Source organism: Mesorhizobium norvegicum, from assembly GCF_004919685.1.
GTDB lineage: Bacteria > Pseudomonadota > Alphaproteobacteria > Rhizobiales > Rhizobiaceae > Mesorhizobium > Mesorhizobium norvegicum.
The window spans coordinates 1-103,602 of record NZ_SMYZ01000034.1; the positions used below are offsets into that span (position 1 = coordinate 1).

115 protein-coding genes, 1 tRNA gene and 3 pseudogenes are annotated in these 103,602 nt (G+C 61.8%); 65 read left to right on the forward strand and 54 right to left on the reverse strand.

Features of this window, described 5'->3' with window-relative positions; genetic code table 11:
- The 4 genes from FCU66_RS13025 to FCU66_RS13045 all read right to left on the reverse strand — a co-directional run.
- Positions 1-1,313: efflux RND transporter permease subunit (locus FCU66_RS13025; RefSeq protein ID WP_136616201.1), on the reverse strand; the 1,313-nt coding region annotated here is incomplete at its 3' end.
- On the reverse strand, positions 1,310-2,755 hold the full coding sequence (locus FCU66_RS13030; protein ID WP_136616202.1) for an efflux RND transporter periplasmic adaptor subunit: 1,446 nt from the start codon (positions 2,753-2,755) through the stop codon (positions 1,310-1,312). The genes FCU66_RS13030 and FCU66_RS13025, both read right to left, overlap by 4 nt.
- Complete coding sequence (locus FCU66_RS13035; protein WP_136616203.1) at positions 2,752-3,159, reverse strand: FixH family protein; 408 nt, start codon at positions 3,157-3,159, stop codon at positions 2,752-2,754. Before FCU66_RS13035 ends, FCU66_RS13030 begins: the two co-directional genes overlap by 4 nt.
- A gap of 650 nt (positions 3,160-3,809) precedes the next feature.
- Positions 3,810-5,951 (reverse strand): heavy metal translocating P-type ATPase, encoded by a 2,142-nt coding sequence (locus FCU66_RS13045; RefSeq protein WP_425462853.1) that lies wholly within the window; start codon positions 5,949-5,951, stop codon positions 3,810-3,812.
- Between the two features lie 108 nt (positions 5,952-6,059).
- Here FCU66_RS13045 and FCU66_RS13050 point away from each other — a divergent pair, with 108 nt between their 5' ends.
- The 20 genes and pseudogenes from FCU66_RS13050 to FCU66_RS13140 form a co-directional block, all read left to right on the forward strand.
- Positions 6,060-6,512 (forward strand): MerR family transcriptional regulator, encoded by a 453-nt coding sequence (locus tag FCU66_RS13050; RefSeq protein ID WP_136616205.1) that lies wholly within the window; start codon positions 6,060-6,062, stop codon positions 6,510-6,512.
- A gap of 24 nt (positions 6,513-6,536) precedes the next feature.
- Positions 6,537-6,773, forward strand: coding sequence for a GDCCVxC domain-containing (seleno)protein (locus FCU66_RS41915; RefSeq protein ID WP_136616280.1), 237 nt, complete (start codon positions 6,537-6,539; stop codon positions 6,771-6,773).
- 33 nt (positions 6,774-6,806) lie between these two features.
- Positions 6,807-7,274 (forward strand): hypothetical protein, encoded by a 468-nt coding sequence (locus FCU66_RS13060; RefSeq protein WP_246093881.1) that lies wholly within the window; start codon positions 6,807-6,809, stop codon positions 7,272-7,274.
- Between the two features lie 135 nt (positions 7,275-7,409).
- A complete protein-coding gene (locus FCU66_RS13065; protein ID WP_136616206.1) occupies positions 7,410-8,846 on the forward strand; it encodes a multicopper oxidase family protein in 1,437 nt (478 codons plus the stop codon).
- Between the two features lie 30 nt (positions 8,847-8,876).
- The gene (locus FCU66_RS13070) at positions 8,877-9,317 is read left to right on the forward strand and encodes a DUF411 domain-containing protein (protein ID WP_136616207.1); all 441 of its coding nucleotides are present in this window, start codon (positions 8,877-8,879) and stop codon (positions 9,315-9,317) included.
- Positions 9,318-9,350: 33 nt separating this feature from the next.
- The gene (locus tag FCU66_RS13075) at positions 9,351-9,791 is read left to right on the forward strand and encodes a DUF411 domain-containing protein (RefSeq protein ID WP_136616208.1); all 441 of its coding nucleotides are present in this window, start codon (positions 9,351-9,353) and stop codon (positions 9,789-9,791) included.
- A gap of 12 nt (positions 9,792-9,803) precedes the next feature.
- Complete coding sequence (locus FCU66_RS41100; RefSeq protein ID WP_168991726.1) at positions 9,804-9,977, forward strand: hypothetical protein; 174 nt, start codon at positions 9,804-9,806, stop codon at positions 9,975-9,977.
- Positions 9,964-10,575 (forward strand): DsbE family thiol:disulfide interchange protein, encoded by a 612-nt coding sequence (locus FCU66_RS13080; RefSeq protein ID WP_136616209.1) that lies wholly within the window; start codon positions 9,964-9,966, stop codon positions 10,573-10,575. Before FCU66_RS41100 ends, FCU66_RS13080 begins: the two co-directional genes overlap by 14 nt.
- Positions 10,572-11,099: a TlpA disulfide reductase family protein gene (locus FCU66_RS13085; protein ID WP_136616210.1), complete on the forward strand. Its 528-nt coding sequence runs from the start codon at positions 10,572-10,574 to the stop codon at positions 11,097-11,099. The genes FCU66_RS13080 and FCU66_RS13085 overlap by 4 nt, the downstream gene beginning before the upstream one ends.
- 13 nt (positions 11,100-11,112) lie before the next feature.
- Positions 11,113-11,511, forward strand: coding sequence for a hypothetical protein (locus FCU66_RS41920; protein WP_246093882.1), 399 nt, complete (start codon positions 11,113-11,115; stop codon positions 11,509-11,511).
- Positions 11,508-12,257 carry a TlpA family protein disulfide reductase gene (locus tag FCU66_RS13095; protein WP_136616211.1) on the forward strand — a complete coding sequence of 250 codons (750 nt, stop codon included), beginning with the start codon at positions 11,508-11,510 and terminating at the stop codon, positions 12,255-12,257. The genes FCU66_RS41920 and FCU66_RS13095 overlap by 4 nt, the downstream gene beginning before the upstream one ends.
- Positions 12,254-12,883 (forward strand): SCO family protein, encoded by a 630-nt coding sequence (locus FCU66_RS13100; protein ID WP_246093883.1) that lies wholly within the window; start codon positions 12,254-12,256, stop codon positions 12,881-12,883. The genes FCU66_RS13095 and FCU66_RS13100 overlap by 4 nt, the downstream gene beginning before the upstream one ends.
- Before the next feature lie 10 nt (positions 12,884-12,893).
- A complete protein-coding gene (locus tag FCU66_RS13105) occupies positions 12,894-13,370 on the forward strand; it encodes a copper chaperone PCu(A)C (RefSeq protein WP_136616212.1) in 477 nt (158 codons plus the stop codon).
- Positions 13,339-13,983: an SCO family protein gene (locus FCU66_RS13110; protein WP_168991727.1), complete on the forward strand. Its 645-nt coding sequence runs from the start codon at positions 13,339-13,341 to the stop codon at positions 13,981-13,983. The genes FCU66_RS13105 and FCU66_RS13110 overlap by 32 nt, the downstream gene beginning before the upstream one ends.
- 43 nt (positions 13,984-14,026) lie before the next feature.
- Complete coding sequence (locus FCU66_RS13115) at positions 14,027-14,803, forward strand: DsbA family protein (RefSeq protein ID WP_136616214.1); 777 nt, start codon at positions 14,027-14,029, stop codon at positions 14,801-14,803.
- Positions 14,804-14,826: 23 nt separating this feature from the next.
- The gene (locus tag FCU66_RS13120; protein ID WP_136616215.1) at positions 14,827-15,567 is read left to right on the forward strand and encodes a cytochrome c biogenesis CcdA family protein; all 741 of its coding nucleotides are present in this window, start codon (positions 14,827-14,829) and stop codon (positions 15,565-15,567) included.
- 22 nt (positions 15,568-15,589) lie between these two features.
- Positions 15,590-16,156, forward strand: coding sequence for a hypothetical protein (locus tag FCU66_RS13125; RefSeq protein WP_246093884.1), 567 nt, complete (start codon positions 15,590-15,592; stop codon positions 16,154-16,156).
- A 72-nt stretch (positions 16,157-16,228) separates the two neighbouring features.
- Positions 16,229-16,627 (forward strand): Cu(I)-responsive transcriptional regulator, encoded by a 399-nt coding sequence (gene cueR, locus FCU66_RS13130; protein WP_136616216.1) that lies wholly within the window; start codon positions 16,229-16,231, stop codon positions 16,625-16,627.
- 245 nt (positions 16,628-16,872) lie between these two features.
- Positions 16,873-17,109, forward strand: a complete 237-nt coding sequence (locus tag FCU66_RS41925) for a helix-turn-helix domain-containing protein (RefSeq protein ID WP_136616217.1) — start codon at positions 16,873-16,875, stop codon at positions 17,107-17,109.
- A 214-nt stretch (positions 17,110-17,323) separates the two neighbouring features.
- Positions 17,324-17,491: pseudogene (locus FCU66_RS13140) on the forward strand (JAB domain-containing protein); the annotation flags it as partial.
- A 171-nt stretch (positions 17,492-17,662) separates the two neighbouring features.
- On the opposite strand, the gene FCU66_RS13145 reads toward FCU66_RS13140, so the two are convergent.
- A complete protein-coding gene (locus tag FCU66_RS13145; protein WP_246093888.1) occupies positions 17,663-18,544 on the reverse strand; it encodes a LysR family transcriptional regulator in 882 nt (293 codons plus the stop codon).
- Positions 18,545-18,676: 132 nt separating this feature from the next.
- Between FCU66_RS13145 and FCU66_RS13150 the strand changes: the two genes are divergently transcribed.
- The 5 genes from FCU66_RS13150 (at position 18,677) to FCU66_RS13170 (ending at position 24,077) form a co-directional block, all read left to right on the forward strand.
- The gene (locus tag FCU66_RS13150; protein ID WP_206077100.1) at positions 18,677-19,966 is read left to right on the forward strand and encodes an aspartate aminotransferase family protein; all 1,290 of its coding nucleotides are present in this window, start codon (positions 18,677-18,679) and stop codon (positions 19,964-19,966) included.
- 105 nt (positions 19,967-20,071) lie between these two features.
- Positions 20,072-21,220, forward strand: coding sequence for an ABC transporter substrate-binding protein (locus FCU66_RS13155; RefSeq protein ID WP_136616221.1), 1,149 nt, complete (start codon positions 20,072-20,074; stop codon positions 21,218-21,220).
- Between the two features lie 83 nt (positions 21,221-21,303).
- Positions 21,304-22,395, forward strand: coding sequence for an ABC transporter ATP-binding protein (locus FCU66_RS13160; RefSeq protein WP_136616222.1), 1,092 nt, complete (start codon positions 21,304-21,306; stop codon positions 22,393-22,395).
- Positions 22,396-22,398: 3 nt separating this feature from the next.
- Positions 22,399-23,268, forward strand: coding sequence for an ABC transporter permease (locus FCU66_RS13165; protein WP_136616223.1), 870 nt, complete (start codon positions 22,399-22,401; stop codon positions 23,266-23,268).
- Positions 23,268-24,077: an ABC transporter permease gene (locus FCU66_RS13170; protein WP_136616224.1), complete on the forward strand. Its 810-nt coding sequence runs from the start codon at positions 23,268-23,270 to the stop codon at positions 24,075-24,077. Before FCU66_RS13165 ends, FCU66_RS13170 begins: the two co-directional genes overlap by 1 nt.
- A 318-nt stretch (positions 24,078-24,395) precedes the next feature.
- Here the strand turns inward: FCU66_RS13170 and FCU66_RS13175 are convergent, their stop codons facing one another.
- Positions 24,396-25,376, reverse strand: coding sequence for a zinc-binding alcohol dehydrogenase family protein (locus tag FCU66_RS13175; RefSeq protein ID WP_246093885.1), 981 nt, complete (start codon positions 25,374-25,376; stop codon positions 24,396-24,398).
- Positions 25,377-25,388: 12 nt separating this feature from the next.
- Positions 25,389-25,865 carry a YybH family protein gene (locus FCU66_RS13180; RefSeq protein ID WP_206077101.1) on the reverse strand — a complete coding sequence of 159 codons (477 nt, stop codon included), beginning with the start codon at positions 25,863-25,865 and terminating at the stop codon, positions 25,389-25,391.
- A 108-nt stretch (positions 25,866-25,973) separates the two neighbouring features.
- On the opposite strand from FCU66_RS13180, the gene FCU66_RS13185 reads away from it, so the two are divergent.
- Positions 25,974-26,879, forward strand: a complete 906-nt coding sequence (locus tag FCU66_RS13185; protein ID WP_136616225.1) for a LysR family transcriptional regulator — start codon at positions 25,974-25,976, stop codon at positions 26,877-26,879.
- A gap of 135 nt (positions 26,880-27,014) precedes the next feature.
- On the opposite strand, the pseudogene FCU66_RS13190 reads toward FCU66_RS13185, so the two are convergent.
- Positions 27,015-27,302 (reverse strand): annotated as a pseudogene (locus FCU66_RS13190) (IS630 family transposase); the annotation flags it as partial.
- 332 nt (positions 27,303-27,634) lie between these two features.
- Between FCU66_RS13190 and FCU66_RS13200 the strand changes: the two are divergent.
- The 8 genes from FCU66_RS13200 to FCU66_RS13235 all read left to right on the forward strand — a co-directional run bounded on the left by FCU66_RS13200 (position 27,635) and on the right by FCU66_RS13235 (position 35,403).
- Positions 27,635-28,816, forward strand: a complete 1,182-nt coding sequence (locus FCU66_RS13200) for a carbohydrate kinase family protein (protein ID WP_246093886.1) — start codon at positions 27,635-27,637, stop codon at positions 28,814-28,816.
- Positions 28,817-28,888: 72 nt separating this feature from the next.
- Positions 28,889-29,665, forward strand: coding sequence for a glutamine amidotransferase (locus FCU66_RS13205; RefSeq protein ID WP_136616227.1), 777 nt, complete (start codon positions 28,889-28,891; stop codon positions 29,663-29,665).
- A gap of 26 nt (positions 29,666-29,691) precedes the next feature.
- On the forward strand, positions 29,692-30,462 hold the full coding sequence (locus FCU66_RS13210; protein WP_136616228.1) for an ATP-binding cassette domain-containing protein: 771 nt from the start codon (positions 29,692-29,694) through the stop codon (positions 30,460-30,462).
- Positions 30,463-30,496: 34 nt separating this feature from the next.
- Complete coding sequence (locus FCU66_RS13215; protein WP_136616229.1) at positions 30,497-31,483, forward strand: autoinducer 2 ABC transporter substrate-binding protein; 987 nt, start codon at positions 30,497-30,499, stop codon at positions 31,481-31,483.
- 47 nt (positions 31,484-31,530) lie between these two features.
- Positions 31,531-32,478 (forward strand): ABC transporter permease, encoded by a 948-nt coding sequence (locus tag FCU66_RS13220; RefSeq protein WP_168991728.1) that lies wholly within the window; start codon positions 31,531-31,533, stop codon positions 32,476-32,478.
- On the forward strand, positions 32,475-33,434 hold the full coding sequence (locus FCU66_RS13225) for an ABC transporter permease (RefSeq protein ID WP_136616231.1): 960 nt from the start codon (positions 32,475-32,477) through the stop codon (positions 33,432-33,434). The genes FCU66_RS13220 and FCU66_RS13225 overlap by 4 nt, the downstream gene beginning before the upstream one ends.
- Complete coding sequence (locus tag FCU66_RS13230) at positions 33,434-34,750, forward strand: M20 family metallopeptidase (protein ID WP_136616232.1); 1,317 nt, start codon at positions 33,434-33,436, stop codon at positions 34,748-34,750. The genes FCU66_RS13225 and FCU66_RS13230 overlap by 1 nt, the downstream gene beginning before the upstream one ends.
- A 32-nt stretch (positions 34,751-34,782) precedes the next feature.
- Complete coding sequence (locus FCU66_RS13235) at positions 34,783-35,403, forward strand: isochorismatase family protein (RefSeq protein WP_168991729.1); 621 nt, start codon at positions 34,783-34,785, stop codon at positions 35,401-35,403.
- Positions 35,404-35,574: 171 nt separating this feature from the next.
- Here FCU66_RS13235 and FCU66_RS13240 read toward each other — a convergent pair whose 3' ends face one another.
- Both FCU66_RS13240 and FCU66_RS13245 read right to left on the reverse strand, forming a co-directional pair.
- Entirely contained in the window at positions 35,575-36,201 is a 627-nt protein-coding gene (locus FCU66_RS13240) for a LysR substrate-binding domain-containing protein (protein WP_168991730.1), read from the reverse strand.
- On the reverse strand, positions 36,201-36,482 hold the full coding sequence (locus FCU66_RS13245; protein ID WP_136616235.1) for a LysR family transcriptional regulator: 282 nt from the start codon (positions 36,480-36,482) through the stop codon (positions 36,201-36,203). Before FCU66_RS13245 ends, FCU66_RS13240 begins: the two co-directional genes overlap by 1 nt.
- Positions 36,483-36,731: 249 nt before the next feature.
- Here FCU66_RS13245 and FCU66_RS13250 point away from each other — a divergent pair, with 249 nt between their 5' ends.
- The 13 genes from FCU66_RS13250 to FCU66_RS13305 all read left to right on the forward strand — a co-directional run bounded on the left by FCU66_RS13250 (position 36,732) and on the right by FCU66_RS13305 (position 46,625).
- Positions 36,732-37,574 (forward strand): transporter substrate-binding domain-containing protein, encoded by an 843-nt coding sequence (locus FCU66_RS13250; protein WP_136616236.1) that lies wholly within the window; start codon positions 36,732-36,734, stop codon positions 37,572-37,574.
- Positions 37,575-37,700: 126 nt separating this feature from the next.
- Entirely contained in the window at positions 37,701-38,414 is a 714-nt protein-coding gene (locus FCU66_RS13255) for an ABC transporter permease (protein WP_136616237.1), read from the forward strand.
- Positions 38,414-39,130, forward strand: a complete 717-nt coding sequence (locus tag FCU66_RS13260) for an ABC transporter permease (RefSeq protein WP_136616238.1) — start codon at positions 38,414-38,416, stop codon at positions 39,128-39,130. Before FCU66_RS13255 ends, FCU66_RS13260 begins: the two co-directional genes overlap by 1 nt.
- Positions 39,127-39,909 (forward strand): ABC transporter ATP-binding protein, encoded by a 783-nt coding sequence (locus FCU66_RS13265; RefSeq protein WP_136616239.1) that lies wholly within the window; start codon positions 39,127-39,129, stop codon positions 39,907-39,909. The genes FCU66_RS13260 and FCU66_RS13265 overlap by 4 nt, the downstream gene beginning before the upstream one ends.
- A 62-nt stretch (positions 39,910-39,971) precedes the next feature.
- Entirely contained in the window at positions 39,972-41,144 is a 1,173-nt protein-coding gene (locus tag FCU66_RS13270; protein ID WP_136616240.1) for an NAD(P)/FAD-dependent oxidoreductase, read from the forward strand.
- 44 nt (positions 41,145-41,188) lie between these two features.
- Entirely contained in the window at positions 41,189-41,347 is a 159-nt protein-coding gene (locus FCU66_RS13275; RefSeq protein ID WP_168992250.1) for a hypothetical protein, read from the forward strand.
- A gap of 85 nt (positions 41,348-41,432) precedes the next feature.
- Complete coding sequence (locus tag FCU66_RS13280; protein ID WP_136616241.1) at positions 41,433-42,317, forward strand: cytochrome c oxidase subunit II; 885 nt, start codon at positions 41,433-41,435, stop codon at positions 42,315-42,317.
- A 21-nt stretch (positions 42,318-42,338) separates the two neighbouring features.
- The gene (gene ctaD, locus FCU66_RS13285; RefSeq protein ID WP_136616242.1) at positions 42,339-44,108 is read left to right on the forward strand and encodes a cytochrome c oxidase subunit I; all 1,770 of its coding nucleotides are present in this window, start codon (positions 42,339-42,341) and stop codon (positions 44,106-44,108) included.
- The gene (locus FCU66_RS13290) at positions 44,105-44,809 is read left to right on the forward strand and encodes a cytochrome c oxidase subunit 3 (RefSeq protein ID WP_136616243.1); all 705 of its coding nucleotides are present in this window, start codon (positions 44,105-44,107) and stop codon (positions 44,807-44,809) included. The genes ctaD and FCU66_RS13290 overlap by 4 nt, the downstream gene beginning before the upstream one ends.
- A gap of 13 nt (positions 44,810-44,822) precedes the next feature.
- Positions 44,823-45,542 carry a heme-copper oxidase subunit III family protein gene (locus tag FCU66_RS13295; protein ID WP_136616244.1) on the forward strand — a complete coding sequence of 240 codons (720 nt, stop codon included), beginning with the start codon at positions 44,823-44,825 and terminating at the stop codon, positions 45,540-45,542.
- A 9-nt stretch (positions 45,543-45,551) separates the two neighbouring features.
- Entirely contained in the window at positions 45,552-45,956 is a 405-nt protein-coding gene (locus FCU66_RS13300; protein WP_136616245.1) for a cytochrome C oxidase subunit IV family protein, read from the forward strand.
- Positions 45,957-46,002: 46 nt separating this feature from the next.
- A complete protein-coding gene (locus FCU66_RS41105; protein ID WP_168991731.1) occupies positions 46,003-46,155 on the forward strand; it encodes a hypothetical protein in 153 nt (50 codons plus the stop codon).
- On the forward strand, positions 46,152-46,625 hold the full coding sequence (locus tag FCU66_RS13305; protein ID WP_136616246.1) for an aminoacyl-tRNA deacylase: 474 nt from the start codon (positions 46,152-46,154) through the stop codon (positions 46,623-46,625). Before FCU66_RS41105 ends, FCU66_RS13305 begins: the two co-directional genes overlap by 4 nt.
- 56 nt (positions 46,626-46,681) lie before the next feature.
- On the opposite strand, the gene FCU66_RS13310 is transcribed toward FCU66_RS13305, so the two are convergent.
- From FCU66_RS13310 to tig, 5 genes are all read right to left on the reverse strand, one after another.
- On the reverse strand, positions 46,682-47,494 hold the full coding sequence (locus FCU66_RS13310; RefSeq protein ID WP_136616247.1) for a DUF2189 domain-containing protein: 813 nt from the start codon (positions 47,492-47,494) through the stop codon (positions 46,682-46,684).
- Between the two features lie 386 nt (positions 47,495-47,880).
- On the reverse strand, positions 47,881-48,810 hold the full coding sequence (locus tag FCU66_RS13315; protein ID WP_136616248.1) for a heme o synthase: 930 nt from the start codon (positions 48,808-48,810) through the stop codon (positions 47,881-47,883).
- A 149-nt stretch (positions 48,811-48,959) separates the two neighbouring features.
- Entirely contained in the window at positions 48,960-49,340 is a 381-nt protein-coding gene (locus FCU66_RS13320; RefSeq protein WP_136616249.1) for a c-type cytochrome, read from the reverse strand.
- 192 nt (positions 49,341-49,532) lie between these two features.
- Positions 49,533-50,057: a hypothetical protein gene (locus tag FCU66_RS13325; protein ID WP_136616250.1), complete on the reverse strand. Its 525-nt coding sequence runs from the start codon at positions 50,055-50,057 to the stop codon at positions 49,533-49,535.
- A 161-nt stretch (positions 50,058-50,218) separates the two neighbouring features.
- The gene (tig, locus tag FCU66_RS13330) at positions 50,219-51,694 is read right to left on the reverse strand and encodes a trigger factor (RefSeq protein WP_136616251.1); all 1,476 of its coding nucleotides are present in this window, start codon (positions 51,692-51,694) and stop codon (positions 50,219-50,221) included.
- Between the two features lie 359 nt (positions 51,695-52,053).
- Here tig and FCU66_RS13335 point away from each other — a divergent pair.
- Positions 52,054-52,138: transfer RNA gene (locus tag FCU66_RS13335), tRNA-Leu, on the forward strand.
- 152 nt (positions 52,139-52,290) lie between these two features.
- Entirely contained in the window at positions 52,291-52,992 is a 702-nt protein-coding gene (locus tag FCU66_RS13340) for a class I SAM-dependent methyltransferase (protein WP_136616252.1), read from the forward strand.
- Between the two features lie 99 nt (positions 52,993-53,091).
- On the opposite strand, the gene FCU66_RS13345 is transcribed toward FCU66_RS13340, so the two are convergent.
- Genes FCU66_RS13345 through FCU66_RS13355 form a run of 3 tightly spaced genes read right to left on the reverse strand, consistent with a single transcriptional unit; the run spans position 53,092 to position 56,287 of the window.
- On the reverse strand, positions 53,092-54,540 hold the full coding sequence (locus FCU66_RS13345; protein ID WP_136616253.1) for an aromatic amino acid lyase: 1,449 nt from the start codon (positions 54,538-54,540) through the stop codon (positions 53,092-53,094).
- A 47-nt stretch (positions 54,541-54,587) separates the two neighbouring features.
- Positions 54,588-55,172 (reverse strand): GDYXXLXY domain-containing protein, encoded by a 585-nt coding sequence (locus FCU66_RS13350; protein WP_136616254.1) that lies wholly within the window; start codon positions 55,170-55,172, stop codon positions 54,588-54,590.
- Positions 55,169-56,287 carry a DUF2157 domain-containing protein gene (locus FCU66_RS13355; protein ID WP_136616255.1) on the reverse strand — a complete coding sequence of 373 codons (1,119 nt, stop codon included), beginning with the start codon at positions 56,285-56,287 and terminating at the stop codon, positions 55,169-55,171. The genes FCU66_RS13350 and FCU66_RS13355 overlap by 4 nt, the downstream gene beginning before the upstream one ends.
- 236 nt (positions 56,288-56,523) lie before the next feature.
- Between FCU66_RS13355 and FCU66_RS13360 the strand changes: the two genes are divergently transcribed.
- The 4 genes from FCU66_RS13360 (at position 56,524) to FCU66_RS13375 (ending at position 59,193) form a co-directional block, all read left to right on the forward strand.
- Positions 56,524-56,664 carry a DUF1127 domain-containing protein gene (locus FCU66_RS13360; protein ID WP_013531315.1) on the forward strand — a complete coding sequence of 47 codons (141 nt, stop codon included), beginning with the start codon at positions 56,524-56,526 and terminating at the stop codon, positions 56,662-56,664.
- Positions 56,665-56,713: 49 nt separating this feature from the next.
- Positions 56,714-56,854 carry a DUF1127 domain-containing protein gene (locus FCU66_RS13365; protein ID WP_019858543.1) on the forward strand — a complete coding sequence of 47 codons (141 nt, stop codon included), beginning with the start codon at positions 56,714-56,716 and terminating at the stop codon, positions 56,852-56,854.
- Between the two features lie 373 nt (positions 56,855-57,227).
- A complete protein-coding gene (gene trmFO / locus FCU66_RS13370) occupies positions 57,228-58,643 on the forward strand; it encodes a methylenetetrahydrofolate--tRNA-(uracil(54)-C(5))-methyltransferase (FADH(2)-oxidizing) TrmFO (protein WP_136616256.1) in 1,416 nt (471 codons plus the stop codon).
- A 4-nt stretch (positions 58,644-58,647) separates the two neighbouring features.
- Positions 58,648-59,193, forward strand: a complete 546-nt coding sequence (locus FCU66_RS13375; protein ID WP_168991732.1) for a hypothetical protein — start codon at positions 58,648-58,650, stop codon at positions 59,191-59,193.
- 8 nt (positions 59,194-59,201) lie between these two features.
- On the opposite strand, the gene FCU66_RS13380 is transcribed toward FCU66_RS13375, so the two are convergent.
- From FCU66_RS13380 to yajC, 6 genes are all read right to left on the reverse strand, one after another.
- Positions 59,202-60,152, reverse strand: coding sequence for a sterol desaturase family protein (locus FCU66_RS13380; protein ID WP_181956550.1), 951 nt, complete (start codon positions 60,150-60,152; stop codon positions 59,202-59,204).
- Positions 60,152-60,586 carry a hypothetical protein gene (locus FCU66_RS13385; protein ID WP_136616258.1) on the reverse strand — a complete coding sequence of 145 codons (435 nt, stop codon included), beginning with the start codon at positions 60,584-60,586 and terminating at the stop codon, positions 60,152-60,154. Before FCU66_RS13385 ends, FCU66_RS13380 begins: the two co-directional genes overlap by 1 nt.
- An 83-nt stretch (positions 60,587-60,669) precedes the next feature.
- Positions 60,670-61,512, reverse strand: coding sequence for a phytoene/squalene synthase family protein (locus FCU66_RS13390; RefSeq protein ID WP_168991733.1), 843 nt, complete (start codon positions 61,510-61,512; stop codon positions 60,670-60,672).
- A gap of 1 nt (position 61,513) precedes the next feature.
- Positions 61,514-61,906 (reverse strand): Mth938-like domain-containing protein, encoded by a 393-nt coding sequence (locus FCU66_RS13395; protein ID WP_136616259.1) that lies wholly within the window; start codon positions 61,904-61,906, stop codon positions 61,514-61,516.
- A 28-nt stretch (positions 61,907-61,934) separates the two neighbouring features.
- On the reverse strand, positions 61,935-64,484 hold the full coding sequence (secDF, locus tag FCU66_RS13400) for a protein translocase subunit SecDF (protein WP_136616260.1): 2,550 nt from the start codon (positions 64,482-64,484) through the stop codon (positions 61,935-61,937).
- A gap of 51 nt (positions 64,485-64,535) precedes the next feature.
- Entirely contained in the window at positions 64,536-64,874 is a 339-nt protein-coding gene (gene yajC / locus FCU66_RS13405) for a preprotein translocase subunit YajC (RefSeq protein WP_027024896.1), read from the reverse strand.
- 301 nt (positions 64,875-65,175) lie between these two features.
- Here yajC and FCU66_RS13410 point away from each other — a divergent pair, with 301 nt between their 5' ends.
- Positions 65,176-66,051, forward strand: a complete 876-nt coding sequence (locus FCU66_RS13410) for an ATP-binding protein (RefSeq protein ID WP_136616261.1) — start codon at positions 65,176-65,178, stop codon at positions 66,049-66,051.
- 103 nt (positions 66,052-66,154) lie between these two features.
- On the opposite strand, the gene FCU66_RS13415 is transcribed toward FCU66_RS13410, so the two are convergent.
- The 13 genes from FCU66_RS13415 to FCU66_RS13475 form a co-directional block, all read right to left on the reverse strand.
- On the reverse strand, positions 66,155-67,675 hold the full coding sequence (locus FCU66_RS13415) for a peptidoglycan DD-metalloendopeptidase family protein (protein ID WP_136616262.1): 1,521 nt from the start codon (positions 67,673-67,675) through the stop codon (positions 66,155-66,157).
- A gap of 295 nt (positions 67,676-67,970) precedes the next feature.
- On the reverse strand, positions 67,971-68,630 hold the full coding sequence (locus FCU66_RS13420) for a protein-L-isoaspartate(D-aspartate) O-methyltransferase (protein WP_136616263.1): 660 nt from the start codon (positions 68,628-68,630) through the stop codon (positions 67,971-67,973).
- Positions 68,627-69,385 carry a 5'/3'-nucleotidase SurE gene (gene surE, locus FCU66_RS13425; protein ID WP_024503850.1) on the reverse strand — a complete coding sequence of 253 codons (759 nt, stop codon included), beginning with the start codon at positions 69,383-69,385 and terminating at the stop codon, positions 68,627-68,629. The genes FCU66_RS13420 and surE overlap by 4 nt, the downstream gene beginning before the upstream one ends.
- Entirely contained in the window at positions 69,385-70,689 is a 1,305-nt protein-coding gene (serS, locus tag FCU66_RS13430) for a serine--tRNA ligase (RefSeq protein WP_136616264.1), read from the reverse strand. The genes surE and serS overlap by 1 nt, the downstream gene beginning before the upstream one ends.
- 198 nt (positions 70,690-70,887) lie before the next feature.
- The gene (gene tatC, locus FCU66_RS13435) at positions 70,888-71,763 is read right to left on the reverse strand and encodes a twin-arginine translocase subunit TatC (protein WP_136616265.1); all 876 of its coding nucleotides are present in this window, start codon (positions 71,761-71,763) and stop codon (positions 70,888-70,890) included.
- On the reverse strand, positions 71,760-72,563 hold the full coding sequence (gene tatB / locus FCU66_RS13440; protein ID WP_136616266.1) for a Sec-independent protein translocase protein TatB: 804 nt from the start codon (positions 72,561-72,563) through the stop codon (positions 71,760-71,762). The genes tatC and tatB overlap by 4 nt, the downstream gene beginning before the upstream one ends.
- A gap of 29 nt (positions 72,564-72,592) precedes the next feature.
- Positions 72,593-72,814, reverse strand: coding sequence for a twin-arginine translocase TatA/TatE family subunit (locus FCU66_RS13445; RefSeq protein WP_013531295.1), 222 nt, complete (start codon positions 72,812-72,814; stop codon positions 72,593-72,595).
- A 169-nt stretch (positions 72,815-72,983) separates the two neighbouring features.
- Positions 72,984-73,745, reverse strand: coding sequence for an SMC-Scp complex subunit ScpB (scpB, locus tag FCU66_RS13450; protein WP_136616267.1), 762 nt, complete (start codon positions 73,743-73,745; stop codon positions 72,984-72,986).
- The gene (locus FCU66_RS13455) at positions 73,742-74,542 is read right to left on the reverse strand and encodes a segregation and condensation protein A (protein ID WP_136616288.1); all 801 of its coding nucleotides are present in this window, start codon (positions 74,540-74,542) and stop codon (positions 73,742-73,744) included. The genes scpB and FCU66_RS13455 overlap by 4 nt, the downstream gene beginning before the upstream one ends.
- Before the next feature lie 62 nt (positions 74,543-74,604).
- Positions 74,605-75,624, reverse strand: a complete 1,020-nt coding sequence (gene nagZ / locus FCU66_RS13460; RefSeq protein WP_136616268.1) for a beta-N-acetylhexosaminidase — start codon at positions 75,622-75,624, stop codon at positions 74,605-74,607.
- Positions 75,625-75,756: 132 nt separating this feature from the next.
- The gene (locus FCU66_RS13465; protein WP_136616269.1) at positions 75,757-79,137 is read right to left on the reverse strand and encodes an SPOR domain-containing protein; all 3,381 of its coding nucleotides are present in this window, start codon (positions 79,135-79,137) and stop codon (positions 75,757-75,759) included.
- Between the two features lie 103 nt (positions 79,138-79,240).
- Positions 79,241-80,998 (reverse strand): arginine--tRNA ligase, encoded by a 1,758-nt coding sequence (gene argS / locus FCU66_RS13470; protein ID WP_136616270.1) that lies wholly within the window; start codon positions 80,996-80,998, stop codon positions 79,241-79,243.
- Between the two features lie 75 nt (positions 80,999-81,073).
- Positions 81,074-82,288: a deoxyguanosinetriphosphate triphosphohydrolase gene (locus tag FCU66_RS13475; protein ID WP_136616271.1), complete on the reverse strand. Its 1,215-nt coding sequence runs from the start codon at positions 82,286-82,288 to the stop codon at positions 81,074-81,076.
- A gap of 76 nt (positions 82,289-82,364) precedes the next feature.
- Between FCU66_RS13475 and erpA the strand changes: the two genes are divergently transcribed.
- From erpA to FCU66_RS13500, 5 genes and pseudogenes are all read left to right on the forward strand, one after another.
- Positions 82,365-82,712, forward strand: a complete 348-nt coding sequence (erpA, locus tag FCU66_RS13480) for an iron-sulfur cluster insertion protein ErpA (protein ID WP_027024881.1) — start codon at positions 82,365-82,367, stop codon at positions 82,710-82,712.
- Between the two features lie 2 nt (positions 82,713-82,714).
- Positions 82,715-83,110 (forward strand): VOC family protein, encoded by a 396-nt coding sequence (locus FCU66_RS13485; RefSeq protein ID WP_136616272.1) that lies wholly within the window; start codon positions 82,715-82,717, stop codon positions 83,108-83,110.
- 17 nt (positions 83,111-83,127) lie between these two features.
- The gene (gene xth / locus FCU66_RS13490) at positions 83,128-83,922 is read left to right on the forward strand and encodes an exodeoxyribonuclease III (protein ID WP_136616273.1); all 795 of its coding nucleotides are present in this window, start codon (positions 83,128-83,130) and stop codon (positions 83,920-83,922) included.
- A 78-nt stretch (positions 83,923-84,000) separates the two neighbouring features.
- Positions 84,001-84,318, forward strand: coding sequence for a hypothetical protein (locus tag FCU66_RS13495; protein ID WP_168991734.1), 318 nt, complete (start codon positions 84,001-84,003; stop codon positions 84,316-84,318).
- Between the two features lie 67 nt (positions 84,319-84,385).
- Positions 84,386-84,535 (forward strand): annotated as a pseudogene (locus tag FCU66_RS13500) (DUF559 domain-containing protein); the annotation flags it as partial.
- Between the two features lie 124 nt (positions 84,536-84,659).
- On the opposite strand, the gene FCU66_RS13505 reads toward FCU66_RS13500, so the two are convergent.
- The 4 genes from FCU66_RS13505 to FCU66_RS13520 form a co-directional block, all read right to left on the reverse strand.
- The gene (locus FCU66_RS13505; protein WP_136616275.1) at positions 84,660-85,499 is read right to left on the reverse strand and encodes a tetratricopeptide repeat protein; all 840 of its coding nucleotides are present in this window, start codon (positions 85,497-85,499) and stop codon (positions 84,660-84,662) included.
- Entirely contained in the window at positions 85,486-87,210 is a 1,725-nt protein-coding gene (ilvD, locus tag FCU66_RS13510) for a dihydroxy-acid dehydratase (RefSeq protein ID WP_136616276.1), read from the reverse strand. The genes FCU66_RS13505 and ilvD overlap by 14 nt, the downstream gene beginning before the upstream one ends.
- Positions 87,211-87,500: 290 nt before the next feature.
- Positions 87,501-88,748 (reverse strand): OmpP1/FadL family transporter, encoded by a 1,248-nt coding sequence (locus tag FCU66_RS13515; protein ID WP_136616277.1) that lies wholly within the window; start codon positions 88,746-88,748, stop codon positions 87,501-87,503.
- A 357-nt stretch (positions 88,749-89,105) separates the two neighbouring features.
- Positions 89,106-91,889: a valine--tRNA ligase gene (locus FCU66_RS13520; RefSeq protein WP_136616278.1), complete on the reverse strand. Its 2,784-nt coding sequence runs from the start codon at positions 91,887-91,889 to the stop codon at positions 89,106-89,108.
- Positions 91,890-92,188: 299 nt separating this feature from the next.
- Between FCU66_RS13520 and FCU66_RS13525 the strand changes: the two genes are divergently transcribed.
- Entirely contained in the window at positions 92,189-92,821 is a 633-nt protein-coding gene (locus tag FCU66_RS13525; RefSeq protein WP_136616289.1) for a bleomycin resistance protein, read from the forward strand.
- Positions 92,822-92,882: 61 nt separating this feature from the next.
- On the opposite strand, the gene FCU66_RS13530 is transcribed toward FCU66_RS13525, so the two are convergent.
- The 3 genes from FCU66_RS13530 to FCU66_RS13540 all read right to left on the reverse strand — a co-directional run bounded on the left by FCU66_RS13530 (position 92,883) and on the right by FCU66_RS13540 (position 96,239).
- Positions 92,883-93,701, reverse strand: a complete 819-nt coding sequence (locus FCU66_RS13530) for a PopZ family protein (RefSeq protein WP_136625415.1) — start codon at positions 93,699-93,701, stop codon at positions 92,883-92,885.
- A 296-nt stretch (positions 93,702-93,997) separates the two neighbouring features.
- Positions 93,998-95,389: a TolC family outer membrane protein gene (locus tag FCU66_RS13535; RefSeq protein WP_136617093.1), complete on the reverse strand. Its 1,392-nt coding sequence runs from the start codon at positions 95,387-95,389 to the stop codon at positions 93,998-94,000.
- A 181-nt stretch (positions 95,390-95,570) separates the two neighbouring features.
- The gene (locus FCU66_RS13540; protein ID WP_136617092.1) at positions 95,571-96,239 is read right to left on the reverse strand and encodes a protein-L-isoaspartate O-methyltransferase family protein; all 669 of its coding nucleotides are present in this window, start codon (positions 96,237-96,239) and stop codon (positions 95,571-95,573) included.
- A gap of 217 nt (positions 96,240-96,456) precedes the next feature.
- On the opposite strand from FCU66_RS13540, the gene FCU66_RS13545 reads away from it, so the two are divergent.
- From FCU66_RS13545 to FCU66_RS13555, 3 genes are read left to right on the forward strand one after another with little or no spacing between them, the layout of a single operon-like run.
- Positions 96,457-96,684, forward strand: coding sequence for a hypothetical protein (locus tag FCU66_RS13545; RefSeq protein ID WP_136617091.1), 228 nt, complete (start codon positions 96,457-96,459; stop codon positions 96,682-96,684).
- Positions 96,681-96,872, forward strand: a complete 192-nt coding sequence (locus FCU66_RS13550; RefSeq protein ID WP_136617090.1) for a hypothetical protein — start codon at positions 96,681-96,683, stop codon at positions 96,870-96,872. The genes FCU66_RS13545 and FCU66_RS13550 overlap by 4 nt, the downstream gene beginning before the upstream one ends.
- Positions 96,869-97,147, forward strand: coding sequence for a hypothetical protein (locus FCU66_RS13555; RefSeq protein WP_136617089.1), 279 nt, complete (start codon positions 96,869-96,871; stop codon positions 97,145-97,147). Before FCU66_RS13550 ends, FCU66_RS13555 begins: the two co-directional genes overlap by 4 nt.
- 6 nt (positions 97,148-97,153) lie before the next feature.
- Here the strand turns inward: FCU66_RS13555 and FCU66_RS13560 are convergent, their stop codons facing one another.
- From FCU66_RS13560 to FCU66_RS13600, 9 genes are all read right to left on the reverse strand, one after another.
- A complete protein-coding gene (locus FCU66_RS13560; protein WP_136617088.1) occupies positions 97,154-97,435 on the reverse strand; it encodes a hypothetical protein in 282 nt (93 codons plus the stop codon).
- A gap of 232 nt (positions 97,436-97,667) precedes the next feature.
- Entirely contained in the window at positions 97,668-98,276 is a 609-nt protein-coding gene (locus FCU66_RS13565) for an ATP-dependent DNA ligase (protein ID WP_136617087.1), read from the reverse strand.
- Between the two features lie 114 nt (positions 98,277-98,390).
- Entirely contained in the window at positions 98,391-98,618 is a 228-nt protein-coding gene (locus tag FCU66_RS13570) for a hypothetical protein (RefSeq protein WP_136617086.1), read from the reverse strand.
- A gap of 53 nt (positions 98,619-98,671) precedes the next feature.
- On the reverse strand, positions 98,672-99,040 hold the full coding sequence (locus tag FCU66_RS13575; protein WP_136617085.1) for a hypothetical protein: 369 nt from the start codon (positions 99,038-99,040) through the stop codon (positions 98,672-98,674).
- Between the two features lie 50 nt (positions 99,041-99,090).
- Positions 99,091-99,390, reverse strand: coding sequence for a hypothetical protein (locus FCU66_RS13580; protein ID WP_136617084.1), 300 nt, complete (start codon positions 99,388-99,390; stop codon positions 99,091-99,093).
- The gene (locus tag FCU66_RS13585) at positions 99,387-99,587 is read right to left on the reverse strand and encodes a hypothetical protein (RefSeq protein ID WP_136617083.1); all 201 of its coding nucleotides are present in this window, start codon (positions 99,585-99,587) and stop codon (positions 99,387-99,389) included. Before FCU66_RS13585 ends, FCU66_RS13580 begins: the two co-directional genes overlap by 4 nt.
- Entirely contained in the window at positions 99,571-100,062 is a 492-nt protein-coding gene (locus tag FCU66_RS13590; protein ID WP_136617082.1) for a hypothetical protein, read from the reverse strand. The genes FCU66_RS13585 and FCU66_RS13590 overlap by 17 nt, the downstream gene beginning before the upstream one ends.
- Positions 100,059-100,400: a hypothetical protein gene (locus FCU66_RS13595; protein ID WP_136617081.1), complete on the reverse strand. Its 342-nt coding sequence runs from the start codon at positions 100,398-100,400 to the stop codon at positions 100,059-100,061. The genes FCU66_RS13590 and FCU66_RS13595 overlap by 4 nt, the downstream gene beginning before the upstream one ends.
- A gap of 2 nt (positions 100,401-100,402) precedes the next feature.
- Positions 100,403-101,245: a glycoside hydrolase family 108 protein gene (locus FCU66_RS13600; protein WP_136617080.1), complete on the reverse strand. Its 843-nt coding sequence runs from the start codon at positions 101,243-101,245 to the stop codon at positions 100,403-100,405.
- Between the two features lie 304 nt (positions 101,246-101,549).
- Between FCU66_RS13600 and FCU66_RS13605 the strand changes: the two genes are divergently transcribed.
- The gene (locus FCU66_RS13605; RefSeq protein WP_136617079.1) at positions 101,550-101,765 is read left to right on the forward strand and encodes a Flp family type IVb pilin; all 216 of its coding nucleotides are present in this window, start codon (positions 101,550-101,552) and stop codon (positions 101,763-101,765) included.
- A 33-nt stretch (positions 101,766-101,798) separates the two neighbouring features.
- Positions 101,799-101,999, forward strand: a complete 201-nt coding sequence (locus FCU66_RS13610) for a Flp family type IVb pilin (RefSeq protein WP_136617078.1) — start codon at positions 101,799-101,801, stop codon at positions 101,997-101,999.
- Positions 102,000-102,132: 133 nt separating this feature from the next.
- Here FCU66_RS13610 and FCU66_RS13615 read toward each other — a convergent pair whose 3' ends face one another.
- Positions 102,133-103,428, reverse strand: a complete 1,296-nt coding sequence (locus tag FCU66_RS13615) for a hypothetical protein (protein WP_136617077.1) — start codon at positions 103,426-103,428, stop codon at positions 102,133-102,135.
- Between the last annotated feature and the right edge of the window lie 174 nt (positions 103,429-103,602).

Below are 103,602 nucleotides of genomic sequence, written 5' to 3' on the forward strand. Positions count from 1 at the left end.
GCCGGGCCGACCTCGCTCGCGGCGTCGATCAGTATCTGGACTCGCGGCTTGCCGGGCGGAGCACGCTCCAGGTGCTTGTGGGCATTCTCGATCATGACGATAGCGGCGTCGATCATGGCGCCAACGGCGATGGCGATACCGCCGAGGCTCATGATGTTGGAGCCGAGCCCGATCGCCTTCATGGCGCCGAACGCCATCAGGATGCCGACTGGCAGCATCAGGATGGCGACCAGCGCGCTGCGCAGGTGAAGAAGGAACACGACGCAGACCAGGGCGACGATGACGCTTTCCTCGGCCAGCGTGTGCTTCAACGTCTCGATCGCCGCTTCGATAAGATGCGAGCGGTCGTAGACCGGCACGATCTCGGCGCCCCCAGGAAGGCTGCCGGCGATGTCGCTCAAACGCTGCTTGACGTTCTCGATCACGGTCAGGGCATTGGCCCCGAACCTCTGCAGGACGATGCCGCTGGCGACCTCGCCTTCTCCATTGAGTTCGGTGATGCCGCGCCGTTCGTCGGGACCGATCTCGACCTTGGCGACGTCCTTGAGGCGCAGAGGCACGCCCTGGTCCGTTTTCAGGACGATGTCTTCGATATCGGCAGTCGACTTGATGTAGCCGCGGCCGCGCACCATGAACTCGAATTCGGAAAGCTCCAGCGTGCGTCCGCCGACATCCCGGTTGCTGGCGCGCACGGCGTCACGGACCATCGACAGCGAGACGCCCTGGGCGCGCAGCCGCAACGGATCGACGACGATGTTGTATTGCTTGACGAAACCGCCGACGCTCGCGACCTCGGCGACCCCCTCCGCCTTGGAGGCAGCGTATCGCACCACCCAGTCCTGCAGCGACCGCAGTTCGGCGAGGGTCATGTCTTTTGCGACGACGGCGTACTGGTAAACCCAACCGACGCCAGTCGCATCGGGGCCGAGACCCGGCGTGACGCCAGCCGGCAGGCGCTGCGCGGCGGCGTTGAGATATTCGAGCACGCGCGACCGTGCCCAATAGGGATCCGTACCGTCTTCGAAGATGACATAGACGAAGGACACGCCGAAGAAGGAGAACCCGCGCACAACCTTGGACTTCGGCACGGTCAGCATTGCCGTGGTCAGGGGATAGGTGACCTGGTCCTCGACCACCTGCGGCGCCTGGCCGGGATATTCGGTGTAGACGATGACCTGGACGTCCGAGAGGTCCGGAATGGCGTCGAGCGGAAGCGTCTTCAGCGCGTAGGCTCCGGCGGCCACCGCGAAGGCCGTGGCGACGAAGATGAGGACGAGATTGCGTGCGGACCACGCGATGAGCCGGGCGATCATGGCGCAGTCTCCGGGTTCGTCATGCCGCTCAGCGCAGCCTTCAGATTACTCTCGGCGTCGATCAGGAAGTTCGCCGCGACCACGACCCGGTCGCCAGCGGCAACGCCATTGCGGATTTCGGTCAAGCCGCCGCCCTGAAGGCCGATCTTGACCTCTCGCGGCTCGAACCGGCCTTCGCCCTTGTCCAGAATCACGATCTGCCGCGTGCCAGTGTCGATCACCGCGCTGTCGGGGACAGCGACGACCGGGGCATTGCTGCCGCTGCCGATCTCGACATCGGCATACATGTCCGGCAGCAACAGACCATCCGGATTGGGGATCTCGATCCGCACCTTGGTCGTGCGCGTTTCCCTGGTGACCTGCGGATAGATCAGGGCGACATGGCCGCTGAAGCTCTGGCCAGGCAGACTTCGCACCCGGATCGTGGCGACGGCGCCGACCTTCACGGCTGCCAGCTGATATTCGGGTACGTCGGCGAGGATCCAGACGGTCGAGACATCGGCGAGGCGGAAGAGCACATCACCGGGCGACGCCTTCATGCCTTCGACCACATTGCGCTCGAGGATGACGCCATCGCGCGGCGCGGTCCAGGTGATGGAAGTCAGAACCTGGCGGGTGCGGTCGATTGCGGCGATCACGTCGGGTGGGAGCGCAAGATTCTCGAGGCGCTGGCGAGCCCCGGCGGAGGCACGGCCACTTCCGTTCAGATCGGTAAGGTATTGGGCGCTCGCCGCGGCGATCTCGGCCGAATACAGTCGCATCAGCGGCTCGCCTTTTTTGACCCGATCACCGGTAGTAACGTCCGCTACCTTGTCGATGAAGGCATCGGAGCGCGTCGCGACCACGGTGATGCGCCGTTCATCAAGCTGCACGGTGCCGGGAGCTCGCACCGGACGAACTATCACCTGCTCGGCGGCGATCTCTGACCTAACGCCGGTGCGCTGCAGTTTGCCTGTCGCGACCTTGACGGTCGAACCGTCTTCATCCTCGCCCGCATACACGGGGATGTAATCCATCCCCATCGAATCCTTCTTCGGCGCCGGCGAGGTGTCCGGAAGGCCCATCGGATTGCGGTAGTACAAGACCCGCTTCGGTTCGCCGTTCGCGGGAGTCGCGGCAACGGTCGCAGCGGCGGCCGGCGGCTTGTCCTCGAAGCTCAGTTCCTCCCCCGCCGACACGGGCAGGAAGTCCCGCCCATCGGCGGTCTTCTTCGGAGCTGCCGCATAGGCCGGGGAGCCGTCGGGATCGCGGTAATAGATCACGGGTCCGGTGAGCGCAGGGTTGGCGCTCGCCGGGGGCGTCGCACTGCCTTCGAGCCAGGCGACAGCTTGCAGCCAGGGAGTGGCAGGCAGCGTAAGATCGCGGTGCCCCACCCAATAGCCTCCGACCCCCGCCGCCAAAATGGCGGCGAGGGTGAGGACAGTACGGCCTCCGCGACTCATGGGATGGCCTTGAATTCGAGCTTGTTTTCGAGAGAGCCGGTTTCGCCCTGCACCTTGGCGCCGAGCGACAGGCGCCAGCCACCTGGCATCATCAGATTGGCCTTGAACCGATAGATGCCGGGCTCCGTCGAGGGCAACGACTCGATTGGCGCCGTCATCATCTCCATACCGTCCGGCGCCATGTCGACGCGCTTGGCAAAAATCACCGCGTCGGGCACCACCTTGCCGGAGCGCTTGTCGACGAGGCGGACCGCGACAATCGCGGCATCGCCTTTCTTGATCGCGTTTTGAACGAGTTGAAACTCATAGTCGTCGATCCCAGCCCAGGCCTTCGAATTGGCACCACCGAGAGCAAGCCCGATCAGCGCCGCTGCTGCGACGTGCTTCACACTGCAAAAGTTCATTGTCAGATTTTCCCAAAGTTCATCATTTGGCCGCGCGGAGATGCACGGCAGGTTCGTGGCCAGGCTCACGCCAAAACCACGGTCTCTCGCCGCGAGGCGTTCAGCCGCGCGGCGACAAACGGCCCCGATGAGCCGTTGATGAATTCAGGTTCGTGGAGGTCTTGGAGGCGGCGGGTTAGGCAGGAGATCCCGTCCGACGCTATTGCCAGGCGCGATCACGTTAGCCGCAGACAGCCGGGTCAGCATGATTGCTGCGGTCGTCGACGCGCTCGGAAAGCACTTGGCGACACACAGGGTCGCGAGGGGACAGGACTTCTGGCAATCGGGCAAAGGCTGCTGCCTCTGGTCCGAAGGGCACGGCATGCCGTCCGACATGGATGCCATATCCGCCATTGTCGCCGTAGGGCCGACAACCATCATCATCGCAGCGGACGGTGTCACCATCGGCACGGTCAGAAGGCTCACGACGGCTAGAATCGAAAGCAGCCGGGGGAATGCGGTCCAGAATTTCACACAGGCTCTATGGCATATGGTGCAGTGCAAGAAAAGGTCCTCAAACGCTCACGTTTCCGTCAGGTGATGGCCAGCCGCCTGGGACTTGCGCCGCCAGCACGGCCTAGCTGCCGGACGTTGCTGAGGGCGGCCGACCCTTACGCGCTACCCTTCCAGCGCAACAGTCGCATGGCGTTGGCCGTCACCAGGACAGTCGCGCCGGTATCGGCAAGGATAGCGGGCCACAGGCCGGTGATTCCGACCACGGTCGTCACCAGGAATACCGCCTTCAGCCCGAGCGCGAGGGTTATGTTCTGCTTGATGTTGCCCATGGTGGCTTGAGAAAGCCTGATCATCGCCGCGACATCCCCGACACGGCCATGCAGCATCGCCGCGTCGGCGGTTTCCAGGGCGACATCGGTGCCTCCACCCATCGCGATGCCGATATCGGCTACCGCAAGGGCCGGCGCATCGTTGATGCCGTCACCGACCTTGGCGACAGTCAGCCCCTGCCCTTTCAGTTCGCCGACGATACGCTGTTTGTCTTCTGGCATCAGCTCCGCACGCACCTCAATGTCAAACTGCTTGCCGATCGCCGCAGCCGTGCGCTTGTTGTCACCGGTCAGCATGATAATCCTGATACCAGCATCGGTCAGCGCCTTGAGACCGGCCTGCGCGTCCGGCCGAGGCTCGTCGCGCATGGCGATGAAACCGGCCAGCGCATCGTTGACCAGCAGGATCGACACCGACTTGCCTTCGTCGTTCAATGCGGCGATTCTTGCCACCTGGTCAGCCGGCAGCAGGCCCCTATCGCTAGCAGCGCTCGGCGAGCCCAGAAACACGCTCTTGCCGCCGACGCGACCGACGACGCCCTTGCCGCCAAGCGCCTTGGCCTCCGATGCCGGCGGCACCGGCACACGATCGGCCTTTGCTCTTTGCAGGATAGCAAGGGCCAACGGATGGCTCGACCCGGTTTCCAGCGCCGCGGCCAGCGACATCACCTCCCTTTCGCTGACTCCAATCGCCACGACGTCGGTCACCTGGGGCTTGCCTTCGGTCAGCGTGCCGGTCTTGTCGAGCGCCACGGCGGTGATCTTTCCGAGTCCTTCCAGCACCGCGCCGCCTTTCATGAGCAGGCCCCGTCTTGCTCCGGCCGAAAGCGAGGCCGCGATTGCCGCTGGTACTGAAATGACCAGCGCGCAGGGACAACCAATCAGCAGCAGGGCCAGCCCCTTGTAGATCCATTCGCTCCAACCGCCGCCGAGGAACAGCGGTGGAACGACGGCCACCAAGACCGCGATGGCGACCACGACGGGCATATACCAGCGTGAGAACCGGTCGATGAAGCGCTCGGTCGGCGCCTTGCTTTCCTGCGCTTCCTCGACCAACTTGACCACCCGCGCGATCGTATTGTCGGCGGCAGCGGCCGTCACCTTCACCCGCAGCAGGCCGTCGCCATTGATGGTGCCGGCGAAGACCGTATCGCCTACGCCCTTGCGAACCGGGATGCTTTCGCCCGAAACTGGCGATTCATCGATGGCGCTGCCGCCCTCGCCAATCTCGCCATCAGCCGGGATACGGTCGCCCGGGCGAACCAGGATCATCGCGCCAACGGCTAGACTTTCGGCCGGCACCTCGCGAGTAGAGTCGTTTTCTTCGAGCAGGGCGGTCTTGGGGACCAGCGCGGTGAGCGCCTGGATGCTCGACCGCGCCTTGCCGGCGGCCACGCCCTCCAGCAACTCGCCGACGAGGAACAGGAAGACCACCGTCGCCGCTTCCTCGCCAGCGCCGATGATGACTGCGCCGACCGCCGCCACGGTCATCAGCATTTCGATTGAAAACGGACTGCCGGCGAGCGCGGCCATCACCGCCCTGCGAGAGATAGGCACCAGGCCGATCAGCATGGCAGCTATGAAAATCCAGACACCGGTGGCCGGCAATGCATAGTGGACCGCAAATGCGGCTGCCAACGCAGCGCCGCTGGCGATGGTCAGGCGACCCTTGGTGCTCTCCCACCACGGTCCCGCGGCCGGCGCGTGATCGTGACCATGCAGACCTTCCAGTCCCTCGTCCTGGTCCTGATGGTCCGCGCTGGTATGTTCATGATTGTCCTTTTTGCCCCTGAGCCGAGCCACGCCATAGCCAAGGCCAGCGACTTTCTTTTCGATCGCGGCAAGATCGCTTTCGAGAGCGTGATGTACCGTCATTGTGCCGGCGGCGACCGATACGTTCACATCCTCGACCCCGGGCATCCGCCGTACAGCGGTATCGATCTTGCTGGCGCAACTGGCGCAATCCATGCCTTCAACACGGTAACGGGTCTGGGTGCCAATTGAGATCAACTTCGCTACTCCTTGAACTATGGAAGGCACGCTACAATCTCTAGCGACTAGAGGAGCAAGCGAAAAATGAATCTCATTCGACAGCGCAATGTGGCCTCAAGGACCATGTCGATCGGCGAAGCCGCCGATCGCAGCAGTGTGAAGGTTCCGACGATCCGCTATTACGAACAGATAGGCCTGTTGCCACTGCCTCCACGCACCGAGGGCAACCGGCGTCTCTATGGTGAGGAGGATCTGCGCCGGCTGTCCTTCATCCGCCATGCTCGGGAGTTGGGATTCGAAATCGAAGCCATCAGGACGCTGCTAACCTTGCAGGACGATCCCGGCCAGCCTTGCGCCACCGCTGACGCCATCGCCCAGGCACGGCTGGTCGAAGTGGACCAGCGGATACGCAGCCTCACCGCCCTGAAAGCCGAGCTCGAGCATATGGTCGAGGGCTGCAGGCACGGGAAGGTCTGCGAATGCCGGGTTATCGAGGTGCTGGCGGATCACGATCAATGCGAACAACCCCGCCACTGATAGGTTGGTGCGATCCGCATGATGATACAACTCACATCCACACTTGCCTGTCCCCATTGCGGATATCGGGCCTCCGAAACGATGCCTGCTGACGCCTGCCAGTTTTTCTACGAGTGCAAGGGTTGCGGGACACTGCTTCGGCCGAAGGCGGGAGACTGTTGCGTTTTCTGCTCGTACGGAGATGTGCCGTGTCCGCCGGTCCAGGCGGCACGTGCGGGAGCACGGCCGGCGTCCTGCGGCGGCGAGGATTGTCAGGGTTGACGAGTTCGCGCCAAGCCATGCCGAGCGGTCGTGATGTCGCAACAGCTGGCGATCACGGGCTTGGGACTTGCAAAAGCCGCGCTTTGCGGTCAGCCTAAAGGGATGGTGGCCCGGCTTTCGCCAAAACATCTGCTCGTCATGCTGCTCGCGGTCTTTCTGACCGCCGGGTTCAGCCTGCCCGCCGCTCAAGCCAGCGCCATGTCTGCAACGATGACAATGACGGCCGACGACGGCATGGCGATGCCCGACATTGCAGGCATGGGCAAGATGGCCGATGTCGGCATGAAGGGCGACTGCAAGGCCTGCCTCAAGGACTTCGGTGACAACGGCAATCCGATACACTGTTCGCCGACCTGCATCGCGCCCGTGCTTGCGGTGCTGCCGCAGGGCCTTGCCATGACGACAGCTCCCCGCTTGCGGCAGCCGTCAGCGCTGCCCACACCGTTCCGGTACGGGCGAAGTTCCCTGCCCGACCCATACCCTCCCAGACCCAGCGCCTGACGCCGATTCAGCCGTCTTACGGCTGATTCCCGGCGCCTGATCGCCTGCGCGCGCAAGAAGCGCCGCGGGCACGCATGGCAATCCAGTCGATGTCGGCATGCCCGCCATCGATCGAGATCGCAAAGGGCTAGAAGGGTGAACTACGATTTCCACTATTGCATATCCCGCCGCGGGTTTCTCGCGGCAGTGGCGGGCGCTGCCGTGTCCGCTTCGCTGCGTCCCGCGCGCGCCTCGGCCGTGGACCAACGCCAGATCAAGGTTGCGCCGGGCCAGGCGCTGTTCAACGGCGTCGACGGCCAATCTACCGCTGTCTGGACCTACAACGGCACCGTCCCCGGGCCGACGCTGCGGCTGCGGCAGGGTGAGCCCGTCCGCATCACCATCGAGAACGGGTTGGACGAGGACACAACGGTCCACTGGCACGGCATTCGCTTGCCGAACGCGATGGACGGCGTGCCCGGCCTGACCCAACCGCCCATCAAGCCGGGAACGAGCTTCGTCTACGAGTTCACGCCGCCAGATGCGGGCACCTTCTGGTACCACCCGCATGCCGACAGCCTGGTGCAACTCGGCCGCGGGCTTGCCGGCCCGCTCATCATCGAGGAGGCCGAGCCCGTCGCCGTCGACCGCGACCTGCTCTGGCTGTTGCAAGATTGGCGACTCGCCGCCGACGGCCAGATCGCCGGCGGCTTCGGCAGCGGCATGGATGCGTCGATGTCGGGCCGAGTCGGCAACCTCGTCACCATCAACGGCACTGCGCCGGGCGATCAGAATGTGAGGGCCGGCGAGCGCGTCAGGTTGCGGCTCGCCAATGCCTCGCTGGCCCGCATGATGGCGCTTCGCTTCGAAGGCCACCGGCCGGTCGTCGTCGCGGTCGACGGCCAGCCCTGCGACCCACATCAGCCGGAGGGCGGCCGCCTGGTGCTGGCGCCAGCCATGCGCATCGATATCGTGCTCGACATGCTGGGTGACCCCGGCAGCCGTCACGCGGTGATAGACGACTTCTATGACGGCCTTGCCTATACGCTCACCAATCTCGCCTATGACAAAACGGCGCCGTTGCGCGCACATCCTCTTGATGCGCCTGTCGGCCTGCCGCGCAATCCGCTACCCGCGCCGGACCTCGCGAACGCCGTGCACCAGGAGATCGTGTTGCAGGGCGGCATGATGGGCGGCGGCAAGCTGAAGGGCGTCGGCGGCATGATGGGCATGGGAATGCCCGGCATGAACGGGGGTGCCGCCTGGGCGATCAACGGCATGTCGATGACCGGCGACGGCCACGCCGGCATGGCACCGCAGTTCACGCTCGAACGGAGCGCCACGTGCCACCTCACGATGCGCAACGAGACCGCCTGGTGGCACCCGATGCACATCCACGGCTTTGGCATGCTGGTGCTGTCGCTCAACGGCGCGCCCGTGCCACACCGGCAATGGCAGGACACCGTGCTGCTGGCCCCCAAGGATGTGATCGAATGCGCCTTCGTCGCCGACAATCCCGGCGACTGGATGCTGCACTGCCATGTCGCCGACCATCAGATGGCCGGCCTGATGACCGTGTTCCGCGTCAAATGAACTTGAACCGCTTACCCAAAGGAGACTGAAATGAAACTGACCTATCGCCTCGCCGCCATCGCCGTCCTTGTCGCAACGCCGCTGCCCGCATTCGCGGCGACGATCCAGGCGGTGATGTACAAGAACCCCAGTTGCAGCTGCTGCGAGACCTACGCGGCCTATCTTGAGCAGAACGGCTTCAAGGTCGACATCAAGCCGACCAACGATCTGTCTCAGGTCAGCGCCGGTCTCGGCGTTCCGGCCAATCTCGAAGGCTGCCATTCCGTCGTCGTCGGTGGCTACGTGGTCGACGGCTTCGTGCCGGTCGATCTGATCAAGAGGATGCTCGCCGAGCACCCCGCCATTACCGGCATCGCCATGGCCGGCATGCCGATGGGCTCGCCGGGAATGGGCGGGCAGAAAACCGAGAGCTGGAAGATTTACGCGTTCACCAAGGATGGCAAGGCACCGACCATCTACGCGACGGAATAACAGCCCGAATTCCTGCAACCAATGGAGATTTCAATGAACCTGACCTACCGCCTCGCCGCCCTTTCGTTGCTGGTCGCGACGCCGATGCCCGCGTTTGCTGCAACGATCAACGCGGTGATGTACAAAAATCCGCAATGCAGCTGCTGTGAATCCTACGCCAACTACCTGGAGCACAATGGATTTAAGGTCGACATCAAGCCGGTCAACAACCTCTCGCAGATCAGCAGCGATGCCGGTGTGCCCGCCGACCTCGAGGGCTGCCACACGCTGATGGTCGACGGCTACATCGTCGACGGCCTGGTGCCGGTCGATATCGTCAAGAAGCTGTTGACCGAACGCCCTGCAATCACCGGCATCACGCTTGCCGGCATGCCGGCGGGCGCGCCCGGAATGGGCGGCGAAAAAGACGGAACCTGGACGATCTATGCCTTCACCAAGGACGGCAAGGCGCCCACGGTCTACGCGACAGAGTGAAAGGGCACGGCGATGTTGGCCGACATGCCAGAATGCCCGGCCAGGACGTGGCTCGCCATGATGTTCCTGTCAGCCGCCGGCATGCTCTTCCTGTTGCTTCTGGTGCTCACCATCGCGGCGCTGGCGAGATACGTGCTGACGGGCCACGGAATCACGATCGGACGAGGGGATCATGACCAGCGGTGACATCATCCGATCCGATGCGGGAGCGCCGGTCATCCGGCGCGCCACAGGGCGACGGCTTGCGGTCTTCATGCCGGCGGCAATTTTCGCCGGCATGGCCATCCTGCTCGGCTGGGGGCTCACGCGCAACGCGTCCGATATTCCGTCGGCACTGATCGGCAAGCCGGTGCCCGAATTCAGCCTGCCGCCGGTCCAGGGCCGCACGCTCGGTTTGTCGAGTGGTGACCTCCGGGGCGAGGTCTCGCTGGTCAACGTGTTCGCGTCCTGGTGCCTGGCCTGCCGCGAGGAGCATCCCGTGTTCATGCAATTAGCGGCAAGCGGGACGGTACCGCTGCATGGTCTCAACTACAAAGACCGGCCCCATGACGCCGAGCGATGGCTCGACACGATGGGTGATCCCTATACGCGCTCCGGCGCCGACCTGAGCGGCCGCGTCGCCATCGACTGGGGCGTCTATGGCGTGCCGGAAACCTTCGTAGTGAGCGCCGACGGCCGCATCGCCTACAAGCACATCGGCGCGGTGACGCAAGAGGCGCTTCAGAAGACGATCCTGCCGCTGGTCGAGCGGCTGCGGGCCGAGGCGAAGGAGCAGCAGCCATGAAGATGCTTGCTCTCGCCCTCCTCGGCGCGTTGCTCGCCGTGGCGCAACCCGCAGCGGCAACAGAGGCGCCGCAGAATCTTGCCGTTCTCGACACACCCGCAACGGTGCCAGAGATCAGCTTCATGGACGGCGCCGGCCAACCGAAAACGCTTGCCGACTATTCCGGCAAGGTCGTGCTGCTCAACATCTGGGCGACATGGTGCGCGCCCTGCCGCAAGGAAATGCCGACGCTCGATCGGCTGCAGGCCAAACTCGGCGGGCCGGATTTCGAGGTCGTCGCGCTGTCGATGGATCGGAAGGGGCCGGACGTCGTGAAGAAATTCTACGCCGAGATCGGCGTCACAAACCTTGCGCTTAACATCGACACATCGGCCAAGGCCATGTTCGCGCTCGACGCGGTGGGCCTGCCGATGACGTTGGTGATCGACCGCAAAGGCAAGGAAATCGGCCGGCTCATCGGCCCGGCCGAGTGGGACGCTCACGACATGATCAACTTCATCCGCGGCCGTATCGCCGCCAACTGAGAAAGGAAATGACATGACGACGACAGAATTGACCCAGGCCCGGCAGGCTTCACCGGGCCGCAACTTCCAATCCACTCTCCGCTCCACTCTCGGCGGGCGGCGCGGCCTGATCGCCGCCGGTGCGGCCGTTGTTGTCGCCGGCCTTGCCTTCAAGTGGTCGTGGCTGGTCGCCGCCGGTATCGCGCCGGTGCTGCTTGGCGTCCTGCCTTGCGTGGCCATGTGCGCGCTTGGCCTGTGCATGAACCGGATGATGGGTGGATCGCAATCAGCGACCCGCAGCACGGACCAAGAGACGGGCCCGCTCCAGCTTGCAGCTCCATCCGATGAACCGGGAGCCGCGAATCCCCCCGCTTCCGCCTCGTTCGGACCAGTTCGTACGGCCGATAAAGGCTGCTGCCAAAGGGCTCGGTGAAGGAGAACCACCATGGGTACGCAAACACCGGTCCTGCTGACGGCACCGGATCCGACCCGGATACACGAGCTAAAATGATCCCGGACGCTCCCAACGATGGCCAGGCGACCGAGCTTCGTCATCTGAAACATGCTCAAAGGCTGGTGCTTGGCCTGTCGCTCGCTCTGGCGATGATTCTTGCAGCGGCCCTATCCTATGAACTCTACCTGACATTTTCGAGCCAGGACGTAGCCGGTGCCGAGTTTGAAGCGAATGCGATAAGGTCTGCAGAAAGGTTGCAGTTATTATTCCGGGATCGCCCCGCCGACCTGCCGGACATCCAGTTCGTCGACGGCGACGGCCGCGCCCTTTCGCTACGTGATTTTCGTTGCCGTCCCGTGCTCCTCAACATCTGGGCGACCTGGTGCGTACCCTGCCGCAAGGAAATGCCGTCTCTCGACCGCTTGCAGGCGAAGTTCGATCCGTCACGGTTTCTTGTGCTGACGCTGTCGATCGACAATCGGGGCATTCCTGTCGTCAGGCAGTTCTACCAGGAGCTTGGGCTGAAATCGCTCGGCATCTATGCCGATCAATCGGGCGCTGCCCTGGGTCTCATCGGCGCCCCGGGCCTGCCAACGACCGTGCTTCTCAACGAACAGGGCCAGGAGATCGGGAGGAGGATCGGCCCAGCCGAATGGGACAGTCCGGCCAGCATGGATCTGCTTCGCAAACACATGCGCCTGTCAGCCGATGGGAGCGCGAAATGATCCGCCGCATCAAATGGATCTTCGCGCTTTTCGCTCTTTTGGTCGCCTTCGATATCGCCGCGCTGGCCACGCTGATGATCGTCCGGCCGCCTCCGGAGGCTGCGAAATCCTGGAAGGGCGTGTCGACCGGTACTCCGGATATAGGCGGCCCTTTCACCCTGACGGCGACGGACGGCAGGACTGTAACCGACCAGACCTATCGCGGAAAATGGCTCGCCATCTTTTTCGGCTACACATCTTGCCCCGACGCCTGCCCGACAGCCCTCAGCAACATGAGCGTGGCACTTGGGACGCTTGGGAAAGATGCAGGGAAAATCCAGCCGCTGTTCATCACCGTCGATCCCGACCGCGACACGAACCAGGTGATGTCGGCCTTCCTCGAGTCCTTCGACCACCGCATTGTCGGGCTCTCGGGCACGCGGGCACAAATCGATGCCACGGCCAAAGCCTACCGTGCGTTTTATCAGCTGCACAAAGAGCAGGGCGACAACTACGTCGTCGACCACAGCGCATATTTCTATCTCATGGACCCGGACGGCAAATTTGCGGACGTGGTCGAGGGCACCGCGCCCGGCGAACAGATGGCCGACAAGATAGGCAAGCTGATCGCCGATCGTCCAACTTAGGAGTGAAGCAGTGAGAACCATTTACGCAGCTCTTGTGCTCGCCCTTGGCCTGCTCTGCGTCGGGAGCGCTGGTGCCGAGCCGAACCAGATCGTGGTCGAAAAGGCATGGGCACGGGCGACGCCCAAGATGGCGGTGACGGGAGGCGCCTATCTTACCGTCACAAATCGCGGACCAGGTGAAGATCGACTGCTGAATGTGACGAGTCCAGTTGCCGAAAAAATTCAGGTTCACGCCATGGCGATTGATAACGGTGTGGCCAAGATGACCCAACTTTCGGCTGTCGATCTGCACCCCGGCATCCCGGTCGTCTTCAAGACTGGCAGCATCCACATGATGTTGCTTGGGCTGAAGCACCAACTCAAGGAGGGCGAGACCGTATCGCTCACCCTGACGTTCGAAAAAGCCGATGCAATCGAAGTGGATGCCCGGGTGCTGGGGATCGGTGCGACGGGCGATGCCGGCAGTCAAGCCGGCAACGGCAACTGAAATGTCCGGCTCGGTTCAGGCAGGTCTGCAACCGGTCTCGATGCGGGGCCCCTGGGGCCTGATCATCGCGGTGCTCTTGCTGGCTGTTGCCGTCACCTCAGTCGTTTGGCTGCATCGGCGCCAGGGCCCAATGGTGGGGGGGCCGTTCCAACTGGTCAATGCCGCGACCGGGCGTGAAGTCTCGGATCGGTACTTCCGCGGCAAGTGGCTGCTGATCTTCTTCGGTTACACCCATTGTCCGGATGTCTGCCCGACAACACTCAGCAGCATCGCCGAGGCGATGAGCCAACTCGGGACGCTCGCCAAAGGTGTCCAGCCGCTCTTCATCTCGGTCGACCCGGAGCGCGACACCATGCCGGTGCTCGTCGACTACACCAACGCCTTTGATCCTCGGATACTGGGTTTGTCCGGCAGCACGGACCAGATCGCGAGTGCGGCGAAAGCCTATCGCATTTATTACGCGAAGCGCGTGATTGGCGACGACTACTTTATGGACCACACAGCAACCATCCATGTCGTCCGCCCGGATGGGTCTTACTCGTCGTCCCTCCTTTCAACCGCTGGCCCGTTGGACATTGCAAAACGTCTGCGAACACTGCTCGGCGGAACCTAGGAATATCGGACATGCACCAATCTTCTTACAGGGAGGAACACATATGATCGCACATCGATATCGCAGGCTGGCACGCACTCTCCTGCTTGCCGCCCTGGCAGGATGGTTCCTGCTCAATCCAGGCTTTCAGGGTTCACAGCGATCGGCGCTGGCCGCTGGCGAAATGTCCCAGGACCAGTTCGACCAGAAGATACACGACTATATCCTGGCGCATCCCGAGGTTCTCATGCAGGCACTGCAAAGCCTGGACCAGCGTCAGCGTGAAGCAGAGGCGGCCCAGGCAAAGCAGGTGCTGGCGTCGCGCGCCGACGACATCTTCCGCGACAAGCAAAGCCCCGTCGGCGGCAACGCGCAGGGCGACGTCACCCTGGTCGAATTCTTCGACTACAATTGCCCCTATTGCCGGCAGATGGCGCCGATCATGGAACAGGCCGCAGCCGACGATCCGCAGCTCAAAATCGTCTACAAGGAATTTCCCATTCTCGGTCCGGATTCCCTGTTCGCGGCCAAGGCGGCGCTGGCGGCGCAACTTCAAGGCAGGTATGGCGCTTTTCACAAGGCGCTAATCGGTGCACGGACCAGGGTGACCGAGGCGGCCGTACTCAGGATCGCCGGCGAGGCCGGGCTCGACGTCGAGCGCATGAAGACCGACATGCAGCAGCCCGACATCCAGACATTGATCGACCGCAACACGGAGCTGGCCCAGGCGCTGAGGATCACCGGTACGCCGGGCTTCGTCGTCGGCGATCAGATTTTTCCGGGTGCTACCGATCTTGAGACGATGAAGAAACTGATCCGGCAGGCAAGGGCTGCCAAATGACACGACGGTCGAGGCGCTGAGCGATGCCCGCGATATCCAACATCAGCGTTCTTGCCGCCTTTGCGGCGGGCATCGTCTCGTTTCTTTCGCCGTGCGTGCTACCGCTGGTGCCGGGCTACGTTTCGTATGTGGCCGGCAGGACGCCAATGAACGGTCCGCCCGATCGCACAACCGTAGCTCGCTTGTCGACCGTCGGTCTGAGCCTGTGTTTCGTGCTCGGATTTTCGACCGTCTTCATCGTGCTGGGGGCGAGCGCCACAGCGTTGGGGCGGTTGCTGCTGAGCTACCGTGTCGAACTTAACCTTATCGGCGGTGCCATCGTCATCCTGTTCGGCGTCTTCTTGATCGGGCTCGTCCGCCCGGGTTGGATGATGCGCGAAGCGCGGATTCACGCCGACATCCCCGGCGGCAAGGCGGCATCTGCCTACCTCCTCGGCGTTGCCTTCGCCTTCGGCTGGACACCCTGCATTGGCCCGATCCTCGGCGCCATTCTAACCGTCGGCGCAGCAACGGCGACGGTCGCCGAGGGTGCGGCACTGCTCACCATCTACTCGCTCGGCCTGGGCGTCCCGTTCCTGCTTACCGCCTTGTTCACCGACCACCTGACCAGGCGGCTGAAGGCGATGCGCCAAGCGGGCCGGGTACTGCAGCCCGCCGCGGGCGCGATCATGATCGCCATGGGGCTCGCCATGATCACCGGGCAGATGTCGACATTCTCGTTCTGGCTACTCGAACAGTTCCCAATATTCACGCGCATCGGCTGAAGGCCGGGAAAGGGATTCGAAAATGACCCGGATAATGCTCCCAAATCGACGGACGGTTATTCTCAGCGGCGTTTTCGGCGCCGCCACGCTGACCGGCTTTCTCAGGCAGCCGGATTTGGCAATCGCCGCCGACGATCCGGAATTGGCCAAGCGTTTCAAGGATCTCAGCCAGAACGGCAACAGCACCTGCTCGGCCAAGTTCACGGAGTCGATCGCCACCATACCGGCGATGTCGCGCATCAAGGGCTCATGCTGCAGCCCAATGGAAATGAAGCGCTACGCCGAACAGGTGAAGGGCCTTACCAAATACCGCGCCATCGCGATGATCCCCAGCGACCCGTACGACATACCGGCGGCGACCGCGCAGCAGATGATGCCCTACTACGACCTGAAGCTCGCCGGCGACGAGCAGTCGGCCTACGACTATGCGATGGCCAATTCCGAGGAGAAAGGCCCCTGCTGCTGCCCATGCTGGCGCTGGAAGACGTATGGCGGGTTGGCGAAATACCTGATCCACGAGCATGGCTTCACCGGCAAGCAGATCGTCGACGTCTGGGACCTGTCAGACGGTTGCGGCGGGGGCATGTAAAAATTAGGCCGGTGTGTTGACCTTCCATCAACCGGAAGCCTTAACGTCTGTGTGACACGGAGATTTCCCACGATGAACATCGGTATTGCGTCCGAAAAGTCAGGTCTGCCCTCCAACACAATTCGGTACTACGAGGATATCGGCCTTTTGAGCCCGGCCCGGACGGACAATGGCTATCGCGATTATTCGATGGCCGATGTTCACCGACTGCGGTTTCTGCAGCGCTCTCGAAGCTTAGGGTTCTCGGTGGACGAGTGCCGCGAGTTGCTGTCGCTCTACCACGACAAGGAGCGCGAGAGCGCCGACGTCAAGGCAATTGCGCAAGCTAGGCTCATCGAGATCGACAGGAAGATCGCCGAACTGGTCGGGTTGCGCGGCCTGCTTCACCATCTGGTCGAACACTGTCATGGCGACGAGCGGCCGGACTGCCCGATCATCGACGAACTGGCAGGGGACGGCATGGTCCAGTGAGGCGGACTTGCAGAGCCGCACCCGCGGTCTCGTAGGCTTCGCTGGAGTCTTCTGAACGCCAGCCTCGCCTCACGACGTAAAATTCAGTGGTCGGGATCCGAAAGGCTCCAACGGTGCGCTTGCGCAATAATGATTGCGTATTTGTACAAAGCAAAGCGTCTCCAACCGTATTCTGAGCAAGGGGGTGATCCGAGAGCCGCAAATGTGCAACAAGCTGTTGCACAAGCCTGCTACCTATAGCTCCTGTGTCTGGCCCGAACTACTACCTCACTCCGGAAGAAGTCGTCGCTCGCTATCGCGGACGCCTGAGCGAAGGGACGCTTCGCAACTGGCGCTGCATGCGTATCGGACCCTCCTTCCTCAAAATCGGCAAAGCAATCCTCTACCCGAGCAGCGAGCTCGATCGCTGGGACAAATCGATCCTCGTGGTCTGCAGGCCCACACGCAAACTGCCGCTCGAAGAGGCGTCCCCACTTGGGTAGAAAGAATCTGTTCAAGTCCTCCGCTGGGTGCTGGCCCGAAAGATGAGCGTTCGGAATCCGTGGTTGATCGGGACGTCAGCGTATCGAGTCAATGCGATCATGCCCAAGCGTGAAAGATCACAAGTGGTCACTCAAGACACGCCCCAGTTAACGGCCCCACCTTTCGACGGGCGCCACACAAGTATCTGATATATATAACGATTACAGTCGGAGTGTTCTGATGCACAATCACCCGTCAGGCGACCCGACACCATCACGAGCCGATATCGAGATGACGAAGGAGATCATCGAGACCGGCAAACGCCTGGGCATTGCCGTCCACGACCACATCATCATCGGGCGCAAAGGCCATTCCAGCATGAAGGGCCTGCTGCTGATCTGACGGGCGTCGTCTCTCGGACCGACGTGCTTTGATGCATAACAATCCCGCTCGGCATCCACGGGCATTTTGGATCAAGTCCAGGCACGCTCCGGACATCTATTTCGCCGCCGGCCAAGGCGTTCGAACGCATCCGGTGACGGAACTTGCCCCACTGCGCCCCAATTGAATATTTCAGCCTTTAGAAACGCGGTTTACAACCGAAATGAAATCCGCGACCAGCTTGTTTGGCGTGCCTCTGTGGCCGATGGCGATGACGCATTCGCGCATGTCGAGAATCGGCCTGAAGACCACGCCCGGCCGTGCGTAGTATTGCGCGGTACTGTCGGCGGTGATGCTTATGCCGCGGCCGGAGGCCACCGCTTGAAGCTCGGATTCGACAGTGGCCGCCTCGAACACGACTTTCGCCGGCCTATCGATGCGGTAGTCATTGGCCAGCCAGTAGTCGCGCCATACACCCGCCACCGGCGCGGCAACGATCGGCTCGTCGAGTATGTCGTCGAGCATAACCGTTTCCTGCCGACTGAGGCGGTGCCCCGTTGGCAGGCACGCGACGCATTTCTCGCGTGCGATTTCGACAATGTCGATGCCGTCGAGATCGATCGGTGGCCGGATGATGCCACAATCGACCTTGCCGTCCCTCAAACCGGCAGTCGGATCCGAGAAATCAAACTCCTGCAGATGCAAGGTGGCCCCCGGACGAATTCGTTCGAACTCTCGAATGATCGCTGGAATGAACTGCACCGCGGTACCGATCATATAGCCGACGCGCAATTCGTTCTTGAGCACGAGTTGCAGCGACCTTGCCTCGACATAAAATGCTTCGAGCGACTGGTTCAGCGTCCGCGCCCCGATCAACAGTTTTTCGCCGGATGGCGTCAGGCTGACGCTACGGGTTGTGCGTTCGAACACTGGAAAGCCAAGGGTCTCCTCCAATTGGATGATGGTCTGTGACAGGGCTGGCTGCGAAACGCTCAGCTTTTCGGCAGCCCGCGCAAAGCTCCTCTCATTCGCGACGGCGATGAAGGAGCGAATGTGCCGGACCTGGATATTCATAAGCGTCACGAATTAATCGTTCAGTTATTCGTCCTTGTTGTCAAGCGGTCCACGCCGATAATCGGCACATCCCAATAGGTGAGGTGAGCCATGAATATCAGCCAGACAGACACGTCTCATTCTAGGAACATTTTGGAACAGGGTAAGCGGTCGCTGATCCACGATCCATTGGGAGGCGACGAAGCAAAAATTACGCTGGTGCGCGCCAAGGGGTCGTATGTCTGGGACGACCAAGGCCGCCAATATCTCGACTGCACCTCCCAGGCGTGGTCGAACAATCTCGGCGCCAATGATCCACGTGTGGTGGAAGCGGCGATCGCCCAGTTGCGCGAAATCACCCACGCCCGGCCGAACTTCAACACGATCCCACTGCTCAAGCTCACCGCGAAGCTGCGCGAGATCTCGCCCGGCGACTTGAATCGCATCGGCTACTGCCTGCACGGCAGCCTGGCCGTCGAAATGGCCATGAAGCTTGCGTTCAAGAACAAGCCTGGTCGCCACAACATCATCGTGCTGCAGGACGCCTATCATGGTCGTTCGCTGACCACGATGGCGGCGAGCTGGCCGCACCCAAACAACCCTTTCCTGGCAATCCAGCCGCGCTTCACCCGTGTGCCGCATCCGGATCCCTATCGTCCGCGGCTGGGCATGGATGTCGAGATGGAATCAAAACTCTGTCTACGACTGCTGGAAGAGACGATCCACAAGGGCGTCGATGGCGGTGTCGTCGCCATCATGATGGAGCCGATCCCTGGCAATGGCGGCCACATCGATCTGCCGCTGTCCTTCCTGAGAGGCGTGCGCGACATTTGCGACCGGCACGACATCATCCTGATCTGGGACGAGATCCAGAGTTGCTTTGGCCGCACAGGTGCAATGTTCGCGGCCGATTATTTCGGCATCGTTCCCGACATCATGACCTTCGGCAAGGGCATCAGCGGAGGTTTCCCGTTGGCCGGCATCTTGGCGAGCGAACGATTGACCGGTTTCGAATCGGGCGAGGATGCGCTGACCTTCGGTCAGTTTCCGGTCGCGATGGCGGCGGCCGTCGCCACGATCGACGCGATCATTGCCGACGATCTGTGCGGTAAGGCACGCGACCACGGCGCCTTTGCAACACAGCGGCTCCACGAAATGGCGGATCGCCGCAAGCTGATTGGCGATATCCGCGGCCCTGGCCTGTTCGTCTCGCTCGAACTCGTCAAAGACCGGGTCAGCAAAGAGCCAGCCACAAAGGCTGCCTCGGAAGTCTACCGGCGCGGTCTCGAGAAGGGCGTGCTCTTTGGCGAAAGCCGCTATGCCGGCCTCGGCAACCTGATCAAGGTGAAGCCACCGCTAGACTGCACGCATGAAGACATGTCGCACGCACTCGACGTGCTCGACGATGTGCTCGGCTCGATCGAGGCCGACGGAATCGCTTAACCGTCAACACGAGCCGGAACGATCAGGAGGATCAGACCAGCCTCAACGCATGCAACAGACCATGAAAATTAGTACGCAGATACTAACATCGAAAAGGGGAACACTATGCAGGAAAAAAAGATTAGCAGACGGACCGTCCTGGCCGCCGGTGCTGGCGCCGCACTTTGCATGCCGTTCATCCGGCCCGCCTGGGCGCAGACGCAGACGGTGCGGGCGCTGATGTGGGAGGCCTATGTCCTTCCCGATGTCGTTTCGAAGTTCGAGGAAGAGAACAACGTCAAGTTTGTCGCCACTTTCTTCGATGGCAATTCCGAAGCCTATAACAAGCTGCGCGTCGGCGGCGCCAAGGAATTCGATCTGGTCCAGGCCGATGGCTTCTGGCCGCAGCTCTATTTTCGAGACGGACTGATCCGCAGTGTCGACTACGCACACGTGCCGAGCGCGGCAAACTACCTTCCGGAATTCCATGCCGAGAAGTTCAAGGTGCTGACCGACCCGGCATCCGGCAGTAAGATCGGCTATCCGTTTTGCTGGGGCGCCTATGGGATCACGTACAACGCGGCAGTCGTCGCGCCGGAGAAGACGGGTACGATTGAATGCATGTTCGATCCCGCCCTGTCAGGCCAGCTGTCCACCAGCGCGCGTTTCGAGGAAAACATCGCCCTGGCGGCATTGTTGGTGACGCACCGGTTGGGCTCGCGCGAGAAACCTCGCCCGGATGGAAAGCCTTTCAACCCGTATGTCCTGACCGATGAGGAACTTGACGGTGTCAAGAAATTGCTGATCGAACAGAAGGCGCTGCTTCTGACCCGCTATCAGGACAACCCGACATTGTTCCAGCTTTTGCAGAGTGGCGCCGTCGTCGCGGCGACCGAGTTCGCACAGGTGTTCCGCCAACTTCTGACGGCCAAGGACGGCAACCCGAAGCAGGATTTCCGCCATACGCTCAAAATGAAGGAAGGCGGGCTGGGCTGGGTCGACACGTGGCTTGTAACGTCCGGTGTCGAGGATGGCCCCAGGCTCGACTTGTGCAACAAGTTCATCGACAGGATGATCTCGTCGGAGATCATGAAGCGGATCGGCGAGGTGGCCGGCTGCTCTACCACCATCGATCTCAGGGCGATCTCGACTGAGGAAGAACGCAAGCTCTATCTGATGGACCGTTCGAGCGAGATCTCGGACCTTTTCATGTTCGACCAACCATCCTCTCCCGAGAAATGGGAGCGAGTGTGGTCTAACGTCCAGGCAGCCTAACTCTTCCCAAGCGATGACGGTATCCTCCGGCGGGGCTTTTGCCCTGCCGGAGGACCACGGCCCTCAATGTCAGGTGTTCCAACATGTACCAGAGCCAAAACGGCACCGACGCCCCCTACATCCGGATTGCCAATATTTCGCGTCAATATGGCCAAGTCCGCGCGCTGCACGATCTCAGCATCGATATCGACAAGCACGAGTTCATCGCCATTCTTGGTCCCAGCGGCTCGGGCAAGAGCACGCTGCTCAGGCTGATTGCGGGACTTGACCGGCCCACTGCGGGACGCATTTTTTTCGACGGCGCCGACGTCACAGACCTGCCACCGCACAAACGCGGCATCGGGATGGTGTTTCAGGAATTCCTGTTGTTTCCGCATCGCACCGTTCGCGAAAATCTGGCCTTCCCGCTGCGGATGACCAAGCAGCCGCCGAAGATGATCCTCGAGCGCCTGGACTGGGCCGAGTCCATATTGTCGCTTAACGGACTGATGGACAGATACCCCAATCAACTTTCCGGCGGCCAGCAGCAGCGCGTCGCGCTCGGCCGTGGATTGGTCACCCACCCCACCCTCTTGCTGCTCGATGAGCCGCTCGCCAATCTCGACCGTGAATTGCGCAACGAAATGGAAGTGGAAATCCGCCGCTATCAAAAGCAACTCGGAATCCCTTTCGTCTATGTGACCCACAATCAGGAGGAAGCGCTGTCGATGAGCGACCGCGTCGCCGTGATCAACGGTGGCAAGCTCGAAGCCCTCGGCGAACGGCAGTTGATCTACGACCATCCGCCGACGCCTTTCGTCGCGCGCTTCGTTGGCAAGTCGACACGCTTTGATGGGGCGTTCGATGCAGCCTCCAAGAGGGTCGATCTGCAGCGTTACAACTATTCTTTCCCCTATGAAGAGGTTGCCGAGCGCAAGGGCAACGCCCGCGTCGAGGTCTTCGTCAAGAACGAGCGCTTCGAACTGTTGCCATCAAGATCGGGGGGAGCCGGCATTCCCTGCACTGTCGCCGACGTGGTTCTGAGAGGACCCTTCGTGGAATACATCCTCGAAACCGAGGCCGACGAGCGCATTATCGCCGTGCAGCCCAAGAGAGAGGAACCTCTGGCACTCGGAACCAAGCTTTCGCTGTCGTGGAACCCCTCACAGTGCCACGTATTTCCGGCAGGGAGGTGAATGATGTCCGAGGCCGAAAATAGGCTTAACAGGCGCCTGTTCCTGCACATACCAACCGTCTTCCTGGTCATCTTCTTCGTCCTGCCTTTGATCGCACTGGTCGTTTTGAGCTTCTGGCAAACCGAGAACTACAAAATCGTCCGAGAATGGACGGCGATGAACTATGTGACGCTCGCGACCGAGCCGGCTTATTTCATTTTCTTCATACGTTCGCTGTTCATGGCGATCTTCGTTTCAGTATTCTCGGTCGTCGTCTCCTGGCCGATCGCCTTCTTCATCGTGCGCTACGGGGGTCGCTACAAGCTGATCCTTTCGCTGTTGCTTGCCGTGCCGTTCCTCTCTGGCGAAGTGCTGCGCCTTATCGCCTTGCAAGGCATGTTGGGGCCGACCGGCCTGGTCAACGGGGTGCTTTTGAAGCTAGGGGCCGCACCGCTGCGTTTTATCATGTATTCGAATTCGGCCACCTTCATCGCATTGGTCTATCTCTACCTGCCTATGGTGGTGACGACAGTCTATTTGTCGCTCTTGAATTTCGACTTCCGGCTGGCGAGCGCGGCAAGCGCCTGCGGTGCAAACCGTTTCCGGATATTCTCAGAGATCGTCTGGCCACTCAATCTGTCGGGCACAATCGTCGGGTTCCTCCTCTGCTTCATCCCGACGCTGTCGGCCGCGCTGGCGCCCCGCTTTCTCGGTGGTCCTAACGGCGTCCTTTACGGCATGTCGATCGCGCAGCAGTTCGGCGAGTCCGGCACATGGGCGCTCGGCGCCGCCATGGGTGTCGTGCTCTTCTTGTTTTCGATGCTGGTGCTCGGCGTCTTCAGCCTCGGAATCGACCTGCGCCGCACGGGCTTCACCGGAATGGGACGACAGTGATGTATGCACAGGCAAGCAATGAAAGGCTGACGAAATGGCTGATGGGCGCAATCCTGGTAGTAGCCTATGCGTTCCTCTACATGCCGATCGTCCACATCCTGTTCGCCTCGCTGTCGAGTCGGCCGAACTTTCCCTATCCTCCGGAATTCGACTATGGGAGCTACATCAGGCTCTACACCAATACTGTGTACCAGGACGCATTCCTGAACAGCTTGATCATCGCGACCTGTACGTCGATCCTTTCGACAGTCCTGGGATTCCTGGCAACGGTAGGGGTGTTGCGGTTCGGGGGGCGTAACGCCCTCCTCTACGCGGCCTTCTTTGCGGGCCCTTTGTTCGTATCCGAGATACTGCTCGGCATCTCGTCCATGTCGCTCTACTATCTGGTCTTCGAACTGCAGGGCAACATGGTCACCGCCATCATCGCCAATTCGGTGCATTGCTTCTCGTTCTGTTTCCTGATCATGGCCGCCCTGCTCTACCGCTATGATTGGCGCATGAACGAGGCAGCTGTGGTCTGTGGCGCATCGCCGGCACGCGCCTTCTATGAGGTGATGCTTCCGCTGACTTGGTCGGGCATATTGGGCAGCCTGATCGTAGCCTTCGTGCTGTCGCTCAATGGCCTGGACATTTCGTTCTATTTGCTCGGCGCCACGCCTACCATGCCATCGGTCGCTTGGGGCGCACTGCGCTATGGCGTCAAGCCGGAACTCTATGCGCTTTCCTCGATCATCAACATTCTGGTATTTGCCGCGATCGCGGTGCTTTATCTCGTCGCCCGGTCGGACAGAAAACAGCAGGTCGAGTGACATGTCATGCTTGTGGTGCCTTCGAAATTCGGGGGCCCGCTCTGTCGGAACTTTCGGTAGCCTGATTCTGGCGTTCGTCTTGTCGCTAACGGATTGGACATCGCGTTGTATCTTGTTAGGCGCGGCGCCTCCGCCAGGTAGCAGAGAAGCCGTTCGGCGGGGACGCTAGTGGATTGAATCGGACGCTTGGTACCCGCTCGAGACCGTCCTCACAGATCGGGAAAGAGCGGCGCGGCCCTGCCCGTGTGCAGACGTTCGGGAGGTCGCGGAAGGGTGGATACCGGGGCATACCGAACAGATAATTGAACACCCACCCTCTCAGGTCAGGATAACGATCTTCCCGCCCGCCTGGTTCGTTTCCATCGTGCGATGCGCCTCGACTATGTCGTCGAGCTTGAACACCCCGCCGATGTTGATGCGAAGATCGCCCGCTGCGATCTGATCAGCCAGCGATTGCAAGGGGGTTCGCATGAAATCCTCTGACCCACCTGCATAGGTGGTCAGCGACACCGCTGTCGGGATGGACTCCATCGGGCTGAACTGATCAAACGACCATTGATCACCGACCATTCCGGTCATACAGACAACGCCGTGCGGGCGCGCGGTGCGCAATGAGTCTTTCAAAGTCGTTGTGCCGACCAGTTCAAGTACCTTGTTGACGCCATTTGGGCAGATTTCGCGGACCTGACCGGTGATGTCGCCGCTGTCGATCAACACCTGGTCGGCGCCGTTATCGCGCAGCAGGCGTTCACGGGACGGATTGCGTGTCGTCGCGAGGACGAAAGCGCCGTGCTTCTTGGCGATCGCTGCTGCGGCTAGGCCCACCGATGTGGTTCCGCCGCGTATAAGCAAGCGATCACGCGCCTTGAGCTGCAACGCGTTAAACAGCGATCCCCATGCCGTTTGCAGCATCTCGGGCATTGCGCCCAGCGTTTCCCATGGCAACGTCGTCTTGAGCTTTTGCACTTGTGTGGTGGGTACGCAGACATATTCGGCATAACCGCCATCGAATTGGCGCCCCATTCCGCCCATCGCTGTCGCGACGATATCGCCAGGGGCGAACTGCCCTCCTGGGGCCTCCACTACGATTCCAGCCGCCTCGATCCCCAGCACGCGCGGGAAAGGAACGTTGGGCGAAAGCCCTTGCCGGGTGAACAGTTCTGAGCGATTGAGCCCGAAGGCCTTCACTTGGATCAGCACCTGCCCCTTTTCGGGCGTGGGCGTCGGTCGCGTTTCCAGCTTAAGGGCTTCAGGCCCTCCAGCCTGGTAGATCACGGCTGCCTTCATCGTAGTGGGCATCGTCCTGCTCCCCTACTGGCGCGGCGGATTGGTGGTGGAAAAGCTGTAGCGCGCGATCTTCCAGTCGCCCGAACCGAGCTTCTGCAAGACAAACAGTTCCTGATTGGCCTCGGGGCCTGTCTGGCCGCTCGCCTTGACCGTAACCGTGCCTGCCGAATTGGTTCGCGCAAAGGCCCATTCCGGCGCAACCTGGACGATTTCGACGATGTCGAAGCGCACTGCCAACTTGATCGCTTTGAACACGTTTACATAGGCGGAGCGCACCGCATCGGCGCCAACACTTGATGGGCTGTTCGGCGGCATGAATACGCCGTCGGGCGCATAGAGCTTCATCACCACGTCGGTATCCTCCGCGTTGAGCGCCAGCTCATAAGTGCGCAGGACATGCTCGATTGCGGCTTCGTCGCCGGTACGCTCGGCCGCAGAAGCCGTGAGTGACATCGCCAATGCGGCGCTGGCGGCAAGCGCGGAAGCTACGATCTTTTTCATGGAGGTTCTTCCCGTTCATGGCATGATTGCCAGAAAGAAAATGGATCATTTCCGATTTTGGAATTAGTCGGAAAATTTGGTAATGATTATCCCAAATTTGGGAAAGCCATGCCGGACCTCAATGCACTCCTGATCTTCGCCCGGGTTGCTGAAACCGCCAGCTTCTCGGAAGCCTCGCGCCGTACCGGCATGCCGATCTCGACCGTGAGCCGCAAGATCGCCGAACTGGAGGACCAACTCGGCATCCGCCTCTTTGAACGCTCGACTCGCCGCCTGCGGCTGACCGATGTTGGCGCGGAGATTCTTGAGCAGGCGCAACGCGGCGCCGAGGTCAGCGAGGCAGTCGACAGCATCGCCTCCAACCGGCTTTCCGAAGTTCGCGGCGCGCTGCGGCTCTCGGCGCCGCCCAGTATTTCGGACAACCTGCTGGCGCCACTCATTGGCGCCTTCCAAGCCGCTTATCCCGCCGTCGAAGTGCAGGTGCTGATCACCGATCGCCATGTCGATCACATCGCCGAAGGTGTCGATCTCGCCATGCGCCTAGGCCCGCTGAGCGACTCGAACCTTGTTTCACGCCCGATGCTCCGCTACCGCCATCGCCTCGTGGCCAGTCCCGACTATCTTGAACGGCGAAACCCGCCGCAGCATCCACAGGACCTGCAAGAGCATCGGCTCGTGGCCTTCGCCTATTGGTCACAACAGCACCGCTGGACTTTCGAGAACGGCGACGCGCGCGAGACGGTCAGCTTCAAACCGAAGCTAGCAATGAATGACTTTGCTGGCCTGGCGACCCTGCTCGCAGCTGGCGGCGGGATCGGTGAGTTGCCTCCGATCGTAGCGCCCGCGCTTGTCGAGACGGGCCGTCTGGTGGAGGTGATGCCGCAATGGCGCTTCCAGACGCTTGACCTCTCGATCGTGCATCTCGGAAACCGTCACATCTCCCGCCCGGTTCGCATGTTCAAGGATTTCGCGCTGCAGATGGCGCCGTCGATCGTGGGTGATCTACCCGTCTGAACGGCAATTCTATCGGTCGCTTTTCTCGGTTTTCAGCCCCCAACATGAACGCCCGCTATGGGTCGAACTTCTCCGTTGGTCGCTTTCTGGAGAGTGGACATTCGGCGCGGACCGCCGCACTGCCATGGCCAAAGGTTAGCGGATTGACCCCAGCACCTGGTGCCCGCGCGCGGCGGCGGCGATGATTTTGTCGGGATCGGCGGTCCAGACCAAGGGCTTTGACTGCTGGTTGTGATCGACGACGAAGCGGTTGATGGCGGCCTGTAGATCGACGACGCCCTTGAAAACACCGCGCTTGAGACGACGCCTGGTGAGGATGGCGAAGAAGCCCTCGACGGCGTTGAGGAAGCGGATGAACTCCTGATGCCGGTGGCGCCGCATGCAGCGGCTGATGACATGACCAGGGAGATCGCCGAGACCGGCACTGGGCATCGCTGTGAACGACCACATCATCATCGGCCGCAAAGGCAATTCCAGCATGAAGGGTTTGTTGCTGATCTAGGGCCGGAGGGCATGCCACGAACGCCCGACCAAGCCCGGGCGATCGAATAAAGTGCAGGAAATTCGTTTGCACAATCTTTTTGCCGAGAATTTGAAAATTGTTCAATCTTGGAAAGAGCAATCCCACCATCGAGCCTCTTCCGGATCAATCTTCTAACCGAGAAGAATGTTCTCCGTTTTTTGGAAGATGGTTCCGTTGAGGCATCGCATTTTCGCTGCTACCGTTTTGAAACGCTTCAATTGGAACCCTGCAATTGCAACGCAAGCGCCCGACCATTGCGGACGTAGCACGAACCGCCGGTGTCTCCATCGGCACGGTGTCGAACTTCATCAATGGAACGGCCAGCCTGAAGGAAGGCACGCGCGACCGCATCGAGAAGGCGGTTGCCGCGCTGATGTACCGGCCCAGCTCGTTTGCCCGCTCACTGCCGGGCCGCGCGCCGCGCAGGCCGAAAAATCTCGACCATCTGCCAAGACTTCTGGTCGCCGGTCGGGTGAGTGTCGACTTCCTGTGCCGCGTCGACGTGCTGCCGCATCGCGACGACCGGATCACCGCCAGCCATATCGAAAAGGCGTTGGGCGGGCCGGCGGCCAATCTCGCGGTTGCCGCCGCCGGCGTCGGCGCCCCCTACGCTCTTGACGTCGAACTGGCGACGGCAGTCGGCGAGGACCCGGAGAGCGACTGGGCGCTCGGCGCGCTTTCGAAACTGGGCGTCCACGCCCTGCCGATCCGCAGCACGCCCAACAATCGCCTCTCGCAGGCGATCGTGATCATCGAGCGCAACGGCAGCCGAACGATCATCAGCGAACCGTTTGAGCTTGGCGAAGTCGACCTGACCGCCAATCTGGATATCCAGCCCGAGCAGCGTCCGGCTTGCCTTCATATCGAAGGCTTCCACTATGAGACGATGACCGCGTCCATTGCGCGCTTTCATCAGGCCGGCTGGAAGGTGAGCCTGCATTCGGCCGGCCTGCCCAAAAGCGCGCGCACGCCGGAAACCTTTACGCAGATGGTCAAACAGATCGACCTGACCTTTATCAACGACGTGATGATGCGGGAGATTTTCGACTTCCGCACCCGCATGGCGTCTATGATCGAAGAAGTGCGGCTGATGCTGTCACGCATCAAGGCGCGCGGGACGGTCGTGCTCACCCTCGGCGAATTTGGCGCGGTCGTCTTTCCGGCAAATGGCGGCCCGCAGATCGAGGTGCCGGCACTGCCGGTCAATCGCGTCGATGCAACAGGTGCCGGCGACAGCTTTGCCGGCATCTTCCTCAGCCTCTGGCTGCACGGCGCGTCGCTGGACGATGCCGCGCGCTATGCGGCGATTGGCGCAAGCCTGACGACAACAGTCGAAGGCGCGCAGGGCTACATCGCTGACTTTACGACATTGCAGGCTGCCTCCTTGGCGAACAACGCCATGATGGCTAGCTGAATCAATGATTTACCGGTTTTTTGACATCCAGCAGACAGCCGTCCCATCTGGCGAAATCAGGAGAGCATGATCATGGCGAAAACGAGAATCCTTCTGGTCGGCGAAAGCTGGGTGAGTTCGGCAACCCACTACAAGGGGTTCGATCAGTTCGGCAGCGTCACCTTCCATCTGGGCGCAACGCCCCTGGTCGACGCCTTGAAAGACAGCGAATTCGATCTCGACTACATGCCCGCCCACGAGGCCGTCGAGAAGCTGCCTTTCACCATGGAGGGCCTGTCGCAATACAGGGCGATCATCCTGTCCGATATTGGCGCGAACTCGCTTCTGCTTCATCCCGACGTCTGGCTGCACGGCAAGACGGTGCCCAACCGGCTCAAGCTCCTGCGCGACTGGACGCAGGCGGGCGGCGGCCTGATCATGATCGGCGGCTACTTCTCCTTCCAGGGCATCGACGGCAAGGCGCGCTGGCATCGCACGGCGGTCGAGGAGGCGCTGCCGGTGACCTGCCTTCCCAATGACGACCGGCTCGAAATTCCCGAGGGCTTTCGCCCCGAGATCACTGGCCCCACGGATCACCCGATTTTTGCCGGCATCGAAGGCGAGTGGCCGCTGCTGCTGGGCGCCAACGAGGTCATCGCCCGCGATCGGGACGATGTCGAGGTTCTGGCACGGCTGCCGCAGGACCAGGGCGGCCATCCCCTGCTGGTCACCGGGCGCCATGGCGAGGGGCGCACGCTGGTCTGGACGTCGGACATCGGACCGCACTGGCTGCCGAACAGCTTCGTCGAATGGCCAGGTTACACCAGCCTTTGGACCAACGTGCTGCGCTGGGTCAGCAGGGCTGTCTAGCCGATCAGCACCACCGGGGAACCGCCATGACAGAGACCTTTCTTGTCGCCAGAAACATCGCCAAGCGCTTTGGCGCGTTGACCGCGCTGGCAAATGTCGACCTGGAGATCCGCTCCGGCGAGGTGCTGGCGCTTCTCGGCGACAATGGCGCCGGCAAATCGACCTTCATCAAGATCCTGGCGGGCGCTCATCCGCCCAGTGACGGAGAGCTTGTCATCGAGGGTCATCCGGTCGCCTTTCACTCGCCTAAGGATGCGGCAGCATCGGGGATCGCGACGATCTTTCAAGAACTGGCGCTTTCGGAGAACCTGTCGATCGCCGAGAACGTCTTTCTCGGCCGCGAATTGAAACGCTCCATTTTCGGCATTCCCTTTCTCAAGCGCAAAGAAATGCGCCAGCGTGTCGATGGCCTGCTGAAAGAACTCGACGCTCACATTTCCGATCCGGAAGCGCCTGTCGGCAGCCTGTCGGGCGGTCAACGCCAGGCTGTCGCCATCTGCCGGGCGCTCAATCTGAACGCCAGGCTGGTCATCATGGATGAGCCGACGGCAGCCCTTGCCGTTGCCGAGACCCGCAAGGTCCTGGCACTGACGCGGCGGCTTGCCGCCCGCGGCTGCGCCGTCGTCCTCATCAGTCACAACATTTCCGAAGTCTTCGAAGTTGCCGACCGCATCGTGGTGTTCCGGCGCGGTCGCAAGGTGGCCGAACGGCTGGCGGCCGACACCAATCACGAGGAAGTCGTTTCGCTCATAACAGGCGCTCATCCCGACGTGCGGGCGCTCGAAAAAACAAACTGAAACGCACGTCATTTCCAGAGAGGATCAAACCACAATGCTTTCACAGTTCAAGAAAGTGCTCACAGCCTCCGCACTGTCACTCGTCATAGCGACGGCAGCGCACGCCGCCGACAAACACAAGGTCGCCTTCGTCCCGCAATTGATCGGCATCCCCTATTTCAACGCCATGGAAGCCGGCGGCTATCGCGCCGCCAAGGACCTGGGCGTCGACTTCATCTATTCCGGTCCCGTCGACACCAATCCGGTCGACCAGTTGCAGATCGTCCAGAACCTGATCGATCAGGGTGTCGAGGCGATCTCGGTCAGCGTCCTCGATGCCTCCAGCATTGCCCCCGTGGTTGAGAGCGCCAAAGCGAAGGACATCAAGCTGTTCACCAGCGACAGCGATGCGCCCGACAGCGGCCGCGCGGTCTATGTCGCGCAGGCGACCGACGAAGGCCTCGGCACGACGATCGTCGACGAACTCGTCAAGCGCGTTGGTGAGGACGCAACGATCGGCATCGTCTCCGGCGAAGCAACGGCCTCCAATCTCAACGCCTGGATCGGCTTCATGCAGAAAGAGGCCACCGCCAAATATCCGAAGCTGAAGCTGCTCGCGCCGCAATTCGCCGGCGGCACGGCTGAGCGCGCCGCGCAGATCTCCGGCGACCTGATGGCCGCCAACCCGGACATCAAGGCCATCATCGCCGTTGCATCCTCGACATGTCCGGGCGTTGCCCAGGCCATCGAAACCGCCGGCAAGATCGGCTCGGTCATCGGCGCCGGCTATTGCAGCCCGAACACGGCACGCTCCTATTTGAAGAGCGGCGCCTTCGGCTTCACCGTGCTGTGGGATCCCGAACAGCTCGGCTATCTCACCGTCTGGGCCGGCAAACAGCTGATCGACGGCAAGACCTTCGCGGCGGAAAACAAGGTTGCCGGCCTGGACAAGCCCGTCACTTATGATGCCGCCAAGGGCATTCTGCTGCTCGGGCCGCCGGCCATCTTCACCAAGGACAATGTCGACAAGTTCAACTTCTGAGCTGTGACATGAACGCGGTGCGGCAGTTTGGAAACGGTGTCTTCTCCATGAACGGGCGAGAGTGGTCTCTGCTTGTCGCCTGTTTGCTGGCGATCGTCATCTTTTCTGTCGCATCGCCTCACTACGCCACATCAGGCAATGCGGCCACGGTCCTGCGCAACAGCGTCGAGCTGCTGCTGATCGGCCTTGGCATGACATTGCTGCTCGCCATGGGCGGCATCGATGTCTCGATCGGCATCGTCATGGGCCTGGCGGCCATCGCCATCGGTCGCGTGCTCGGCGCCGACGGCAATCCGGCGCTGGCGATCATTGTCGGCCCGCTGGTCGGCGCGCTGCTCGGCTGTGTCACAGCAGCCGTCGTCGTTCTCGGCCGCGTTCCGGCGATTGTCGGAACGCTCGGCCTGCTCGGCGTCTACCGCACCGCTGTCTTTGTCCTTCTCGGCGGGCAATGGCTTTCCGGCCTGCCCTCGAGCCTCACCAATCTGCTTGCGACCACCGCGCTCGGCGTCCCCGTCCCTGCCCTAGTGATTGCCGTTGCCTATCTGGCCGTCTGGCTGGCGTTGCGGCGAACCCCCTATGGGCTGCATTTGCTGGCGATCGGCAATTCGGAGGAAAAAGCGCGGCTGTCAGGTATCCCGGTGATTAAGGTCCGCTTCATCACCTTCGTCATCAGCGGCGTCCTGACCGGCATCGCCGCCATGTTCTATGTCGCCACCTACCGCAATGTGGAAATGACGATCGGCAGCACGCTGGCGCTCGATGCCATCGCCGCGGTCATTCTTGGCGGCACCAGCATATTGGGCGGCAGATGCAGCCTGATCGGTACCGTGCTCGGCGTGCTTCTGCTTAGAATTCTCCAGAACGGATTGCTTTTGATCGGCGTCCCATCGCTCTGGCAGCCCGTCGTCACCGGCGTTCTCATCATCGGCGTGCTCGGCTTCGAAGCCGTTTCCAACCGCTTCCCATTGGCCCAGCTCCGGCGGGCCCGCGCATGAAGACGCTCCGGAATTTGCAGGGGCCTGCCCTCACCTTGGCACTGCTGTGCGGGCTTTGGTTGATCGTGATTGTTGGCCTGCTGGCGCTCAAGCCTTCGGTCTTCAATCTCGGCACCGTCACCACCATTCTTCAGTTCTCGACGATCCTGGCCCTGGTCGGCCTTGGACAAGGGCTGGTCATCATGGCCGGCGGCGCCGGCATCGACCTGTCGGTCGGCGGTGCGGTCTCGCTGTCCGCCATCGTCGCGATGCTTTGCCTCAAGCTGGGATTGCCGCCGGTCCTGCTGCCTGTCGTCTGCATTCTGGCCGGCGCGACGCTCGGTGCCTTGAACGGATGGCTGGTGAACGGGCTCGCCCTTCTCCCGTTCATTGCGACACTCGGCACCTTCTTCGTCTATTCCGGCGCAGCACTTGCCGTTACAGGCGGCGCGGCCCAGGCAGGCGTACCCTCCTGGCTGCTTGTGTGGGGGCGCGGCGTCGTCATGGGCATTCCCCTGCCCTTCCTCACCCTTGCCATCCCCTGCTTTGCGCTGGCCGGCCTGGTGCTGCTCTCGACGGCATGGGGGCGCTGGATCTACGCCATGGGCTTCAACGAACGCTCAGCCAGACTGGTCGGCATTCCGGTCGATCGCGTACGCTTCATCCTCTACGCCCTGAGTGGCGCGCTCGCCGGCGCCGCCGGGCTTGTCTCGATCGCCTGGCTCGGCAGCGGCAGGCCCAATATCGGCCAGAACCTCGAACTCGAATCGCTGACTGCCGCCATGCTTGGAGGCATCGCCATCACCGGCGGGCGTGGCGGCGTTGGCGGCGTGTTCGCGGCCGTCCTGCTGCTGGTCACGCTGAAGACCGGCCTTCTGCAATTGAACATCAACACGGTTTGGCAGGTGGGAATTGTCGGCGCCCTTCTGGTTTTCGTCCTTCTCGCCGACCGACTTTCCCAACGTTGGAGATCATGATGCCGTCCATGGAAGAGATCATTGCCGCGCGCGTCGAGGCAAGCGCCGACCGTATTGTCGAAACGCTGAGCGATCTCGTCGCCTTCCCCTCGATCGTGAAATCCAATCCGAAGGAGGCCGGCCCCGGCGAGCGCGATTGCCAGCTGTATCTGCAAAAGCGCATCGAGGCGCTCGGCTTCTCGACCGATCTGTGGGACCCGGATGGCCCGGCACTCTACGAAAAATACAAGGGGCGCGCCGGCGCCAACAAGGGCAGGACGTTCGAAGGCAGGCCCAACCTCGGCGGCGTCTTGAAGGGCACGGGCGGTGGCCGCTCCATCATGCTGACCGGCCATATCGATGTCGTCCCGCCGGGCGCTGCCGGACACTGGACAACCGACCCGTTCCAGCCCGTCCTCAAGGACGGATTTCTGCACGGCCGCGGCACCGTCGACATGAAAGGCGGCGTCGCCTGCATGTTGATGGCCGTTGAAATCCTGAAGGGACTCGACATTGCTTTGTCCGGCGACATCGTCTTCACCACCGTCGTCGACGAGGAAATCGGCGGCATGGGATCGCTGGCCATGGTCGATCGCGGCTTTCACGCCGACGCCGGCATCATGACCGAACCGACGGCGAACAGGATCGCACCACTCTGTCACGGCATTCTGTGGGGGAAGATCATCATTGACGGCATAGGCGGGCATGCGGAACTGACGCCCAATGCCTGGTATTCGAGCGGCCCGGTCGATGCCGTCCAGCTTTGCCGGCAAATCCTCGACGGCATCGACATCCTCAACCGGCGCTGGATGTTCGATCCCAGAAAGAACCATCCGCTGATGGACCTGCCCAATCAGATCATCGTCACCCAGATGAGCGCCGGCGAACATCCCTCCTCCATGGCAGGGCGCGGCGAGATCATCATCGACGCCCAGTATCTGCCAAGCGAGCATGACGAGTTCAAACTGGGCGGCAACGTCAAACGCGAAATCGAAGAGCACATCGCCAATGTCTGCCAGGCAGACCCCTATCTGCGTCAGCACCCTGCCCGCGTCGAATGGATCCTCGATGCCGATTGCGCCGAGATCCCGTCGGACAACCCGTTCGTCGGCGTCTTCCAGGAAGCGGTCAAGGAAGCCAACCTCTCGCCGGTGCTGAGTGGTTTCGGCGCGCACAGCGACATCGGCCTGCCGACCGGCCTTGGCAACACCCCGACCGTCAACTTCGGTCCCGGAGACCCGGCGCAGGCGCATCAGCCGAACGAACGCGTTTCGGTGCGCGATCTCGTCGATTGCACCAAGGCAATTGCAATTGCCGTCGAGAAATGGTGCCGCTAAACATCACCAGCACACGAACGGAACCATTGGGCATGCCTCGAGACAGCAAGCAACCATGGCCCCTCGACAGGGAGCGCGCGGCGCTTCTGGTCATCGATATGCAAAGGGATTTCGTCGATCAGGGCGCCGTCATGGAGGTGGCGGCTGCGGGCCACCGCATTCCGGCCATGCGGCAAGTTATCGACGCCTGCCGCGCCGCCAGCATACCGGTCATCTATACCAGGCATGTTCTAAGCGACAATTTCGACATTTCGCCGCTGGAGACGACCTACCAGCCCAGGCTGAGAACCACGGGCATGCGGGAAGGCAGTGCCGGGGTGGAGATCGTGGCCGATCTTGCGCCGCTTCCTGGCGACATCATCGTCGACAAGCACCGCTTCGATGCCTTCTACAACACGCGTCTCGACACGGTGCTACGCAACATCCGCGGCACTGGCAAAGTGGACACGGTCATCATCATCGGCACTGTGACCAGCATCTGCTGCGAATCGACCGCGCGCAGCGCTTTCATGCACGACTACAAAGTCGCCTTCATCGGTGATGCCAATGGCGGGTTGGACGATGCCTCTCACAACGCAACACTCGACGTTATCGGTAAGGTTTTCGGGCGCGTTTTGACGGCAGGGGAGCTCGCCGAAGAGATTCGAGGCTGAGCGAGCCCAGCGTATTGCTGCCTTGGTACGGCGTTCCGGTCACGGCGGACCGGTGTTGCAGCGACCCGGCAAGCTGCCACTCGTCATTTAAGCCGGCAAGGTCGAAATCCGCCTCGCCCTGATCGGCGATGACCGCGGTTGAGATCGACCTTGGAAAGAACCTGCCGTATCTTAAAATAAGCGGGTGCCTCCGCTCATATTTTCCTCAAGCGCGGTTCGGAATTCTCGTTCGAACGCCTGTTGAAGCATGGACGATACTTGAGCCCTGTTTCGGGTCATGTAGATGTGGCAAAGAAGATGGGGGCTGAAGGGACGTATCGTCAATTTACCCGCCCATCGAGCCGCCGAGAACGGGTCGACGATCGAGACCCCCAGGCCTTGTGCGACCAAGGCACACGCCGTATCGGCGAACGGTGTTTCGAAACGATAGTCGACGGCAACGCCGGCGTGATCCAGGACGCGCTCAATATCCTGCCGGGTGCGATCCTCGCGGCCAAGCGCAATGAACTCCTGCCCTTCGAACTGGGGCGCGAAAATCACGCTGTCATTGGCGAACGCATGGTCAAGCGGCGCTACGCAAACGCATTCCGTTTGAAAAATCAGATCGCAAGCGATGGCGGAATCCACCACCGGCATCTGAATGAGGCCGAGGTCGATCTCTTTGTTTGCCGTCAATTCCGCAATCCGCAGTGAGGCCGCCGGAAAAATGCTCATGCGGGCCTTTGGGTGGTGTCCGGCAAATGACTTCAGAAAACGGGGTAAGACGATGCTTGCAAGCGCCGGATAGACCCCGATCATCAGTCGCCCGGCTTCCAATTGCCTGATGTCCCCAGCCAGGCGCCGTATCCTCGCCATTCCCTTGACGATCCGCGCCCGACCTCTTCGTTGAGAAGCATGGCTTCCGCTGTCGGAACCAGGCGTCCCGCCCGCCGAATGAAAAGCGGGATTTTCAAGGCATGTTCCAGGTTCGAGATATGCGCGCTGACCGAGGGCTGGGCGATATGCAAAAGGTCGCTCGCGCCGGTCACCGTTCCGGCCTCCATGACGGCTCGGAATGCCTCGAGCTGCTTGTAGTTCATCGACCATCCCCGAGCGGTTCGCGTCAGCCAACCATAGGTAAAAGCTATGCTTCGCGCAATATTTCATATTGGAATGCTTCGGAATATTCCGTTTTAATCGACCTCAACAAGCCGTTTTGGCCAGCCTTGAATAGATATTCGCCGACCTGGGACGACTGACGCCCTCGCTTTGCCTGAGTGAGGATATTTGTTTTTCCTATCGTCTGCGGTGAGGCTGTGGGTGTTTCATAACAAGAGAGGGAGCCTCACATGATCAGAAATACCATCCTGGCGGCAGCGCTATCGCTGGCTGGCCTTTATTCATGTGGCGGGGCCTTGGCGCAGAACGCGACCCATATCCGCATCGCAACGGAAGGCGCCTATGCGCCGTGGAACTATACGCTCCCGGATGGCACGCTCGCCGGCTACGAGATCGATCTTGCCAAGGAACTGTGCAAGCGCATGAAGGCGCAATGCGAGATCGTCGCACAGAACTGGGATGGGATGCTGCCGGCGCTGAACGCCGGGAAATTCGATGCGATCATCGCATCCATGGGTGTGACTCCCGAGCGGGCGCAGGTGGCCGCATTTTCGGATCCCTATTCCACCGCGCCCAACGCTTTCTTGGCGCTGAAGGGCAGTGGTTTGGCCGCGGCCCTTCCCTGGCATGACAAATTCGACCTCCGCGACAATGCCTCCGGATCAAAGGAGATTGTCGAAAAGCTCGACGTGGCGCTCAAGGGCAAGGTCTTGGGCATCCAGGGATCGACCACCGCCGGCAAATTTGTCGATGAGTATCTGAAGGACGTGGTCACGGTCAGATCCTACAAGACGCAGGACGAGGCCAATCTCGATATTCTGGCGGGTCGAATCGACCTCACAATGGCCAATATCACGGTTCTCGCCGAGGCTCTGAAGCGGCCTGACATGGCTGAGGCGGAACTCGTAGGACCGACCTTTCTCCTGGCCAGCGGAACAAGCGTGGCCTTTCGTAAGAGCGACACAGCATTGAAGGATAGGTTCAACGCAGCGATTCACGATGTCAACGCCGACGGGTTCAACAAGGCGCTGACGGAAAAATGGTTCGGCGTCGATATCTCCGTGAAGAACTGAAGAGAGCCAGAGCCAGCAGCTTCGGGTCTCTCCGCGATTGTCGCCACCTGACGCGATGAGCGACCCGCAGCCGGGTCGCTCACTTCGTATCTCCCATGCAGCTCGTTTCAGGGAAGTCAGCCCACAATGACAGCTTCCGATTTCGTTCTGGGATTTGGCGAGGCCGGCTGGGGAGCGGCACTGCTTCAAGCCGCGATGATGACCCTTGCCGTGGCATTGACCGGCTACGCGTTCGGCCTCGTGGTTGGAAGCTTGGGCGCATGGGCAAAGATCAAGGGAGGTACACTTCTGCGGTTGATTGCAGATGCCTACACCACGGTGCTCCGCGGCATACCTGACATTCTCGTCATCTATCTCTTCTACTTCGGTTCAAGCGCGGTTCTGACACCGTTGGCAGGTCTGTTCGGCATTTCGGGTTTCGTCAGCCTGCCGGGCTTCATGGCCGGCGCGCTGGCGATTGGGCTGGTGTCCGGTGCTTATCAGGCCGAAGTCATGCGTGGCGCTTATCGCGCGGTTTCGCCCGGAGAGATCGAAGCGGCGATCGCCGCCGGCATGTCCCGCATGACGCTGTTCCGCCGGATCATCGCGCCACTGGTATTGAGGTACGCACTGCCGGGTCTCGGCAATGTGTGGCAATTGGTGCTCAAGGAATCTGCCTTGGTCTCGGTCACCGGGCTCGTGGAAATCCTGCGGCAGGCGCAGATCGGCGCCGGATCGACCGGCCAGCCATTCACATTCTTCTTCGCCGCCGCCGTTCTGTATCTGGCCATTTCGTCGTTCTCGACATGGCTTCTACGGCGGACCGAGGGGCGACTCACGCTTGGCTCGAGGCGTGCCTGATGGATATTCCATTCCTGTACGAAACACTGCTGAAACTTCTGACGGGGGTGCCGCTCACATTGCAGCTCGCGGTATCCTCGCTGGGGCTGGGTGCCATCTTGGCTGTCATTCTCGCCCTGGCGCGGCTGTCCGGTTTGCGGCTCCTGGCCTGGCCCGCGTCCTGCTACGTTTTCATCTTCCGCTCCACGCCGCTGCTTGTGCAGATTTTTCTGATCTATCATGGTCTTGGTCAGTTCCATGGTGTGCGGGCCAGTTTTCTCTGGCCGATTCTGCGCGAACCTTACTGGTGCGCGCTCATCGCATTGACCTTGAACACGGCCGCCTATTCCTGTGAAATCGTTCGCGGTGCATTGCTGTCGGTTCCTCCCGGCCAGATTGAGGCTGCGCGGGCATGCGGCATGTCGAGTTTCACGCTCCACCGCCGCGTCGTCTTCCCGCTTGCCTTGCGCCATGCATTGCCGGGATACGGCAACGAGTTCATCCTGATGATAAAATCGACGGCGCTGGCCTCCATCATCACCCTGATGGAGGTGACCGGCCTGGCGGCACAGCTCATTTCCGAATCCTTCCGTGCCATCGAAATCCTGATCGTGGCGGCCGCGATCTATCTCTTCATCAATTTTATCGTCACGCGCCTCGTTCAGTGGGCCGAATACGCGCTGAGCGCCGATCTAAGGCCGCCTCCGGCGGCACTTGAGCAAGGAGGAGCCTTATGACTGACCAGCTCAAGCCAGCCGTACGCCTGACGGAGCTACGCAAGAGCTTCGGCGCCTTTGAGGTGCTCAAAGGTATCTCGCTCGAGGCGATGGAAGGCGACGTCGTCTCCATCCTCGGCTCCTCCGGATCCGGCAAGTCTACGATGCTGCGCTGCATCAATATGCTAGAAACGCCCGATAGCGGGCGGATCGAGGTCGGTGGAGAGGCTATCCAGCTGAAGCAGGCGGGCGGCAGGACGCGGCCGGCCGACAGGCACCAGTTGCAGCGCATGCGCGCGAGTATCGGCATGGTGTTTCAGAACTTTAATCTCTGGTCTCATATGACGATCCTGGAAAACCTGATCGAGGCGCCTATCCATGTTCAGAAGCGTCCCCGCGCCGATTGTGTGGATGAGGCTGAGGCGCTTTTGGAAAAGGTCGGCATTGCCGAGAAGCGCAATCATTATCCCGCCCATCTGTCCGGCGGTCAGCAGCAGCGCGCGGCGATCGCCCGTGCGCTGGCCCAGCACCCGAAGGTCATGCTTTTCGACGAGCCAACCTCCGCGCTCGACCCGGAACTTGTCGGCGAGGTCCTGCGTGTCATGCGCGCGCTCGCGGAGGAAGGCAGGACGATGCTCGTCGTTACCCATGAAATGGGCTTCGCCAGGGACGTCTCCAGCAAAGTCGTGTTCCTGCACAAGGGCGCGGTCGAGGTGGAAGGTTCTCCACACGAGATGTTCGCCGCTGGCCGATCCGACTGCTTCCGGCAATTCCTGTCCGGCAGCAACGGCTTGAGGTGAACCGACCGCGTTCCCCATACATTCAATATTCACGACAAAATATCTGAGAAGGACCCGATACAATGACCACACAGACCACCGCGTCTGAAATCGTGATCGTCGGAGGCGGTATCTACGGTGCGAGCCTCGCCTACCAACTGGCGCAGGCCGGCAAGACCGTTACACTGCTCGAGGCCGACGACATCGCGGCCGGCGCGTCGGGCGGCTCCGGTGAACGAGGCGTGCGTGCAAACAGCCGCGACTTGCGGGAACTGCCGATAGCGACTGTCGGCTTTCCGCTCTGGACGAAGTACCAGGAGCAGTTCGAAGGCGGCGTTGGCTATCGACGGATCGGCGGGCTTCATCTCTTCAATATTCCCGACGGCGCTCATGAGCATGAAGTGCGCGGCACCATGGAAGCCATGACAATGGTGCAGAACGCGCTTGGTGTTTCTTCCCAGCTTCTCAACCGCGACGAAACGCTGGAGCGTGAGCCGGAGTTGTCGGGGGATCTGATCGGTTCGATCTATTGCAGGGGTGACGGTGTATGCGACCACACCTTCGCCACGCTGGCATTCGCCAAACAAGCGCGTAAGGCTGGAGCGAGCCTGCGCACCGGCACGCGCGTCACTGAAATCCTCCACAAGAAAGGGCGGGCAACAGGGGTTGGGCTGACGAGTGGAGAAGTCGTGCCGGTTGGCGAGAAACTCGTTCTCCTGACCAACAGCGGCGTGCTGCCCCTGCTGAAACCGGTTCTCCAGCCACAAGAAATCCTGCCCGTCATCACGCAGATACCGCAGATGATGTACGTCACCAACCCACACGACAAAAAGATCAATCATCTTCTAGGCCATGCCTACCGCAAGCTATCGGTGAAGCAGATCCAGGATGGAACGTTGATGCTTTCGGGCGGCCACAGCGTCGCCTATTCGCAGGCGGGGCGTTGGAAGGGATCGCTCCGTTCGACAGCTCTCGGCCTGGCCGATGCCATCGCGACCTTGCCCTTCATCGACGAGTCCTCCTTCCTGAAGGTCGATGCTTCCCGTGTCGAGAGTTGTGCAATCGACGGCATCCCGATTGTCGATACATCAGCTGCCTTGCAGAACACCATCTATGGATTTGCCTGGACTGGCCATGGCTTCGCCATCGCCCTTGGCTTCACCAAATACCTCACTGATTGGATTGTCGGCGGTGAAAAGCCGCAAGCGCTCGAGGTTTTTTCGGCAAAACGGTTTCATGAGCCATTTTCCAACTGATGCTGTCGCCCAAAATGCCCCCCGCTGGTGGCAACACGGGACGGATGGGCAATGCCTGGGCATCGCCGTACATGACCACATCCATCGTCGGCGAGAACAGCCGTGCCAGCATGAAGGGCCTGCTGCCGGTCGAAGAACGGCCCTTCTCGAAGGGTCGCGGCGGCAAAAAGGCGGCATTTTCCCCTACAGATAGTCGGCTCTAGAATTGCGACCCCAAATCAAGCTATGATGCGCTTGGTATTTCCGGGGACGGCTTCGCGCCCCTTGGAATGCCGGGAGGAACGGGACATGGCCGTGGCGCTTGTACTCGTTTTGATCGTCGTGGGCTCAGTGTTGTTTCACCTCCTGAGCCCATGGTGGTGGACGCCGATTGCCTCGAACTGGGCCTATATCGACAACACCATCATCATCACCTTCTGGATCACCGGCGTCGTCTTCGCCGCCGTGGTCCTGTTCATGGCCTATTGCGTCTTCCGCTTCCGTCATCGGGAAGGAAACCGGGCTGCCTACGAACCGGAGAACAAGCGGCTCGAATCGTGGCTGACGATCGTCACCGCGGTCGGGGTCACGGCGTTGCTGGTTCCCGGCCTGTTCGTCTGGAGCCGGTTTGTCCACGTCCCGAGCGACGCAACCGACGTCGAAGTCGTCGGCCAGCAGTGGCAGTGGAGTTTCCGTCTGCCCGGCAAGGACGGCAAGCTTGGCACGTCCGACACCCGCGACGTCACCGCTGACAACCCGCTGGGCGTGATTGCCAGCGATCCCAATGGTCAGGACGATGTCGTGGTCGAAGCGGCTGATCTGCATCTGCCGGTCGGCAAACCGGTCAAGATGCTGCTCCGCTCGATCGATGTGCTGCATGATTTCTATGTGCCGGAATTCCGCGCCAAGATGGACATGATCCCGGGCTCGGTCACCTATTTCTGGTTCACCCCGACCAGGACCGGAACCTTTCAGGTTCTATGCGCCGAACTTTGCGGCCAAGGGCATCCTTTGATGCATGGTGTGGTCATGGTCGACACGCAGCAAGACTACGTGGCCTGGCTTGGCCAGCAGCAGACTTTCGCCCAGTTGTCGGCACCCCAGCAAACGGGCTCGGCAGACCAGGCGCCGGGCAAGACGATGGCGTCAGGTTTGAAAATTGCAGCAAGGCTCGAAACGGTCGGGTCTCGCTGAAAAGGACACGGAGGTGTTCCTATGGTCGACATCACGCCTGCAGATGGCATCCCACCGGCCGAAGTCGCGGAAATGGAGCTCTACCATCCGCACAGTTGGTGGACGAAATACGTCTTCTCGCAGGACGCCAAGGTCATCGCCATCCAGTATTCGGCGACAGCAACGGGAATCGGCCTGGTCGCCCTGGTTCTATCCTGGTTGATGCGGCTGCAACTCGGATTCCCTGGTACGTTCGACTTCATCACCCCGGAAGCCTACTACCAGTTCATCACCATGCACGGCATGATCATGGTGATCTACCTGCTCACCGCCCTCTTCCTCGGCGGCTTTGGCAACTATCTGATCCCATTGATGGTCGGCGCGCGCGACATGGTCTTTCCCTATGTCAACATGCTGAGCTACTGGATCTACCTGCTCGCCGTGCTGGTCCTGGTGTCGAGCTTCTTTGCGCCCGGCGGACCGACGGGGGCCGGCTGGACGCTCTACCCGCCGCAAGCCATCATGAGCGGCACACCAGGCGGCCAGGACTGGGGCATCATCCTGATGCTCTCCTCGCTGATCCTGTTCATCATCGGCTTCACGATGGGCGGCCTGAACTATGTGGTGACGGTGCTGCAGGGGCGCACGCGCGGCATGACAATGATGCGCCTGCCGCTGACCGTCTGGGGCATCTTCACCGCAACCGTCATGGCGCTGCTCGCCTTTCCGGCGCTGTTCGTCGCCAGCGTGATGATGCTGCTTGACCGCGTCCTCGGCACCAGCTTCTTCATGCCGGCGATCTCCGAGATGGGCGAGCAACTGCCGCACAATGGCGGCAGCCCGATCCTGTTCCAGCACCTGTTCTGGTTCTTCGGCCATCCCGAGGTCTACATCGTGGCGCTGCCGGCGTTCGGCATCGTATCCGACCTGATCAGCACCCATGCACGCAAAAACATCTTCGGTTACCGGATGATGGTCTGGGCCATCGTCGGCATTGGCGCACTGAGCTTCGTGGTCTGGGCACACCACATGTATGTCAGCGGCATGCACCCCTATTTTGGCTTCTTCTTCGCCACGACGACGCTGATCATCGCCATTCCGACCGCCATCAAGGTCTACAATTGGGTGCTGACCCTATGGCGCGGCGACATCCATCTCACCATACCTATGCTCTTTGCCCTGGCCTTCATCGTCACCTTTGTCAACGGCGGGCTGACCGGCCTGTTCCTCGGCAATGTCGTCGTCGATGTTCCGCTGTCCGACACGATGTTCGTCGTGGCCCACTTCCATATGGTCATGGGCGTCGCCCCTATCCTCGTGGTTTTTGGCGCGATCTACCACTGGTACCCGAAGGCTACCGGCCGGATGCTCAACGAGACGTTGGGCCGGTTCCATTTCTGGGTCACCTTCCTCGGCGCCTACCTGATCTTCTTCCCCATGCACTACCTCGGCCTGATGGGTGTGCCGCGGCGCTATGCTGAACTGACCGACATGACTGTTATGACGGAGTCGGCCCACCATCTGAATTCGTTCATCAGCATCATGGCCTTCATCGTCGGCTTTGCCCAAATGGTGTTTCTGTTCAATCTGATCTGGAGCATCCGCCATGGCCGCGAGGCCGGCGGCAATCCGTGGCGGGCCACGACTCTCGAATGGCAGACGCCGCAAACACCACCGGCCCACGGCAATTTCGGCAAGGACCTGCCGATCGTCTATCGCTGGGCCTATGACTACAGCGTACCGGGCGCCAAGGAGGACTTCATCCCGCAGAACATGCCGGGCTCCTTCGGCCCCTCAAGGGAGCCGGCATGAGCGTCATCCTGGTCTTCCTGCTCGTCATCGCCGGCTTTGCCGGATGGTGGCTTTCACACCAGAGGCTGATGACCAAGCCATGGCTCGAACAAGGCCTGGCCAGCGATCTTGTCGGCTTCGACCGGTCGACGCTGCCCACCGCCAAGATCGGCCTCGGTGTCTTCCTTGCCGTCGTCGGCTGCCTGTTCGCGCTCTTCACCAGCGCCTATTTCATGCGGATGGCGGTGTCGGACTGGCAGCCGCTGCCGCTGCCGCGCCTGCTCTGGCTCAACACAGGCGTGCTGGTCTTGAGCAGCGTCGCGCTGCAATGCGCCGTCGTTGCCGCGCGCAAGCGGCAGATCGACATGGTCAGGCTCGGCCTTGCCACGGCCGGGCTCACGGCGCTCGCCTTCCTGATCGGACAGCTCATCGCATGGCGGCAGCTGACCGAAGATGGCTATCTGCTGAGCTCCAATCCAGCCAACAGCTTTTTCTACCTGATCACCGGCATGCATGGCCTGCACATATTGGGCGGGCTGGTGGGCCTCGGCAGAACGACCGCCGGCGCCTGGAATGGAGCGCGGCCGGAGCGGCTTCGTCTCAGCGTCGAACTGTGCGCCATGTACTGGCATTTCCTGCTCTTCGTCTGGCTCGCCATCTTCGCGCTGCTGGCCGGTTGGGCCGCGACGTTCATCGACATTTGCCGACAGTTGTTGACCTAAGAGGATCAAGCGGATGGCAGAGACACTGACGCATATCGGCCAGACGGAGCCACGGCCCGCAGGCTGGCAAGGCATTGCCGCCGACTGGTCCTCGGATCAGCGCGCGTTCAAGAACGTGTCCTGGGGCAAGGCCATGATGTGGATCTTCCTGCTCAGCGACACCTTCATCTTCGGCTGCTTCCTGCTCTCCTACATGACCGCGCGCATTTCGACACGCGTGCCGTGGCCCAATCCGAGCGAGGTCTTTGCGCTTCGTATCGGCGGCTCGGATATCCCGCTGATCCTTATTGCCATCATGACTTTCGTGCTGATCTCAAGCAGCGGGACGATGGCCATGGCGGTCAATTTCGGCTATCGCCGCGACCGCCGCAAGACGGCAATCCTTATGCTTCTGACCGCGGCACTCGGCGCGACCTTTGTCGGCATGCAGGCCTTCGAATGGACCAAGCTGATCACTGAGGGGGTGCGGCCCTGGGGCAATCCCTGGGGCGCCGCACAATTCGGTTCGTCTTTCTTCATGATCACCGGTTTCCACGGCACCCATGTGACGATCGGGGTGATCTTCCTGATCATCGTGGCGCGAAAGGTCTGGCGCGGAGATTTCGACACCGGACGGCGCGGCTTCTTCACCAGCCGCACGGGCCGCTACGAGAACGTCGAGATCATGGGGCTGTACTGGCACTTCGTCGATCTGGTCTGGGTGTTTATCTTCGCATTCTTCTATCTTTGGTGAGAGGCAGACATGGCTGAGGTAACCGCAAACGGCCTGGGGCAACACGCACTTGATGCTGTTCGTGCACATGAAGCGCCGGCGACCGGCATCGCCCATGCTGAGGTTCACCAGGAGCACCCGATCAAGCTCTATCTGGTGGTCTGGGCGTGGCTGTTCATCCTCAGCACCTGCTCCTACCTGGTCGATTATTTCGGCCTTCACGGCTATCTCAGATGGTCGCTGATCCTGATCTTCATGATCCTCAAGGCAGGGCTGATCGTCGCCGTCTTCATGCACATGGCCTGGGAACGGCTGGCGCTGGCCTATGCGATCATCCTGCCGCCGATACTGGTGCTGGTGTTCGTGACAATGATGGTCTTCGAAGCCGACTACACGCTTTTCACCCGGCTGGCGTTTTTCGGAGCCGGACCCTGACGCGCATGCCGGATTTGCCCGTGGCATTTCCGGTCAGGACCCACGCATGCGGCGTGCGTCCAGTTCGGTTGCCGGCGCCTTGAAGCAATCGGCAGCTGGTCCATTTTTGTTAGAGCATGATCCCGAAAATGGATCCGGTTTTGCTGCGCTGACCTTCGGTTCGGAAAAGATCATGCTCAAACAAGGGAGGCCAAGATGACGATCGCAAACAGACTGAAGGACTTCATCGACGGCAAGGGAATTTCCTACGACACCGTCGCTCATCATCGCACGTCAACAAGCCGGCAGTCGGCAATAGCCGCGCATGTGCCCGGCAGCATCATGGCGAAATCCGTGGTCGTTCACCACGAGCTTGGCTATACGCTGGCTGTGGTTCCGAGCACCCACAGGATCGAGCTTGGCAGGTTGCAAGACGTCATGGACAAGCGTCTCGGGCTCGCCTCCGAAGACGAGGTGATTTTGCTCTTCGGCGATTGCGACACCGGCGCCATCCCGCCGATCGGCGCAGCCTATAATGTGCCGGTGATTGTCGATGAAAGCCTTGGCGATGCCGCCGACGTCTATTTCGAAGGCGGCGACCATAGAACGCTGGTGCATGTAAGCGGCAAGGACTTTCGCAGCCTGACCATGGGCGCATACCAAGCCCGCTTCAGTCACCCGGCATACTGACGGCTTCGATCAAACTTGCACCGGCGCCCTCGCCGGTGCGGTGAGGCTGAATGTCCTCACCTCGCCGGTCTGGCGGGCGACTCCACGACCTTGCGGTAGACATGCCAGGTGGCGTGACCGAGGATCGGCAATACGACGGCCAGCCCAGCGAACACCGGCAGCGAGCCGATGATCAGGGCGATGGCGACAATCAGTCCCCAGACAGCCATGGTGATCGGGTTCGCCAGCACTGCACGCACCGAGGTGTGGATGGCTTCGTAGGCGCCGACGTCACGGTCGAGCAACAATGGGAAGGCGACGACCGTTGTGCACAACACCACCACAGCGAAGACGAAGCCGATGGCGTGCCCCAGGATAATCAGTGTCCAGCCGCGTCCGGTGGCGAATATTTCATTGATGAAGCCGGATATCGATTCCGGCGGCGCCGGGCCGAAAAGATATTGGTAGAACATCTGCGCCGTCAAAAGCCAGGTGATGAAGATTGCAAACAGCATGATCCCGACCGCCGCAATGGCCGGCAGCGCCGGAGAATTCCTGACCTCGAAAGCATGCCGCCAGGAGGTGTCGAGCCCGGCTTCCCGTCTGCGGCTGATTTCATAGAGGCCTAGCGCCGCGAAAGGGCCAATCAACGCAAAACCGGAGACCAGCGGAAACAACAACGGCAACGCATTGGCGCCCGAAGTCCAGGCGGCGAGCACGACGCCCACGAGCGGATAGATCAGGCAGAGAAAAACGATGTGCGACGGTTTGACCATGAAATCGTCGACGCCCCGCTTGAGCGCGTCGAAAAGGTCGGAAACACCGATTTTTCGAATCTTGGTATGTTCCAGCGTCTCGCTGGCGCCTGCTATCACATGAAAGCTTGCCATGACCGTTCCTCCAGACCTGGTCCGGTAAGGTCGCGGTTTCGCGGTGCTGCCGTTCTGCGTGATGGCCACGCAAAACCGCGACCTGCACCGCAATCAACATACTCTCTTGCCAGAGCCTTGTCGCCCTTTGTCAGAAGAGCTCCGGTGGCCTGGCTAGCTCTGGTGGTCTTTTTTCGATATTCTAGGGTCAAAGGTGAAGGTCATGGACGGAAGGACGCTTCTCATACTCGGCCTTGGCATAGTCGCCCTGCTGATCCTGGGATTCTGTGCAATACCATCGTGATGTTCGAGCCAATCCTGATCTGCAACGCCTTCAATGCAGAAATTGCAGACCGGCCGTCTCGACCCCGGCGAGCATTCCGACAACTGCGGTCATGCCGTCAACCTCAGGCTGACATGAACGCTCGCATTGCGATGGTGTCGGCAAGCAGTATGGCAAAGATTGCGAAAAGATAGAAAATCGAGAAGGCAAACAGCGCCTTTGCAGGCTTCGTCTCCTTGTCCGGAGCGACCAGAACCTTCCAGGCCTGCCAGATGAAGCCCGCGCCCAATGCAGCCGAAACAATTCCATAGAACCCGCTCGCGAATCCGAACGCCCAGGGCAGCACGCCGACTGGCGCCAGGAGCAGTGAATAGGCGAATATCTGTTTTCTGGTCGAGGCCTGGCCGGCCACGTTCGGCATCATCGGGATGCCGGCAGCGGCGTAGTCGCCGACCTTGAACAGCGCGAGCGCCCAGAAATGCGGTGGCGTCCACAGAAAGATGATCAGGAACAGGATGAGGCTTTCAACGCCGATGGCGCCAGTTGCGGCCGCCCAGCCAATGACCGGAGGAAGGGCGCCGGCCGCGCCGCCGATAACGATGTTCTGCGGCGTCGAGCGCTTCAGCCACATCGTATAGATGACGACGTAGAAGAAGATGGTGAACGCCAGCAGCGATGCAGCAAGCCAGCCCACAAGCACGCCGAGCATCATGACCGAAAGTGCGGAAAGCACCAGGCCGAAGCCGAGAGCTTCGCCCGGCGTGACGCGGCCCGACGGAACCGGCCGCTTTGATGTGCGCGACATCAGCGCGTCGATGTCCGCGTCGTACCACATGTTCAGAGCCCCGGCCGCTCCTGCTCCGATCGCAATCGCACCGATTGCAATCACGGCGATGACTGGATTCATCACGCCAGGCGCCGCCATCAGGCCAACGAAAGCGGTGAATACGGCAAGCGCCATGACCCGCGGCTTCAAAAGCGCGAAGAAATCACCCGCCGTCGCTTCCGAGAGGCGGATGCCGGTATCCTTGAGGCGGTTTTCCCTAGTCGACATCTCGGACCGATGGAAGCAGGCAGCCTAGGCCATGATCCCGAACTGAAGGTGCGCGCGAAAACTGAAACCCGGTCTTTGCTTACGCCGCCCTTCGGTTAGGATAAGATCACAGTAAAACAAGATGTTAGACGGATGGCGGAGGAGCCAGGTCACTTGGAGAACGTTTTCAGATAGGCAATGACGTTGGCCACGTCTGCATCGTTCTTGAGGCCGGGAAACGCCATCTTGGTCCCTTTGACCATGGCCTTGGGATCGTGAAGATAGGTCGTCAGTGTTGGTTCGTCCCATTTGACGCCGGATTTGCCGGCCGCAATCATGGCATCGGAATATTTGAAATCCGGATGCGTACCGGCGGTGCGGCCGATGACGCCGTGCAGCGACGGACCGATCTTGTTCTTGTCCTCGTCTGCGATGTGGCAGACCTTGCATTTGGTGAAGACCTTCTCGCCAGCCGCAGTATCCTGAGCCTGGGATGGATTGGCGACGAAGGTTACAACAGACACGACGGCGAAAAACGCGACCAAGCGCATGACTTCTCCTCCCTGATCGTCAAATGTGCCCGAGACGATCTGCGCATGCCGGTCCCACCAGCAATACGTTGCACGGCAGAACAGATTATCCGCTTCACCCCCCAAATGGAATTGCGGAACCTATATACCACCGAATCTGGCCGGCAGGTAGACGAGGTCGACCGTACAAAGGTTTAGGTGGCCCGCAGTGGCTCAAGGTACATCGGTGTTGCAGCTGCCGGCGACCTGGTTGACCGCTTCGCCCAACCCGGCGAGGTCGAAATCAGCCTCGCCGCGTCCCGACAGCAGCCCGAACCGCCACGAAAGCTGGAGCCGGTTCGCGGCGACAAGGCGCCTGATGCCATCGGCGCCATCGCGCACCAGCATCCTGCCACGCGGCCCGACCGACCAGCTTTCATCGAACTTGCTGCCCTGGTCGAGCGTGACTGACATGGTGATCTTGCGGCTGGCCGAGACGCCGTCGTTCAGTTGCAGCCATTCGGTCCAATGCGGCTCGCCATTTGCCCGGCAGGCAATGGTCAGGATCGGGCTGTAGCTCAAGGCGCCGCCGCCGGTGATCAGCTTGTTGGTGGCGTACACGGAAGCCTTGACGAGGCCGTCTTCGCCCGTTTCGAACCGCCAATTGTCAGGCACCGTATCGGCTCGGGCAATGCCGCAGACCGAGACAAGGACCAGCGCGATTGCCGCAGCGTGTCTCAATTCGACGAACAGTCTCAACACGCCCTCCAACAGCCAAGCGGCTTTCAATAAGAGCGCAGATAATGATCAAAGCTTGGTCGCCACAGGCCGTCGCTCGCGAAGCGTGCCGGCTGTTGCAGTTTGGCAACGAAAAAGGCCGCCTCGAGGGCGGCCTTTCCTGTTTCAGCGGAGCGCTGGTGTTATTCGGCGTCCTTGGCGGCCTTCTTCTTCGGCGCGGCCTTCTTCTTGGGCTCTTCCGCGTCGTCGGCCTTCTTGTCGTCGGCCTTCTTGGCGGCGGCTTTCTTCGCCGGCTTCACCTTGACGGCGGTTTCGTCCTCCTCGTCGTCGGCCATCAGCTCTTCCTTGCTGACCTTGACGTCGGTGACCGAAATCTGGCCGAGCAGGTGGTCGACCACCTTCTCCTCGAACATCGGCGCCCGCAGCGTGTTCAACGCTTCCGGGTTGTTGCGGTAGAACTCGAAGACTTCCTGCTGCTGGTTGCCCGGATAGCGGCGCACCTGCTCGAACAGGCCGCGCTGCAACTCCTCGTCCGACACGGTGACGCCGGCCTTCTCGCCGATTTCAGCCAGCACCAGACCGAGGCGCACGCGGCGCTCGGCAAGCCGCAGATACTCGGCACGCGCCTCTTCTTCCGTCGTCTCTTCGTCGGCGAAGGTGCGTCCGGCTGCTTCCAGGTCACGATTGACCTGCGCCCAGATGTTGTTGAACTCGGCGTCGACGAGCTTCGACGGCGCCTCGAACGAGTAGGACGCGTCGAGTTGGTCGAGCAACTGGCGCTTGACCTTCTGGCGCGTCATGGCGCCGAACTGGTTCTCGATCTGGCCGCGCACCACGTCGCGCAGGCGCTCCAGCGACTCCAAGCCGAGGTTCTTGGCGGTCTCGTCGTTGATTTCCAGCGCGCCGGGCTGGGACACTTCCTTGACGGTGACGTCGAAGGTCGCTTCCTTGCCGGCCAGATGCGCCGCCTGGTAGTTTTCCGGGAAGGTCACGGTGACCTGCTTTTCGTCACCGGCCTTGGCGCCGACAAGCTGATCCTCGAAGCCGGGGATGAACTCCTTCGAGCCCAGAACCAGCGGCTGATCGGTGCCGGCGCCGCCATTGAAGGCCTCGCCGTCGATCTTGCCGACATAGTCGATGGAGACGCGGTCGCCATTGGCGGCCTTGCCGGTCTTCGGCTCGTAGCTGCGCGCCGATTCGGCAACGCGCTGGACCTGTTCGTCGATCTCGGTGTCCGGCACATCGAACACCTGGCGTGTCACCTTGATGTCGGAAAAGTCCTTGATCTCGATCGCCGGAATGATCTCGTAATTGAGGCGGAACTCGAAGTCGGCGCCGCCGGCCAGGATCTTCTCGGCTTCCTTCTCGTCCTCGGTCATGATGACTTCGGGCTGCATGGCAGCCTTTTCGCCACGCCCGGTGATGATCGAACGGGTCGAATCGTTGAGGATCTCGTTGACCACTTCGGCCATGAACGACTTGCCGTAGACCTTGCGCAGGTGTTGCACCGGCACCTTGCCGGGACGGAAGCCGTTGATGCGGACCTTGTTCCTGGCATCCGAAAGCCGCGCCATCAGCTTGGCTTCCATGTCACCGGCCGGCACGGTGATCTTGATCTCGCGCTTGAGACCGGAGTTGAGCGTTTCGGTGACCTGCATCGTAAAACCTTTGTTTTCACCAATGAGACTGCCACGGCCTCTGCCGTTTACAGCCTGCCGGTATATTCTTGCCGGGAATGGCTTTTGGTACGGAACCTGGCGATTTGACCGAAAATACGGCTCAAACTCTCCCAAACTGCGTTCCAAAATGTGAATAAGTTCTTGTTTTTCCTACTTCTTATCACATTCTGTAGAAGCGGATCGTCGCGTCCCGTCACATTTGACACGCCTTTTGTCACAGGCGAGGCTAATTTTCAACAGTCTTCGCATTTCGCCGAACAACCATCATTTTGGCCCTGACCCGACATCTTGTCTCCGACATTGACAGAATGATGGCTACATGGGATTGCCGATCCATTGCGGATGTGGCGGAACTGGTAGACGCCCTGGATTTAGGTTCCAGTGCCGAAAGGCGTGGGGGTTCGAGTCCCTTCATCCGCACCATTCACACCTTGGCCGTTTTACCTGCCTACTCCTGTTCTCGACTCTGTCTTTCCTTGGCGCAGCCCTGCGCCTGGCGAGAGTCCTGCTGATTGATCGCTTGAGACATAGCCGGCAATGAGATCAACTCATTATGGGAAAATGGCGGGACAACAATGACACTTGAATACTGGAACAAGGCGCACATCTGTGGGCTGCTCTCGGTTCGTTTCGGGCTCACGAGCTACCTTGAGATCAACACGAGCACCACTGGTTTCAGGTACGCGGAAGCACGGCAATTGGGTTTTCAGCCCTGCATGCGTCTGGTCTATCGGGCGACTGAGCCGCCGCTCGATGGCCTCCCTGTCGATTTCACCTCCGCAGATGAAGATATCGCCGCATGCCTCGAAGACACGCGCCTGAAGGGACAGACGTTCGACCTCGTCTTCGTTGATCCGCATCACACATACGAGTGCTCGGCGCGAGACATCAGGGAGGCTTTCCGCATGGTCGCGCCCGGGGGTGCCGTGGTGGTACATGACTGCCTTCCCCCTGACCGGGCGGCAGCCAATCCCGCTTTCTTTCACGGCGAGTGGTGCGGCGTGACCTACAAGGCATACATCGATTTCGTTCTGGGCAATCCGGATCTCGACTATTTCACCGTCGATGCCGATTACGGCTGTGGTGTCATTTTGAAGCCCATGGGAACTGGCGCGAAGATAAAGAACTGGCTGCGCGCCCGGCGCGCTCGGGGATTGAAAGGCGAGTGGCTTGCGATCGGCAATGATTTCGATGCGGCGTTCGACAAGCTTGTCAGCGACAAGACAAGACTTTTGCGCCTTGTCGACTTTCGCCTGCTTCGCAGAAAGCTTGGCTGAAACGACCGTCGGCCGGCCCTTATCAACGGCACTATGAAGCAGTGACATGGTCGACGATTTTGCGTCGACCAATCCCAGCATTGCCCCAAGAGCTTTAGGCTACGCCTCGAAGACCTGGCGTGTGAACCACTCTGTCAGCTTTGCAAGCTCCGGCCCCAGCACACGATCGTCGTCGACAGGCGGCACGATATCTCTGACCTCAGTGACGAATGATTGCAGCGCCGGCGGCGGCGTGCGTTCGGTGACGTGCAGCGCCTGGGAGGCGATCATCGCCAGCATTGCCATGGCCGCGTCGACGCAGCGACCGGCGGTCGCTTCCTTGGTCCATGCAAAGAACGCCGTCGTGGCGACATCGTCCTGCCCGGCGCCGGCTGATTCCGTGCCCGGAATGAAGGTGCGCTGTGCCGCCAGCTTGGCCTGCTCGAGATAGCCGGTGATCGCCATCGGCACGTAGCCGACATTGCCGTGGCCGTCGCTGTCGGCTGAGTGTCGTCCGGTCATGAGGAGATCGGGTAGCAGCGACACCTTGCCGTTGAGGAGTTTTGAGGCGTGGCGGTCGCAGAGCAGGCAGATATCGGCCCATATCGCCGCCAGATCGTCGAGCGCCGGCGTCGCCATGGCGTTGTGGTAGCCGCCCGTGCTGATGCAACGGCCGAGCGGATGTGCATCGTCCGGTGGGATGTAGACCGGATTGTCCGATATCGAGGCCAGCGACACGGTGGCCGCCCGCTCTGCCGTCGCCAGCGCACGATGCGCCTGACCGAGGACGCGCGGCACGATGCGGTAGCTGACCGGCGCCTGATAGTTGCGTCGCCCGTCGCCGGCGCCGACCAGAAATTCCCGCAACCCCTGCAGGGCCGCGGCTTCATGTTCATCGCCCCAAAGCGCGTCGAGCGCCGCGTCATAGTGCTCGAGTGGAGCGCGAAACGCCTCGATCGACAGCGCGAACACTTTTTGCGCCATGCGGATGCGGCGGCGCGCCGCGAGCGCCGCGTCGGCCACCAGAGCGGCAGCGCAGGGTGAGCCGTTGATCAGCGAGCCGCGTTCCTTGACCTCCAGATCGAAGCGCGTCGAAAGCTCGGCAAACAGCGGATAGAGCGCCAGGATCTCGCCGGCGCCGCCTTGGCCCGACGACGGCACGACCGGCATGGGTCCACCGTCCAGCATCGCGGCAACGGCCAGCGCGATGCGCGGCGTGGTCGCGGCATTGCCCTCGATGAAGTTGGTCAGGCGGGCAAGCACGATCCCCCGAACCACGCGATCCGGCAGCGGATCGCCGAAGGACGTGGCGGCGGCGAACGCCTTGATGCGCGCATGGCGGTCCCGCTCGTCAGGTTCGAGCTTTCGGCTCGCCAGTTCCCCCATGGCGGTGGTGACGCCATAGATGACCGGTGGCGGATCGGATTCAATCAGCTTGAGGAAGGAGGCACGGCATTCGGCAATGCGCTGCAGGGCCTTCTCGCCGATCGCCACCGTGTCCTTCTTCCAGGCGACGCGGAGAACAGTGTCGAGGTTGATGTCCTCACGCGTCGACAGGCTAACTGGCATGCTTCACACCACGGCAGGTACGGATGCTGATACGGCAGGTACGAATACTAATAGAGTGGTTCCTCGAACAGCGTCTTGTCGCCGTCCACCAGCGCCTTGATCTGCGCGGTGCCGTCACCGGCAAGCGCGAGCCGGATGCCGAACGGCCGCACCCGCATGTCGTTCTGGATCGCCATCCCCTCGCCTTCCGGCAGATAGAAGCGCTCGATACCGTAGTCCGGCGTGATGGTCGCCTCTTTGCTGCGAAGGTCCCAGCCCTCGGCGACGTGGCCCGATATATCGGCCTCGTCAGCGGCGACCGGCGTTGGCGCCTTGCCGAACCAGGCGGTCGTCGGCTGCCAATAGCCGTCGGCGCCCTTCTTCAGGCGGACGACAATCGACGTATCGTCGCTGGAAAATTTGTCAGGCGGAATGTTGGCGATCATTTTCACCGGTATGCGCGAAATCTCGTAGCCCAGGATAATATAGTCGCCGCGCAGGAGGTCGCGCGGATCGACAGGCTCGATCTTCAGCAGCACTTCCTTGCCGTTGCGCAGGATCGCCGCCCGGCCGGCGATGATCCAGCTCAGGAAGCCGATCTGGACGAGCGCCAGCACCAGCGCCGAGATGACAAGCCTTTTCCCGGTGATCATGCCGTGGCTCCCTTGGTGACTGGGCCCTTCATGCGTTTTTCCACGCGGATGATGACCAGCGCAAGGATGCCGAGCAGCACGGCGGCGGCAAGGAAGAAGCCGGCAGTATCGAGCATCGATTGCAAGGTCACCACATAGATGATGGCGAGTTCGAAGGCGAAGCCGGCATAGGCGAGCCAGCGCAACCCGCGGCTCTCCCGCCCTGCCAGCACGATTGCCGCGACGATGCCGGCGAGCGCGACGACCGAGGCGATGGCGAAGCCGCTTTTGTAGGTGCTCTCGCCAGCCAGCTCGAACTGGATCATGGCCAGGCCGGTGAGGAAGCCGAGCAGCGCGTGCAAGGGCAAGCGGCCGCCGAGTTGCACGACCCTGTCGACCGGGCCTGGCGCGAAGACCGAGGCCGCGAACAGCAGCGCTGAGACGACGACCAGCGGGATCGCCACCTGCAGCGTGTCGTGGTTGGTGACCAGCAGCACGAGATAGAACAGCACCGACAGGATGATCAGGTGCCGAGCCGACTGGCTGCGGGTCCAGAACGAGACGGCAAACAGCACGATCGCCATGGCGACGAAGGCATGCGGAAATTCGCTGCGGCTGTAATAGTCGAAGCCTTTAAGGAACAGCCAGGCATCGGCAATGCCGACCGAAGCCACGGTCAGCGGGTTCGAGCGCAGCGCCACCGCCGCCAATGCCGTGCCGGCGCCCCAGGTGACCAGAGCCGACGCCTCGTCGCCGGACAGATGATACATCTGGCCGATCAGCGCGATCGACCCGCCGAAAGCTGCCGCCGCCACGATCCACAGCGCCTCGCCGATCGCCGCATGGTCGCGCATCTTCAACAGCGCACCGCCGACATAGCCGCCAAGGATGACCGCAAAGAGGGCCAGAACGCGCGCCAGCCGCGGGATCGCGTCCCAGTTGGCGGCGACGAAAATCAGGATGGCGGCGCCGAACAGCAAGGCGGCCATCATCGCCAGGATCGAACCGAAGCTGAGCGACTTGCGCTCGTTGGCCTCGACATCGCGCGCCAGGGAATCGGCAATGGTGGCGTCGATCAGCCCGGCCTGCTGCCAGCGCGCGATATCCGCCCTGACCCGCGACGAATAACTCGCCATCCCGCTTCTCCCCCAGTTTGGTCTTTTTTTCAGCCGACCCGGTCAAACCGTTGACGCTAAGGCATTTTCCGATTCGGGTTTCTTTGTGTCAGGTCCGTGAACGCTCGTTAATGCTGCATTGCACAATTTGCATTGCTGCCATGCAGCCATAGCGCTTTTAAATCGATATGGGTCCGCCTATTTATGGTTCGTACACAAACGGAATGATCCGCAAGAAAGACGAAACGAGAACTACCATGAACCTGATCCGCAACTACCGCAACTGGCGCCGCTACAGGGACACCGTGTCCGAGCTGAGCCGCCTGAGCAACCGTGAACTGACCGACCTCGGCATTAGCCGCAGCGACATTCCTTACGTCGCTCGCAAGGCGGTCTAATTCTTCGGACCGCAAATGGTCCGAACCAGTTTTGAAAAAGAGAACGACAATGAACCTGATCCGCAACTATCGTAACTGGCGCGTTTATCGCGAGACGGTTACCGAGCTGGGTCGCCTTTCGAACCGCCAGCTGCATGACCTCGGTATCGTCCGCGACGAAATCAAGATCATCGCCCGCCGGGCGATCTAACCAGAATTTCGCCAGGGTCGACCTCCTCCCCGACCCTGACGGATCCGGTCAACCTTCACCTCCTCCCGAGGGTTGACCACCAAAACGGCGCCCGCCGCACCTCCTCCCGCGGCGGGCGTTGTTTCCCAGAAACGGGTTTCGCCCCGTTTAAAAATAGCGAAAGAGTTTTCGTCAAAGCCGACCTCCTCCCCGGCAATGACGAATACGGTCGGCCTTCACCTCCTCCCGAGGGGCGACCCCAAAAACGACACCCGCCGGACCTCCTCCCCCGGCGGGTGTTGTTGTTTTCGGGGTTTGATTCCCTGAGCTGCTGTTTACCCAGCACCACGCACGGCAATTGCAATCGCCGCATCAAGCGATTATTCCGGCGCTCATGAGCAAAAATCCCATCCACATCATTGGCGGCGGCCTCGCCGGCTCCGAAGCTGCCTGGCAGGCGGCGCAAGCGGGCGTTCCCGTCATCTTGCATGAAATGCGGCCCGTTCGCGGCACCGATGCCCACAAGACCGACAACCTGGCCGAGCTCGTCTGTTCCAATTCCTTCCGCTCCGACGACGCCGACAACAACGCCGTTGGCCTGCTGCACGCCGAAATGCGGCTGGCCGGCTCGTTGATCATGAGCGCAGGCGACGCCAACCAGGTGCCTGCCGGCGGTGCGCTTGCCGTCGACCGCGACGGATTCGCCGACGCGGTGACGAAAAAACTCGAAGCACACAAGCTGATCACCATCCAGCGCGAGGAAGTGCCGGGCTTGCCGCCAGTGGATTGGGACCAGGCGATCATTGCCACGGGTCCGCTGACCGCGCCCTCACTTGCCCAGTCGATCGCGGAGGCGACCGGCGCCGACGCGCTCGCCTTCTTCGACGCCATTGCGCCGATCGTCCATTTCGACACGATCGACATGGATACCTGCTGGTTCCAGTCGCGCTACGACAAGGTCGGACCCGGCGGCACCGGCAAGGACTACATCAATTGTCCCCTGGACAAGGACCAGTACCTTGCCTTCGTGCAAGCGCTGGTCGACGGCCAGAAAACCGAATTCAAGCAATGGGAAGGCACGCCCTATTTCGACGGCTGCCTGCCGATCGAGATCATGGCCGAGCGCGGCGTCGAGACGCTGCGCTACGGACCGATGAAGCCGATGGGGCTGACCAATGCGCACAATCCGACGGTAAAGGCCTATGCCGTTGTCCAGTTGCGGCAGGACAATGCGCTGGGCACGCTCTACAACATGGTCGGTTTCCAGACCAAGCTGAAGCATGCCGAGCAGGTGCGTGTGTTCCGCACCATACCGGGTCTCGAAAACGCCGATTTTGCCCGCCTTGGCGGCCTGCACCGCAACACCTATATCGACTCGCCGATCTTGCTCGATGCCTCGCTGCAGCTGAAGTCGCGCCCCGGCCTGCGCTTCGCCGGCCAGATCACCGGCTGCGAAGGCTATGTCGAAAGCGCTGCGATCGGCCTGCTCGCCGGCCGCTTTGCTGCCGCCGAAAGGCTTGGCCACGCACCCTCCCTGCCGCCGCTCACCACAGCCTTCGGCGCCCTGCTCAACCACATCACCGGCGGCCACATCGTCTCCGATGACGAACCGGGAAAGCGCTCCTTCCAGCCGATGAATGTCAATTTCGGCCTGTTCCCGCCCGTCGAAGCCCCGAAGATCGAGGGCAAACGCATGCGCGGCAAGGACAAGACTGTCGCCAAGCGCCATGCAGTGACGTCGCGCGCGCTGCAAGACTGTCGCGAATGGCTGGGCTTGCCGGCGCCGACGGCGCAAGCTGCTGCGGAATAGCCGCGTGCCTGGATCCGAATTCGGCACGATCCCTCAGCTTCTGCCACCGGGCTGGCCGGAGAGTGAGGAACCGTTCGCTGGCGACTACGAGATCTTCTGGAGCATCTACATCCGCTGCAACAACAGGCGGAAGTTGCGCCAGGTTCACATACCGGCGCTTGAAGCGCTGATCGGCCAGCCCCATGGAGGCAAGGGCTGGGTGCTCGAAAACGAAGACTACAACGAGAACCGCGATCGAAGCTTGCAAAGGATCGTTGCCGTGCAGCGCCTCGAGGGCCGGTACAACGACCGATTCCTCGTTGATTTCATGAAGACGCTCTATTCGCTGTCGCCGTCCTGGACTATCCAAGCCCGCCTCAATCCGTCACATCCTCACGGCGTGTATGTCAACGCGCGATTTGCACGAGAGACAGCCCCAGAGGCACCGGCAGTTGTCGATGCAATGGTCGAGTTGGAGGGCAATTTCAGGGACGCCATGGGTGGCGAATCCGGACGTTACCTCGGGACGGGCCAACGTATTGGCGGTGATTCTGGAGCCGGCGGATCGTGATAGATTAGCTACTCTGCCGGCTCGGCGCCTGCCATCGGCAGCCCTGGCTTCCCCGCCTCTCCCGGATTTCGCCTGACATACGCCGCCTTCAGCGTCTCCGACGTTTCGCGCGAGCCGTCATGGCTCCAGCCTGGCGGCTTGATCAGATAGTTCACGCGGTCGCTCAAGGTCAGACCCGGCGCGAAGGCATCCTTGAACATGCCGATCCACTCATGGAACGCGACCTTCAGCGGATTGAACGTGCCCAGATTCCTGACGATGCCATAGCGCGGCCGGTCTTCCTCCAACTCCTCGACGAAGGTGCCGAACATGCGGTCCCAGATGATCAGCGTGCCAGCGTAGTTGGCGTCGAGATAGCGCGGATTGGTGGCGTGGTGGACGCGGTGGTGTGACGGCGTGTTGAAGACGAATTCGAACCAGCCCCACATCTTGCCGATCGTCTCGGTGTGGATCCAGAACTGCCAGATCAGGTTGAAGCCGAAGGTGAAGGCAATCACCGCAGGGTGGAAACCGAGCAGCACCAGCGGCGCCTGCAGCACGAACATGAAGGTGAACAGACCGGTCCAGCTTTGCCTGAGCGCCGTCGACAGATTGTAGTGCTGGCTGGAATGGTGGTTGACGTGTTCGGCCCACACCCAGCGCACCCGGTGCGCGATGCGGTGATAGACATAGTAGCGCAGATCATCGAGCAGGAAGGCGGCGAGGAACACCCAGGCCGACAGGCCGAGATTGAAGACGCGGAATTGCCAGAGCCACAGCAACGCCCAGTAGGACACGACGCCGAGCAGCAACCCGGCAACGACATTGCCGGTTCCCATCATCAGGCTGGTCAAGGTATCACGCGTCTCGAACGAGCCCTTGGCGCGGCCCGTGCGCACCAGCCAAAGCTCGATCAGGATCGCGACAACGAAGAACGGAATGGCCAGCTGGGTGACTTGCGGGAAATCGTAGCTGTCCATCACGCGGCCTCCCTGGCGGAATTCGGATGTTGCGGCTCAAGCGCTTTCAGCAAGCCTTGCGCATCCGCTGCGCTGGCAAAGCGGAAGCGGCCGCCCTTCCAGGTGAAATCGGCGAGCCGGAACGAGACCGTATTCACATCTTCGGCGTTCAAACCCGCGACATCTTGAGGCGTGACGATGCGGGTCAAAAAGCAGTCGCCGATGCTGTGAACGATGCCGATGCGCCCTCGCCCGATATCCAGAAATGCCGTCCTGGCATCCGCCGTCAGGCGAACCCGCGTAGCCATCTCATCGGGAAAATCCTCCGCGAAACGGCTCTGCGCCTGATCCGGATCGGCCAGCGTCGCTGTCCTGCTGCCGCCGGTGAAATGCACCGCGGCAACCGACAGCGCAATGCCAAAAGCGACGATGGCGACCAGCAACGGCAAGCTCATGAATGGGTATCTCCTCCGAGCCAGCCTGTCGTCTGCGGCGACAGTTTTGGCGCAGAGACTCCTTAGCATGATTGACGTTTACGTCAAAGTGCGGGCCAGCCTTTGCTTGCCCGACGCAGCAGCAGCCAATGCCGGCGCAAGGCCGACAGCCGCGCCACACCATCGAGCGGCGAGCCATTCTCCATCTTACCGAGATAGGCGCGCGACAGGGTCAGCGGCAGAAATGCCGGGCGCAGCAAGACCGGCAGAGCCGCTGCGCCCCGTTCAAAGGCGGTGAGATGCTCCCGCGCCAGCGCCATCATCGCCGCCACCGCGCGCTTGGCGCCGGGACCGCCGTCACCAGTGATGAACTCGTGCGGCGAAGAGCCGGCCGCGGCCAGGATATCGGCCGGGACAAAACATTGCCCGCGTTTGCGGTGCAGCGGCAGCAGCAGCAACAGGCCGGTCATCGCCTGGGCGCATCCCGCCCTGCCCGCCAGTTCGGCAAAGCGCGGCGCCTCGACGGGATCGAGCACCATCGCCGCAAGCTGAATGAGCGCGGCTGCCGTTTCGCCGCAATAGCCTTCCAGATCGGTGCGCGACGGCATCGGGTCGTCGTAGAGGTCGAAGATGCGCGCATCGAGCATGTTCTCGAAGGCCAGCTTCGGCAGGTTGAATGTCGCTATCGTGGCATTCAAGGCTTTGGCTGTGGGATGGCCGGCGCCCGCCTCCCCGCCGGCGGCAATGACATCGCGCCACCATTGCAGCCGCACCTCGCCAGGCAGCGCCTCATGGATGCGATCGCGAATGCCTGCGATCTCGGCATTGAAGGCATAGAGCGAAAACAGCGCGTCGCGCTTGTCCGCCGGCGCGTAAAGCGTGGTCAGATAGCGGTCATGATCGGCGGCGCGCACCGCGTCCATGACGATTTTGGCGCTTTGAGACATGTCAATCGACGGCGATGAGCGCGGCGGCCACGGCGCGCTCTTCCGCCAGAAGGACATTGTAGGTCCGCACCGCGGCACCGGTCGACATCGGGTCGGACGCGATGCCAGCGGCCTTCAGCGCGGCCCGCAATGCGGCGGGCAATGGCCGGAGATCCCTACCCATGCCGACCAGCAGGATCTCGACTTTGTCGGCTTCGGCCAGCAGCTTGTCGAAGTCCGCCACCGTCAGCACCAGGGGGTCTGCCGGTTCCCAGCCATGGATGCCGGACGGCAGACAGAGCAGCGAGCCGCGATGCGACATGTCGGCAAAGCGGAACCCGCCATTGCCGTAGGCCTCGATCGGCGCGCGGCCAGGGAAATGCGCCTCGCGGATGACGATGCCTTTGCTGGTCACCGTTTTGTCACCCCTTCGGGGCGGCGCGTCAGGTCGCGACCGCCTTGCCACCGCCGACCGGCTTCTCCTCGTCGGTCGAAGCCTGCGGCCGCAGCTTGAACAGGATCAGCAGCGGTGCGGCGATGAAGATCGACGAATAGGTGCCGAAGACGACGCCGAACAGCATGGCCATCGTGAACGAACGGATCACCTCGCCGCCGAACAGCACCAGCGCCAGCAGCGCCAGGATCGTCGTCACCGAGGTCAGCGTCGTTCTCGACAGCGTCTCGTTGATGGCGTTGTTCAACAGCTGCGGCAGCGGCATACGCTTGTATTTTCGCAGGTCCTCTCGGACACGGTCATAGACCACGATCGTATCGTTCAGCGAATAGCCGATAATGGTCAGGATCGCCGCCAGCGATGACTGGTTAAACTCCAGTCCGCTGATGACGAAGAAGCCAAGTGTCATGACCACATCGTGCACCGTCGCCACGATGGCGCCGACCGCGAACTGCCATTCGAAGCGGAACCAGACATAGATCAGGATGCCGAGCAGCGCGATCAGCATGGCGATCGTGCCTTGCTTGGCGAGTTCGCCGGAGACCGTCGGTCCCACCACTTCGACGCGGCGGAAGTCATAATTGTCCTGCAGCTCACCGCGCACCTTGTCGATGACGGTCTGCTCGGCATTCTCGCCGCCATCCTGCGTCCCGACGCGGATCAGCACGTCGTTCGGCGCACCGAACTGCTGCACCTGGACTTCACCGATGTTGAGTTCCGTCAATCTGGCACGAAGGTCGGCGAGATCGGCATTGCCGCTCTTGGCCTGCACCTCGATCAGCGAACCGCCCTTGAAATCGATGCCGTAATTGATGCCGACGGTCATGAACAGCACCACCGACAGGATCGACAGCGCGCTTGACAGCGTGAACGTCCAGCGACGGATGCCCATGAAGGGAATTTTCGTGCCGGGCGGGACGAAGGTCACCGGCGCCTTCGGCAATTCCTTCGGGCGAGCACGGCGCAGCCAGATCGAGACCAGCAGTCGGGTGAAGGTGAAGGCGGTGAAGACGGTTGTCAGGATGCCGATCGCATAAGTGATGGCAAAGCCCTTAACCGGCCCGGTACCGAGATAGAACAACACCACCGTCGCGATCAGCGAGGTGATGTTGGAATCGACGATGGTCGCCAGCGCCTTGGTGAAACCGGTGTCGATGGCCTGGATCACGGAGCGGCCGGCGCGTCGCTCCTCGCGGATGCGCTCGTAGATCAGAACGTTGGAATCGACCGCCATGCCGATGGTCAGCACGATACCGGCGATGCCCGGCAAGGTCAGCGTCGCACCAAGCACCGAGAGCACCCCGACGATCATCGCCACGTGCACAGCCAGCGCGATGTTGGCGAGGAAGCCGAGGAAGCCATAGGCGACGAACATGAAGGCGACGACGAGGATCGAACCGATGATGCCGGCGACCTTGCCGGCATGGATCGAATCCTGGCCGAGGCCGGGACCCACTGTGCGTTCTTCGATCACCGTCAGCGTCGCGGGCAAGGCGCCGGCGCGCAGCAGCACCGCGAGGTCGTTGGCGCTCTGGGCGGTGAAATTGCCGGAGATCTGGCCGGTGCCGCCCAGGATAGGCTCGCGGATCTGCGGCGCCGAAATCACCTGGTTGTCGAGGATGATGGCGAACAGCTTGCCGACATTCTGCGCAGTGGCCTGACCGAAGCGCGCGGCGCCCTTCGAATCGAAGCGGAACGACACCACCGGCTCGTTGTTCTGCGAGTTGTAGGTCGCCTGTGCATCGACGAGGTTTTCACCCGAGACGATGACGCGGTTCTCGATCAGATACGGAACCGGCGGATCGTCCTGCGAATACAGCACCGATGAACCGGCAGGCGGACGGCCATTGAGCGCGTCCTGCACCGGCATCGACTGGTCGACCATCTGGAAGGTCAGCTTGGCGGTCTGGCCGAGGATTTCCTTCAGCCTTTGCGGGTCCTGGAGACCCGGCACCTGGACAAGGATGCGGTCGTCGCCCTGCCGCTGCACGATAGGTTCGGTCGTGCCGAGTTCGTTGACGCGGCGCTCGACCACCTCGATCGACTGCGTCAATGCGGTCGATGTGCGATATTTGATGCCGGCATCGGTGACGTTGAACTTGAGCAGGCCGGGCTCGGAATCGTCGAGCGTCATTTCCTGGATGGAGCCGCCTGTGAACAGGCCGGCAGCGACCGGATCGGTCAGCGTCTTCAGTGCCGTCTTGGCGGCATCGACCTGGGCGGGATCGGTGATGCGGACCTGCAAGGTCCGTCCCGTGCCGGCAAGGCCGGTATAGCCGACCTTGGCGTCGCGCAGCAGCGTGCGGATTTCGTCGCGCGTCGTCTCCAGCCGGTCCTTGATCAGATCGTTCTGATTCATCTCCAGCAGGATGTGCGAGCCGCCCTGCAGATCGAGGCCGAGCGTCATCTGACGCTTCGGCACCCAGCTGGGCAGTTGGGCCAAGGTGCTTGCGGGGATGAGGTTGGGCGCGGCGAGGATCACTGTGATGGCCACAGCCACCCAGATCAGGATCATCTTGAAGCGCGAAAAATACAGCATATGGCGTCGTCCGTCAGAGCGTGTCCGCGGATCGCTCCGCCTAAAATTGGATTATTTCTTGGCGTTCTGGTTGGCCACCGGCTCGCCCTTGACGCGCACATCGGCGATCGTCGAACGCAGCGCGGTCACCTTGGTACCACCGCCGAGGTCGATCTCGAGCTCGTTATCGTCGATCACCTTGGTCACCTTGCCGACGAAACCGCCACCGGTGACGACCGTATCGCCGCGACGGACCGCCGCCAGCATCTCGCCGCGCTTCTTCAGCTGCGTGCGCTGCGGCCGGATGATCAGAAAATACATGATCACGAAAATCAGGACAAACGGCAAAATGCTGATGAACATGTCGGGAGAGGCGCCGATACCTTGGGCGTATGCCGGTGTCACGAACATCGAGGTACTCCTGAATTTTGAAAACAGCCGCCAATTTTGCGGCCCCTTGAAATTTGGCCGGAATATAGTCGGTAAAGTTGTCAATGCAACTGCGCGGCCCGGCAAATCGGCTGCTTTTCCGGCCTGTTGAGCCGTGTTAGAGCATGATCGCGAAAAGCGCGAGCCGGTTTTCTCGGACAAACGGAAACCGTTTGTCCAGAGATCACGCTCGAACAAAAGGTTGCAACCGGTTTTGTATCAGACGGAATCGGCCACGTTCACGCTCCCACACGTCAAAAACGCGAAAAACAAAAAGACAGACATGACCGACAGCAGCATTGAAGCCCTGAACCAGAAGCTTGACCGGCTGATCGAGGCGGTGACCCGCCTCGCCCCGCCGCCGGTGCCCCAAACCGACCTCGGCGAGGCCGATTGCTTCGTCTGGCAGGCCGATCCTGGCTATCTGGAGCCGGTGCGCAAGGTCAACCGCGTCGACATCGGCCTGATCCGTGGCGTCGACCGCGTCCGCGACATCCTTGTCGACAACACCGAACGCTTCGCGGCCGGCTATCCAGCCAACAACGTGTTGTTATGGGGCGCGCGCGGCATGGGCAAATCGTCGCTGGTCAAGGCCGTGCATGCCGAGATCAACGCCAAGGCCAAGTCCGACCTGCCGTTGAAGCTGATCGAAATCCATCGCGAGGACATCGACACGCTGCCGAAGCTGATGGGCCTGCTGAAGGCAGCCCCCTTCCGCTTCATCCTGTTTTGCGACGACCTCTCCTTCGACCACGACGACACCTCCTACAAGTCGCTCAAGGCAGCGCTCGAAGGCGGTGTCGAGGGCCGGCCAGTCAATGTCATCTTCTATGCCACCTCGAACCGCCGGCATCTGTTGCCGCGCGACATGATCGACAATGAGCGCTCGACCGCCATCAACCCGTCCGAGGCGGTGGAGGAAAAGGTGTCGCTGTCCGACCGCTTCGGGCTGTGGCTCGGCTTTCACAAATGTTCGCAGGACGAATATCTCGACATGATCGACGGCTATGTCCGCCATCACGATCTCGCCATGGATCCCGACCAACTGCGCGCCGAAGCCTTGGAATGGGCGACGACGCGCGGCAGCCGCTCGGGCCGCGTCGCCTGGCAGTTCACCCAGGACCTGGCTGGGCGCCTCGGCAAGCCGCTCAAAGACTAACCCGTCTCGAAGCTGAACTGAAAAAGCCCGTTCCTTGCGGAACGGGCTGAGCCGGCGGGCCGGACTGGAGGTCAGACGGCACCCGCAAATTGCTTTTTTTCTTCTATTCGAGATAGCCCGACGGATCGACCGGAGCCGAATTCTTGCGCACTTCGAAGTGCAGCTTCGGCGAGTCCGTCGTGCCGCTCATGCCCGACAGCGCGATTTCCTGGCCGCGCTTGACCTTCTGGCCGCGTTGCACCTCGATCGAGCTGGCATGGCCGTAGACGGTGACCAGGCCGTTCTCGTGGCGCACCAGCACCGTGTTGCCGAATTCCTTGAGGCCGTCGCCGGCATAGATGACGACGCCGTTCTCGGCTGCCTTGACCGGCGTTCCCGTCGGCACAGCGATATCGACGCCGTCCTTGCCGGAGCCGAAACCGGAGATCACACGGCCGCGCACCGGCCAGCGCATCTTACCGATGCCGGTAGCGTCGGGCGCGACGGCGTCGTCGTCCTCGGCCTGCTGGATGACCTTCGAATCTTTCTTCGGCGGCGTGTAGGACGCCAGCGTTTCCGACGGCGTGGTCTTTGCCGCTGGCTGCGTGGTGGCCGTGGTCACCGGATCGATCTTGGCCGGCTTGGCGCTGGCGACCGTCGCGGTTCCGCCGGCCGGTACCTTCAGGGTCTGGCCGATCTTGAGCAGTCCATCCTTCATCCCGTTGGCCTGCTTGAGAGCAACGACGCCGACGCCGGTCTTCCTGGCAATCGAGGACATCGTATCGCCCGACTGGACCGTGTAGGTGCCAGCAGCGCCAGTCGCCTTGGCCGCTGCCACCTGCGGCTTGGGCTCCTTGGGCTGGCTCGCCGCGGCCGACGTGTCGACCTGAGCGGCGGACTTGCCCTCCTTGAGCTTCGGCTGCTGCGGCAGAACGGCGACCTTGTCCGGCGCAGTGGCCGGCAGGTCATGCTTGCCGTCTTTGGCCGGCTTGGCATCGGCGACTTTCGGCTCGCCCTTGCTCGAATAGGCATAGGCCGGGATGACCAGCTTCTGGCCGGTCTTCAGCCCCTTGGTCGCGCTCAGCCCGTTGACCTTCATGATCACGTCGGACGGCACCTTGTAGCGTTGCGCCAGGCCGCCAATCGTTTCGCCGTCCCGAACGACAATCTCGGTTGCATGCGGCTTACCAGAGGACGCCACTCGCGGCTCATCCGGCTGCGCAACCTTGAAGGGCGATGCGGCCGGAGCGACGGTGCCTGTCGTGGTCCTGTCGACATGCGGTGCCGGGGCCAATGCGGTGCGCATCGGCTTCGCTGCGGGCGCAAGTGCGGGAGCCGGCTGTGCCTGGGCAACGGGCGGCGGCAGCGGCCGCGTCGAGACCGGCTCGAGGCTGGAGCGGCTGACCGATTGTGTATGGCTGCCATCGAGCGGAGCGGCCGCGACATCGCCCGGATAGGGCTGTTGTACGGCATCCTGCTTGTTGATGATGGTGCGCTGATTGTTGGTCGAGGATGTAAAGACGTCGTCGACGCCATTGAACCGCGAAACCTGGGAACTGCACCCGGCCGCGGCGCCTGCAATCATGAGGACGGCGCAGCCTCGCGCCAGATTGCGTCCATTTGCCTTCAAAACACTGAGTTGCATCGCACTGACCCGCACATACCCGGTACAAACTAGGCATGATTAAAGCGCGTTAATGTTACTCGACGGTTAACCTCATGGAATCCGGCGCAATTTTCTTAAAATATTAGAAGAGCGAGCTGAGAGGTGTTGAGATTCAGGTCAGGCCGAGCCGGAGTCGAAGACAGGCACGAAGCGACCAAACAAGGTGGCTTCCGAGGTCGCCCTTGCGACGAGCGGAGCGTACTTTTGGTACGTGAGCACCGGAAGCGCAGGAAGCCAACGTTTGCGGGCCGGCATCACCTGAATATCAGCGCCCCTAAATGACGGCCGCGACACTGCGCAAGATCGGCTGCAGGCGGACGAGGCCGATGTCCTCGCGCTCGAACCGGCTGCCGACCTTGGTCAGCTTGGCCAGCACCTGTTCGCCCTCTTCAGGTCCGATCGGGGCAATGACGATGCCGCCGCTCGACAATTGGTCGAGCAGGAAGCGCGGCAGGCTGTCGAAGGCAGCCCAGGCGACGATGCGATCGAACGGCCCTTCATTCGGCAGACCGCCGGAACCATCGGCGTGGCGCACGATCACATTGCCGATGCCGAGTGCCTCGAAGCGCTGCCTGGCTTGCTCGACGAGCGTCTTGTAGCGATCGGTGGTGACAACCCGCGCCGCCAGCCGCGACATCACCGCCGAGGTATAGCCAGAGCCGGTGCCGACCTCGAGCACGCGGTTGCCCTGCTCGATGGCGAGCGCCGCGATCACCGCCGCCTGCATGTCGGCGCCCTCGATCGCCTCGCCGCATTCGATCGGCAGCATGCGGTCCGACCAGGCGATCTGATGGAACTGGGCGGCGAGGAAACCGCGCCGCGGTGTCGCCTCGAAGGCCGCGATCAATGCCTTCGGCACCGTCCCCCGGCCGCGCAGGCGCAGCAGAAAGGCGGCAAAGCCTTCACGGTCATCGATCGGGAGCCCCTGGTTCATGCAAGCGCCTTGCTCAGTTGGTCACGGATTTCATGCGCTGTGAGGTCGAGTTGCAGGGGCGTCACCGACACCAGCCTGTTGCGCAGAGCGTAGAGGTCGGTGCCTTGCTTGCCTTCGACCGGCTCGCGGCCGAAGCGCAGCCAGTAGTAAGGCAGGCCGCGCCCGTCGCGGCGCTCGTCGACCCACAGGCTGTGCACGAGCTTGCCTTGCGAAGTGACCACTGTACCGGCGACCTCTTCGGGCGTGCAGTTCGGAAAATTGACGTTCAGCAAAACACCGTCAGGCAGCGGCGTTGCGACCAATTTCTTCAGCAATGCCGGCGCCAGCGCCTCGGTCGTCTCGTAAGGGACGACGCGGTCTTCGCCGACATAGCTGTAGCCTTGGCTCAGCGCGATCGAGCGGATGCCGAGCAGCGCGCCTTCCATGGCCCCGGCGACGGTTCCCGAATAGGTGACATCGTCGGCGATGTTGGCGCCGGAATTGATGCCGGACAGGATCAGGTCGGGTGCGCCGGGCAGGATTTTCTTGACGCCCATGATGACGCAATCGGTCGGCGTGCCGCGCACGGCAAAGTGCTTCTCGCCGATCTTGCGCAGCCGCAGCGGCTCCGAGATCGACAGCGAATGCGCGTAGCCGGACTGGTCCTGCTCCGGCGCCACCACCCAGACATCGTCGGACAGTGTGCGCGCGACCCGTTCGAGCGACGCCAGGCCCTCGGCATGAATGCCGTCGTCATTGGTCAGGAGAATGCGCATTATTTCGCTTCGATCTTTTCCAGACCGCCCATGTAAGGCCGCAGCACTTCAGGAATGGTTACGCTGCCATCCTCGTTCTGGTAGTTTTCGATGACAGCGATGAGGGCGCGGCCGACGGCAGTGCCCGAACCGTTGAGCGTGTGGACGAAGCGGTTGCCCTTGCCATCCTTGTCCTTGTAGCGGGCGTCCATGCGGCGCGCCTGGAAATCGCCGCACACCGAACAGGACGAGATCTCGCGATAGGCGTTCTGGCCGGGTAGCCAAACCTCGATGTCGTAGGTCTTGCGCGCGCCAAAGCCCATGTCGCCGGTGCACAGCGTCATGGTGCGGAACGGCAGCCCGAGCCGCTTCAGCACTTCCTCGGCGCATTGCGTCATCCGCTCATGCTCGGCAAGTGACGATTCCTGGTCGGTGATCGACACCAGCTCGACCTTGTAGAACTGATGCTGGCGCAGCATGCCGCGCGTGTCACGTCCGGCCGAACCCGCTTCCGAACGGAAGCACGGCGTCAGCGCGGTGTAGCGCAGCGGCAGTTTTTCATGCGCGGTGATCTCCTCTCGCACCAGGTTGGTGAGTGGCACTTCGGCGGTCGGGATCAGGCCAAGCCGGCCCTCCCCGTGCGGCGTGAAGAACAGATCTTCCTCGAACTTCGGCAACTGGTTGGTGCCGAAGAGAACGTCGTCCTTGACCATCAGCGGCGGGATGACTTCTTCATAGCCATGCTCGGTCGTGTGCAGGTCGAGCATGAACTGGCCGAGCGCGCGTTCCATCCTCGCCAGCCCGCTTTTCAGCACGGTAAAGCGCGAGCCCGACAGTTTCGCCGCGCGCTCGAAATCCATCATGCCGAGCGCTTCGCCGATCTCGAAATGCTCCTTCACCCAGTTCGGCCGCGTTGGCACCTTGCCAACGGTGTGCTTGACGACATTGTCGTGCTCATCCTTGCCGACCGGCACATCGTCGAAGGGCACGTTGGGCAACACCGCAAGCGCATCGTTCAGCGCCTTGTCGAGCTCGCGTTCGCGCGCCTCGCCGTTCTGGATGAAGGTCTTTATCTCGCCGACCTCGGCTTTCAGCCTTTCCGCAAGTGCCGCGTCGCCCGAACGCATGGCGTTGCCGATTTCTTTCGAGGCGGCATTGCGGCGCTCCTGCTTGGTCTGCAGTTCGGTGACGTGTTCGCGCCGCGCCTCGTCCGAGGCAATCAGCCCGTCGACCGTGGACTGCGCCTCACCCGCCGACCACGAGCGCTTTACCAGCGCCTCGACAAGGGCCTTCGGGTTGTCGCGAATCCATTTGATGTCAAGCATGGTTTGAACGCTCCTCGGGTAGCATGTCGCCCAAAAGTGCGCAGCGGTTTTGGGACAACGACATGCTCAAAACAAAACTGAAACGCATCGCTTTGAGTGCGATGCGTTTCAGCCAGAGGGCGTAAACCGCATCTGAGATCGATGCAAGATGGGCGGGGCGGCGACTGTCTTTTTCCGCCGCTGCCGCCGCTCTGTTGCCTACGAGGCCGCAGGCGCCGGAGGCTCGTCCGGGGCCTTGTCCGCCACGGTTTCCGCCGCGTCCTGCTTCTCGCGCGCCACCCGCTGCTTTTCCTGATCGCGCTCGATCAGCCGGGCGGCCCAGATGGAGACCTCGTAGAGAAGGATGGTCGGAATGGCGAGGCCGATCTGGCTCATCGGATCGGGCGGCGTCAGCACGGCCGCGACGACGAAGGCGATGACGATCGCCCATTTGCGCTTCTCGGCCAGCCCCTTGGACGACAGCATGCCGACCCGTGTCATCAGGCTGGTCACCACCGGCAACTGGAACACCAGGCCGAAGGAGAAGATCAGCGTCATGATCAGGCTGAGATATTCCGACACTTTCGGCAGCAGCGAGATCTGCACCTGGTCGTCGGTGCCGGCCTGCTGCATGGCGAGGAAGAACCACATCACCATCGGCGTGAAGAAGAAATAGACCAGCGACGCGCCCATCAGGAACAGGATCGGCGATGCGATCAGGAACGGCAGGAAAGCATTGCGTTCGTTCTTGTAGAGGCCGGGCGCGATGAATTTGTAGATCTGCGTGGCGATCAGCGGAAAGGCGATCACCATGCCGCCGAACATGGCCAGCTTGACCTGGGTGAAGAAGAATTCCTGCGGCGCGGTGTAGATCAGCTCGACCTTATGCGGATCGAGCCCTGCCCATTTCGTCGCCCATTTGAACGGGATCACAAGCAGGTTGAACAGCTTCTTGGCGAAGAAGAAACAAACCAGGAAGGCGACAAAGAAACCGCCGATCGACCAGATCAGCCGCCGGCGCAACTCGATCAGATGCTCCATCAGCGGCGCCGACGATTTCTCGATCTCGTCCTTTTCGGTGTCCGAAACGCTCACTTGGCGGCTCCAGCCGTCTTCTTGGCCGCTGGCTTCTTCGCCGCAGCAGGCTTCGGTTCGGCTTTCGCCACGGTCTTGGTCGCGATCACCTTGGCCACGGCAGGCTTCGCGGCTTTGGGCGTTTCAGCCTTTGCCGCCGTCACGGTCTTCACTGGCGCCTTGGGCGCAGGCGTGGCCTTCGCGGTGACCATTTTCGCCGGCGCGGCAGCCTTTGCGTCGGTTGCCGAAGCCTTGGCCAGTGCTTTTGCAACCGGCGTCGCCTTTGCCGGCGCAGGCTTGGCTGCTTTCTTCGCCGCGGACGCCTTCGACGCCGAAACAGGTGCCGGCGGCACTGACGACGTCACCACCGATTCATCGGTCATTGCCGGGAAAATCGGCGTTGCAGGTGCTGCCTCCGGTCCGTTGACGCCAGGCATGGTCGTTGCACCGTTCTTCAACGGCTCGGCCGCCTGCGGGGTCGAAGCGGCCGGCGTTGCCGGATCAGCCGCCGGCTTCGGCTTCATCGCCGCATCGACGCCGGAGCGAACGTCGGCCGCGGCCTGTTCGAACGGATTGAGCTGCTTCCTGATCTCGGCCATCGGACTGAGACCCCTGAGCTCGTCGACGGACTTCTTGACGTCGTCGAGCTCGGCTTCCTTCAGCGCTTCGTTGAACTGTTTCTGGAAATCGGAAGCCATGGCGCGCAGCTTCGCCGTCGTGCGGCCGAAGGTGCGCAGCATATTGGGCAAATCCTTAGGCCCGACGACCACGATCATGACGATCGCGATGACCAGCATTTCGGTCCAGCCGACTTCAAACATGGCACTCTGTTCCGACTAGAACCTTTGGCTCAGCTCTTGCTGGCTTTTTCCTTCGCGGCCGCAACGGTCTCGTCGGCGCGATGTTCGACGGTGCGCTTGTCTTCGGCAACGTCGTCGTCGGCCATGCCCTTCTTGAAGCTCTTGATGCCCTTGGCCATGTCGCCCATCAGCTCGGGAATCTTGCCGCGGCCGAACACCAAAAGCACGATCACCAGCACGATCATCCAGTGCCAAATCGAAAATGAACCCATAGCAAATCTCTCTCGAATGTTTTCCCTGGCGATGATCTATGCGTTTTCGCGTTGGGATTCAAACACAACTGCGACAGAGTTTATGAAAGGGTGGCGGATGTCACGCATTTTCGGCGTGATGGCCCGCTACGAATCCGCGCATCCTCGACAGATCGGCGGCCAAAGCCAGTCAATCTTCCGTGACGCGCGGCGTCAGCAGGCCGAGTTCCTCGAGATCGATGTCGGTCAGCGCATCCTCATCGTCGGTCAACGCATCGGGATCGGACGGCGGAACCGGAATGGCGAAATTCGACGGCATACGGCCCGAAAGCAGCCCCGCCCCCTTCAGTTCCTCCATGCCCGGCAGATCGCGGATCTCTTCCAGCGCGAAATGGTCGAGGAAGGTGTCGGTGGTGCCGTAGGTGACAGGGCGTCCCGGCGTTTTGCGCCGGCCGCGCATGCGCACCCATTCCGTTTCCAGCAGCGTGTCGAGCGTGCCTTTCGAGGTTTCGACGCCGCGGATGTCCTCGATCTCGGCGCGCGTCACCGGCTGGTGATAGGCGATGATCGCCAGCACTTCGAGGGCCGCGCGGGAGAGTTTCCTTTGTTGGACAGTATCCCGGCTCATCAGGAAAGCGAGATCACCGGCCGTGCGGAACGCCCAGGCGTCGCCGATACGCACCAGATTGACGCCGCGCCGCGCATAGATCTGCTGCAGCTCGGCCATGGCCAGGGCGATGTTGATGCCGTCCGGAAGGCGTGCCGCAAGCTGCTTTTCGCTGACAGGCTCAGCGCTGGCGAACACGATCGCCTCGGCCATGCGCACGGCTTCCGCCAGATGCAGCCGCTCGGCCGGATTGTGTACCTTTTGCTCGGCCGGGTCCTGGGAAAGCGACTCCTCTTCGGATTCATCGTCGACCTTGAACGGGATAACCGAAGCGCGTTCGCTCATGATGCCACCTCGACTGCCTTGATTGCCTGCGTGCGGCCGCGCAGATAGATCGGCGCGAACACTTCATCCTGCCGCATGTCCATCGTGCCTTCGCGCACCAGTTCCAGCGTGGCCGCAAACGAACTGGCGATCGCCGTGCGCCGCTCCTCGGGGCTGGTCATGTACACGATCAGAAAACTTTCCAGCGTCGTCCAGTCGCTCACGGCCCCGACCAGACGGGTCAGGATATCGCGCGCGTCCTTGAGCGACCAGACACCGCGCCTGGCGATAGTGACATTGTTGATCGCCTGCTTCTGCCGCTGCTGGGCGTAGGCGGTCAACAGATCGTAGAGCGAGGCCGAATAGGCGTTGCGCTTTTCGACGATGACCATTTCCGGCATGCCGCGCGCGAACACGTCACGGCCGAGCCGGTTGCGGTTGACCAGGCGCGCCGAAGCGTCACGCATGGCTTCCAGCCGCTTCAGCCGGAACTGCAGCACCGCCGCCAGTTCCTCGCCGCTTTCGCCCTCGTCGCCCGGCTGCTTGGGGATCAGAAGCTTCGACTTGAGGAAGGCCAACCACGCCGCCATCACCAGATAGTCGGCGGCAAGCTCAAGCCTGAGCGCCCTCGCCGTCTCGACAAAGGTCAGATATTGCTCGACCAGCGCCAGGATCGAAATGCGCGCCAGATCGACCTTCTGGGTGCGGGCAAGATGCAGCAGAAGATCGAGTGGACCTTCGAAGCCGGCCACGTCGACGACCAGCGACGGGTCGCCGGTGACGCGTGAATCGTCATTCTCGGCCCACAGACGGTCCATCGGTGCGGCCTTCGCGGCCTTGCTTTCCAATGTTTCCGCCACTGCCTGTCACTTTCCCTTTGCTATGCCACCGCATCGAAGTAGGTGGCGAATTCGGCACGAATTTCGGTTTCTTCGACCGTGTCACGGTTCTTTATATAGGTCAGCGCCCGCTTTGCGCGCTCCAGCGACGTGCCCTCAAGCCCCGTGGTCCGCGATGCGATGCCGGCCATCTCCTCGAAAACGCCATTGCAGTGAAGGACCAGATCGCAGCCCGCCGCAAGGATCGAGGCCGCCTTTGTCGGGAAATCCCCAGAAAGTGCCTTCATCGACGTGTCGTCGCTCATCAGCAGCCCGTCGAAGCCGATTTCGCGCCGGATGATCTCGTCGATAACCTTGCCGGAGGTGGTTGCCGGGTTGTTGGGGTCGATTGCGCTGTAGACGACATGCGCCGTCATTGCCATCGGCAGATGGTTGAGCTCCCTAAACGGGGCGAAATCATGCCGCTGCAGATCGCTGAGCGAGGCGTTGACCACAGGCAATTCGAAATGCGTGTCGGCAAAGGCGCGGCCATGGCCCGGAATATGCTTCATGACTGGCAGCACACCACCTGCCATTAGCCCCTCCGCCGCGGCACGGCCGAGTTCGATCACCGGTCGCGGGTCCTTGCCATAGGCACGCGCGCCGATGACATCGCTGGCGCCTTCGATCGGCACGTCGAGCACCGGCAGGCAGTCGGCGGTGATGCCGTAGCGCAGCAGGTCGAAGGCATGCAGCCGCGCCATAAGCCAGGCCGCGCGGGCGCCGGCATCATGGTCGTCGCGCCACAGCGCGCCGAGCGCGCCACCGGCCGGATAGTTCGGCGCCAGCGGCGGCCGCAGGCGCTGCACACGGCCGCCTTCCTGGTCGATGAACACCAGCGGGTCCGGGCGTCCGATGCAGTCACGCATCGAGGCGACCAGATCGCGGATCTGTTCGGTCTCGCCGATGTTGCGCGCAAACAGGATGAAGGCCCATGGGCATTCATTGCGATAGAAATTGATTTCTTCGCGGGTGAGCGATTTCCCGGCACAGCCGAGGATCATGGATTTTGATTCGGTCATCTCAGGAGTCTAAAGCTTCGCGCGATCAAAGGGAATCATCCGGATCACAAGCGATCAAATGCCAGATCTGCTTTCCCCATGAAAAAAGCCGGCGCGGTGACCGCGCCGGCTTTTGATTGGGTGGCTCCGGCTCTAGCGCGAGACGAAACAGTTGCCGCCGGCAGCCTTGTAGCTGGTGCACAGATTGATCGCGTCGTTGCGCGACTGCGCCGGAACCCGCACACGGTAGAACGTGCCCTTGCCGGCGATCTCGGCCTTGACGATGTTGGCTGTACGGCCAGCAAGCACGCTGCCGTAGCGGCGCTGCAGATCCTGATAGCTGGACTGGGCGCTTTCGACCGTCGGCTGCGAAGCGATCTGCATCGACCACGAACCACCGCCGGTCGCGGTCGATGCCGGATCGATGGACGCAACCTGATCGGGCTTGACCTCGCCGACGACGTCGACCGGCTGATCGGACGGACGCTGCGGCGCGAGCGGAACCTTTGCCGGCGTGTTGGCCGACTGGGCCTTGGCTTCAGTCTTGGGCTTGGCTGCCGGCTTGAGGGCCGGCTCGTCCGCCTGTGCGGCGGCAGGCGCCACGGTGCCGGTCTGGTCTGTATCGGCCTGCGCCGTCGGGGCAACATGCTGCGGCGCCGGGTCGATCGGCTCCGTTGCGGCCACTTGCGGAGCGGGCGCCGGATCTTCACGCGGCACCAGCGAACCGTCCGACTTGACCACCATGGTCCTTACCTTGCGCGGCGCAACGGCGACGACATCGGCATTGGTGCCCTTGTCGGCATCCTGCAGCACCTGCGCGATGCGATCCTCGGACTTGGGCGCGGCCGCCATGTTGTCGGCCGAAGCGTCGCCGGCCGTTGGCGCGGCGTTGCCGACATCGGTGCCAACGGCACCTGCGTTCTGGTCCGGTGAAAGATCGATGGCGCGGGCCGGGTCCTTCGCCTGGACGTCCACCGGCTCTTCGGTGTTGGTGACCAGTTTTTCCTGGACCGGCTCGGCGGGCTTCGCACCCCTGACCGCGTCGTAGACCTTGTTGTCCTGGTTCGGCACCACGGCACCGCCCGGATTCTCCGGCTTGACCTTGATCGGCGCGTTGTCGGCCTTGACGATCACCGGCGCTTCGCTGCCGCCCTTGCCGCCGAAAGACAGCGCAAAGGCACCGAGGCCGCCAGCCACCGCCACCGCGCCGACAATCGCGGCGATGAACAGGCCACGTCCCCGCGAAGGCCTCGCGGCCTCGCGCTCGCCGAGACCCGGAACGGCCATCGCCTCGTCGAGTTCGGGATCGTAGTCCAGTTCATCGACGGTGAAATCATCCGCCTGTGAAACCGGCTGGCTGCCGGGCAGACTGTCGAAATCGAAGCCATCGGAGGCATCGGCATAACCCTTGGGCGCCGCCGCGCGGGCAGATACTTCCATCGGCCGCGCCGCATAGGTCCGCGCTTCCGGCTCATAACCCGGCTTGACCCCGTCATAGCCCGGCTTGACGCTATCATAGCCCGGCTTGACCCCGTCATAGCCAGGGCTGACGCCGTCATAGCCCGGCTTGAAGCCCGTGGCGTAGGAGTCATCGTCGTAAGACGCGCCGGCTACGCCGCCTGCGGGAGCGGCAGCGACCTCCACCGCGTTCATCTCGGAGAGAAGGCTGGAGAACTCGGCGTCGAGATCGTCATAGCCAGACGCCGCCGGCTGATCTTCCTCGAAATGCAGTTCGGGAATATCGAGATCGTCCGCCAGCGCCACGACACGCTCGGGCACGTCGACTGTCTCGACATCGGGCATGTCTTCGTAACGCGCGGGCTGGCGCAATTGCGGCGCCGATACTGGGGCTGCGGGCGCGACTGTCTCGACTGGCTCGGCCGAACGGTACGACGTCGCCGCGGCGACTGCCGGCGCTGCGGCCATGGATGCCATCGAAGCGGCCGGCTGAGCGCTAAACGCAGGCTGCGCGCTGAATGACGGCTGCTGCGGAACCGGCGTCACGCGGCTCCACGAACGGGTCGGCTCTGTCGGTGGGGAACGCCCCGCCACCCAATCGAGCGAATCCGCCGAATCGTCCCGGGAAGCGGCAACGTCACGCGGATCGAGACCCTTGGCCAAAGCCGCGTCGAACGCATCATTGTCGAAATCGACATCGACATCGACATGTCCAGCAGCATCCAAGCCCGGATCCTGGTCCTCAATTTCATCAAGCACAAGATCATCGATATCCGCATCGACCGCCTCGGCCGCGGCAAGGTGCTGAGGCTGCTCAGCCGCAGCTTCGTCGAGATCCCACTCGAGGTCGCCGACAAGATCGGCCGGTTCCTGAGTGGTCTCTGCAGCCTCGACAACAGGTGGCGGAGCGGCGACAGGCGGCGGAGCCGTGACGGGCTCGCGGGCCACCGGCGCCGTACGCGCGGTCATGGCGCCCAGCAGCGCATTCAACTCGTCTTCCAGGCTTCTTTCGTCCGCGATCGGGGCTTGCACCGGCTCGGCCATATCAGCGGCCGGCGCCACCGGCTGGAGCGAAGCGGCGGCAATTTCAGCGACCGGCTCTTCCACTGTTTCGGCAAACGTATCGTCGAAGTTCAGGTCGAAAGCATCATCCGACGCAGCTTCAGGGCTGGGAGTCTCGCCCTTCGCATCCGCGGTATCGGCAATCACATCATGCGCTTCCGGCTCGTCGAATGCGACCGGCTCATCAGCGCGAACGTCAAAATCCATGTCGACATCAGCCATGGCGTCGTCGAAGTCGCCGGCAAGATACTCACCGGAGATTGCCTGGGCATCACGCGCAGCCGCCTGCTCCGGCATGGGATACTCGACGGGATCGGCAGCGGCGTAGGACTGTTCCACCGCCGAATGGTCGTCGAGCATCAGTTCGTCTTCGAGCGAGATCGCAACCGCATCGTCGAATTCATGATCGGAAGCCGTCTCGACTGAAGCTGGCGCATCGGCGACGGCAACCGGGTGCTGGGCCTCTTCGGCTTCCTCATCGATCCGGAAGTCCTGGTCGAGCGACGCGGCAAGCTCGTCCGCCATCGGCTGATCATCCTCGAAGGGCGAGACATCCTCAAGTGAACTGGCAACGGCATTGTCGAAATCGGACTCGAAAGCCGGCTCTACAGCTGGCGTGGTTTCAGCAGCGGCCGCATGGCTGACGCCGGCTGCGTGGTCGTCGACTTCGTCCAAGTCCAGATGGAAATCGTCGTCGAGCGACAGCGAAAGCTCGTCGTCCATTGCACTGGCGAACGCCGGCTCATGTTCGAATCTCGGCTCGTGAGCCTCGGCAACCGGAGCGGCGTCGCTGTCGTCAGCGCCGAACTCGCCCATCATTTCCTTCTCGAGATCGATATCGAAATCGCCCTCTTCCGCCACGTGATCGGCGGCTGGGGCTTTCGGCTGGGCGGGCAATTGCGGCTTGACCGGCTGGCGCGGGTCGAATCCCATGATCCTGGTCAGTTCCGCGAACGGATCATCGTCAGCGATGTCGTTATTGTCGGCTACTCTCAGCTGGGTTCTGTCTGCCATTATTGTTCCCGAACTCGCACTCATTCGGACGCCATGGACGTCGCGTAGGGTTGGCCCTTACCAGCGCAATGTGGGCAAAAGGTGACAGGTTATTTAGTCAAACCTAACGCATTTCGGTGGGCGCGGCGGCTCCGATCAACGTCAGGCCGGACGTCAAAACGTCCGAAACAGCCTGCACCAGCCCTAGTCTGGCATGCGTCAATTGTCGGTCGTTAACCTTAACAAAACGTAAGTCCGGATTATCCGTGCCACGGTTCCAGTGTCCGTGGAAGCTGGAAGCCAGATCATAGAGGTAGAATGCCAGCCTGTGCGGCTCGAGCGCAAGTGCCGCGGACTCGATCAGACGCGGGTATTCGGCAAGCTTGCGGATCAGGCCGATCTCGCCCTCGTCGGTCAGCAAAGCCACGGCGGACGCCAGGCTGTTGCGGTCGAAATTGGCCTCGCCCAATTGCTCGCTCGCTTGCCGGAACACCGAATGGCAGCGCGCCGAGGCATACTGCACATAGAACACCGGATTGTCCTTGGACTGCTCGGTCACCTTGGCGAAATCGAAATCCAACGGCGCATCGTTCTTGCGGTAGAGCATCATGAAGCGGATCGCGTCGCGGCCGACCTCCTCCACCACTTCGCGCAGCGTCACGAAATCGCCGGACCGCTTCGACATGCGCACCGGTTCGCCGTCGCGAAACAGCTTCACCAATTGGCAAAGCAGCACGGTGAGCTTCACCTCTTCGCCGGCAATCGCCCGCGCCAAGGCTTCCAGCCGCTTGACATAGCCGCCATGGTCGGCGCCGAGCACATAGATCAGGTCGACGAAGCCACGATCGACCTTGTCCTTGAGATAGGCCACGTCGGCGGCAAAATAGGTGAATGAGCCATCCGACTTGACCAGCGCCCGGTCCATGTCGTCGCCGACCGCGGTCGAGCGGAACAGCGTCTGCTCGCGGTCCTCCCAATCGTCGGGCTTTTCGCCCTTGGGCGGCGGCAGCTTGCCCTTGTAGATGTGGCCCTTCAGCGTCAGATCGTTGATCGCCGAGCGGATCTTCTTGGCATTGTCGGCGTGCAGCGTGCGCTCGGAGAAGAACACGTCGTGATGCACGTTGAGCATCGCCAGATCCTCGCGGATCATCGCCATCATCGCATCGATGGTGCGGTCCTTGACGATGGCGAGCGCCTCGTCGTCCTGCATCTGCAGAAGCGAGCGGCCGAATTCCGTGACCAGCGCCTGGCCGACTGGCACCAGGTAATCGCCGGGATAGAGACCGGCAGGTATTTCGCCGATGTCGTCGCCCAACGCCTCGCGGTAGCGCAGGAATGCGGAACGGCCGAGCACGTCGATCTGCGAACCGGCATCGTTGATAACATATTCCTTGGTCACGTCGTAACCGGCGAAGGCCATCAGATTGGCGAGCGCGTCGCCGACGACGGCACCCCGGCAATGGCCGACATGCATCGGCCCCGTCGGATTGGCCGAGACATACTCGACATTGGTCTTCCTGCCGCCGCCAACCGTCGAACGGCCATAGTTGCGGCCTTCGCCAAGCAGCGCGGTCAGATGCGTCTGCCAGAAGCCGTCCTTGAGCCTGAGATTGACGAAACCGGGACCGGCCACCTCTGTCGCGGCGACATCCTTGTCGTCGCGCAGCGCTTGCGCCAGTCTTTCGGCCAGCGCGCGCGGATTCTGGCCGGTCGGCTTGGCCAGCACCATGGCCGCATTGGTCGCCAGGTCGCCATGGCTGGCGTCGCGCGGCGGCTCGACGGCAATGCGCGACAGATCCGGCGAGACGCCATCATTGTCTTTCAGATCAAGCGCTTCGACGGCTTTTATGATTCGCGCGGTGAAATCGGCGAAGATGTTCATTTGTGTGACTCTGGGGTCTGTCTCTGGCGGCTTTGCAGCGAATCCGGCTCGTTGGCCGGCAAAATCGAGCCCGCCCTAGCTCAATTCAGGCGTATGGTCAAACAAACGCCGGTGTTCCTTGAGCGCGTAGGTGTCGGTCATACCCGCCAGGAAGTCGGCGACGCTGCGCGCCTTGATGCGGTCGTCGGCCCGATCCAGCCCCTCGCGCCAGCCGTCCGGCATGGCGCGCGGATCGGCGAAATAGGCGTCGAACAGATCCTTGACGATCTGCTCGGCGCCCGCGCGCACCCGCATGACGTCAGCATGCCGATAAAGATGCTTGTAGAGAAAGGCCTTCAGTTCTTTCTCCAGGGCGGCCATTTCGGTCGAGAAAACCACTATCGTCTCGCCCGCCGCCCTCACCGCATCGGCGCTCTGCGGCCTGATGCGCTCCAGATTGGCTGTGGTGGAGACAATGACATCCTCGACCATGGCCGTGATCTGCCGCCGCATCAGTTCGTGGCCCGTGCGCACGTCGTCGAGCGCCGGGTAGCGTGCACGCACGCCTTTCAGGATGGTTCCCGGCAGCGACACCGTCTCCAGCATGCCCAGCGTCAGCAGCCCTGCCCTCAACCCGTCATCGATATCATGCGTATTGTAGGCGATATCGTCGGCGATTGCCGCGCATTGCGCCTCGATGCCGGCAAACCGATCGAGCTCGAGGTCGTGCAGCTCAGAATAATCACGGATCGCCTGCGGCACCGGCCCTTTCAGGCCTTTGCCGCTGGCATCCGTCAGCGGTCCATTGTGCTTGACCAGGCCTTCCAGCGTTTCCCAAGTCAGATTGAGCCCGTCGAATTCGGCATAGCGCGCCTCAAGCCTTGTCACGATGCGCAGCGATTGCGCGTTGTGGTCAAAGCCGCCCCACGCAGCCATCTTCTCGTTCAGCGCGTCCTCGCCAGTATGGCCGAAGGGCGTGTGGCCGAAATCATGCACCAGCGCCACCGCCTCGGCCAGATCCTCGTCACCGCGCAGCGCCCGTGCCAGGGCGCGCGCGATCTGCGCCACTTCGATCGAATGGGTCAGCCGGGTGCGGTAATGGTCGCCTTCATGCGCGATGAAGACCTGCGTCTTGTGCTTGAGCCGGCGGAACGCCGTCGAATGGATGATGCGGTCACGGTCGCGCTGGAACGGCGTGCGGGTCGGGCTTTCCACCTCGTCGAACAGCCGTCCGCGCGACTTTGCCGGATCGCAGGCATAGGCGGCGCGTGGCCGATAGCCGAATCCGATGTCGCCCAACTCATTGGTCATGGCTGATGCTGCCGCAGTTGACTTGGCCCCTCGCGCTTCATACCTATCATGTGAAACCGAATGCAAGGTGACGCCCATGGGCGCTGATGCCAAGACTGCCATGAAAGTCGACATGACCGAGGCCGCCGCCAGGCGGATCGCCAAGATTGTCTCGGGCGAGGCCGGCAAGACGGCGCTGCGCGTGTCGGTCGAAGGCGGTGGCTGCTCGGGCTTTTCCTACAAGTTCGACCTGGTCGACACACGCAATGACGACGACGTCGCCATCGAGAAAGACGGCGCCACGGTGCTGATCGACGATCTGTCGCTGGTCTATATGGGCGGCTCGGTGATCGATTTCGTCGACGATTTGATGGGCCAGTCGTTCCAGATACGCAACCCGAATGCCGTCGCCTCCTGCGGCTGCGGCACGAGCTTCTCCATATAGAAATGCCTGCAATCGGCGCGGTCCGTCAGATCGCGCTGTCGGCTGGACGCAACCTCGACGCGACGCTGGCTTTCTGGCGCGACGTACTCGGTATGGCTGTCCACGCGCGCTTCGATCCGCCGGGCATCGCCTTTATCATGGCCGGCGATATCAGGCTGCTGTTCACCGACGGTATTCCAGCCGGCACCGTCTATCTCGACATATCGGGCCTTGACGACTTCCACGCACAGGCGAAAGCCTCGGGCGTGCCCTTCACCGCGCCGCCGACGCTTGTCCATCGCGACACCGAGGGCCAGTTCGGTCCAGCGGGGGAAAGCGAATGGATGGCCTTTCTAAAGGACCCGGCAGGCAATACGATCGGACTGGTCGAACGCCATCCGCCGCAAGAGCCCAACTGAACAGCATCGAGACCATCATGAAAATCGTCACCTGGAACATCAACGGTGTCCGCGCCCGCATCGGCAACCTGACCCATTGGCTGACCGAAAGCGCGCCCGACATTGTCTGCCTGCAGGAGATCAAGACCGTCGACGAGCAGTTCCCGCGCGCCGAGATCGAGGCGCTTGGCTACAATGTCGAAACCCATGGCCAGAAGGGATTCAACGGCGTCGCCATCCTGTCGAAACTGCGATTCGACGAGATCATCAGAGGCCTGCCCGGCGACGATGCCGACGAGCAGGCGCGTTTCATCGAAGGTGTTTTCTCCACCGACAAGGGCGCGCTGCGCGTCGCCTCGCTCTATCTGCCGAATGGCAATCCGATCGATGACGAGAAGAAGTTCCCCTACAAGCTGTCCTGGATGACGCGGCTGGAACGCTGGTCCGAAGAACGGCTCAAACTGGAGGAGGCCCTGGTGCTGGCCGGCGACTACAACGTCATTCCCGAGCCAATCGACGCGCGGTTTCCGGAGAACTGGCTGGGCGATGCGCTGTTCCAGCCGCAGACACGGCAGTCCTTCCGGCGGCTGCTCAACCTTGGCTTCACCGAGGCGGTGCGCGCGGTCACCGATGCGCCCGACACCTATACATTCTGGGATTATCAGGCCGGCGCCTGGCAGAAGAACAACGGCATCCGCATCGACCATCTGCTTTTGTCGCCGGAAGCCGCCAACCGATTCTCATCGGCCTCGATCGAAAAGCATGTGCGTGCCTGGGAAAAGCCGTCCGATCACGTGCCGGTGGCGATTGATCTAGCGTTGCAGCCGGCCTGAGAGAACTTTGGCCCGGCGCCGGGCAGGCCTGCGCTGGACCTCATATAGCCACATTCCGGCGCATGATGGGAGATCAGCATGGCGGCTGGGGTTCCCATGACCATTCGATTTTCTCTTTGTCCGATCGGCCTGGCATTTGCCATGGCCGCTCCTGCAGCGGCATTTGCCGACCAGGAATGCCTGGCCAATGAAAAATCCTACCTCCTTGGCCAGGTCGCCTGCCTGACGGTTGCCGACCAGAGCCATCTGGCCCGCTGCGACCTGGTGCTCAACAACACCTCGTGGACGAAGGTCGCCGACAGCTGCCCCGCAAACACGATGGCGCCGCACCTGCACGTCACGCCGATCTCGACGCCGGCGCCCAGTATGGTGCCGACGGAGCCGACCGCGAACTGAGCCAATCTCCCCCCTTGTGNNGGGGGCGCCGTAGAGCGCCAGCCCCAACAGCAACCGAGCATCGAGAATGCCTCACACGCCTCTGCCTCCAAACCATCGTGCAAACGCCAGGTCGATGCGCAAGGTGATGACCGACGCCGAGTTGAAGCTCTGGAACGAGCTTCGTGCGCACCGGTTGATGGGGCTTAGCTTCCGGCGGCAATTTCCGATCGCCGGCTAAATCGTGGCCGGTGTTGCGGGTACGTCAGAATAACAGCAAGGCTGGCGGGACAGCGCCCCCCTCTGCCCTGCCGGGCATCTCCCCCACAAGGGGGAGATCGGCAGTTCAGCCGCCAGCAAAACTACTGGTCCGCGTTGTTGCCCTTGGTGAGGATGTCATCAGCCAACGAGATCGCGGTGCGGCGGTCGGCTTCGCCGGCGGTGGCGAATGCCTCCTCCTGCATGCCGCGGATCCAGGGCTGGTCGGCCGGCGAAGCGCGTTCGAGCGCTGCCGTCATCATCGCCAGGCCGCGAACGATCTTGCCACTCTGGAACAACAAGTGGCCAAGCGTCGCCTGGGCGCCGGCATGACCCTTTTCGGCGGCAAGCTGGAACCAGCGCCCGGCTTGCTTGACGCTGGCCTTCACGCCGCCCTCGCCCTTCAGGAACATCTGCCCCATTTCGAACTGCGCGTTCGGATTGCGATAGTTGGCGGCGGCGCGCATGTAATATTCCTGGGCCGCGACCTCGTTCTCGGTGACCGGGCTGCCGGGAATGCCCTTGCGCAGATAGTCGCCGAGCGCGACCAGCGCATCGGAGACATAGCTTTCCTCGGGCGAGCCGGGCTCGACATCCTGGTCGACGATCTCCGAGAAGAACTTGAACGCCTCATAGTCGTCGCGCGCCACGCCATCGCCCTCGGCATACATGCGGGCAAGCTTCCAGGTGGCGCCGATCTGGCCGTTCTCGGCGGCGTATTTGTAGGCCTCGGCGGCCTGTTCCTTGTGGCCGTTCTTGTAGGCGGAGAAGCCGAACTGGAACACCGCCCATGGGCTGGATTGCGGCTTCACGCCGGTCTTGTCGTCGAACACCTTGTCGTCGAAGGCCATGGCCTGGCCCACGGCGCCAAAGGTCGCGCCAAAAGTGGCGATCACGACCAGTGCCGAAAAGACAGACGACCTCAACAACTCAGATGTCCGCATAGCAATGTGTTTCTTTCGCACCGCCCGGATGGGTCACCGCGCCATCGCGCGCCGGCCCTACCGTCTGTGCATATTTCCATATCGCGCCCGACTGATAGTCGGTCGTGCGCGCCTTCCAGGTCTTTGCCCTCGCCGCCAGTTCGCCATCGGACAACGCCACCTCGATCGTGCCGTTCACCGCGTCGATCGAAATCACATCGCCATCTCGGAGCAGCCCGATCGGGCCGCCCACGGCTGCCTCGGGACCGACATGGCCGATGCAGAAACCGCGCGTCGCGCCCGAGAAGCGCCCGTCGGTGATCAGCGCCACCTTGCCGCCCATGCCCTGGCCGTAGAGCGCTGCCGTCGTCGACAGCATCTCGCGCATGCCGGGACCGCCGCGCGGCCCTTCATAACGGATGACGAGAACCTCGCCTTCCCTGTAGTTGCGATGCGTCACCGCCTCGAAACATTCCTCTTCCGAATCGAAGCAGCGCGCCGGGCCGGAGAACTTCAACTCCGCCATGCCCGCGACCTTCACGATCGCGCCTTCGGGGGCAAGGTTTCCCTTCAAGCCCACGACACCGCCGGTTTGGGTAATGGGTCTATTGGCCGGGCGGACCACATCCTGATGTTCATTCCAGGCAACGTGCTGCATGTTTTCGGCCAAAGTGCGGCCAGTCACGGTCAGGCAGTCGCCATGCAGATAGCCGTGGTCGAGCAACGTCTTCATCAACAGCGGAATACCGCCGGCCTCGAACATGTCCTTGGCGACATATTTGCCACCCGGCTTGAGGTCGGCGATGTAAGGCGTCTTCTCGAAGATTTTCGCCACGTCGAACAGGTCGAACTTGATGCCGGCCTCGTGCGCGATCGCCGGCAGATGCAGTGCTGCGTTGGTCGAGCCGCCGGTTGCCGACACCACGGTCGCCGCATTCTCGAGCGCCTTCAGCGTGACGATGTCGCGAGGCCGGATATTTTTCGCGATCAGTTCCATGATCTTTTCGCCCGAGGCGAAATTGAAACGGTCGCGCATCTCGTAGGGTGCCGGCGCGCCGCAGGAATAGGGCAGCGCCAGGCCGATCGCCTCGGCGACGGTGGCCATGGTGTTGGCGGTGAACTGCGCGCCGCAGGAGCCGGCCGACGGACAGGCAGCCTGCTCGATTTCAAGCAGTTCGGCATCATCGATCGTGCCGACCGAGTGTTGGCCGACCGCCTCGAACACATCCTGCACGGTGATCTGGCGGCCGCGATAGCTGCCCGGCAGGATCGAACCGCCATAGATGAAGATCGACGGCACGTTGAGACGCACCATGGCCATCATCATGCCGGGCAGCGACTTGTCGCAGCCGGCCAGCCCAACCAGCGCGTCGTAGCAATGGCCGCGCATGGTGAGCTCGACCGAATCGGCGATGACCTCACGTGACACCAGCGACGACTTCATGCCCTGGTGGCCCATGGCGATGCCGTCGGTGACGGTGATGGTGCAGAATTCGCGCGGCGTGCCGTGGGCGGCCGCGACGCCCTTCTTGACCACCTGCGCCTGGCGCATCAGCGAGATGTTGCAGGGCGCCGCCTCGTTCCAGCAGGACGCGACGCCGACCAGCGGCTGCGCGATCTCGGCCGCCGACAAGCCCATCGCATAGAGATAGGAACGGTGCGGCGCACGCGCCGGACCGACGGTCACATGGCGGCTAGGGAGCTTAGCCTTGGAAATGACTCTGGCGTCCATACTCTTCCTTGCCGCGGGCGGTGCGGCCTGCCTCATCGCCGAGCCTTTTGGCGCGTGTCCCGAGACAAGATCGAGGTGCGCCGGGTTTATGGCGGGAAATGGGCAATTCCCTCAGCCTGACTTCTAGCGCAGGGGTTGTTCAGAAAGTGTTGCCAAAACGTCACAATCGCACAAGGCGAAAGCGGTGCGGCTAATATGCAACGCAGCTTGGATGAGACAATCGCGAGCAATGCGATCTCAAACGAAAAAGGCCGGGCGTTGCCCGGCCTTTTGTCAAAATTTTCAGAGGTTTAGAACTTGATCTTGAGACCGCCCGAAATCGCCGTGACGAGATCGTTGCCGAAGTCGTAGCTGACTTCCTGGCCAGCCACATATCCGTTCTCACCAGCCAACGTTCCTGAATGGCCGCTGGTCAGCACGCCGATCGCGCCGGCCAGTCGCACTTCGATGTTCGGCTTCGGCGTGAAGGCTACGCCGCCGCCAAGCGTCCAGGTATCGGACTGCGAGCCATAGCCATGCGAGGTGCCGCGATCCCAGGAAAGCTGGCCGGCGGCGCTCCACTGATCATTGAACTTGTGGCCGATGCCGCCGGTGACCGTCCAGCCGTCGCGGTACATCAGATCCAGCGAGGTGATCTGGCCTGAATGCAGAGCATCACCCGTAACGCATGCCGCAGCGGGAGTACCTACGACGCAAATCGGAACACTCTGCAGCAGGCTCCAGTTGACCCATTTGAGCGAACCAAAGGCGAGCCAGCCGGGCGCTATGCCCGACTGCAACTTCAATTCCACCGTATCCGGCATGTACTCTGTCGCGCCGTAGATCGGGAGCACGACACTGCCAACATGCGTCAGGTCCAGCGTGCCCGAGATATTGTCGAGCTTGACCCGCGAATTGTATACAAGGCTCGCGCGCAGCGCGATCTCAGGGATTTCATAGGCAAGGCCGGCGCGCCAGCCCCAGCCGGTTCCCTTGAGATCAACACGACCGGTTCCCTGGAAATCCGGCACCAGCGGCGACACCAGGTTTTCCTTGAAGCCATAGACTTCCTGGTAATAGACGCCGCCAATGAAGCGAACCTGGCCTTTGCCGGCATCCATTTTATAGGAGCAAGTCGTGGCGTAGTTGTTGCTCTTGATGTCGGTTTCCATGTTGGATTCGGAACCGGCCCACAGACCCGGATTTGTGTGCGCGCCCCAAGGCTGGGAATAGTCGAACATACAGTCGACGCCTTTGACGAGTTCAGCCTTGACGCCGATGCGCGGCACCCAATAGCTCTCGCTGTCCTTCGCCGTGCTGCCGAGGAATGTCATATTCCCGTCGCTCGGGTCAGTGTCCACCGCATTCTTGAGTTTGCGTTGCGGCATCACATAGGTCGATTCCGCTTCGGTGGCGAACGGAGCCGGATCGAACAGCAAATCGATATCGTAGCCGCCGCGCTCAAGGCCGCCGGCATGCGCCGAGTTCATCGCCGTCCCGATCAAAGCCAGCGAAAAGCACCCCGCCCCCAGCAGTGCTTTCAGTCGCAGAATAGTCATGAAATGTCCTCCCCGAATTCGAGTGCATCAAGCTAGAACCAATTCAGGTTAACGGTGCAACAACGAATTCAAGGGCGTACATGTACACATTCGCCAGGCGCATTCTCGACAAAATGCAACCGGATGCCGCAAGGCCGAAAAACGATCTCTAGCAGGGGTATCGTCCAAAAAAACGGAGAAAAACCATTCAAAAAGGCTCAAAAACAGTGTTTTTTGGGAGCCAAGGGCCCCATTGTTACATTATGGCAACAATGGGGCAAAAACTTCCGTTTACGTCAACATTAACGCAACGGAACGCCGATTTTCGAGGCAAAACGTCACCATCTTAGAGGGGTCTAAAGTAGCGCGAATCTGCCCTCAACCGGCGTCGCGAACCCGGGTCAACGCGACCGATAGCTTGTCCTGCGCATCGCGGTACTCGGCGAGCTTTTCACGCTCGGCGTCGACGATCTCGGCCGGCGCGCTGGCGACGAACCTTTCGTTCGACAGCTTCTTGTGCAGGCGCGCGATTTCCTCGGTCACCTTGGCCAGTTCCTTCTGCAGCCGTACCGCCTCGGCGGCAAGATCGATCAGGCTGCCAAGCGGCAGGCAGATCGTCGCCTCGTTGAGCACGATCTGCGCCGAACCCTTTGGCGCGACATCGGCCAGCGAGATCTCGCCGACCCGCGCCAGCCGTTTGATCGCAGACTCCTCGCGAACGAGCCGTTCACGTGTCACGTCGTTGGCGCCGACCACGACCAGCGGTGCAATGGCTGCCGGCGGCACGTTCATCTCGGAGCGCACGGAGCGGATGCCGGAGACAAGGTCGACCAGCCAGTTGATGTCGGCGGCGGCATCCGCGTCTTCGAAGTCCGGTGACGGCCATGCGGCATGACACAGCAGCGACGACCGTTCCTTGCCTTCGCCTGCGGTCTGCGCCCACAGTTCCTCGGTCATGAACGGCATCATCGGATGCAGCAGCTTGTAGATCTCGTCGAGCACGAAGGCGACGCAGGCGCGGCTCTCGACCTTTGCCGCCTCGTCGGTGCCCATGAACACCGGCTTCAGCAGTTCCAGATACCAGTCGCAGAACAGGTTCCAGACGAAGCGGTAGGCAGCGCCCGCCGCCTCGTTGAAGCGGTATGAGGTGATGCCGTCGGTGATCTCGCGCGCGGCCCGCGTCAGCTCGGTGAGGATCCAGCGGTTGACCGCCAGCTTGGCGTCGTTCAGCCAGAATTCGTCATTGCGCGCGACCTCGTTCATCTCGGCAAAACGCGTCGCGTTCCACAGCTTGGTGCCGAAGTTGCGATAACCGGCGATGCGCGCCGGGTCGAGCTTCACGTCGCGCCCTTGCGCCGCCATCACCGTCAGGGTGAAGCGCAGCGCATCGGCGCCGTATTCATCGATGAGGTCGAGCGGATCGATGACGTTGCCTTTCGACTTCGACATCTTGGCGCCGTTCTTGTCGCGCACCAGCGCATGGACATAGACGGTGTGGAACGGCTCCTCGTCCATGAAGTGCAAGCCCATCATCATCATGCGGGCGACCCAGAAGAAGATGATGTCGAAGCCTGTCACCAGCACGTCGGTCTGGTAGTAGGTCTTCAGCTCGGGCGTCTCGTCCGGCCATCCCAAGGTGGAGAACGGCCACAGCGCCGACGAGAACCAGGTGTCCAGCACGTCCTCGTCGCGGGTCAGGATTTCACCCGGCTTGTAGTTCTCGAGCTTGTCCTCGACCCAGGCCTTCCATGGGCCTTCCAGCGCCAGATAATATTCGATCGCCGCACCCAGCGCCTCCTCCTCCGTCTTCTCGACGAAGACACGCCCGTCCGGCCCGTACCAGGCCGGGATCTGGTGACCCCACCAGAGCTGGCGCGAGATGCACCAGGGCTGGATGTTCTCCATCCAGTCGAAATAGGTCTTTTCCCAGTTCTTCGGCACAAAGTTCGTGCGGCCCTGGCGCACCGAGGCAATCGCCGGCTTGGCCAGTTCCGCCGCGTTGGCATACCACTGCTCGGTCAGGAACGGCTCGATCGGCACGCCGCCGCGATCGCCATGCGGCACGGCATGGCGATGCGGCTCGACCTTTTCGAGGAAGCCGCCCTCTTCCATCAGCTCGACGATCTTCTTGCGCGCGACGAAGCGGTCGAGGCCGTCGAGTTCATCCCAGACAGCCTGGCGCTCGGGCGTCACCTCGAGACCGGCGAGAAAATCCTCATTGTCCTTGAGGCTTACCGCCGCCTCTGTGGTCAGGATATTGATCGCCGGCAGCTTGTGGCGCTTGCCGACCTCGAAGTCGTTGAAGTCGTGCGCCGGCGTGATCTTGACCGCGCCCGAACCCTTTTCCGGATCGGAATACTCGTCCGCCACCACAGGAATCTTGCGGCCGACGATCGGCAGAACGATGTTCTTGCCGACCAGATGCCGGAAACGCTCGTCGTCGGGATGCACGGCGACGGCCGTGTCGCCCAGCATCGTCTCGGGGCGAGTCGTCGCCACGGTGATGAAGGTTTTTGGGTTCTCCGGGTCGAAGACCTGGCCCTCTATGGGGTAGCGGAAATGCCAGAGATTGCCGTTGACCTCCTGCTGCTCGACCTCGAGATCGGAGATCGCGGTCAGCAGCTTGGGGTCCCAGTTCACAAGGCGCTTGTCCTTGTAGATCAGCCCTTCCTTGTAGAGCGTGACGAACACTTCGAGCACCGCCTTGGACAGGCCTTCGTCCATGGTGAAGCGTTCGCGTGACCAGTCGGCCGAGGCGCCGAGCCGCTTCAGCTGGTTGAAGATCGCGCCGCCGGATTCGGCCTTCCACTCCCACACTTTCTCGATGAATTGTTCGCGGGTCAGGTCGCGGCGATGGATCTGCTTCTCCATAAGCTGGCGCTCGACCACCATCTGCGTGGCGATGCCGGCATGGTCCATGCCCGGCTGCCACAAGACGTTCTTGCCGCGCATGCGCTCGAAGCGCACCAATATGTCCTGCAGCGTGTTGTTGAGCGCGTGCCCCATATGCAGCGAACCGGTAACGTTCGGCGGCGGGATGACGATGGTGAAGGCCTCGGCCCCCTCCTCAGCCCCGGCACCGGCGCGAAACGCGTCGGCCTCTTCCCAGACTTTGGCGATCTTCGGCTCGACGGTTTTGGCGTCGTAGGTCTTTTCAAGCATGGGAAATGGTCCGCGCTGTCGGGAGTTTTGCTGGTCTGGTGTAAATCGGAAGGTTTTGGCCAAGTCAACCGCAACGGCTGTCATGGCTCATCACAGGCAAATAGGCGTGGCCTTGGTCATTTCAACGGAAGCAACCCATCGATCAAAGATAGCAGCACCCTGTTCCCCGGAAAATGCGCGGCGTCCTCGCTTGACCGCTTGGCGTCATGCCAATACCGTGCCAACGCTGCTGTAGGGCGCATCGGCTTCCGGCCGGAGGGGCATTGCCCGCCTACGCCACCTCAACCCGCAATGCGCCCGTGCCAACGCTCGAACACCATAAGAAACAGGCCAAGCTCTATCTCAAATGGCACCGCGAACGGTACTATCCCGTCGCCGCCGTGATTGGATGGATCTTGCCGCGTTTCCGCCATCTGACCGATAGTCAGATCCTCGATCACGGTTTCAAGCTTGCCGATGCCCAGGAACTGGTCGCCAGGAAGTCAGGTTTCGATAGCTGGCAGGCGCTGAAGAAAGGCCTTCAAACCGTGACCGACCGCATAGCAACAGATGCCGCAAAACCGCACCTCGCCTTCGCCGAGCCGCAGCTCTTTGTCTCCGATATCGAAGCAGCCTGTGATTTCTACCGGCGAACACTCGGCTTCGAGACACGCTTCATCTATGGCGAGCCGCCCTTCTACGCACAAATCATCCGCGATGGCGCGCGGCTCAACCTGCGCCACGTCGACAAGCCGCCTTTCACCAACAGGCACGGCGACGATCTGCTGGCGGCGACGATTGCCGTCGACAACATCAAGGCGCTGTTTCTGGAGTATCAGGCAGCGATGGCTCCGTTCCACCAGACGTTGCGAACCGAACCGTGGGGTGCCCGCACCTTCATCGTCAGGGATCCCGACGGAAACCTCATCTGCTTCGCGACCAGCGCGAGTTGACTTCACCAAGAGAAACGGCGCCACGAAGGCGCCGTTTCTCCTGAGCAATCGATATGGGGAACTACTGCGCCCCGCGCGCCACGCGCTCGATCTCCTCGCGCACCAGCCTTTCGACCAGTGTCGGCAGATTGTTGTCGAGCCAATCCTGCAGCATCGGCCGCAGCATCTCTTCGGCCATCTCGTCGAATGTCTTCTTGCTGCGGCTGGCAAACGCATCGGAAAGCTCGCCAAAGGCGGCTGCGACCTGCCGGCCGGTGTGCTCGGAAACGATCGCCGGACGCGGCGCGTCGCTGGCCGCCGCCGGCCGCACCACGCCTGCATCCGGCCGAGACGGTTCGACGGCTGCTTTCGCCGCCGGTTCGTCCCTTGGAGCCTCCACCGGCGGCTGGGCAACCGTCTTGCGGGCCTCGCCCCTGTCCGACACCGCCCTCTCCTGCTCACCAACCGCGGCGATCTCGCGCCGCCAATCGGCGACGTCGGCAGCAGGGACAGGACGCGGTGCTGGTGCGTCGACCGCAGCCGGCTCGGCGGTAACGCGGGCGCTGACCTCGGCAAGTGTCATCGATGGCTTTGCCGGGGCAGGATCGGAGCGCACCGGCGTTTCCATGCGCGCGATCACCGGCTCGGCCGCCGGCAACTGTGCCTGGACTTCCGCCAGTGTGACCGGCTTCCGGACCTCGGGGGCAGCATGCAGGTCGGCACGAAATGCTTCGACGTCGGGGGCTGCATCGGCGCTCGACACGCGCTCCAGATCCTGGATCAGCTCATCGGCGTCGCCGGGCTGCTTGCGGCCGCCGTCGCTGTCCTCGATGATCCGCCTGATGGAAGCCAGTATCTCTTCCATGGAAGGTTCGCGCTGTGCGCTGCTTGCCGTTGCCATCGTCACATCCGCCGCCTTTGTGACCCCTGTGGATTTCCGCTCCGGCAAAGCCGGATCGAATCATGGCGACAGCGTAACCGACGGAGCGCCGCACGAGAATCCCCAATCTGGGGACTTGTGGGATTTCAACAGATTAGAGCAATTCCAGGAAAAGTGTGAAACGGTTTTCCCGGGAAAAACGCATGGCGTTTTCCCTTGGGAATTGCGCCAGACAAAGAGCCGATCCCAAACCCAAGAGCAGCGATGCAAAAGATCCTACTCAAACAGGGAGGCGGCAAAGTCCGGGCCGAACGCCCTCAGCGGCCGTCCGGCGTGCGCAGGCCGTACCACTTGTCCTTGACCGCGTTGTAGTGCTCTTCAGGCTTGTATTTCGTCACCTGCAAGCCAAGGCGGTCGACGGACAGACGGCCTGTCGCCTGCAGGATGGCGTAGCTCGCCACCACCACATCATGCTCGTAGCCGGCCTGGTTGATCTGGGCGGTGATGACCGTTGCCTGTGCGTTGAGGACGTCGAGCGTGGTGCGCTGGCCGACATTGCGTTCTTCGATGACGCCGTTCAGCGCCAGTTTCGCGGCCTCGATCACTTGCCTGTTGGCCGTCAGCTGCTGCTGCGCGGCGGTGTACTCGGTCCAGGCGGCGGTGACGGCCTGGCGCACCTGGTCGCGGCGGACGTCGACCTCGATGCGGGCCTGGCTGAGCGATTCCTTGTCCTGGCGCACGATCGCCGAGGTGCGGCCACCGGAATAGATCGGGATGGTCAGCGTTGCCCCGACACTGGCCGAATTGGTCGTGCCGTCCTGCGAAGAGACGCCCGGCAAGGGCGAGGTGTTGCGATAGGCGCTCGAAACGCCGGCGGAAGCGGACAGTTGCGGCAGCAGCGCACCTTCGGCCGATTTCACCGAAAACGCCGCGGCGTCAACCAGATGCTGGGTGGCAAGGATGGCCGGATGCTCGTTCGAGGCCACCCCAACGGCTGCGGCAAGGCTCGACGGCAACAGCTTTGCCACCGGCGAAGCGGCTTTGAGCTTGCCCGGCTCATCGCCGACGATCTGGCGGTAGAGGGCGGCACTTGCCAGTGCCTGCGCCCGGGCAGCACTCAGCGACGCCACCGCGGCGGCGCGCGAGGCATCGGCCTGCGCCACGTCGGTGCGTGTGCCTTCGCCAACCTCGAAGCGCGAACGCGCCGCGCGCGCCGTTTCGGTCAGGAACTGCAGGTTCTGCTCGGTCAACACGGCGACCTGCCGGTCGCGAATCACGTTCATATACGCTTGGGCCGCGCTGAACAGGATGCCCTCTTCGGTGTTGCGCAGGCTTTCGACCGACGCGCGGACCTGCGCTTCGGCGGCAGCGACATTGTTCCTGGTCTGAAAGCCGTCGAACAGCGTCTGATTGATCTGGACGCCGAAATTGCCGGTGGTCAGCCGCGCGCTTGAGTTGGTGCCGTTGAGATGGCTGCTCGAATAGTCGATATTCGCCGAGCCGGTGACAGTCGGGCGCCAGCCCGACTTGGCGATGGCGACGCCCTCATCGGTGACACGAACGCCGGCACGGGCCGAATTCAGCGAAGAATTGTACTGATAGGCCTTTGCAAGCGCGCCGGAGATGCTTTCGGCCGAAGCGGCCAGTGGGGACAGCATGGTCGCCGAAACGAGGACGGCGGTGAAAAGTGACTTGCGTACAGACGGCACGGTTAAACCCTCATTCGTTTTCCATGGGAACCGCGCCGCCCCAGCTTCTCCTTTGAGCAGCTGTGGCGGCGTGTTTCATGTTCCCTGCTGCTCAGCCCCAAAGTGCCCCCAGTCTGGGATCAGCAATGATCGTTCAAATGCAAGCGACCATGACAAAGCCTCTCCTGCAAGGCAAAATCACTCAGAATTCGAAGGCACGAATGCGTTCGAATCCCGGTAGTGGCTTAATTGCCGCATTAAACGCGCGTCTTCCGGTTACAACCCCCCCGGCTTTGAAAAAAAGTCGGGCCACGCCGGAATTGCCTTGTCCTTCGACGGCGACGAGTCGGCCGCCTTCGGCAAGCTGGTCGAGCAGCGGGGCCGGCACTTCCGCGACACTGCCGCCGATGAAGATGACGTCATATGGCGCCTTGGCGGCATGCCCTTGCGGCAACGCCCCCTGAACAACGGTCACATTGCCGCAACCTAGCGACGAAAGCGTCGATCTGGCGGCTTCGGCCAGCGCCGAATCGCTTTCGAGCGCCACTACGGATCCGGCCAGCCGCGACAGGATGGCCGATGCGTAGCCCGTGCCGCAGCCGACATCGAGCGCCGAATCGGTCGGGTTGATTTCGGCCAGCTGGATCAGCTTGGCCAGCGGCGAGGCTTCCATCAGGTAACGCGCGCCGTCAGCGCCGGCGGCAATGCGGATGTCCTCGTCGATATAGGCGAGATCGCGCTGGGCGGCGCCGACAAAGACCTCTCTTGGCACGACAAGCATGGCATCCAGCAGCGGCGCGCTGGTCACATCGGTGGTGCGAACCTGGCCGTCGACCATCTTGACGCGAAGCTCGGAGAAATCAGCGTTCATGTCCCAACCAATCCGCTTGCCGCGCCAGAACCGCGGTTCATTATGTCAGGAACTTCAGGCCCCTGCGCTGCTGCGCGGGGGCCCGGGCATTGGAGGCCTCGCCCGGACCCGTCGTTCCGTCTAATATCATGCTCATAGCCAAGGGTGTGGCAAAGTCAATTCCCACCGTCAAGCAGGGCTTTCTAGCGCGCATTGCCACACCTCAGCAGGAGATCACATGAAGCCGACAACCGTTGATGAACTCAAGGCACTTCCGATCGGTCCAGAGTTCGGCACCACACAGAAGGTGATCGACGGCAAGACGTACACTGTGCCGGTCCCTAGGCCGACGCAGGCTACTTGGTTCGCCGACGATGACCTCAAGGGCTACGCCGATGAGACAGGCAGTTGGAGCATTGGCCAGTATGCCGACGGCGGCTGGTTTCGGCGGAGAATAGCAGGTTGAAAGATTTCGATGTCGAGGGAGCAAAGTGGGTCGATATCACGACGATCGGCCCGATGATCTACGACGAAGAGATCGACGTCGCTCATTTGCCGCCGCATCCGATGCGACATCGCCGTCGCGGCGTCGGCAAGGAACCGCATGGCCCTTGGCTGGGAGGCCCGGCGCCGGAGGAAGGGGTGCTGGCATGATCGATTTCCCTGACGATATCTCAGTTGCTGCATGGATCGTTGCCGCGCAGGCTGGCGCGCCAACAGAGCATGCCAAGAACATCATCGCTATGGCTCTGCTCGATGAGCGCGACCGCTGCGCATCGATCGCGGCGAACTGGAAGTCCGCCCTGAGGCCCGGGACCGAAGCGAGACTGCTGGGCCACAAAGAGGCTGCCCACGCGATTGCGGAAGCCATCTTGGAACCGACATCGTCGGCTTCGCGACTGTCGCCAGAAGCACCGACACCGGTTTGAGCATGCTCACCGCTTCTGTTTGGCGATGCAGAAACCGTTGTGATCCCGGTTGCCGCACTTGGTGCAGACCAGTCGGACCTCTAAGGCCTTGATCCGGGTGTCGCGACCAAGCCGACGCTGGAGCTCCCAGCGGTCGATCATCCCAATGTGCTCGCAGGCATAGCAGTTGCCGAACAGCACATACCATTCGGCCAGGCTGCCGAGCGTGGTGCGGATATGCTCTTTAGCGAGGCTGATGCTGTGGTGGCGCATCTTCCACCCGCTGACCATAGGCTCGGCAGATGACATTCGCCTTCCCGCTGCACGGGTAGCAGGACGTCTCGCATTTGGAATCGCATATCAATTGTACGATCTCGCGATGGGTCGGTTTCTCCGACGCCATCATGAGCTTCAACCCGACGAAGTAGGCGGTGTCCGCTGTCAATCGGACGCCTTTGCCCGCCCTGGCGTTGACCAGAATGCGAGCAGCGAGGTCTTTCTCGTTCTGCATGTTCTCATTTTGTTCAAACGTGGAACGGAGTCAAGCCTCGCGGATCATCCCCGCTGCTGCCGGCCGCCGTTTCCAGCATTTCGCCTTCACCCAGATCGAGGACGGGCCGCTGCGATACTTGCTGTCCGCTCGCTTCGAGACGACGCCCTCAAGCCCGGCCTGACCGACGAGGTAGAAGATCGAGGCGGCATCACCAGGCAGCGCTTCGCTGAACTGGATCCGGCTGCCAGGCCGGATCAGGCTGAACAGCATCTCGCGGCGTGCCTTGCAGCCGATATCGCGGAGGTCGTGGCCGTTGAGGTGTAAGAGATCGAACGCACAAAAGATCATCGCATAGGGGTCGCTATGGATGACGCGCTGGAGTGTGTGGAAGTCCGGCAATCCGGCGGCATTGGTGGCGACGACTTCACCATCGATGATGGCGTTGTCCACCCCGAGATCTCGGGCGGCATCGACGATGCCGGTATATTTCCGCGTCCAGTCCGCACCACTGCTGCTGAAGACTTGGATGTCGTCAGGCGCGCTGACCACGATCTGTGTGCGGTAGCCGTCGAGCTTGATCTCATGGATCCAGCCGTCACCGGCGGGTGGCTTGTCTACAAGTTTCGGCTTCATCGGCGGAATGAATTTCAAACGCATGAGATGTCCAGATCCCGGCGGATTCAATTAGCATCCGCTGAATTGGTTCCCAAAACGCAAAAAAGCCCGCCCCGGCGTGAGCCGAGACGGGCCTTGTTTGATTTTGCGACCGGGTTAGAGGTCGACCGGCGTGAAATCGACGTAGTAGTCGCTGCCGAGTTTGAACTGTTCGAGCGCCACAGGATTGTCGATCTGCATATCAATGTTGCCGCTCGGAGTGGCCTTCTGGAAACGCTGGTCCTCTGGGATCGAGGTATCGTAGCGCGTCTCAAAGGTGAGCTTCTTGCCGCCCCACTCGTAAATGGTCTCGGACTTCAGGTGCATTTTGGCGCGAACCTTCATAGGTTTTTCCTTTCGTGCCGTTGGGATTGCCCGGAACCGCCGGGCGGCGGATATCAGGACGCCGATCGGGACCGGCGCGGTTTGGTGGCGGACGGCTGCTCGAGCATCGAACCGACGATGTTGTCCATGCGCTGGTTCATCAGATCCTGGCGTTCGCTCAGACCCTTGATGCCGGTCATGATCTCGTCACGGGTTTCCCTCATCCCGGTCTTGGTGATGTAGGTTTCAGCGACGTGCAGCTTGTGTTCCGCCAGCTGGACTTGCGTCAGGCTCGCGATCGCCGCTGCGGCGTTCACCTGACCGCTGGCCTCTTGCTTTGCGGCTGTCACTGTCGCCGCCATCTCTGCCTTCGCGGCCGCAATGGCGCGTTCGACCCGCCACCAGGCCCCGAATAGGGCGCCACAGATGAACAGGATGAACACGACGTTGCCGGTCGTGATCGGATCCGCTGAAGTCATGCACTTGCCCCCATTCAGATGCCATTGTCGAATGCTGCCTTTTCGCCGGCCAGGATGACGCATGCGCCCTTGGCGTCGCCAAGCAGCACGGTGAAGGTGCCGGCATCCGACCGTGTGACAAGCATCTGCTGCCCGTCCAGATTGCTGCCGGTCATCACCACGAATTCATGATAGCGGTCGGCTAGTTGCTTCAGCAGCACGGGCAGCGGGCCACAGGCCAGTTGCAAGGCATGCGCTGGGCGGATAGTCAAAACCGTGATCGCGGCCAGGCAGAGCGTGATCAGGATCAACAGGATGGCGGCGGCGCGGTTCATTCGACCAGTGCCTTGATGGTCGTGCCTTTCGTATGGTTTAGCCGTCGACATTCGCCGAAGTTCTTGCGATCCGTGGCCCACAACCGACTCGCCTCGTGATCGGGCAGGAAGCGGTGCGGGACATCGACGAGATCAGCGCAATCGCGCATCGCGCTCGGATCGACATGGTTCTTCGGTTGCTCAACGGCCAACGGCATCGATACCGATCGACAACCTGGCGGGGATGCCGCGCCCAGGCTTGCAAGCGCCAACAGTGTCACCAGCCGCTTTCGGGCCATTGTCTTCGTCCTTCTGTTGCCTGATCCGGTCCTCGAGGTCGGCGATGCGCAGCGTGTCGGCATCGCGCCGGTCCGCCAGCTCCTGCGCAGCTGCATCGATCTCGACTTGCTTCGCTTTGGCCTTGGCTTCCATTTTGACGAGTGCCTTGCGCTGCTGTTCCTGCCACAGCAGGCGCTCGTTGAGCTGGCCGGCGGCGTATTCTCGATCGACACGGCCGTCGACGAGTGAGGCGAGCTTCGGACCCGCCCACGGGATATCGCGCAGCGGCCCGATCGGCACGCCCTCGTAGAACAGGACGATGCCACCAGCGACGATTAGCGGGAGACCGAAGCGCGAGGTCGCGAAGGCGAGGAATGGGCCGATATAGGGGATCGCGTAGAGCGCGGCGCTCATGCCAGAAGCTCGCTGAACAGCCGCACCCACTCCTCTGCGGACAGCCGCACCGCGGCGGTCTTGCCCTCATAGGTCTGTGAGCAAGACGCCGGATGATCGACCATCGGCCCCTTTTCCGGGGCCAGGTTGCAGTAGTTGTTGCAATGCTGATCGCCGGGCGTGCATCGCCCCGGCTTGCCCTTATCGACGGCATGACCGCAGATGTAGGCGCTGTCGGCGCGCACCTCCGGATCGCCGCGAACGTAGATGGTGACCGAACCATCATCGTTCCGGCTCACGTTGACGAACCCGGGGTAGATCGGGCCGAGCGTGGTGAAGGCTGCCATCAATTTGGCCATAGTCAGTCTCCCAACGCCTGCGCCAGGCGCGCGGCCCTGCGCGTGGCGTACCAGCGATAGCCGAGTCCGCCGAGCGCCAGCACCGCGCTTGCGAGAGCGACGGCCACAACTACCTTGCCGATCCACTCGCTTGTGTAGGACAGCGGTGAAAGCTGATTCTGAAGATCATAGAGGTAGCCAGACAGGCCGAGGCCGCCGGTACCAGCGCCGGTGGCGGCATCGGCCATGCCGTTGCCAGGCGCGATATTGGCGTCCTCGATGTAGCCCTTGGCCTGACCGCCATCCATGAAGCTGGCAATCTGCGGCGTCTCGCCGGTGGCCCACGCCTTGCCGATCGAGCGGACCTCGACGACGCGTGACGCCCAACCCTTGCCGAACACCGCCCAGGTGTTGAGGTTGCGCAGGAAATTCATCCTGAGATCGCAGATGCGGTCGATCAGCGCATCGTGGTTGTTGACACCCTTCAGCGCCTCGAGCGTCGATAAGCCCATGACGCCGTCGACGCGGCCCTTGTAGAGCGGCCCGAGAGCGCGCTGTAGCCACTTGATCGACTGGCTGACGCCGGAATTAGCGGCGCCATCGAGCACGACATAATCGACGCCGTCTGGCAGTTGATCGCCCTTGACGGCATCCCAGTATTGCCGGTCATAGATCTCGTAGACCTCCGGCATGGTGATGCCCTTGACCGAGCGCGGCGCTTGCCCCTTGCCCTTGCGATAGGCGTCATAGACGCGCTGGGTGACACCCTTGTTGGTCGGGCCGCCAGGATCCCTGGGGTGATTGACGTAGCCGCCCTCATGCACGAGCAGCCTGTCGAGCGACGCGCGTTCGCGTGTGACAGCCATGGCAGTTCCTTTCCGCCCTCGCGGGCAGGTTGAAATAACGGGGTATATCGATGGAGAGAGGTGCCAGCCCGGCCTGATGCCACCGCAGAGCCGGCATGTTTCTATGGTTAAGCGGGCGAAATTCCGTTCTGAATCACGTGCTTACAATGGTTGCCATAGGCGCTTGCAGACGAAAGTAGTTAAGCAGTTGTTAAATTAGCGTTGACACTTCATGGGGCCAAGAACAGGATTAATTCTGGGACCGGGGGATGAGCAACCTACAGGGGCACCTCTGTCCGGTGTAAATGGGTAACAGGGGAATCACATGACAAAGCTTCTCAGCATGTCCAAGCAGTTTCGCGACGACGAAAACGGCGCCGCGATGGTCGAATATTCCATCCTCATCGGCATCATTGCCGCCGCTTCGATCGTGGCCGTCATCGCCATTGGCGGATGGGTTGGCAGCCAGTTCACCGGCCTCTGCACGAAGCTGAACGGCAAGGGTCTCGATGCTGCCGGCACCGGCCTCGGTAAGTGCTAAACGCGAACCTCTGATCTTTATGCGGAGGTGAGCATGCAAAGGCTTATCAGCGTAGCCAGGCAGTTCAGCGACGATGAGAATGGCGCTGCCATGGTCGAATACTCGATCTTGATTGGCATCGTCGCAGCGGCCTCGATCGTTGCGGTAATCGCCATCGGTGGATGGGTCGCAAGTCAGTTTACCGGTCTTTGCGCCAAGCTTAGCGGCAATGGTGTTGCCGGAAGCACATGCTAGGTAGTAAATGATCCGCGCCCCTTCAAACCCGGCGCGTTGCGGTAACGGATGGTCTTTTCTTAGAGCTTCTTAAAGACAATCCGGTATCGGCCTAGGAAGGGTCGGCGTTCGTCGCGCCGGCCCTTTTTCATTGTCAGGTCAACGTCACCTTCGGATCGACATAGAACGTCGCCGACGCCTTGCCCGCCTTGACGCGGGCGAGAACCCAGCCCTTCTGCTGAGGTGTGAAGGTCACATCCAACTTGAACGAAGCGGTCGAGCCGCCCCACGATTCCGAACTGGACGTCTGCGCCGCTGCGGCAGTCAAAAGTGTCGCCTTGACGTCGCTGACGAACGAGCCTTGCGGCGATGAGGCGTCACCGAGGTATTCGACCTCCAGCCACAGTTCGTCGTCATTCGGGATCGCGGCGGCGCGGCATTCAACCGTTGCCGTTACGGGGGATCCAGTCGTGTCGTTCCAGATGGCGATCGGCGGTGCTTCAAAGGGGAAGTGCCATGTCGCATTGGCGGTGGTGACGATCTTCCAGGATATCGGTGTCGTGCCGTTTGACGCCCCGCCGGTATGGACGATCGTGGTCTCTTCGATCAGCGATCCGGTGTAGCGGCCACGGTACTGGTTGTAGTTCACGCCGGACGAACCGACACGCATAGCGTCAATCTCGATCTGGCCATGCGACTGTGGCGTAGCCGCGATCGTGACCGCCGCGTTGGTCTTGCAGTCAATAAGCTCCACAGTTGCTCCGGTGGTATTACTGGCAGGGGTACCAATAATTGTTTTCCCAGAACCAGCGGCACTAAGGTCGACGCCCTGACATTTCAATTTTCCGCCGGAAGCCAATGTGAACAGACTGTTCGGGATCGTGTTCAGAAGGGCCGATGGCGTATCCCGCCATGAAAAATCACATCCCGTATTTATTGTCTGAAATACGCTGGAGAACGAAACTGTCGTGTTGAGCAGTTCAATTCGCTGTCCGACGCCACCGCTCGTACCGATGCTGTCACCAGAATTGCCGCCCGCGATCCGAAGCGAGCAGTTGTCAAATTTTTGTGCGATGGCGGAGCTACTCGCCAAGGTGATTGAAGCGCTACCCGAGGTAAAGATGATCCCATAATAGACGGTCGATCCATTGAAGAAGATCGCGTTTGAAAACCCGGTTGTATTGACCTGTGCCGTCTTGCGAAGGTCTGCAACAACCGGTGGAACCGAACCGGTGTGATCGGCGCAAATGCACAGCGTCGGATTTGCCAAGGTTCCCTTTGAGTTTGGCGGAACGTTTCCCGCTGTTGACTCCGCGTGATCCTCCGAAATGTAATAGGTGTCGCCAGCGTTTCCGGCCGAGAAGGCAGCGGATATCGTCGTATACGCATTGGCCCAACTCGTGCCATTGGCGGAACCCGAGGCGGCGGACCTGATATAGCGGATGGTCATCGGTCAGGCCTCGTTGATGAAACCGCCAGGCGTCATGGACTGACGCGGGCCATTGCTGTTGATGAAGGCTCCAGGCGTCATCGCCTGCTTGATCGCGGCCGACGGCGCCACGGTCAGGGTGAAGGTGGCCAGATCGGCGGTGGCGCTGGCGCCATCGGTGACCCTAACCGAAAG

Excerpts from the sequence above, each read along its gene's own strand:
- FCU66_RS13030 (WP_136616202.1), bottom strand. The coding sequence starts at position 2,755 with ATGAGTCGCGGAGGCCGTACTGTCCTCACCCTCGCCGCCATTTTGGCG.
- FCU66_RS13340 (WP_136616252.1), top strand. The coding sequence starts at position 52,291 with ATGACACTTGAATACTGGAACAAGGCGCACATCTGTGGGCTGCTCTCG.
- FCU66_RS13085 (WP_136616210.1), top strand. The coding sequence starts at position 10,572 with ATGAAGATGCTTGCTCTCGCCCTCCTCGGCGCGTTGCTCGCCGTGGCG.
- FCU66_RS13070 (WP_136616207.1), top strand. The coding sequence starts at position 8,877 with ATGAAACTGACCTATCGCCTCGCCGCCATCGCCGTCCTTGTCGCAACG.
- FCU66_RS13275 (WP_168992250.1), top strand. The coding sequence starts at position 41,189 with ATGGGCAATGCCTGGGCATCGCCGTACATGACCACATCCATCGTCGGC.
- tatB (WP_136616266.1), bottom strand. The coding sequence starts at position 72,563 with ATGTTTGAAGTCGGCTGGACCGAAATGCTGGTCATCGCGATCGTCATG.
- FCU66_RS13125 (WP_246093884.1), top strand. The coding sequence starts at position 15,590 with ATGACCCGGATAATGCTCCCAAATCGACGGACGGTTATTCTCAGCGGC.
- FCU66_RS13530 (WP_136625415.1), bottom strand. The coding sequence starts at position 93,701 with ATGGCAACGGCAAGCAGCGCACAGCGCGAACCTTCCATGGAAGAGATA.
- FCU66_RS13295 (WP_136616244.1), top strand. The coding sequence starts at position 44,823 with ATGGCAGAGACACTGACGCATATCGGCCAGACGGAGCCACGGCCCGCA.
- FCU66_RS13115 (WP_136616214.1), top strand. The coding sequence starts at position 14,027 with ATGATCGCACATCGATATCGCAGGCTGGCACGCACTCTCCTGCTTGCC.
- FCU66_RS13035 (WP_136616203.1), bottom strand. The coding sequence starts at position 3,159 with ATGAACTTTTGCAGTGTGAAGCACGTCGCAGCAGCGGCGCTGATCGGG.
- FCU66_RS13310 (WP_136616247.1), bottom strand. The coding sequence starts at position 47,494 with ATGGCAAGCTTTCATGTGATAGCAGGCGCCAGCGAGACGCTGGAACAT.
- FCU66_RS13605 (WP_136617079.1), top strand. The coding sequence starts at position 101,550 with ATGACAAAGCTTCTCAGCATGTCCAAGCAGTTTCGCGACGACGAAAAC.
- FCU66_RS13180 (WP_206077101.1), bottom strand. The coding sequence starts at position 25,865 with ATGAAAAAGATCGTAGCTTCCGCGCTTGCCGCCAGCGCCGCATTGGCG.
- tig (WP_136616251.1), bottom strand. The coding sequence starts at position 51,694 with ATGCAGGTCACCGAAACGCTCAACTCCGGTCTCAAGCGCGAGATCAAG.
- FCU66_RS13485 (WP_136616272.1), top strand. The coding sequence starts at position 82,715 with ATGCCTGCAATCGGCGCGGTCCGTCAGATCGCGCTGTCGGCTGGACGC.
- FCU66_RS13390 (WP_168991733.1), bottom strand. The coding sequence starts at position 61,512 with ATGTCTCAAAGCGCCAAAATCGTCATGGACGCGGTGCGCGCCGCCGAT.
- FCU66_RS13505 (WP_136616275.1), bottom strand. The coding sequence starts at position 85,499 with ATGCGGACATCTGAGTTGTTGAGGTCGTCTGTCTTTTCGGCACTGGTC.
- FCU66_RS13600 (WP_136617080.1), bottom strand. The coding sequence starts at position 101,245 with ATGGCTGTCACACGCGAACGCGCGTCGCTCGACAGGCTGCTCGTGCAT.
- FCU66_RS13075 (WP_136616208.1), top strand. The coding sequence starts at position 9,351 with ATGAACCTGACCTACCGCCTCGCCGCCCTTTCGTTGCTGGTCGCGACG.
- FCU66_RS13215 (WP_136616229.1), top strand. The coding sequence starts at position 30,497 with ATGCTTTCACAGTTCAAGAAAGTGCTCACAGCCTCCGCACTGTCACTC.
- FCU66_RS13555 (WP_136617089.1), top strand. The coding sequence starts at position 96,869 with ATGATCGATTTCCCTGACGATATCTCAGTTGCTGCATGGATCGTTGCC.
- FCU66_RS13515 (WP_136616277.1), bottom strand. The coding sequence starts at position 88,748 with ATGACTATTCTGCGACTGAAAGCACTGCTGGGGGCGGGGTGCTTTTCG.
- FCU66_RS13050 (WP_136616205.1), top strand. The coding sequence starts at position 6,060 with ATGAATCTCATTCGACAGCGCAATGTGGCCTCAAGGACCATGTCGATC.
- FCU66_RS13080 (WP_136616209.1), top strand. The coding sequence starts at position 9,964 with ATGACCAGCGGTGACATCATCCGATCCGATGCGGGAGCGCCGGTCATC.
- FCU66_RS13580 (WP_136617084.1), bottom strand. The coding sequence starts at position 99,390 with ATGAACCGCGCCGCCGCCATCCTGTTGATCCTGATCACGCTCTGCCTG.
- FCU66_RS13100 (WP_246093883.1), top strand. The coding sequence starts at position 12,254 with ATGATCCGCCGCATCAAATGGATCTTCGCGCTTTTCGCTCTTTTGGTC.
- serS (WP_136616264.1), bottom strand. The coding sequence starts at position 70,689 with ATGCTTGACATCAAATGGATTCGCGACAACCCGAAGGCCCTTGTCGAG.
- FCU66_RS41105 (WP_168991731.1), top strand. The coding sequence starts at position 46,003 with ATGCGGCGTGCGTCCAGTTCGGTTGCCGGCGCCTTGAAGCAATCGGCA.
- FCU66_RS13475 (WP_136616271.1), bottom strand. The coding sequence starts at position 82,288 with ATGACCAATGAGTTGGGCGACATCGGATTCGGCTATCGGCCACGCGCC.
- FCU66_RS13585 (WP_136617083.1), bottom strand. The coding sequence starts at position 99,587 with ATGCCGTTGGCCGTTGAGCAACCGAAGAACCATGTCGATCCGAGCGCG.
- yajC (WP_027024896.1), bottom strand. The coding sequence starts at position 64,874 with ATGTTCGTGACACCGGCATACGCCCAAGGTATCGGCGCCTCTCCCGAC.
- FCU66_RS13350 (WP_136616254.1), bottom strand. The coding sequence starts at position 55,172 with ATGATCACCGGGAAAAGGCTTGTCATCTCGGCGCTGGTGCTGGCGCTC.
- FCU66_RS13210 (WP_136616228.1), top strand. The coding sequence starts at position 29,692 with ATGACAGAGACCTTTCTTGTCGCCAGAAACATCGCCAAGCGCTTTGGC.
- FCU66_RS13305 (WP_136616246.1), top strand. The coding sequence starts at position 46,152 with ATGACGATCGCAAACAGACTGAAGGACTTCATCGACGGCAAGGGAATT.
- FCU66_RS13365 (WP_019858543.1), top strand. The coding sequence starts at position 56,714 with ATGAACCTGATCCGCAACTATCGTAACTGGCGCGTTTATCGCGAGACG.
- FCU66_RS13270 (WP_136616240.1), top strand. The coding sequence starts at position 39,972 with ATGACCACACAGACCACCGCGTCTGAAATCGTGATCGTCGGAGGCGGT.
- FCU66_RS13060 (WP_246093881.1), top strand. The coding sequence starts at position 6,807 with ATGTCGCAACAGCTGGCGATCACGGGCTTGGGACTTGCAAAAGCCGCG.
- FCU66_RS13045 (WP_425462853.1), bottom strand. The coding sequence starts at position 5,951 with ATGGATTGCGCCAGTTGCGCCAGCAAGATCGATACCGCTGTACGGCGG.
- FCU66_RS13255 (WP_136616237.1), top strand. The coding sequence starts at position 37,701 with ATGACAGCTTCCGATTTCGTTCTGGGATTTGGCGAGGCCGGCTGGGGA.
- FCU66_RS13495 (WP_168991734.1), top strand. The coding sequence starts at position 84,001 with ATGGCGGCTGGGGTTCCCATGACCATTCGATTTTCTCTTTGTCCGATC.
- FCU66_RS13225 (WP_136616231.1), top strand. The coding sequence starts at position 32,475 with ATGAAGACGCTCCGGAATTTGCAGGGGCCTGCCCTCACCTTGGCACTG.
- xth (WP_136616273.1), top strand. The coding sequence starts at position 83,128 with ATGAAAATCGTCACCTGGAACATCAACGGTGTCCGCGCCCGCATCGGC.
- FCU66_RS13160 (WP_136616222.1), top strand. The coding sequence starts at position 21,304 with ATGTACCAGAGCCAAAACGGCACCGACGCCCCCTACATCCGGATTGCC.
- FCU66_RS13345 (WP_136616253.1), bottom strand. The coding sequence starts at position 54,540 with ATGCCAGTTAGCCTGTCGACGCGTGAGGACATCAACCTCGACACTGTT.
- FCU66_RS13420 (WP_136616263.1), bottom strand. The coding sequence starts at position 68,630 with ATGAACCAGGGGCTCCCGATCGATGACCGTGAAGGCTTTGCCGCCTTT.
- FCU66_RS13120 (WP_136616215.1), top strand. The coding sequence starts at position 14,827 with ATGCCCGCGATATCCAACATCAGCGTTCTTGCCGCCTTTGCGGCGGGC.
- FCU66_RS41100 (WP_168991726.1), top strand. The coding sequence starts at position 9,804 with ATGTTGGCCGACATGCCAGAATGCCCGGCCAGGACGTGGCTCGCCATG.
- FCU66_RS13445 (WP_013531295.1), bottom strand. The coding sequence starts at position 72,814 with ATGGGTTCATTTTCGATTTGGCACTGGATGATCGTGCTGGTGATCGTG.
- FCU66_RS13315 (WP_136616248.1), bottom strand. The coding sequence starts at position 48,810 with ATGTCGACTAGGGAAAACCGCCTCAAGGATACCGGCATCCGCCTCTCG.
- FCU66_RS13170 (WP_136616224.1), top strand. The coding sequence starts at position 23,268 with ATGTATGCACAGGCAAGCAATGAAAGGCTGACGAAATGGCTGATGGGC.
- FCU66_RS13565 (WP_136617087.1), bottom strand. The coding sequence starts at position 98,276 with ATGCGTTTGAAATTCATTCCGCCGATGAAGCCGAAACTTGTAGACAAG.
- FCU66_RS13545 (WP_136617091.1), top strand. The coding sequence starts at position 96,457 with ATGAAGCCGACAACCGTTGATGAACTCAAGGCACTTCCGATCGGTCCA.
- FCU66_RS13415 (WP_136616262.1), bottom strand. The coding sequence starts at position 67,675 with ATGCAACTCAGTGTTTTGAAGGCAAATGGACGCAATCTGGCGCGAGGC.
- FCU66_RS13230 (WP_136616232.1), top strand. The coding sequence starts at position 33,434 with ATGCCGTCCATGGAAGAGATCATTGCCGCGCGCGTCGAGGCAAGCGCC.
- FCU66_RS13360 (WP_013531315.1), top strand. The coding sequence starts at position 56,524 with ATGAACCTGATCCGCAACTACCGCAACTGGCGCCGCTACAGGGACACC.
- FCU66_RS13610 (WP_136617078.1), top strand. The coding sequence starts at position 101,799 with ATGCAAAGGCTTATCAGCGTAGCCAGGCAGTTCAGCGACGATGAGAAT.
- scpB (WP_136616267.1), bottom strand. The coding sequence starts at position 73,745 with ATGAGCGAACGCGCTTCGGTTATCCCGTTCAAGGTCGACGATGAATCC.
- FCU66_RS13220 (WP_168991728.1), top strand. The coding sequence starts at position 31,531 with ATGAACGGGCGAGAGTGGTCTCTGCTTGTCGCCTGTTTGCTGGCGATC.
- FCU66_RS13465 (WP_136616269.1), bottom strand. The coding sequence starts at position 79,137 with ATGGCAGACAGAACCCAGCTGAGAGTAGCCGACAATAACGACATCGCT.
- FCU66_RS13145 (WP_246093888.1), bottom strand. The coding sequence starts at position 18,544 with ATGAATATCCAGGTCCGGCACATTCGCTCCTTCATCGCCGTCGCGAAT.
- erpA (WP_027024881.1), top strand. The coding sequence starts at position 82,365 with ATGGGCGCTGATGCCAAGACTGCCATGAAAGTCGACATGACCGAGGCC.
- FCU66_RS13540 (WP_136617092.1), bottom strand. The coding sequence starts at position 96,239 with ATGAACGCTGATTTCTCCGAGCTTCGCGTCAAGATGGTCGACGGCCAG.
- FCU66_RS41920 (WP_246093882.1), top strand. The coding sequence starts at position 11,113 with ATGACGACGACAGAATTGACCCAGGCCCGGCAGGCTTCACCGGGCCGC.
- secDF (WP_136616260.1), bottom strand. The coding sequence starts at position 64,484 with ATGCTGTATTTTTCGCGCTTCAAGATGATCCTGATCTGGGTGGCTGTG.
- FCU66_RS13245 (WP_136616235.1), bottom strand. The coding sequence starts at position 36,482 with ATGAACTACAAGCAGCTCGAGGCATTCCGAGCCGTCATGGAGGCCGGA.
- cueR (WP_136616216.1), top strand. The coding sequence starts at position 16,229 with ATGAACATCGGTATTGCGTCCGAAAAGTCAGGTCTGCCCTCCAACACA.
- FCU66_RS13300 (WP_136616245.1), top strand. The coding sequence starts at position 45,552 with ATGGCTGAGGTAACCGCAAACGGCCTGGGGCAACACGCACTTGATGCT.
- FCU66_RS13380 (WP_181956550.1), bottom strand. The coding sequence starts at position 60,152 with ATGGACAGCTACGATTTCCCGCAAGTCACCCAGCTGGCCATTCCGTTC.
- FCU66_RS13615 (WP_136617077.1), bottom strand. The coding sequence starts at position 103,428 with ATGACCATCCGCTATATCAGGTCCGCCGCCTCGGGTTCCGCCAATGGC.
- FCU66_RS13265 (WP_136616239.1), top strand. The coding sequence starts at position 39,127 with ATGACTGACCAGCTCAAGCCAGCCGTACGCCTGACGGAGCTACGCAAG.
- FCU66_RS13385 (WP_136616258.1), bottom strand. The coding sequence starts at position 60,586 with ATGAGCTTGCCGTTGCTGGTCGCCATCGTCGCTTTTGGCATTGCGCTG.
- FCU66_RS13110 (WP_168991727.1), top strand. The coding sequence starts at position 13,339 with ATGCCGGCAGTCAAGCCGGCAACGGCAACTGAAATGTCCGGCTCGGTT.
- FCU66_RS13240 (WP_168991730.1), bottom strand. The coding sequence starts at position 36,201 with ATGATCGGGGTCTATCCGGCGCTTGCAAGCATCGTCTTACCCCGTTTT.
- FCU66_RS13185 (WP_136616225.1), top strand. The coding sequence starts at position 25,974 with ATGCCGGACCTCAATGCACTCCTGATCTTCGCCCGGGTTGCTGAAACC.
- FCU66_RS13455 (WP_136616288.1), bottom strand. The coding sequence starts at position 74,542 with ATGGACCGTCTGTGGGCCGAGAATGACGATTCACGCGTCACCGGCGAC.
- FCU66_RS13355 (WP_136616255.1), bottom strand. The coding sequence starts at position 56,287 with ATGGCGAGTTATTCGTCGCGGGTCAGGGCGGATATCGCGCGCTGGCAG.
- ctaD (WP_136616242.1), top strand. The coding sequence starts at position 42,339 with ATGGTCGACATCACGCCTGCAGATGGCATCCCACCGGCCGAAGTCGCG.
- FCU66_RS13175 (WP_246093885.1), bottom strand. The coding sequence starts at position 25,376 with ATGCCCACTACGATGAAGGCAGCCGTGATCTACCAGGCTGGAGGGCCT.
- FCU66_RS13260 (WP_136616238.1), top strand. The coding sequence starts at position 38,414 with ATGGATATTCCATTCCTGTACGAAACACTGCTGAAACTTCTGACGGGG.
- nagZ (WP_136616268.1), bottom strand. The coding sequence starts at position 75,624 with ATGACCGAATCAAAATCCATGATCCTCGGCTGTGCCGGGAAATCGCTC.
- FCU66_RS13290 (WP_136616243.1), top strand. The coding sequence starts at position 44,105 with ATGAGCGTCATCCTGGTCTTCCTGCTCGTCATCGCCGGCTTTGCCGGA.
- FCU66_RS13205 (WP_136616227.1), top strand. The coding sequence starts at position 28,889 with ATGGCGAAAACGAGAATCCTTCTGGTCGGCGAAAGCTGGGTGAGTTCG.
- FCU66_RS13590 (WP_136617082.1), bottom strand. The coding sequence starts at position 100,062 with ATGAGCGCCGCGCTCTACGCGATCCCCTATATCGGCCCATTCCTCGCC.
- FCU66_RS13520 (WP_136616278.1), bottom strand. The coding sequence starts at position 91,889 with ATGCTTGAAAAGACCTACGACGCCAAAACCGTCGAGCCGAAGATCGCC.
- FCU66_RS13155 (WP_136616221.1), top strand. The coding sequence starts at position 20,072 with ATGCAGGAAAAAAAGATTAGCAGACGGACCGTCCTGGCCGCCGGTGCT.
- FCU66_RS13595 (WP_136617081.1), bottom strand. The coding sequence starts at position 100,400 with ATGGCCAAATTGATGGCAGCCTTCACCACGCTCGGCCCGATCTACCCC.
- argS (WP_136616270.1), bottom strand. The coding sequence starts at position 80,998 with ATGAACATCTTCGCCGATTTCACCGCGCGAATCATAAAAGCCGTCGAA.
- ilvD (WP_136616276.1), bottom strand. The coding sequence starts at position 87,210 with ATGGACGCCAGAGTCATTTCCAAGGCTAAGCTCCCTAGCCGCCATGTG.
- FCU66_RS13235 (WP_168991729.1), top strand. The coding sequence starts at position 34,783 with ATGCCTCGAGACAGCAAGCAACCATGGCCCCTCGACAGGGAGCGCGCG.
- FCU66_RS13165 (WP_136616223.1), top strand. The coding sequence starts at position 22,399 with ATGTCCGAGGCCGAAAATAGGCTTAACAGGCGCCTGTTCCTGCACATA.
- FCU66_RS13320 (WP_136616249.1), bottom strand. The coding sequence starts at position 49,340 with ATGCGCTTGGTCGCGTTTTTCGCCGTCGTGTCTGTTGTAACCTTCGTC.
- FCU66_RS13250 (WP_136616236.1), top strand. The coding sequence starts at position 36,732 with ATGATCAGAAATACCATCCTGGCGGCAGCGCTATCGCTGGCTGGCCTT.
- FCU66_RS13280 (WP_136616241.1), top strand. The coding sequence starts at position 41,433 with ATGGCCGTGGCGCTTGTACTCGTTTTGATCGTCGTGGGCTCAGTGTTG.
- FCU66_RS13570 (WP_136617086.1), bottom strand. The coding sequence starts at position 98,618 with ATGAAGGTTCGCGCCAAAATGCACCTGAAGTCCGAGACCATTTACGAG.
- trmFO (WP_136616256.1), top strand. The coding sequence starts at position 57,228 with ATGAGCAAAAATCCCATCCACATCATTGGCGGCGGCCTCGCCGGCTCC.
- FCU66_RS13560 (WP_136617088.1), bottom strand. The coding sequence starts at position 97,435 with ATGTCATCTGCCGAGCCTATGGTCAGCGGGTGGAAGATGCGCCACCAC.
- FCU66_RS13410 (WP_136616261.1), top strand. The coding sequence starts at position 65,176 with ATGACCGACAGCAGCATTGAAGCCCTGAACCAGAAGCTTGACCGGCTG.
- surE (WP_024503850.1), bottom strand. The coding sequence starts at position 69,385 with ATGCGCATTCTCCTGACCAATGACGACGGCATTCATGCCGAGGGCCTG.